This is a genomic window from uncultured Alistipes sp. (assembly GCF_910580175.1).
Lineage (GTDB): Bacteria > Bacteroidota > Bacteroidia > Bacteroidales > Rikenellaceae > Alistipes.
The window spans coordinates 57672-172161 of sequence record NZ_CAJTXD010000004.1; the positions used below are offsets into that span (position 1 = coordinate 57672).

Below are 114490 nucleotides of genomic sequence, written 5' to 3' on the forward strand. Positions count from 1 at the left end.
TAGCGCCTGTGCGCATGGCCCGGAGTCTGGAGAGGATGCCCCGGCGGTGTCCTCTTCGTCGTTGCAGGGCCGGAATACAGGGCGCAGGGCCGGAATACAGGGCGCAGGATGCGGAGTGCGGAAGGCTGGTTGCAGAGTGCTGGTTGCAGAGTGCCGGTTGCAGAGTGCCGGTTGCAGAGTGCTGGTTGCGGGTCGTGCAGCGGCAACTATAAGCGATATTCGGAGTTGGCGTTTCCCGACCAATGTTTTCCGGGTGATATTTTCCCACCGGCGTTTCCGGGACGGCGTTTCCCGGTGTTCCGTGCGGTTGGGCGCCGCATTTGGCGGATTCGATTTTTTTGTTGTATATTTGTTCTCTTACTTCCTTCAACTATGGAAAAGGAATATCGATTCAGTTACGAGCATTACGAGTCGCTCGAAGCGTTGCCGGAGGCCGACCGTCTGTTGGTGGAGGAGGCCCGGCGCGCCACGGCCAAGGCGCATGCTCCCTATTCGAAGTTTTGCGTGGGGGCTGCGGCCCGGCTGCGCAGCGGTCGCATCCTCTACGGCGGCAACATCGAAAGCGAGGTTTTCCCGGCCGGATTGTGCGCCGAGCGGTCGTTGCTTTTCTATGCGCAGGCCAACTATGCCGACGATCCGGTCGAGACGCTGGCCATCGCCTCGGAACCTTCCGAACGCGAGTGCTATCCCTGCGGTCAGTGCCGCCAGGTGCTGGTCGACGTGGAGCGTCGTCAGGGCAGCCCCATGCGGGTCATCATGAGCGGCAACGGCACAGCGACCGCGGTCGGATCGGCGGCCCTGTTGCTCCCCTTCACTTTCATTCTTTAGCTCCATGTTTTCGCCCGACGACATCCTCTTCGAAGACAACCATCTGTTGATCGTCAACAAGCATTGCGGCGATCTGGTGCAGCCCGATCCTTCGGGCGCAAGCGCTCTCGAAGATCAGATCAAGGCTTACATCAAGGCGCGCGACGCCAAACCCGGCGAGGTGTTCCTCGGCGTGGTGCACCGCATCGACCGTCCCGTGAGCGGGGCCGTGCTTTTCGCCAAGACGTCGAAAGCCCTCGTGCGGCTCAACGAAATGATCCGCCAGGGCAGCATCCGCAAGGTCTACTGGGCGCTTACCGAAAACCGGCCTGCGGAGGAGAGCGGCGAGCTGCGGCATTACATCCTCCGCGACGGACGCACCAATCGTTCGAAGGCTTTCGATGCGCCGCGTCCCGAGGCCAAGGAGGCTCGGTTGAAATACCGCATGGCCGGTGCCGGAACCCATTATACGCTCGTCGAGGTCGAGTTGTTGACGGGGCGCCACCACCAGATCCGCGCCCAGCTGTCGAAGATCGGGTGCCCGATCCGTGGCGACCTGAAGTACGGCGCCCGGCGCTCGTTGCCCGGAGGCGGCATCTCGCTCCACTCCCGGAGCGTAGCTTTCGAGCATCCTGTGCGCCGCGAACCCGTCGAGGTCACGGCTCCCGTTCCCGCGGGGGACAAGTTGTGGGCTTGTTTCGAAAACGTCCAGCCATGCGCCTGTTGATCCAACGGGTAAGGAGCGCCTCGGTCGACATCGACGGCAGGCGTTTCTCCGAAATCGGGGCCGGCTTGCTGGTTTTCGTCGGCGTGGGGACGGACGATACGCCCGAGGATGCCGAATACCTCGCCGGCAAGCTCGTGCGGCTGCGGATTTTCGACGACCAGGCCGGAGTGATGAACCTCGACGTGGCTCAGATCGGCGGCCAGGTGCTGGCCGTGAGCCAGTTCACGCTGCTGGCCTCCACGCGCAAGGGCAACCGTCCGTCGTATGTCAGGGCTGCGCCCGAAGCGATTTCGAAACCCTTGTACGAGTCGTTCGTGCGCCGGGTCGAAGAGTTGCTCGGGCGGAAGGTGCCGACCGGCCGTTTCGGCGCCGAGATGCAGGTGTCGCTGGTCAACGACGGCCCGGCGACCATCTGGATGGATTCGAAAAACAGAGAATAAGAAGATAGAGAACTAAATCGATTTCTATGAGGAGAATCTTTGTGTTTGCAATGTATTGTTTCGCCATGACGGTCATTGCTTGTTCCGACGAAGATCAGGTCGGCGGCGGCGACAGCCAGTGGTTCCGGCAGCCGGAGGTCACGGTCGACGGGACGAATGTCGATGTCCGGTGTCTGGCATTGGTGGGCGAAGGCGTGTTGTCGGCAGGCCGGAGCGGTTTCGTCTGCCTGCCTTCGGAGGGCGGTTCGGCTGTGGCGGTCACGGTAACCGATCCGGTGGTCGAGGGGACGATCCTGCGTTGCCGGATCACGGGCCTGACTCCTCGCACGCACTACATGATCTACGCTTACGTCGAGCTGAACGGCCAGCGGCTGATCGGTCAGCCGGCCGTTTTCGATACCGGCGAAGCCAGCGTGGAGCCGGACGATCCGGAGAATCCCGATAATCCGGAGAATCCCGATAAACCCGATCCGGACGATCCGACCCCCCCCCGGCCCGGAGCATATTCCGGTTGGCCCGAACTGCCTGTCAAGGCCTCCGGTGCCGATCTTTATTATGCGACCCACATCTGCCCCGCTTTTACGACCGCTTCGGGCGTGTTCGAGAATAACTTGCGCAGTTATACCGTATGTTACAGCAACGCCATGAAGTGCGCCATGTGGGTAGCTTATCCGATCCATGCAAGTTACAAGGGTTCCACCAAGCGTACCGACAAATGGGCGTTCGATCCCATCGTTCCCAAGTCGGTGCAGCCTTATCTGGTGTCGGGGTCTTACAAGCCCCGCGAACTCGATTATTCGCGCGGCCACATGCTCGCGTCGAACGACCGCACGGGCAGCGTCGGCATGAACGAACAGACGTTCTACGTTACCAACATGACGCCCCAGAAGCAGACCAACTTCAATTCAGGCATCTGGTCGACGCTCGAAGACCGCACTTGGAACAACGTGTGCGCCGATACGCTTTTCGTGGTAACGGGGGCTTATTTCGCCAATACCGACGTGACGTGTCTGGACAATGCCTCGCCGCAGAATACGGTTTATGTGCCGACGAATTTCTACAAGGTCATGATCCGTTCCAAAGCCGGCAATACGGGCAAGCCGCTCTACCAGCTCGATGCCGATGAGTTGCAGTGCGTGGGCTTCTGGCTCGAAAACCGGGCTTATTCCGGAACAACGCTGACGTCGGTCATGACTTCGGTCGCCGAGATCGAGACTACGACCGGCATGAAGTTCTTCGAGCATGTGCCGCAGGCTCCTAAAGCGGTTCTGGACAAGAGCGCTTGGAAGTTTTGACGCCATGACTTGCGGCTGCGGCGCGCCCCTTGTCGGCGGGCAGGCCGCCGCATGCCTGCATCGGCGCGGGCCAGGCGGAGGATCGGAAGCATGAGTTCGGACAGCATGTACGTTTGGGGCGATTCGCGGCGGTATAATTCTTATGCCGGATATTTTCGCCGGTTGTTCGGCGGGCGGGTGCAGAAGCTCTCGGTGGATGCCGGCTTCACATGTCCCAACCGCGACGGCACGATAGCCCAGGGAGGGTGTACGTTCTGCAACAACGGAGCGTTCACCCCCTCTTATTGTTGCCCTTCGAAGAGCGTCGGGCAGCAGATCGACGAGGGGATCGAGTTCCACCGGCGGCGTTACCGCGGCGCTTCGCGTTATCTGGTTTATTTCCAGTCGTTTTCCAATACCTATGCGCCGCTCGGCCGGTTGCAGACGCTCTACGGCGAAGCGTTGGCCCGCCCGGAGGTGGCCGGGATCGTCGTCGGCACGCGGCCCGACTGCGTCGATGAAGAGAAGCTGGATTATTTTGCCGAATTGGCACGCACGCATTATGTGGCCATCGAGTACGGCATCGAGTCGACCTGCGATGAGACCTTGCGCGCCGTGAACCGCGGCCACGACTTCGCCGCGGCCGAGCGGGCCGTGAGGATGACCGCCGCGCGGGGATTGCATGTCGGCGCCCATTTCATTCTGGGGCTTCCGGGCGAGAGCGACGAAATGCTGCTCGCACAGATTTCCCTCATCAATGCCCTGCCGCTGACGACGGTCAAGTTCCATCAGTTGCAGGTTTTCCGCGGTACGCCGATGGCGGCCGAGTACGACGCCGACCCCGGGCGGTTCCGTTTCTGGACGCCGGAGGCATATATCGACCTCTTTACGGAGATTCTGCGGCGCCTGCGTCCTTCGTTGGTCGTCGAGCGGTTCGCTTCCGAGGCGCCGCCGCGTTACCACTACGGCCCCAACTGGGGTCTGGTGCGCAACGAGCGGCTGTGGGCCATGCTCGAAGCAAGACTGGAGGAGCTGGATGCCTGGCAGGGCGAGCTTTATGATGCTTCGCCGTCGAAAGCGGAGTTCCGAACGGGCGGATGATCGGGCTGTGGCGGGAGCCGGAGAGCCGGGCGGCCGCAGTTTTTCGCGGGTTTCCAGGGGTTCCGGTTCATTATTCGTTTTCGAAGTGTCTCGGCAGGGTATATCTTGACGATTTTTTTTATACATTTGTCCTGACCATAATTCCTTGTGCCATGACCATTACCTTGTCGTTATCCCGCATCCTTGCCGTTGTCAAGGAATATTTTCTGATGAGTGTCGGCATGTTTCTCTATGCTTTCGGTTGGATCGGCTGCATCTTGCCCGCCGACGGCATGGGCGGCGGTGCGGCAGGTCTTTCGCTGGTGCTCTGCAAGGCTGTCAGCCAGTGTTTCGGTTGGGAGGTCAGCATCGGCGACATGGTGTTTTACATCAATGCCGTGTTGTTGTTGGTCGCTGGGTTCATCGTCGGCTGGAAGTTCGGCATCAAGACCGTCTTTTCGATCATCATGATCTCCGTGGCCATGAATTTCTGGGAGTGGTTGTTGCCCGCAGAAGGATTGTTCGTCGGCATGGAGAACATCCTGCTGGTCATTCTGGGCGGTATTTTGGCCGGCATCGGCGTGGCCGTCTGCTTCAAGCAGGGCGGTTCGACCGGCGGCGTGGACATCGTGGCGATGATCATCAACAAGTACCGTACGGTGCGCTACGGCAACATCGTCATGTGCTCCGACTTCATGATTATCGGTTCGTCGCTGCTCGTCGGTTCGACGCTCAATACCGTGGTCTATGGTTATATCCTCACGGCCGTGTTCGGTTATACGGTCGACATGATTATGTCGGGCAACCAGCAGTCCAACCAGGTGCTCATCATGAGCCACAAGTACGAGGAGATTACCAAGGCGATCCTGGAGGATGCGCATCGCGGCGTGACGCTGCTCGACGGCATGGGCGGTTATACGCACGAGCCGATGAAGGTCGTGGTCGTCGTGTGCCGCAAGCGCGAGACATCGAAGGTGCTCAAGGTCGTCAAGTCGGTCGATCCGGCCGCTTTCATGTCCATCGGCTCCGTGGCGGGCGTCTACGGCCAGGGTTTCCAGGCTCTGCCCAAGATGTAGATGGAGCGCTACGCCGACATCGTGCTGCCTTTGGCGCAGCCGGCCTATACCTTCGCTGTGCCGGAGGGGATGGCGTTGGCGGCGGGTTGCGCCGTTGCGGTGCAGTTCGGCCCGCGCAGGTTCTATGCGGGCATCGTGTGGCGCGTGCACGACCGGCGGCCCGACTTCAAGCGGATCAAGTCCGTGGAGCGGGTGCTCTACGACCGGCCCCTCCTCTCGGCCGGTCAGATCGCTTTGTGGGAGTGGATCGCTTCTTATTACATGTGTTCGCTCGGCGAGGTCATGCGTGCTGCGTTGCCCGCTTTGATGAAGCCTTCGGCCGACAGCGCCGAGTTGCTGGCCCAGGAGGAGTTTCGGCCCCGTACGGAGCGTTATGTGTCGCTGGCGCCGCAGTTGTACGACGAAAATCGTTTGCACGAGACGTTCGAGACCTTGGAGCGTCGGGCGCCCAAACAGTACGGGGCGCTGCTCGAAATCGCGTCGGCCGGTTCCGGCGGCGGACTTCCGCCCGGCGAGGTGCCGCGGCGGTTGTTGCAGGCCGATCTGACGGTGTTGCATGCGCTGGAGCGCAAAGGATACCTCCGCATCGTCGAGCACGAACGTACCGTCGAGCGGGCCGCTCCCGTTTTCCGGCTGCCCGAGTTGACCGGCCACCAGCAGGCGGCGTTCGATGAGTTGCGCCGGCAATTCGAGACCGGAACACGAACCGCCTTGTTGCATGGGGTCACTTCGTCGGGCAAGACCGAAATCTACATCCATCTTATAGCCGATGTGTTGGCGCAGGGCGGCGACGTGTTGTTGCTGGTGCCCGAAATCGCCCTTACGGCCCAGCTCGTCGAGCGCATGGAGCGCATCTTCGGCAGCCGGGTAACGGCCTACCATTCGCGCCTGACCGACCGGCAGCGGTCGGAAACCTACTTGCGGCTCAACGCTTCGCAGGGGGGCGAGTTCGTGGTGGGGGTGCGGTCGTCGATATTTCTGCCGCTCGGACGTCTTCGGTTGATTATCGTCGACGAGGAGCACGACGCCAGTTACAAGCAGGCCGAGCCGGCGCCGCGCTATAACGCCCGCGACTGCGCCGTGGTAATGGCCGGGCTGTTCGGCGGGCGGACGCTGCTGGGCAGCGCCACGCCTTCGCTCGAAACATGGCTCAACGCCGCTGGAGGCAAATATGGCCGTGCGTCGCTCACGGAGCGTTACGGCGAGGCCCGGATGCCCGAAATTCTGGTCTCCGATACGTTGCGGGCGGCCCGCCGCGGCGAGCGGCACGCCCACTTCAACAAATTGCTTCTGGATAAGATCGGCGAACGTCTCGATCGGGGCGAGCAGACGATGTTGTTCCAGAACCGGCGCGGTTTTTCGCCCTATGTCGAGTGCACGGAGTGCGGATGGACGGCCCGCTGTCCCGACTGCAACGTCACGCTGACCTACCACAAGGCCGGCGGGCGTCTGGTCTGCCACTATTGCGGCCATGCCGAGCCGGTGCCTGCGAAGTGTCCTTCGTGCAGGGTGACCGACGTCGTGCCGATGGGTTTCGGCACCGAGAAGATCGAGGAGGAGATCGTCCGTCTCTTTCCCGAGGCCCGCGTGGTGCGTCTCGATCGCGATACGGTAACTTCGCAGCGGGCGTTCAACGCCATAGTCGCCGGGTTCGCGCGCCACGAAGCCGATATTTTGGTCGGCACGCAGATGATAACCAAGGGGTTCGATTTCGAGGGCGTGTCGCTGGTCGGGATTCTCAATGCTGACAACCTGCTGAATAACCCCGACTTCCGGGCCGGCGAACGGGCTTTCCAGTTGATGATGCAGGTCGCCGGGCGCGCCGGGCGCCGGGCGCAGGGGGGCGAGGTGGTCATTCAGACCGCCGAGCCGGGACACCCCGTGATCCGGCAGGTGGCGGCGGGCGATTTCGAGGGCATGGCCCGGGCGCAGCTGGCCGACCGCGAAGCCTTCTTCTATCCGCCTTATGCCCGCCTTACGTCGCTGACGCTGCGCCATCGCGATCCGCAGTTGCTGCGGCGCGGTGCTGCGGAGCTGGCATCCCGGTTGCGCACCCGCTTCGGGCGGCGGTTGCTGGGGCCGACGCCTCCTCCCGTCGACCGCATCCGGGGCGAGTATCTCGTGGGGCTGCTGCTCAAGATTGAGAGCGGCGCCTCGTCGCTGCGGGCGCGCGGACTGTTGACCGAGGTGTTGCAGGCGTTCGCCCGGCATCCTGAGTTCCGAACCATAGTCGTGGTGCCCGATGTCGATCCTCAGTGAGTGGGCCGGCGATCTGGCGGCGCTCTTCTTTCCGCCGGTGTGCCCTGTGTGCGGCGGGCCGCTGGTCCGGGGCGAGCATGCCGTCTGCACGTTGTGCCGCGCGACCGCCCCGTTGACCGGATTCTGGGCCGAAGCCGACAATCCGGTGCTGCGCAAGTTCTGGGGTCGGGTGCCCGTGGTGCGCGCTTCGGGATTTCTGTTTTATGTGCATGGCAGCGGCTGGCGCCGGGCGATCCATGCTTTCAAGTATCGCGGTGCGTGGCGTCTGGCCCGTGCTTTGGGCGAGTGGTACGGCGCCTCCTTGTGCGGGAGCGGCCTCTATGGCGATGTCGACGTGGTGGTGCCCTTGCCGCTTCATCCGTTCAAGCGGATGTCGCGCGGCTACAACCAGGCGGAGTATATCGCCGAGGGGATCGCCGTGCAACTGGGTGTCGGGGTCGACCGGCGCAGTGTGCGCCGCAGCCGCAACACCGCCTCGCAGGCGCTCAAGCCTCGCCGCGAACGGGCGGACAACGTGGAAAACGCCTTTGCGGTGCGACACCCCGGGCGGTTGGCCGGCAAGCATGTGTTGCTGGTCGACGACGTGATGACCACGGGTTCCACCTTGATCGCCTGCATCGAAGCCGTGGTGCATGCCGTGCCCGATTGCCGGGTAAGCGTGGCGGCGCTCGCCGTATCGCGCCACGAATTGGGCGTGAAAGAGTGAAAAACACTTATTTTCCGGAGAAGACGCCGAAAAAGGGGGAAGCCGCGGATGCTTGCCCCCCCCCTGAACTTGTCTGTTTTTATCTTGCACTTATTCGTCCGCGAAATTCGCAGAGGCAGGTCTGTCCTCGTTCGTGGGTCATCCGCACGGAGCAGCGGTCGCTGCCGGTATATACCGTCACGAGCAGCTTGTACGTTGCTTTCGGGTTGGTTTCGTTGGCGATGCTCACGGTGAATTGCAGGTCGCCGTTCTTCCGGATTGCAGGAGCGCTTCGGTCGAGTACCTTATAGTCGTTTCTCAAATCGCCCAATTTGCGGAACGGCCGCTCGCGGAAGACCTCCGGCGACAACTGGAGCACGGCACCCGTTTGCGTGGTGCAGAAATAGCTGTCGTTCACGTCGAGGCTTTTGCCTTCGGGGCTGTGGATCTTGTCGATGTCGATGCGGTAATGCCCGGCTTCGACCGCATGCGTCAAGACCTCGGCGGCAGCCGTGTCGGATCGGGCTTGGACGTGCTGCTGTGCGGCGCATCCGACGGACAACAACATGGCGGAAACGAAAAGGCAGGATTTCATATAAAAAATCATAGGATTAATTTTAATATGTACAGAAAGCATCTCATTGACATTGCATTCGCAATAGTCGTCTTGGTTGTGGCAACTATGAAAAATAGACAATAAAGCAATTCTTTTTCATATCATCTATTCTTAAGTTTAGTTATTGCAATATAATGAAATAATTTATATGTAAAAATATTTTTTTACTTTTTTGGCAAGCAATATCTAAAACATGTTTTTTGTTTTTATCGACTACTTTTTTGATATGTCCGCCCGAATCGCTATTTTTGAACCCTTGAAAGCGTGGTTTTTCGACCAGCCGCAATGCGATGCCGGATCGGTTCGGATTTCGCCGGCACGAAAAGCCTCCATATGAACCCAACCCAATGGCTAAGGATTTCACCCCTTCGCGGCGCAATAGCGAAGCGTATGATGCGCTGACCGAGACGGTCGGCAGCGTGCCCCCGCAGGCGGTCGAGCTGGAGGAGGCGGTATTGGGCGCCCTGATGCTCGAAAAGGACAGCATCATCGCCGTGCAGGAGTTCGTCACTCCCGAGTCGTTCTATACCGAGGAGCACCGCTCGATCTACAAGGCGATCGAGGAGTTGTCGATGGAGCTGAAGCCCATCGACCTCTACACCGTGACCGAGCGGCTGAAGGTCAAGAAGGAGTTGAAGAAGGTCGGCGGCGCTTCCTATCTGGCGCAGCTGACCCAGAAGGTCGGTTCGGCGGCCAATGTCGAGTTCCACGCCAAGATCATCGCCCAGAAATACGTGCAGCGCGAGCTGATCCGGTCGGCCACCGAGATACAGAAGCGTTCCTACGACGAGTCGACCGACGTCACGGAGTTGATCGGTTTCGCCGAGGGCGAGATTTTCAAGGTCTCCGAGGGGCACGTCAAGCGTTCGGTGCAGTCGTCCAAGGACATCCTGGCCCGGGCGTTGATGCAGATCGAGGAGGCGTCCAAGAACACCAGCGCCTTCAACGGCGTGCCGTCGGGTTTCATGGCCATCGACCGCGTGACGTTGGGTTGGCAGTTGTCCGACCTGATTATCATCGCCGCCCGCCCGTCGATGGGTAAAACGGCGTTCGTCCTCTCGATGGCCCGCAACATGGCCGTCGATCACGAGGCCGGCGTGGCGTTCTTCTCGCTGGAAATGTCTTCCGTGCAGTTGATGATGCGTCTGATCATCGCCGAAACCGGTTTGAGCGGCAACGACGTGAAGTCGGGCCGCCTGACGCCCGAGCAGTGGCGCCACCTCGAATCGGCGACCAAACCGCTGGGTGCCGCGCCGCTCTTCATCGACGATACGCCGGCTCTTTCGGTCTTCGAGTTCCGCTCCAAGGCGCGGCGTCTGAAGATACACAACGACATCAAGATCATCATCATCGACTACCTCCAGCTCATGACCGGCAACCAGGATTCGAAAGGCAACCGCGAGCAGGAGGTGGCTTTCATTTCGCGTACGCTCAAGGCCATCGCCAAGGAGCTGAACGTGCCGATCATCGCGCTTTCGCAGTTGAGCCGCGCCACCGAAATGCGCGGCGGCTCGAAGCGCCCGCAGCTTTCCGATCTGCGCGAGTCGGGCGCCATCGAGCAGGACGCCGATATCGTGGCGTTCATCCACCGCCCCGAATACTACGGCATCAACCAGGACGAAAACGGCATGCCGACGGCCGGTCTGGCCGAGATCATCATAGCCAAGCACCGTAACGGCGCCGTGTGCGACGTCAACCTGCGCTTCCTCAAGGAGCAGGCCCGCTTCGCCGACATGGACGACACGTTGCTGCCGCCTTCGCAGGCGCTCGACAGCCAGCAGGCTTACGACGACTATGCCAGCGGATTGAACGGCAGCCTGGTGTCGGACGGCCTGGCCTCGGCTTCGGGCGGCGGAGAGTTCGACTTGACCCCGCCGTCGTTGAGCGACGAGGTGCCTTTTTAACCTTTATCCGCACTCCGTACGATGTTCGTAAAGACTTTCGCAGGTGCAGTCGTCGGGATCGACGCCGTGACGGTGACCGTCGAGGTCAACATCGCCGGCGGCGGATTGGGGTTGTATTTGGTCGGGTTGCCCGACAATGCCGTCAAGGAGAGCGAGCAGCGCATCCGCGCCGCGTTCGAGAACTCCGGCGAGCGGATGTCGGGCCGCAAGGTGGTCGTCAACCTGGCGCCGGCCGATCTGCGCAAGGAGGGTGCGGCGTTCGATCTGCCCATCGCCGTCGGGATTCTGGCTGCCATGGGGCGCGTCGACGCGGCTGCGGTGGCCGATACCTTGTTCGCCGGCGAATTGTCGCTCGACGGCACGGTCAAGTCCGTGCGGGGCGTTCTGCCGATGGCCGTGCAGGCTCGCCGCGACGGTGTGCGGCGGTTGGTCATTCCTGCGGCCAATGCCGCCGAGGCGGCTGTGGTCGGGGGTGTCGAGGTGGTCGGCGTGGCGAACTTGCGGGAAACGGTCGCATGGCTCAACGGGGAGACGGAACTTGCCCCGGCCGTGGCGGCGGAGTGCGAAGCGGCGGCATCCGTGTCGGGCCGCTACGATGAGGATTTCGCCGATGTCAAGGGTCAGACGCATGTCAAGCGTGCGTTGGAGATTGCGGCGGCCGGCGGACACAACGTGCTGATGATCGGATCGCCCGGTTCGGGCAAGACGATGCTGGCGCGGCGCATGCCGACGATTCTGCCGCCTCTGACGCCCGACGAGGCGTTGGAGACGACCAAGATCCATTCCGTGGCAGGGTTGTCGCGGATCGCGGGGTTGATGACCCGGCGGCCGTTCCGGGCGCCGCATCATACGATTTCGCAGGTGGCCCTCATCGGTGGCGGGCAGTCGCCCCATCCGGGCGAGGTGTCGTTGTCGCATAACGGCGTGTTGTTTCTCGACGAACTGCCCGAGTTCGGCCGCAGCGCTCTGGAGGTGTTGCGCCAGCCGCTCGAAGAGAAAAGCATTACCGTGGCGCGGGCGCGTTATCGGGTGCAGTATCCGGCCAACTTCACGTTGATCGCCGCCATGAACCCTTGCCCGTGCGGATACTACAACCATCCGACCAAGGAGTGTACGTGTTCGCCGGGGAGCGTGCACCGTTACATGGGGCGGATTTCGGGGCCTTTGATGGATCGCATCGACATGCACATCGAGGTGACGCCCGTGGCGCCGGCCGATCTGGCCGATGCGGCGCCGGGCGAGCCGAGCGCTGCGATCCGCCAACGGGTGTGCCGGGCGCGGGAGGTGCAGATGAAACGTTTTAGCAATTGTGCCGGAGTGCATACGAATGCGATGATGAATGCGGCGATGCTGCGTGAGCATTGCCGGCTCGATGCTGCTTCGGCAGCGTTGTTGGAGCAGGCCATGACCCGGCTGTCGCTCTCGGCGCGGGCTTACGACCGGATTCTGAAGGTGGCCCGTACGATCGCCGACCTGGCCGGGCGCGCACGGATCGAAGCGGCCGACGTGGCCGAGGCGATCAACTACCGATCGCTCGACAGAGAGAGTTGGGGACGATAGATGGAGAATCGGAAGATGAAGCAGAAACTATATAATATTTGGGTGCAGGTCGGCGGGATGGTGCGCGTGTGGGTGCGCGAGCGCTTGGCGCGGGTAAAACTTTTTCTCGACCTGGCGTTCGGCAAGAAGCCCAAGTTTTTGGGCGAACGGATCGAAATAGAAACCGATAATATAATATGAAGTAAATCATGAGTCAGCCGAAACATATCATTCTTTCGGGCGGCGGCACGGGCGGCCATATCTATCCCGCCGTGGCGGTCGCCGAGGCTTTGAAGCGCCGTTTGGGCGAGGCCGTGGAGTTGCTTTTCGTGGGTGCCGAGGGCAAGATGGAGATGGAGAAGGTGCCCGCGCTGGGCTACCGCATCGTCGGGCTGCCTATTGCGGGGTTGCAGCGGCGCCTGGAGTGGCGCAACCTGCTGGTGCCTTTCAAGGTGTGGCGAAGTCTCCGCAAGGCCCGCAGGACGATCCGCGACTTCGGCGCCGATGCGGTGGTGGGTTTCGGCGGGTATGCCAGCGCTCCGGTGCTGTGGGCCGCCCAGCGCATGGGCGTGCCGACGCTCATCCAGGAGCAGAATTCCTATGCCGGCGTGACCAACAAGATATTGGCCAAGGGCGCCCGGCGCATCTGTACGGCCTACGACGGGATGGAGCGTTTTTTCCCCGCCGGCAAGATCGTGTTGACCGGCAATCCCCTGCGCGGCCGTTTCTCCAAGCAGGGCGCCGACCGGGCCGAGGCGTTGCAGCACTATGGCCTGACGTCCGGCAAGCCGGTCGTGCTGGTGGTCGGCGGATCGCTCGGCACGCGGTCGCTCAACGAAATGATGAAAGCATGGATTCTGTCGCTCGGCAGTGCTGAAGTTCCGGTGCAAGTGATTTGGCAGACAGGTAAATATTACGAGCGCGAGATGCGCGACTTCCTTGCGGCCCACCCGACGCCGGGAATCTGGCAGGGGGCCTTCATCGAGCGGATGGACTTGGCCTATGCTGCGGCCGATCTGGTAATTTCGCGCAGCGGCGCCGGCACGGTGTCGGAGTTGTGCCTGGTGGCCAAACCGGTATTGTTCGTTCCCTCGCCCAACGTGGCGGAGGATCACCAGACCATGAATGCCCGGGCTTTGGAACAGCAGGGGGCCGCCGTGCTCGTGCCCGATGCCGTGTGCCGCACCGAGGCGATGCCGCGGGCGCTGGAGCTGCTCGCCGACAAGGAGGCGTTGCGGCGCATGAGCGAAAACCTCGAACGTTTGGCCAAGCCCCGTGCGGCGGAGGATATTGTGGATGAAATCATCGAATTGCTGAAGTGATGGAATTTTCGAAAGTCTATTTTCTGGGCATCGGCGGCATCGGCATGAGCGCTCTGGCCCGTTACTTCCTCCACGAGGGCAGGCAGGTGGCGGGCTACGACCGCACTCCCACCCGCCTGACGGCCGAACTCGAAGCCGAAGGCGCTGCGATCCATTATGACGACGACATCCGGGCCGTTCCGGCGCCGTTTCTCGATCCGCGCGATACGATCGTGGTCTATACCCCTGCTGTGCCGCAGGAGCACAGCGAGTTGCGTTATTTCCGCGAGCATGGCTTTACGATCGAGAAGCGTTCGCAGATGCTCGGCCATCTCTCGGAGGGCAAATATGTGATGGCCGTAGCCGGTACGCACGGCAAGACGACCACTTCGACCCTCGTGGCGTGGCTCAATCGGAGGTTGACCGGCGGCGGTTCGGCTTTCTTGGGCGGCCTGTCCAAGAACTTCGGCGGCAACCTGGTGCTGGGCGCGGGCGCCCGACTGGCGGTCGAGGCCGACGAGTTCGACCGTTCGTTCCTGCGGTTGTTTCCCGATGTGGCGGTGGTCACGTCGGCCGATGCCGATCATCTGGACATCTATGGCACGCACGAGGCCGTCAAGGCAGCTTTCTCGCAGTTCGTGGGGCAGATCAAGAAAGGCGGCGCGCTGGTCATCAAGCAGGGGGTCGACATCGCGATCGACAATCCGGGCATCCGCGTCTACCGTTATGCTTACGACACGCCGTGCGATTTTTATGCTCGCAACATCCGGTTGCTGGAGGGCGGATATTATCGCTACGATCTGGCGCTGCCCGACGGTGTGGTCGAGGGATGCACGCTGGGCATTCCCGGGTGGGTCAACATCGAGAATGCCGTGGCGGCCGTGGCGGCCGTGTGGTGTGCGGCGCAGGCTGAAGGGACGGCTCTCGACACCGGGAAGCTGCGCGAGGCGCTGGCCTCCTATTCGGGCGTCAAACGGCGCTTCGAATTCTATGTCAACACCCCCAGGCAGGTCTACATGGACGACTATGCCCACCACCCGCGCGAACTCTGCGCGACGCTCACGTCGGTGCGCAAGATGTTCCCCGGGCGGCGGATCACGGCGCTCTTCCAGCCCCATCTGTATACGCGTACGCGCGACTTCTACGAGGGTTTTGCCGAGGCGCTGTCCCATGCCGACGAAGCGGTGCTGCTGCCGATCTACCCGGCGCGCGAGGAGCCGATTCCGGGCATAACTTCGGAACTTATCGCCGAGCGGGTAACCGTGCCGTGCCGGATCGTCGACCGCGACAGACTGGCCGACGAAGTGGCGGCCATGGAGACCGACGTGGTGGTAAGCTTCGGTGCCGGCAACATCGACGCCTGCTGCGAAGCCCTCGCCGAGAAACTGAAACTCAAAAGCGGACGATGATCCGGCGAGTCGGACGTTGGGCCGCTCCGCGCCGGCATCGTTGCGATGAATGGTTGTAGTAAGTAGTTGATTTTGGACAGGTATTTTCGATATGCGTGGTTGGCGCTCTTGTGGGCGGCCGTGGGCGGGTACCTGCTTGCGGCAGGCATCGCCGTACGCCGTGCCCGGGCCGTGCGTACGGTGTCGCACGTGGCGATCGAGGTCGTCGACAGCACGTCGCGGGGACACTTGGTCTCGACGATGCGCGTGCGCGAATGGATCGTCCGCAGCCGGATTCCTACGATCGGCACGGCAGTTGATACGGTCGACCTGACAGGAATCGAGGCGTTGATCGCCTGCAACGGGTTCGTGGAGGATGTTGCCGCCTACGTTACCTATTCGGGCGAGTTGTGCGTCGAAATCAGCCAGCGCGAGCCGTTGTTGCGGCTGCTGACCGACGGGGTCAACAGTTACATTACGACTGAAGGGTATGTTTTCGTGGCGCCGCGGGCGTCGTCGTTGTACGTTCCGGTGGTCACGGGCAGTTACCGGCTGCCGATTCCTGCCGATTATGTGGGCGACATGCGTACGTATATCGACGGCAAGATCGAGGAGATACAGCATCGGATCGTCGAGTTGGAGCGCGAAAAATACCCGTTCTACAAGCGTGAGCGCGAGAACGACCGCCGCATTGCCGAGCTGGCCCGGCGGCGGGTGCGGCGCGGCTGGTTCGAGAGCGCCCGCCGGTTCGAGCAGCGGGTGGCCGAGTTGCGTCAGGAGAAGGCGCTGCTGCGGCGCAGCTACCGTTACGAAGCCCGCATGGTGCAGCAGGAGATCGACCGTTTGAGCGCCGAGCAGGAACGCGAGCGCGAACGGCAAAAAAAATTGGAGAAAAGCTACGAAGATTTGATGAAACTCCTTACCTTTGTAGAAATTGTCGAGAAAGACCCTTTCTGGAGGTCGGAGGTGGTGCAGATCGTAGCCCGTTCGACCCCCGGCGGCGTCTTGGAGATCGACCTTGTGCCGCGCAGCGGCCGCCATACGATCCGTTTCGGCCGTCTGGAGCAGCCGGAGCGCAAACTCGACAAGTTGATGCGTTTCTATCGGGGCGGACTCTCGCGTACCGGGTGGGACGAATACCGTACGATAGACATAAGATATAAGGATCAGGTGGTTTGCAGGAAATAAAAGATTCAGTCGTGGAAAGAAAAAATTATACCGTTGCCGTCGATTTGGGTTCGTCGTCCGTCGTGGTGGCCGTCGGCGAGAAGCCTGCGGAGGGGCGGATGAACGTGCTGGCGCTCGTTTCGAAACCCGTCGAGGGCGTCAATGCCGGGCGGATAGACAACATCGAGCTGGTCAGCCGGGCCATCCGCGAGGCCGTTTCGGAGGTCGAGGAGCGGCTGGGCATCCGCATCACGGAGGCCTACGCCGGCATCTCGGGCGATTTCGTGCGCTGCGCCCGCCATACCGACCACGTGTATGTCTACGATCCGCAGACGGGGGTCAACCAGAAGGATGTCGATGCGCTGTTCGACCGCATGCGCAACGTGCAGGCTCCCGACGACGAGACCATCATGGAGCGCATCCCGCAGAACTATATGGTCGACGACAGCCAGGAGGTCAAGAATCCCGTAGGGTCGTTCGGCAAGAAACTTTCTTCGACGTTCAATTTCATCCTTTGCCACAAAACCCCCATTCAGCGGCTTGATATGGCCTTGAAGAGGTTGAGTATCAAAATGTTGGGTGTCGTGTCCGATGCGTTGGCCACCCCCGAGGCCGTGTTGCTTCCCGAGGAGAAAGAGGAGGGTGTGGCCGTAGTCGACATCGGCGACGGCGTGACGGACGTCACGGTTTATTATCGCAACGTGGTGCGTTACACCGTCTCCATCCCCATGGGCGCTTCGGCCATCAACCGCGACATCCGCACCATGGGTGTGCCCGAGAAGCACGTCGAGAGTCTCAAGCGCAAGTACGGTTCGGCGGTGGCCGATCTGGCGCCCGAGGACAAGTTGATCCGTGTCAACGGTCGGACGACGCGCGAGGCCAAGGATATTCTGTTGCGCAACCTCGCTACGGTAATCGAAGCGCGTGCTACGGATATCGCCGAGTTCGTGCAGCAGGAGATCAGGGATTCGGGATATGCTTCGAAACTCGCTTACGGCATCGTGTTGACCGGCGGGTCGGCGCAGTTGAAAGATATCGACGAATTGTTCCGCCGCGTGACCGAGATGGACGTGCGCATCGCGTTGCCCGATGCTGCCATTGACGAGGCATCCCGGGAGCGGGTCGCCAGTCCGGCGTTCTCTACGGCCGTGGGTATTTTGCTCAAGGGTGCGCGGCAGGGCGCATGCGCAGTGGTCGAGCATGTCTCGACGCCGACGCCTGCTCCGGCTTCGGATTCCGCTGCTGCACCTTCCGCTTCCCAGCCGGCTGTGCAGAGTTCCGCTCCGGCTTCCATCCCGCCCCGACAGACTCCGGCAGAGCGTCCGACGACGCTCCCGCGTCAGTCTGCGGAGCAGCCGCGCGGGTTCGCTCCGTCGCCGGCGCAGCCGACACAGCCTGAAGCCCGTTCTGCGGTGCATTCCGGACCCGCACCCCAGCCTGCCGCCCAGCCTCTCGCCCGGCCGGCGGCTCGCCCCGCAGCGCGTCCTGCGGCTCAGCCTTTCCGGCAGACGCCGCCGCGTATGGCCCAGCAGCCGGTGCCTCCCGCACCTGCGGCCCGGCCGATGGTCGCGCCCGGATTGCCGCCCGAACCCGATCCGATGCCTTATATCGAGGCCGAACCGCTCGCGGCGCCCGATTTTTCTGACGATTTCGCACCTGCCGACCCGAAGCGCAAGCGCGACTGGGGGTCGATTTTCCAGAAGGCGTTCGACAAGGTAAACAAGAGTTTTACGGCTGCCGAAGACGAAGAAATATAGAATGGCGGGTGGCATGAATGAGCTGACCGCGAATTAATTTTCTTTTTACCTGCTTTTAACGACTTATGACAGACGAATTGATGTCGGAGATCAAAGCGCCCCGTGCAAATAACTCGATCATCACGGTAGTGGGGGTCGGCGGTGCCGGCGGCAATGCTGTGAACCACATGTGGAGCCTCGGCATCTGCGGTGTGTCGTTCATGGTTTGCAATACCGACCAGCAGGCGCTGGACAAAAGTCCCGTAGAGACCAAGATCCGGCTGGGCAGCGAGGGATTGGGCGCCGGCAACGACCCCGAGAACGGGCGCCGTGCCGCCGTGGAGACCTTGCCCGAAATCCGGCAGCACTTCGAAGCGGCGGGTACGCGCATGATCTTCATCACGGCAGGTATGGGCGGCGGCACCGGTACGGGCGCTTCGCCCGTGATCGCCAAGCTGGCCAAGGAGATGGGGCTGCTGACCGTGGCCATCGTCACTTCGCCGTTGGCCGTCGAGGGGAAGATCCGTTACGAGCAGGCGTTCCGCGGTATCGAGGAACTGCGGCAGAATGTCGATTCGCTGCTGATCATCAACAACGAAAACATCCTCGAAATCTACGGACGGCTCTCGCTCAAGCAGGCTTTCGGCAAGGCCGACGATATCCTGGCTTCGGCCGCCAAAGGCATCGCCGAAATCATTACCGTGGAGAGCGACTTGGTAAACGTCGACTTCGCCGATGTCTCGAAAGTCATGCGTTGCAGCGGCCGCGCCCACATGGCCGTGGCTACGGCCGAGGGCGACAGCAGGGCCGAGGCTGTGGCCGAGGCGTCGCTGCGGTCGCCGTTGCTGGATCACAACTTGATCTCGGGGGCCAAGAATATCTTGTTGAATATTTCTGTTGCCAATGCCGACGAACTGATGTACGAAGAGGTCGTGCGGATTCTGGAGTATATCCAGGCGCATGCCAGCGTGCAGGACGACGAGGGCGCCGTGCACAATGCCAACATCATCTGGGGTACGAGCGAAAAGCCCCAGTTGGGCAACGCCATCGAGTTGGTGGTGGTCGCCACGGGCTTCCAGAGCGAGGAGGTCAAGGAGGTGATGAAGCAGATCGCACCGGCCGTGATGCCGGCCAAGGAGGGCCAGACCGAATCGGTGCTGGAGCCGATCAAGCCGCTGGCGGCGAAGTCCGTGCCGCGGCCCGGCGAGCAGGTGGTGCTGGGCGCCAAGTCGACGCGCTACAACAACATCGACGCGCTGTTGTCCAAGCCGGCTTATCAGTCGCGCAATTCGAAGTTCATCGTCCAGATGTCGGGCGGCCGCAAGGAGGTGCTGCGCAACGATTCGGCCGCGACGCAGACCCCGGAGGAGAAGCCCGACGGCGGGTCGCTTTTCGATTAACCAACCGCACCCGAACTTGGAACACGCTCCCTGGATCATATTCAACGGGTTCTCGACCCATATCGTCATACGTTGCGTCGCAACGTTGCTTCTGTTGTGCGTTTCGGCGCTCGTGTCGGGTGCCGAGACTTCGTTTTTCTCGCTTTCGCACAACGACGTGCAGCGATTCAAGCAGCGGACGAGCGCTTCGGCCGCCGCTGTCTTGAAATTGTTGGGCGATGTTGATTTTTTGTTGGCCACGATTCTGGTCATCAATAATCTGGTCAACATCTGCATTACCATATTCATGGCCGGCATCGTCGATGCCCTTTTCACGTTCACGCACCTGGAGTTCCTTTTCAAGACGGTCGTTGTTACGTTCTTCCTGCTGCTCTTCGGCGAAGTGTTGCCTAAGGTGTTGGCGCAGACTACGCCGGTAAAGTTCGCCCAGTTCGTGGCTCAGCCGTTGGCGGTGCTGCGGTGGGTGTTCTATCCGCTTTCCTACATCCTGGTGCATACGAGCAGCCGCATCAGCGAGAAAGCCTCGCACAAGAGCGAAATTTCGCTCGACGATCTGGCCGATGCCGTCGACATGACCCATACGGGCAACCCGGAGGAGCATGTGATGTTGTCGGGGATCGTGAATTTCGTCAACACCGAGGTGCAGGAGATCATGAAGCCCCGCGTGGACATCACAGCCGTCGAGTTGACCGACGATTACGAGAAAGTCAAGCGGACGATCATCGCGTCGGGATTTTCGCGCATTCCGGTCTTCGAGGAGGATATCGACAACATCCGGGGTACGCTTTATGTCAAGGATTTGTTGCCCTACATCAACAACGGCAACGAGTTCGGATGGCAGCAGTTGATCCGCAAGCCCTATTTCGTGCCGGAGCATAAGAAGATCAATGACTTGTTGGGCGACTTCCAGTCGAACAAGGTGCACATGGCTATCGTGGTCGACGAATACGGTTCGACGTTGGGTCTGGTGTCGCTGGAGGACATCATCGAGGAGATCGTCGGCGAAATTTCCGACGAAAGCGACAACGACGAGAGTTTCTATACGCGTCTGGGGCCTAAAAGCTATCTTTTCGAGGGCAAGACCCATATCGGCGATTTCGAACGCATCCTGGCGCTCGACGAGGAGACTTTCTCCGACGTGCGGGGCGAGGCCGAGACCCTGGCCGGCCTGATGCTCGAACTCAAGCGCGATTTCCCGCGCAAGGGCGATGTCTTCACGTCGCACGACATCCGTTTCACGATCAAGGAAACGGATGCGCACCGGATCGATAAGATACGCGTAGACATAAAGTAACGAACGATTAAGCCTCGTCGTTCGGATTCAAGATTCCGGCTCTTACTGCGCATCAAAGTATATAAGTTGTGTTCCGCCTTATCGTTTCCCAGCCTCTTTCCGAGACCGAAATCGCGCTTCGGACTACGCCCGAGGAGCAGGCGCATGCCCGGACGTTCGGTTGTGTGCGCCGGCGTAGCGAATGGCTTTCGTGGCGGGCGATCGTGCGGCGCGAATTGTCCCGCGAATGGGTCTGCGACCCGGCCGGAATCCGGATCGGTTACGATGCGGCGGGTGCTCCGAGGGTCGAAATCCTGGAACTCCGAAAATCGGTTCCCGGATCGTCGGAGTCCGGAATTCCGGGTTCGGGAGAGCAGGAAGCCGGGATGGCGGTTTCCGGAATTTCGGGTTTCATAGGTTGTGCTGTGCATGTCGCTGTGTCGCATTGCGAGGGCAGTATCGCTGTGGCTTTTGCCGACACGCCTTGCGCCGTCGATGTCGAATCGGCAGCCCGCGATTTCGGGCGGGTCGTTTCCCGTTATATGACCGTTGAGGAGCAGACTTTGTCGGACGTGCCGTGGTGGCCCGCCGTCGTGTGGTGTGCCAAGGAGACTCTTTACAAGTTCGCCGGGCGCTGCGAGTTGGATCTATTGCGCGATTTGCGGATCGAGGAGGTCGATTTCCATACCGCTGCGCTCGTCGGTAGGATTTGCGGCGGCGAGGCGTTGCGGCTGCATTTTTTGCAGCTTGGAGGCCGTATCATCGTCTTTTTGTCTTGATTATGGAAATTGCGCCGCCCCGTTTGCCGGAAGATTCTGCATTTGTTGCCGATGTTGCGTTGCTTGTCGATGCCGAGGAGGTCGTCGATGCGGTGTTCCGCGGTGTTGCTTTGGCCGGACTGGTTCGCGAACACCTTTCCGTCGAGCGGTGCATCTTTTCCGGATGTCGTTTCTCGGGGGCCGTGTTGGCGCAGGCCCGGTTTTCCGATGTCTTGTTCCGCAACTGCGACTTCTCCAACGCCGATTTGCGCGGCAGTGCGTTCCAGCGCGTGCAGTTCGTCGATTGCAAGTTTACCGGCGCCGAATTCGCCGAGACGGTTTTCGGTTCGGCCGTCTTGGCGCGTTGTCGGGGCGAGTTCGTCGGGTTCGCCGCTGCGAGGTTCCGCCGGGTAAGGTGCGAGGAGTGTATCTTGCGCAGTGCCGTGTTGAGCGAGTGCCGTTTCGAGCAGACCGCATTTTCCGCTTGCGATCTCTCGACGGCCGAGTTCTTCGGCACCCGTTTGCAGGGGATCTCGCTGGCCGACTGCGACATCCGCGGCATCCGCCTGCGCGATTGTGCGTCGTTCGAACTTCGGGGCGCTCGGATTTCTCCGGCGCAGGCGCTCGATCTGGTCAAACTTCTCGGTGTGGAATTCGAGGACGTATGAAAAAGTTTTGATGAAACATGAAAACGCCGGAATCCGTTCGTGTGGATTCCGGCGTTTGTTCAAAGCGCGGTGTTCTCCGGGAACTCCTTTCGCTCACGGTTCTATTCGAACCCCAGTTTTCGGGCGATGTGTTCGGGCAGGGCTTTCTTGTTGAGCATGATCGAGGTCGTCTTGTAGGCTACGAACGGCTGCGAGAAATACCAGTAGCCTCCGTAGGGCGGACGTTCGCCCCACGAGTTGAGCACCTTGTAGAACGGATTCCCGGCCTGGTCGGTGGCTTTGCCCACGATGACCATGCCGTGGTCGTCGGTGGTCTCGTAGTTATCGAACGCCTCCTGACGCTTGGCCTGCGTCACGACCAGCTCCTTTACGGGTTTGTCGAACGAGTAGATTAGCGTCTCCTTCTCCTGCTGGGTAAGTTTGCCCCATTTCTCGGCTTCCGTGCCGCTCATGTTCTCGAGCGCGATTTCGGGAACGATGCCGATCGCCTTGGTGCGGCTGAAGCCCTTTTCGCTCACGTCGGTGCCCCACGAGAGTGCATACCCCTGGTCGAGCGCGTGGTCGACGGCCTCCATCATTTCGTCGAGCGGCAGGTTGTAGACCGTGCCCCACATCCAGTTGTCGGGCACTTCCATGATGAACTGCGTGTAGAACGGATGGTGGGTAAACGACGTGATGTCGATATAGTCGTTCATGTCGATGGGCAGCGATGCCGCGAACGAAGCGGGCGTGTATTCTTTGCCCTGGTAGACGAACGTCTCGGGCACGGGGCCGAAGTACTCGTCGAGCAGGGCGTTGAAAGCGCGTTTCCAGGCGGTCGAAAGGGGCATGTTCGACTTGTCGCCTGCGCGGATCACAGCGTCGAGATAGGCCTTGAGCGCGCCCGAGAGTTCATGGAAGTCGGGTTTCTCGGTGCCATAGTTCAGACCCGGGTAGGCTTCGAACGGCACGATGCCGTAGTTCTTTATCATCTCGATGACGTCATGCGAAGCACCGCCCTCGGCGAAGTTCAGATGGCCGTGCATGCGGACATACTTCATGGCTTTGTCCATGAACGTGTGGCGCACGATCCACATCTCCGACAGGTGCATCGCCTCGCCGCCGGCGCGCATGATCTCGCTTTCGAGGAACGAGCAGGTCGAGAAGCTCCAGCAGGTGCCGCTGCGGCTCTGATCCTTGACAGGGGTAACGGGCACCGACCGGCTGTCGGTAAAACGGTAGCCTTTCTCTTCGGCCGTTTTGGGCGTGCGGGCCGCAGCGCTGAAGAGCGCGCCGGCGAAGAGCAGGGAGAAAACGAGGTTTTTCATGGTATTCGGGATGTTTGGGTGTTGAAATTCTATTTTTTCGATCCGGCGACGATCTTCTGGCAGGCTTCCAGAGTCAGCGCGGCCGGGTCGGTGCCTTTGGGGATGCGGTAGTTCTTGCCCTTGTAGGCGATGTAGGCGCCGTAGCGGCCGTTCTTGACCACCATTTCGGGGTCGTCGGCGAAACTTTTCAGCGGCGTGTTGGCTGCCGCGGCGGCTTCCTTGTGGGCGCGAACGACCTCTACGGCACGGTCATAAGTGATCGTGTAGGGGTCGTCGCTCTTGGCCAGCGACGCGAACGACTTGCCGTAGCGTACATAGGGGCCGTATTTGCCGATGCCTACGGCCAACTCTTCGCCCTCCAGCTCGCCCAGCGTGCGGGGCAGCGCAAAGAGCGCCAGAGCCTCGTCGAGCGTGATCGATTCGATGAGCTGCCCTTTCTTGAGCGATGCGAAGCGGCTTTTTTCGCCCTCCGCGCCCTCGATCTCGACCATCGGGCCGTAGCGGCCGATGCGCGCTTTGACTACGTGTCCCGTTTTAGGGTCGTTGCCCAGGATGCGGGCCTGGCTTTTTTTGTCGTTTTGCTGCTCGATGGCCGTGTCGACCATGCGGTGGAACGGTTCGTAGAACTCGCCGATCATGCGGTCCCACGTGATGTCGCCCTCGGCGATGCGGTCGAACTCCTTTTCGACGTTGGCCGTGAAGTTGTAGTCGATGATGGGGCCGAACTGCGCTTCGAGGTAGTCGTTTACCAGCATGCCGATGTCGGTGGGCGCCAGGCGGTTCTTCTCCTTGCCGAAGTTTTCGATAAGGTTCTTGGCGGCGATCTTGCCGTTGGCGAGCGTCAGTTGCACGAAGCCGCGCTTCTGTCCTTCCTTGTTCTGCTTGACTACGTAGCCGCGGTTGATGATCGTCGAGATGGTCGGGGCATAGGTCGACGGGCGGCCGATGCCCAGTTCTTCGAGCCGCTTGACCAGCGACGCTTCGTTGTAGCGGGCCGGGGCCTGCGTGAAACGCTCTGTGGCCGTGATGGTGTCGGCCGTGAGGGCATCGCCCTGCGCCAGTTTGGGGAGCAGCCCTTCGCCGCTCTCCTGCGCCTGGTCGTCGTCCGTCGATTCGGAGTAGAGCCGCAGGAAGCCGTCGAAGCGCACCACCTCGCCCGAAGCGACGAACTGATGGGGCGAGCCGGCCATGTCGATGGCGATGGTCGTGCGATCCAGCTCGGCGCACACCATCTGCGAAGCGACCGTGCGCTTCCAGATCAATTCGTAGAGCCGCTTTTCGGCCGGCGTGCCCTCGATCTGCTGGCGGTCGATGTAGGAGGGGCGGATCGCTTCGTGGGCCTCTTGGGCGCCTTTGGTCTTGGTCTTGTAGTTGAACCAGCGGGAGTATTTCTCGCCGTAGAGACGGATGATCTCCTCCTTGCATTGGGTAAGCGCCTGCTGCGAAAGGTTTACCGAGTCGGTACGCATGTAGGTAATCAGACCCTGCTCGTAGAGGTGCTGTGCCACGGACATGGTCTGCGAAACGGACATGCCCAGTTTGCGGCTGGCTTCCTGCTGGAGCGTGGAGGTCGTGAACGGCGGTGCGGGGTAGCGCTGTGCGGGCTTCTCCTCGCATTTCGATACCGTGAATGCGGCGCCGATGCAGCTGCGGAGGAAACTTTCGGCCTCCTCGGCCGTTGCGAAACGGGTCGGAAGCTCTGCTTTGAAGAGCGTTTTTTCGGTGTCGGCCGTGGCGTAGAACTGGGCCACGACGCGGAAGTAGGGCGACGGCTTGAACGCGATGATTTCGCGCTCGCGCTCGACGAGCAGACGCACGGCGACCGACTGCACGCGCCCGGCCGAGAGCGACGGCCGCACCTTTTTCCACAGCACGGGCGACAGCTCGAAACCGACCAGCCGGTCGAGCACGCGGCGCGCCTGCTGGGCGTTGACCAGATCCATGTTCACGGTGCGGGGTTTTTCGATGGCGTCGAGGATCGCCCGCTTGGTAATTTCGTGGAAGACGATGCGCTTGGTGCGCTCGACGGGGAGGCCCAACACTTCGGTCAGGTGCCATGCGATGGCTTCTCCTTCGCGGTCTTCATCGGAGGCGAGCCAGACGGTCTTGGTCTTGGCCAGGCGGGTCAGCTCGTCGACCACTTTCTTCTTGTCGGCCGGCACTTCGTAGACGGGGGCGAATCCCTCTGCGATGCGGATGCCGAGGTCTTTTTTCGAGAGGTCGCGGATATGCCCGAAGCTCGACTTGACGATGAAATCCTTACCCAGGAACTTTTCGATGGTCTTCGCCTTGGCGGGCGACTCGACGATAACTAAATTCTCCTGCATTGCGTTGATGTATGGCTTTTTCAGAAATGCGAAAACCTAAGTGCTCGACTTAGGTTGCGCATTCGTTGATTGGTTGCGGGTTGTTATTTCTTGATTAAATTGTAGGTCAGTTCGAAACGGATCGGGGCGTTGTTTCCGGCAGGATCGTCCGGCAGCGTGGTCATGCCTTGCAAGACGGTGTAGGCCGGCGTGTAGTAGCTGTAAGCTTCGGGGGCGGCATAGATCGTACGGTTCCCGATCTTCGTCAGGTCGATCTCCCGTTCTTCGCTCCGTGCGGCGTCGCGTTCGGCTGCGTAGCTGTTCCAGAGGGTCTGGATGTAACCCGTGATGTCGAACGTGTAGCAGCCGCGGCTGCGGTTGATGTACCCGCCGTAGGCGAGCGACGTGTCGTAGTTCTTCTCGTAATAGTAGTTGTAGTCCGGGATCGCCGTAAGGGTCTTGTAGTTCGTATAGAGACCGATGCGTTCCGGTGCGGCGTCCATGTCGAAGATCAGCCTGCCGGGAGCCGCGGGATCGATCGCGTCCCACTCGTAATCGCTGTCGCCGAAGTAAACCAGCATGCGGGCCTGGCTGAACGCCAGGGTCGAGAACTCGTAGCCCTCCCTGTTGGCTTCTTCGATCTTGCTCTCCAGTTCGTTGAAGAACTCTTTCGTGAACGTGATCTCGGTTACCACGCCGCCCATGCCTTCGACGATCATCCGGCTGTCGGTCTTGCGGTTGTCGGGGGTGCCGGGAGCGGGTTCGCGAACCTGGGCCGGGTCGATCTTGCTGCCTTCGTAGTTGCGTTTGAAGACGTTGACCGAGACGTTGCCATGGGTGGACGACAACTCGGTGTCCTTGAAAATGTAGAGCAGCGACAGGGTGTCTTTTATCAGCGAAGGGTCTTCCTTGAGCCTGGTGCGGCCGTAGACCGCCAGGCCCGAGCCGCTGAGATCGAGGGCGTACATGCCGCCCTTGCTTTTGGCGGTCTGATCGGCCAGAGGACGGATATAAAGCCCCTTGAATTCGTCGACCCACTGCGCGAGACTGTCGAGGGTGGTATAGATCGAGTAGTCGTCCGCGTATTTGCCGCTCTGGAGCATCAGCCGGTCGATGAACTCGCGGCCGCCTTCGGCCAGATCAAGCGTCACGGACGTGGTGGCGGGGCCGGTCTTCTTGCCGTCGGGGAACTCGAACGTGAACAGCGGGGTTTTGCTTACATAAGGATCGGGATCGAAATCGAGGTAGAACGTGGAGTCCTCCCGTTCGGTCAGATAAGCGTTGTCGGTAATTTCATAAATGCCGTAGAGCTGCGGGGTAAGAGTGTCGCGGTCGTAGTCGGTAACCGTGAGCAGCAACTGCGCGGAGTCGAAGATCGGCCGCTCGCCGAATCGGTCGGCGTCGACTCCCACATAGTAGAGATATTGGGTCAGGAAGCCTGCCGAGCGCAGCCCCAGCGTGTCGTTCAGCTGCGAACCGATGTAGCCGTAGGAGATGTTCGACGTGCGGATCGAATCGCTCTGGAAGAGCCGGGTTTCGACGTATTTTTTCGGATTCGGCTCTTTTTTGAGCGGAAAGGTCGCATATCCGGCCCGCATCTGCTGGGTGTCGGGCACGAGGTTCGAACCCAGCGAATCGTCCACCGTGGTGCAGCCTGCCCACCCGGCCGCCCCCGCAAAAAGGGCCGCGGAGAGCATCGCACGACGGAAACTATTGAATTTCATCATAGAAGCGGTTGTAATTATCGAAAAAGTCCTCTGCCTCGGGCGCCTGGTATTCCAGCATCGGCTTGCCGCTTTGGCGGGCGATTTCGAGCACCCGCTCGTCGACGCCGGCGGATGCCGCGATCACGCCGTCGGCATACTTCATAACGAAACGGCAGAGGTTTTCGTATGACGGCGTGTCGAGAATCGACAGATTTTTGTCCTTGACCCCCTCGCCGGCGATCTTCGCACCGAAACCCTTGTTCAGCTCGCCGCCGAAGCCGTCGTCGTAGAGCGACACGACGACCTTCACGTTGCGGAAGATCGGATCGTCGGCGAAAACCTTCTTCAGGTATACGGGCACGACTCCCGTGAACCATCCGTGGCAATGGACGACGGAGGGTGCCCAGCACAGCTTCTTGACCGTTTCCAGCACGCCGCGGGCGAAGAAGATGGCCCGCTCGTCGTTGTCGGGGAACTCCAGCCCTGCGGCATCCTGCAACACGGCCTTGCGCGAGAAGTAGTCGTCGTTGTCGATGAAGTAGATCTGCACGCGGGCGGCAGGAATCGATGCCACCTTGATGATGAGCTGGTGGTCGTTGTCGTCGATGATGAGATTCATGCCCGAAAGGCGGATCACTTCGTGGAGCTGGTGGCGGCGCTCGTTGATGCACCCGTAGCGGGGCATGAACGTGCGGATTTCATTGCCGCGCTCCTGCATCGCCTGCACCAGCGAACGGCATAACACGGAAGCCTCCGTTTCGGGGAGGTAGGGCATTATTTGCTGACAGACGTACAGAATCTTGCTTGCCATGAATCGTAAGTTTTAAGGTCGGAAAACCGGCTCCTCGGGCCGCTCCCTTCGCGGTCGTCTCCTGGCGGGCCGCCCTGTGCGAGGGTCGCTCTTCTGCGAAACCGGGACACACCAACGCAAGATGGACTGCGAATATTGCAGGGCGCCGCTTGTATTTTGCAAAGATAGTGAAAAAATATTAAAGAATAAGCATCGCGTCGCCGTAAGTGCCGAAGCGGTATCCTTCTTCTTTAGCGATTTTGTAGGCCTTCATCACGTTTTCGTAGCCGCCGAACGCCGCCACCATCATCAGCTGCGTGGAGTAGGGCAGGTGGAAGTTCGAGACCATCGCATCGGCGACCGAGAAGTCGTAGGGTGCGAAGATGAACTTGTTCGTCCAGCCCTCCGAGGCCTTGATCATGCCGCCCGTCGAGACGGCGGTTTCGATCGTGCGCATGACGGTGGTGCCGATCGCCACGACCTTGCGTCCGTCGCGTTTGGCGGCGTTGACCGTCGCAGCGGTTTCTTCGGTCACGAAGAACTGCTCGGAGTCCATCTTGTGTTTCGAGAGGTCTTCGACATCTACCGTGCGGAAGTTGCCCAGCCCGACGTGCAGCGTGACGAACGCGCTGTCGATCCCCTTGATCTCCATGCGTTTGAGCAGGTGCTTCGAGAAGTGCATGCCGGCCGTAGGGGCCGCCACGGCGCCCTCCTTGGCGGCGAAGATCGTCTGGTAGCGTTCGGCGTCCTGGGGTTCGACCTTTTCGCGCACCCACTTGGGCAGCGGGGTTTCGCCCAGGGCGAAAAGCGCTTCCTTGAATTCCTCGTAGGAGCCGTCGAAAAGGAAGCGCAGCGTGCGGCCGCGCGAGGTGGTGTTGTCGATCACTTCGGCCACCAGCAGGTCGTCGTCGCCGAAATAGAGCTTGTTGCCTATGCGGATCTTGCGCGCCGGGTCGACCAGCACGTCCCACAGGCGGAGTTCGCGGTTCAACTCGCGCAGCAGGAAGATTTCGATCTCGGCGCCGGTCTTCTCCTTGTTGCCGTAGAGACGTGCAGGGAAAACCTTGGTGTCGTTGAACAGAAAGAGGTCTTTCTCGTCGAAGTATTCGATGATGTCCTTGAACTGGCGGTGTTCGACGGTGTCTTTGGCGCGGTCGATGACCATCAGGCGCGATTCGTCGCGGTTGTCGGCCGGATAGCGGGCCAGCATTTCGGGCGTGAAATCGTAGCCGTACTGCGATAGTTTCATAGCGGGGAAAGGTTTCTCAAAAAGGTTTCTCGGTGGAATCGTGTGTGACAATACTAATTGTATACGCAAAAAAATCTATTTTGTTTCGATCTCGTGCAGATTTTTTATCAGCTCCTCCAACTGCCATGCCTTTTCGGCTGTGAAGCCGCCGCTGCGCGTGCGGCGCAGCGAGGAGAGGTGGGCGCCGCTGTCGAGCACTTCGCCTATTTCGCCGGCCAGCGAACGGATGTAGGTGCCTTTGCTGCAACGCACTCGGATGCGTATGCGGGGCAGGGCATATTCTTGGAGTTCGATTTCGTAGATATGGATCGGAGCCTTGCGCAGCTCTACGGAGTCGGTCGTCCCGCCCGCCCGGGCCAGTTCGTAGGCCCGCATGCCGTCGATCTTCTTGGCTGAATAGAGCGGCGGCGCCTGGAGCCGCTCCCCCTCCAGGGAGCGGAGCGCTTCGACGACTTTCTCGCGGGTGATGTGTTCGGTCGGGTAGGTGCGGTCGATGGGGTGTTCCAGATCGAAACTGGGTGTCGTGGCGCCCAGCACGACGTCGGCTACATACTCCTTTTCTTCGGCTTGCAGCGCCTCGACCATCTTCGTGGCGCGGCCGATGCAGACCAGCAGCACGCCCGTGGCCAGGGGGTCGAGCGTCCCGGCATGCCCCACTTTGATGCGGGGATAGCCTATCTTGCGGAGCGCGAACTTGATCTTGCGCACCACGTCGGTCGACGTCCACTCCAGCGGCTTGTCGATTACGGCGATGTAGCCCTGCTCGAAATCGAGACCGCGCAGGTCGGTTGCTTCGGGCGTCATAGGGCGTAGCTGATAATGGATACGGCGCCCGCTGCCGCGCAATAGATCGCGAACCAGATCAGACGTCCCCGCTTGACGATTTCGAGCATGAAGCGGCAGGCGGCGCAGCCGGTAACGAACGCAGCGAGAAACCCTGCCAGCAGCGGCCCTGCGGCGATGCCCGACGTCAACTCTCCCGAACAGATTTCGAGGAACGTCTCGCCTAAAATGGGCGCCAGCACCATCAAGAACGAGAATTGCGCCACGGCGGCTTTTTCATTGCCCAGCAGCAGCCCCGTGGCGATGGTCGTGCCCGACCGCGAGAGGCCCGGCATGGCGGCGCAGGCCTGCGCTACGCCGATGATGAAGGCGTCGCGGTAGGAGATGATCTCTTTCTGCCGTGGTTTGGCGTAGTAGGCGAAAGCCAGGAGTGCGGCCGTGAGCAAGAGCATGGCTCCCACGACTGCCAGGATCCACGGTGCGTTGAGCAGCGCGTCGATGCGGTCTTTCAAGGCGAAGCCCACGATGCCGATCGGAATCATCGAGAGCGCCAGTTTCAGCACATAGGCCTGCTCGGCGTTGAAGCGGCGCGAGAACATCCCCCCGAGGAGCCGGCGCACCTCGGCGTGCAGAACCGCCAAGGTGCTCAACACCGTGGCGGCGTGCAGCGTCACGTCGAACGTCAGGTTTTCCTCGATCTGCACGCCCAGCAACTCCTTGGCGATCTGGAGGTGTCCGCTGCTCGAAACGGGCAGGAATTCGGTAATTCCCTGCACGATGCCCAATATAATGGCTTGAAGCGTATCCATCGGGTCACTCGTAGCGTTTCAGGATGGCATAGATTTCCAGCACGAAGCCGCCGACGGTCACGATCGGTGCCAGCGTGATGCGGCGCCACGAGAACATGGCGTAGTCGAACTCGTCGGGCGAATCGCTGCCGCCGCCGGTCATGAGGACGAATCCCAGCACGATGACGGCGAAACCGACGGCCAGCAGGATGTAGTTGCGGCGTGTGAGCGGCAGCCGGGGATTGTCGGGAGTGTTGTTCGGTCGTTTCATGTCAGTAAAGATAGATTTTGTTCGATTTCATGTTGACGAATTTGTTGAGGGCCGCCCAAGTGAAGAGTCCCGAGATGACCACGCCGCCGCCGATCATCGTGCCGAAGATCAGACCGCCCGTGCGGCTCGCCTCCGCCAGGGCCTGCAACTCGGGCACGGCTTCGTTCAGTCCGTAGGCGGCCAGCGCCAGCAGCAGCGAAGCCGCCGTGCCGGCCAAGATGCCCTGCGTGATGCTGCTGGCCAGGAACGGCCGCATGATGAACCACTTGGTGGCGCCGACCAGTTTCATGGTGTTGATCTGGTAGCGTTTCGAGAAGATCGCCAGCCGGAGGGTGTTGCTTACCAGGATCATCGAAACGAGGAGCAGCGCTCCGCCGAAGAGCAGCAGGATGAAGCGGATTTTTCCCACTGTGGCGTGGAGCCGCGCCGCCATGAGGGCCGGGTAGCTCACATGTTCGACGCCCGAAAGGTGGGAGATGCCCGTGATGAAGGCGTCGATCGCCTCCTTGTCGGACGAATGCGCCGTGAGGGTCAGTTCGTAGGAGTCCAGCAGCGGATTTTCGCCCAATACCTCGTCGAATTCGCTGCCGAACATCTTTCGGAACTCTGCATCTTCCAGTTTCTCTTCCTTGGGTACGTAGACGATCCCGCCCACCAGCTCTTGGTCGGCGACCCGTTCGGCGATCGCTTCGCGTTGCTTGTCGGTCAGCCCGTTTTTCAGTTCCACCGACACCTGGATGCTCGATTGCAGCGTGCGGGCCACCTCCATGGCCGCCAGCATCAGGTAGCCCACCGACCCCAGGAGAAAGAGCACCAGCGTGATGCTGACCGTGGATACGATGTAGGAGTTGCGGACTTTGCGTTTGAGTCGTTTGTCGTCCTTCATGTTCAATGCGTTATTCTGTGCGTTTGGTTTTTATTACCCACAAGATGAGCGCCGTCAGAGCCGCCGCCAGAATTGCCAGCGAGGCGGCCAGCGTCGCGCTTTCGACCGCCGTCCAGTGCGGGGCGCGGAAGCGCCATTCGACCGTGTGGCTGCCGGGCGGCAAGAGCATGGCGCGCAATACGTAGTCGGCCCGGAAATAAGGCGCCGGTTCGCCGTCGATGAAAGCGCTCCAGCCGTCGGCATAGTAGATTTCGGAGAATATGGCCACAGCTTCTTGCGGGGCGGAATATTCGTACTTCAGGTAGTTGGGGCGGTATTCCGTCAGCTCGATGCGGGCCGCCGGATCGGCTGGTGCTGCGGCAGGCAGAGGCGTGTCGGTCGCGACGACCGCCGTCGTGCGCAGGTCGAGGCTCCCCAGCGCGTCGATTTCGGCTTGGGCCGTCGGGGCGCAGACCACCGAGTCGACGAACCAGGCGGCGCCGAATGCCGTGTCGCGGAAGACGGCTTCGGGCTGTCCGTCGTTGCCCGGAACGATCGCATAGCGCGTGTTGAGCATGTCGAGCACCCCCTCGTCGAGCGACGAAAGATAGCGGTCGATCAAATCTTGGTAGCGGGCCAGCTTGGCGCCATGATAACCGCCGACCGACCGGTGGAAATAGGAGGTCGTGGCGTCGTTGAAGGGGCTGACCGTGAGGTTGATGACGCGGTATCCCGGTGTTGTGTCCGCCAGAATCGCCTGGTCGGCGGCCGTAGGAGCGATCTGCCGGCGGCGGGCCGGCACGAAGTCGTCGGACGAAAGGAAACGCAGGTCGACGGGCACCAGGTCGAGCAGCATGACGCCGGAAAGCAGGGCGACGAGCACGTATCGGTTGATCTTGCGCCGCACGAAAAGCAGCGTGCACCCTGCCGCAAGCAGAATCATCGCCAGCGACCGCCAGGCATCGGCCCGCATCATCGCTGCGCGTTCGGTTGCCATTGCGTCGGCCGTCCGTTCGCCCCACTCGACATCCATGCCGCGGTCGATGTAGGCTTGCAGACCGTTGGCCTCGAAGATGCGGTGGTACTGGTCGGTCATCATCGCCGCGCTCTGGTCGCGTCCGAAGTCGAACAGGGCGCCGCCCGTCGTGGCCAGCAGCAGGCAGAGACCGCCCGTGATGCCGGCCGCCCAACCTATGGCCCGCAGCCGCCGCCCGCGGGGAATCTCGTCGCGCCACAGCCGCATGAGCGCCAGCGCACCCAGCATCGGCACGGCCCATTGCACCACCACCAGTGTCATCGAGACCGTGCGGAACTTGTTGTATCCGGGCAGCCACCTGAAGGCCCATTCGGTCAATCCCATCAGGTTGCGGCCCCAGGCCAGCAGGATCATCAGCCCGCAGATGGCGGCGATCCACCATTTGTTGCGGCCGCGGGCCAGCGCCAGGCCCAGCGCGGCCAGGAAAAGGGCTGCGGCGCCCAGGTAGGTCGGGCCGCCCGTATAGGGTTGCGTGCCCCAGTAGGCCGGGAGTTGCTGGGCGGCTCCGCGCAGTCCCAGTTCGCCGGTCACGGAGGCCACTTCGCCGTTGCGCGAGAAGGTCGTGCCCGAATCGCGCCCCATGAAGTCGGGCACGAGCAGGTTCAGCGTCTCGGCGCGTCCGTAGCTCCAGGCCGTGGCGTAGTCCAGATCGAGTCCGCTCCGTTTTTCTGTCGTGTCTGCGGTCAGTTCCGAGCCGCCGCGGATGGTCTCTTTCGTGTGGCGGGCCGTATACCAGAGGGGGGCGAAGTTGGATGCTACGGCCAGTATGCCGGCGCCGAGGAGCGCGGCGGTGCGCAGGCCGAAGTCGCGCAGCCGTTTTTCGCGCAGGGCGACGATCGCGTCGTTGATCCACAGCGCCGCCATCGCCAGCAGGAAGTAGTAGGCGATCTGCGGGTGGTTGGCACCGATTTCGAGCGACGCGAACAAAGCTGTGAGCGCCGCACCGTAGAAGATGTTGCCGCGCAGGGTCATCCAGGTGCCTCCGAGCATCAGAGGTGCGTAGACCAGCGCCCACATCTTGGTCAGGTGCCCCGCGCCGATAATGAGCAGCAGGTAGGTCGAGAGTCCGTAGGCCAGGGCTGCGACGATGCCGACCCAGGGGTCGACGCCCGTCATCAGGAGCATGAGCCACATGGCCGTCATGGCGAAAAAGAGGAAGGCGGCCGGCGTGTCGAGTATCTTGGTAATCTGTCCCGCCGTGCGTTTGACCAGCTGGGCCGGGTAGGCCACATTGATCAGGTAGGCGGGCATCCCGCCGAACATGCCGCCCGTCCACTGGGGGTCTTCGCCGCGCTCCAGGCGCATTCGGGTAATGTCGTGGGCCATGCCTTCGTATTGCACCACATCGTGCTGGGGCAGCGCTTCGCCACGGAACTGAGGGGCGAAATAAGCGGCGCTTACCACAAAAAAGAGCGACAGCGCGGCCGCTGCCGGCAGCAGCAGCCGAACGAAACCTTTCGAAAGAATCATCTCCATTGTGCTTAACCGAGTGCCGGAGCTGCGGGGCCGCAGGTAAAACGGAGTCGTCCGATCCTGCCGGGGCGAAGCAGCTAAGGCGGAGCCAAAGGTACGAAAAAATAGTCACTTGGCACGTGGCAATCGTGAAATTTCATTATATTTGCAGTTGGTTAAAATGCAAACCGGGAACATTTTTCCGGCAAGGCGACGGGTCTTCGTTCCGCAGGGGTGCCGCAGGCGCGCCCGCAGGTTGCACGGCGGCGCCTTCCACAGCTATCGTCCGGGGCGTCCGGCAGCGGTTCGGGCCGTACGGATCGGGCTGAAAAGCTGCTCTTTACTTCGTTTTTATGATTACACTCGATACCATCCGCAAACCCGTGGCCGCCGATCTGGAGGCTTTCGACGAATTCGTCGACCGGCAGTTTACTGCCGAAGGGGAATTGTTGTCCGGGATGTTGCGCTATGCGCTGTCTTCGCGCGGCAAGGGCGTGCGTCCGTTGCTGGTCATGCTCTCGGCTGCGATGAATGCGCCGTCCAGAGGGGCGACGACCGGCCGCCGGGCCTGCCTGGCCGCCATGCTGGTTGAAATGATCCACATCGCCTCGTTGATCCACGACGATGTGATCGACGAGTCGGATACGCGCCGCGGCCGGCCGTCGGTCAATGCCCGCTGGCAGTCGCACAAGGCGGTCATCTTGGGCGACTACATCCTGGCGCGCAACATGAACATCGGCCTGCGGAGCGGGCAGTTCGACCTGGTCACGCATGTCTGCGGTTCGATGGCGGCGTTGTGCGAGGGCGAGGTGCTGCAAAGCGACTGCGCCGAGCGGCACGCCATGACGCGCCGCACCTATCTGGACATCATCTTCAAGAAGACGGCCAGTCTGATCGGCGTGAGCGCGTCGGCCGGAGCGATGGCCGCGGGCGCCCCCAATGAAAAGGTGGCGCTCATGCAGCGTTTCGGCGAAGCACTGGGCATGGCGTTCCAGATGCAGGACGACATCCTCGACTACAAACCCTCCGCCCGAACGGGCAAACCGGTCTACAACGATCTGCGCGAGGGGAAGATCACGCTGCCGCTGCTCTGCGTGATGGAGCGGATGGACGAGTCGCGCCAGGCCGAGGTGGCCGGCCGGCTGAAGCGCTGCCGCGAGGATGCCTCGTCGCTCGAATATTTGCAGCGTATCGTCGAGAATGAGGATGGTATCTCGCTGGCTACGAGCGTCATGCGCAGTTACCTTTCGCAGGCCATCGAATTGCTTACCGGCTTCGAACCTTCGGAGTATCGTTCGGCGTTGATCGATCTTTGCGCCTATGTGGGCGAGCGGGATCAATAATTGTAAGTTGCGGAAACATTCTTTATCTGAAAATAGCATGAAGCAGAAAAACAGTTATAAGCTGCCTGTCGCCATCATGTTCGCGCTTTTCTTCATGATCGCGTTCGTGACGGGTTTGCCTTCGCCCATGGGCGTCATTGTGGCCAAGCAGTTCGGCGCATCGGCTTTCGAGTCGCAGCTGGGCTTTTTCGCCAACTTCATCGCCTATGCTTTCATGGGCATTCCGGCCGGGTTGATGCTCCGCCGCATCGGTTACAAGAAAACCGCTATGGCGGCCGTGACGGTGGGGTTTGTCGGTGTCGGCGTGCAGTATCTTTCGGGGGCCGTCGGCAGCTTCGCCGTCTATCTGACGGGTGCTTTCATCTGCGGATTCTCGGTCTGCATGCTCAATACGGTGGTCAACCCCATGCTCAATACGTTGGGCGGAGGAGGAGACAAGGGCAATCAGCTGCTTCAGTTCGGCGGCGCCTGCAATTCGATCGGGGCGACGATCGTGCCGTTTCTGGTCGGTTATCTGATGGGCGCCGAGGCCGGGCGCACGATCGAGAAGGCCAATCCGGCGTTGTTCATCGCCATGGCGATCTTCGCGGTGGCATTCGTCGTGCTGGCCGCCTCCAAGATTCCCGAGCCGCACATGGAGCAAGGCGCCGACAAAGCACCGACGTCCGACCGCTACGGCCCGATGTCGTTCCGCCATTTCGTGCTCGGCACGGTGGCGATCTTCATCTATGTGGGTATCGAAATCGGCCTGCCCTCGACGGCCAACCTCTACATGACCCAGGAGTTGGGCATCGACGCGGCCGTGGCCGGATCGATCGTGGGGCTTTATTGGTTGCTGATGCTGGTCGGACGCCTTGTCGGCGGGTCGGTCGGCGCCAGGGTGTCGAGCCGGACGATGATGATTGCCGTTTCGACGGTCGGACTGGCGATGGTCGCTGCGGCGATCTTGCTGCCCGCGTCGTCGGGCGTGGCGCTGCCGGCTTCGCTGGGCGGCGTGAGCGTGCCGGCGAGCGTGGTGCTGATCGTGCTTTGCGGTCTCTGCACCTCGGTCATGTGGGGCGGCATCTTCAACCTGGCGGTCGAGGGACTGGGCAAGTATACGGCTGCTGCGTCGGGCATTTTCATGGTCATGGTCTGCGGCGGAGGCATCATTCCGACGTTCCAGGGCTGGGTGGCCGACCGTATCGGCTACATGGCTTCGTATTGGGTAATGTTCGCTTGTTTCGCCTACCTGCTCTACTATGCGGTAATCGGCTGCCGCAACGTGAACAAGGATATACCGGTTGGTAAATAGTTTGCGACTCCGGCAAGCATGTTGCCGGCAAACGTGTGTGCGCCCTCTTCCCTGCCGACAAAAAAAAGGATGTCTTTCGAAGACATCCTTTTTCTTTTCGACCTTGCGCGGATTATTTCTCCGTGCGGGTCACGCGCTTCTCCTTGATGCGGGCTTTCTTGCCGGTCAGATCGCGCAGGTAGTAGATGCGGGCACGGCGAACCACACCGATCTTGTTGACCTCGATCTTCTCGATGTGCGGCGAGTAGAGTGGGAAGATACGTTCTACGCCCACGCCGTTCGAAATCTTGCGGATCGTGAACATCTTGGTCTTGCCCTGACCCTTGATCTGGATCACTACGCCGCGGAAGCTCTGGAGACGCTCCTTGCTGCCCTCGACGATCTTGTAGGTCACGGTAATCGTGTCGCCGGCCTTGAACGACGGTACGTCGGCGTCCGTCTTGGGCCACATCTGCTCGTTTACGAGCTTGATGATTGCATCCTTGTTCATTGTTGCAACGAATTAGAGTGTTTCGCATTCGACATTCCCGCTGCGCCGGACTACCATGCCGCTGCCTTGAGCCGCAATCCCGCGGCCTGCGGCCGCCTGCGCCGTAGCGCCCAATGAAAGAGGTCGATATACGTTCCCGTAAGGGAGGGCAAAGATAGAAAGTTTTTTCGTTTTGCGCAAGAGCCGAATATTTTTTCCTATATTTGGCTGCGCCCAAGATACTTCGTCTCGGCATAATCAAGCTAACGCTTGCTTCTGCTCTCGACTTTTCGTATATTTAACTTCGTTTTAAATACTCCCGCTCGGCAAAATGCAAGTAAACTTGCTTTTGCGCTCGCTTATTCGTATATTTGTATTCCGGAAACCCGCAGTCGGGGAGACGATCGCGGGGCGCACCGAACCGCTGCCGTTGCGAGGCTGCAAACGTGCTTCGAGAAGTTGCGGACAGGAGAAATCGATGTTGTTATGGAGAATCAACGATTGATATTCGTTACCAACGACGACGGCTACGCGTCGAAAGGGCTGGCGGCGGCCGTCGAGGTGGCGCGCGCTTTCGGCCGGGTGGTGGTCGTGGCGCCCGAGACCGCACAGAGCGGCATGAGCCAGGCCATTACCATGTACAATCCGCTTTACCTGCGCTGCGTGAGTCAGGAGCCGGGTGTCGAGGTCTATGCCTTTTCCGGCACGCCGGTCGACTGCGTGAAGATGGCTTTCGACTATCTGTTGCGCGAGCAGCGGGTCGATCTGGTCATTTCGGGCATCAACCACGGTTCGAATTCTGCTGTCAACGTGCTTTATTCCGGAACGATGGGCGCCGCCATCGAGGGGAGTTTCTACGGGTGTCCGGCCGTCGGCCTTTCGCTCGACGACCATGCGCCCGATGCCGATTTCGAAGCCGCCGTCCGCTTCGGCAGGCAGATCGTCGGGCAGGTGCTCGACGGGCAGGTCGAGCTGCCTCTGTGTCTGAATGTCAACGTGCCTGCCGGGCGGCCCGAGGAGCTGCACGGCATCAAGCTCTGCCGGCAGAACCGCGGTTTCTGGCGCGAGGAGTTCTACCGGCATGAAGACCCGCGGGGCCGCGAGTATTTCTGGCTTACCGGCGAGTTCGTCAACTCCGAGCCTTCCGCCGAGGATACCGACGAGTGGGCGCTCGCCCACGGATGGGTGTCGGTGGTGCCCGTGCAGGTCGACATGACCGACTACGGGCAGTTGAAGAAGCTGGAGTCCTTTTTCCGTCGTTGAGCTAAAAACGTATCGTTTAAAATCATCGGTCTATGTTGATTAAAATCCTGCTTGTCATATCCATCGCCGTGCAGACTTTGGCCACGGTCTATGCCCTGCGGCTGGTGCGCACGACCAAATACAATTCGGTGTGGATTCTTTTCATCGTGGGGTTCTCGCTGCTCTCGGTCGAGCGGCTGGTGCAGTTGCTGATCGCCTGCGGTGCCGAGGTCATTCCCCGTTGGTGGTTCGCCTACCTGGGGATCGTGGTCTCGGTGTGCCTTTCGATCGGCGTGATGTATGCCCATAAGCTCTTCAAGTACATCGCCCGGCTCAACCGCCAGCGGCAGCTGCTCAACAAACGGATTCTCACAGCTGTGCTCCGCACCGAGGAGAAGGCGCGGTCGCGTTTTTCCAAGGAGCTGCACGACGGACTGGGGCCGTTGCTTTCTTCGGCCAAGATGTCGCTTTCGGCTCTCGCGCGCGAGGAGCGCACGCCCGAGCAGCAGGAGATCATCGACAACACGACCTACGTCATCGACGAGGCGATCCGCTCCCTGCGCGAAATTTCGAACAACCTTTCGCCCCACGTGCTCAACGACTTCGGTCTGGCACGGGGCGTGCAGCACTTCATCGATCGCAGTGCCGCGATGCACAACGTGAAGATCCGTTTCACGACCAATCTGCGGGGCGAGCGCTTCGAGACCGACATCGAAGTGATCCTCTACCGCGTGATCTGCGAGTTGATCAACAATTCGCTCAAGCATGCCGCCTGCACGACGGTAAATCTTTCGCTCTCGCAGAACGGCCCGGCGCTCGTGCTGGACTATTCCGACAACGGCCGCGGCTTCAACCCCCAGGCCATGATGGATTGCGGCATGGGCCTTTCGAACATCGCTTCGCGCATCAATTCGCTGGGCGGATCGTTCGACATCGTTTCTTCCAAGGGAGCCGGCATGCGGGCCTCGATCCGTGTGAATACCGTGCAGGAGCCGGCGCCGCGCGTTCGTCGTAACCGTCGCAGAGGATGAAAGCCCGCAACATAGTGCTGGTCGACGACCATTCGTTGTTCCGCAACGGACTTCGCGGACTGCTCGAACACAGCGGCGGTTGCCGGGTCGTGGGCGAGGCCGGCAGCGGCGAGGAGTTCCTGGCCCTGCTGCCGCAGCTGGATGCCGACGTGGTGTTCATGGATTTCTCGATGCCGGGACTCGACGGAGCGCAGACTACCGAGCGGGCGTTGTCCGTGCGGCCCGACCTGCGGATCATTACCTTGTCGATGTTCGGCGAGGAGAGCTATTATTCGCGCATGGTCGAAGCCGGTGCCCGGGGATTCTTGTTGAAAGATTCCGCCATCGGCGATGTGCTCGAAGCCATCGATGCCGTGATGGCGGGCGGGAGCTATTTCAGCCCGCAGCTGCTCGCGTCGCTTACCGACCGGATGCGGACGCGCGAGGATGCCTCCGACGAGCAGCTGTCGTCGCGCGAGCGCGAGATTCTGGTGCTCGTGTGCCGGGGACTCTCCAACCAGGAGATTGCCGATGAACTTTTCATCTCCAAGCGCACGGTCGACAAACACCGGGCCAACATCCTCGAAAAAACCGGTTGCAAGAACACCGCGTCGCTGGTGGTTTTCGCCATCCGCAATGGCATAGTGGAAGTGTGAAAGGAGTCGGCCGCGCGGGAACAAGCGCGATTTTCGTTGGGACTTTGTAAACCCTATTTTTCGTTGTCCGGTAAATACTGCGAGAGGGAAAAACATCGTGTTTTTCCCTCTCGTAGTATGCAGGCGGATTCGCTTTTTACTTGATTCGCTCGTAGTATTCGCGCGTGCGGGTGTCGACGCGGATCTTGTCGCCCGTGTTGATGAACAGAGGCACGCGAACCGTGGCTCCGGTGTTGACCGTGGCGGGTTTGAGCGAGTTGGTCGAGGCCGTGTCGCCCTTGATGCCCGGTTCGGTGTAGGTTACCTCCATGTCCACGATCGGAGGAAGTTCGGCCGAGAGGACGGTCTCCTTTTCGGTGTGGAACATCACTTCGACGATCTGGCCGTCGGCCATCAGGTCGTAGTTGTTGATCAGGCTCTTGTCGATGTTGATCTCCTCGAAAGTCTCGGTGTGCATGAAGTGGGCGCCCAGGTCGTCTTCGTACGTGAACTGGTAGGGTCGGCGCTCCACGCGCACCTGCTCGATCTTCTGGCTCACGGACGAGAACGTGTTCTCCAGAACGCGGCCGTTCTCCAGATTTTTGAGCTTCGAGCGTACGAATGCGGGGCCTTTGCCCGGCTTGCAGTGCTGGAAATCGACTACAAGGAACGTCTTGCCGTCCATTTCGATGCACATGCCGATCTTGATGTCGGCGGCAGTGATTGTCATAAGAATATCGTTTTGAAATTTTTAGCTGCTGACAAAAATAGGAAAAAATCCGCAAAGCTGCAAAAAACCAGATGAGCACTATGCCGATCTGCTATTTTGCGGTGGCGGTTACCCTATTATTTTGGCTGCAAAGATACGAAAGGAGATTCTTCGGGTGTCGATTTTTCGGGGCCGAATTGGGGAGGGGATTTTCGGATGCGATTCTTTGGGTGCGCCGAATGCTATCACTCTCTTTTTCGGGATTCAGATTTCGATTCCCTTGCATTTCCAGCCTGCCTGGCGAATCTTCTCCAGCGTTCGCGGCAGGGCGTAGCGCATGTTGCGGAAGGCCTTTTCGCTGTCGTGGAACACCACGATCGCCCCGGGCGCCAGGTGTTTGGTAACGTTCTTCAGACAGGCGCGGGGCGAGAGACTGCGGTTGTAGTCGCGCGAAATGATGTCCCACATTACCAGTTTGTAGCGCTGGCCCAGAAACCGGGCTTGCGCAGGCGTGATCCGGGCGTAGGGTGGGCGGAACAGATCGCTGCGGATCAGGTCGTTGGCGAAGTCCACGTCTTCGGTGTACCGTTCCAGACTCATGCCCCAGCCTTTTTGGTGGGAGTAGGTGTGGTTGCCTACCTTGTGTCCGGCGTCGAGGATGCGTTGGAACAGATCGGGGTACATCTCGACATTTTTGCCCAGAACGAAGAACGTCGCTTTGGCATCGTACTTGTCGAGTGTGGCCAGTATCCATTCCGTGATGCCCGGCGTGGGGCCGTCGTCGAAGGTCAGGAAAACGCTTTCAGGGTCGTCGATTTCCCAGATCAGATCCGGCAGCAGGCGCCGGATTATTTTCAGAGGTTTCAACCGCATAGCTGTTGCAAAAGTAGTGAAAATCTGCGCCGAAACGAAAAAAAAGAGTATCTTTGTAGATGGAGCGCATTTCGGCGCTCCGGAGCCGTTTCCCCGTTTTCGGCAGTCGGTTTTACTATATAACGTTTTTTACGATGAAAATATTCCGGTTTCTCTGTTTCGCGGCGCTGGTTGCCGTCATGGCAACGGGGTGCGACGCTTTCCAGAAGTCGACCCGTTCGCGGCTCAAGACGGCGCAGGGCGCCCCCTACGAGCTGCTTGTCGTGTGCGGGCAGCGCGAGTGGACGGGCGAGGTGGGCGATACGCTGCGGGCCGTGTTGACGGCGCCGATCGCCTATCTCAACCAGACCGAACCCTTGTTCGATGTGTTGCGCGTGCGTGCGCAGGATTTTACCGGCATGCTGGCCGATCATCGCAACATCTTGAAGGTCGTCGAAGACCCCGCGCTGACCGAAGCGTCGGTGGGCGTGCAATATGATCTGACGGCCGCTCCGCAGATCGTGCTGACGCTCCAGGGGCCGGACGACCGTGCCGTCGTGGAGTATGTCTCGAAGCATCGCGCCGAGTTGGTGCAGGTGTTGGAGGCCGCCGAGCGCAGGCGGGCCGTCGATTTTGCGGCTTCGTTCGGCGCTCCCCAGGTCGAAAAGGCCGTCCGGCAGACGTTCGGGGTCGACATGGCCGTGCCGCGGGGATATATCCTCGCCGCCGGGCAGGACGATTTCATCTGGGCGCGTTACGAATATCCCACCGCCAGCCAGGGTTTCTTCGTCTATTCCTATCCTTACGACGGCCCCGCGTCGCTCTCGGCCGAGGCGCTGCTCCAGGCCCGCAATCGCTTCGCGGCCCGGATTCCTGGCCCCTCCGACGGGTCGTATATGACCACTTCGATGGTCTTTCCGCCCGATTTCCGCATGTTCCGGCTCGAAGGGCGGCTGTGGTGCGAATTGCGCGGGTTCTGGGATGTCGAGGGCGACTTCATGGGCGGTCCGTTCGTGAGCTATACGACCGTCGACACCGCCACCGGCCGCGTGTTCACGCTCGACTGCTATGTCTATTCGCCCAAATTGCACAAGCGCAATTTCCTGCGCGGCGTCGAACATTTGCTCTACGGCGTGAAGTTTCCGGCGCAGGACGGCCGATAGCGCGCAGGAAGAGGCCGGTCTCCTTGCCGCCGTCGATGCGGGGCGTCCGCCGATCCGTGCCGACGACCGTCAGGCGGAAAAGCTAACCCATTGATTCCTATGCAGCAGATTCTGACCACGATATTTCTGGTCGTCTACACGGTGACGATCCTCGGCGTCGTTCTGGTCATCATTACCGATAACCGGAATCCGCTCAAGACGCTGCCGTGGATTCTCGTCTTGATACTGGCGCCCGGTGCCGGGCTGTTCTTCTACTTCTTTTTCGGGCAGAACCTTTCCAAACAGCGGATCATTTCGCGCCGCACGCGCAAGCGGATTACCATGCAGCTCGAAGAAGTCGACACGGCCGGGGGCCCGGCCGTTCCGCAGCACCATCTGCCGCTTTCGCGTCTGTTGCGCCAGACGGCCCATGCCGTGCCGCTCTACGGCAGCCGCATCACGCCCTATGTCGAGGGCGGGGCCAAGATGGATGCTTTGTTAGAGGCTGTCGGGTCTGCCAGCCACCACATCCATGTCCAATATTACATCTTCTGCGACGACGACACCGGGCGGCGGTTGCGCGATGCGCTCGTGGCCAAGGCCCGCGAGGGGGTCGAGGTGCGGGTGTTGTACGACGACGTGGGGTGCATGCGGGTAAAGAAAGCGTTTTTCGAGAGCATGCGCGCCGCCGGCATCGAGGTCTGCGCTTTTCTGCACGTCAAGTTCCCGCTTCTGACCAGCAAGGTCAATTATCGCAACCACCGCAAGATCGCGGTGGTCGACGGTTTGGTGGGATTCATCGGTGGCATGAACGTCGCCGACCGTTATGTTCGCGGCACGGCGCAGGGCGTGTGGCGCGATACCCATTTCCGGGTCGAGGGGTGCGGCGTGGCCGGTTTGCAGGCTTCATTTTTGAGCGACTGGTCGGCTACGACGCGGCAGAATGTTTCCGGCCCGGCCTACTATCCTGCTGCGGGACGTTTTACCGACAACATCATGCAGGTGGTCGCCAGCGGCCCCTTCGGCAAGTGGCGCACGCTCTTGCAGGCCGACAGCTTCGCCGTGTCGCGCGCTGCGCGCCGCATCTGGATCGAGACGCCCTACTGCCTCCCCTCCGATGCGCTGAACATGGCGTTGCAGGAGGCGGCCTTGGCCGGTGTCGACGTGCGGCTGATGCTGCCCGGACACTCCGATTCGCGTGTGGTCGATCTGGCGGGCCGTTCCTATTTGGACGATCTGATGAAAGCCGGCGTCAAGATCGCATTCTATACGCCGGGGTTCCTCCACTCCAAGTTGTTGATCGTCGACGACGATCTTGCGGTCATCGGCTCCGCCAACATGGATTTCCGGAGTTTCGAGCACAACTTCGAGGTCAGCGCCTTCGTCTACGACCGCGATTTCAATGCCCGGATGGCGGCCGTTTATGAGGACGATCTGCGGCAGTGCCGCATGCTTTCGCCCGGCGAGTGGTTCAACCGTCCGCGCACGCAGCGCTGGGCCGAATCGTTCATGCGGGTATTTTCGCCGTTGCTGTGACGAAGCACCCGACGGACGATCGTTGTTTTGTCCGCTGTCCGGTGTTGTTAAAACGCTTGTTAAAACGTTTTAATTGACTCTGTACGCTCGTTGTACGCCCTTGATCCGCAGAATCGAGTGGATCAGCGTGTCGACGACTCCCGTACCCGGGACTTCCACCGCCACCGTGCCGGCCACGCAGCCGCCCGAGGCGGTCTCGAAGTTCATCGAGCGGATGTTCAGCTTCAGGTCGCGGCTGATGGTCTCCGTGATGCGGTTGGCCATGCCCGTGAGGTCGGCCGCCACGATGCGGATCGTCACGCGGAACGCGCCGTCGGCCGCGCTGCGCCAGCGCGCCTCGATCACACGGTAGGGGTAGTTCTCGCGCATGCGCTTGGCATTGGGGCAGTCGGCGCGGTGGATGGTAACTCCCGCGTTGATGGTCACGAAACCGAATACCTCGTCGCCTTTGATCGGGTTGCAGCAGCGGGCCAGCTTGTACTGGATTTTCGAGATGTCGTCGTCGATGACCAGGGCGTCCTGCGAAGCGGGAGTTTCGCGCGGAGCGTAGGCTTTCTGCCGTTCGGCTTCGGCCGCCGCAGCGCGGCGTTCCTCCTCGGCCTGGCCCGAAAGATGGCGCGCCAGAATCTCCTTGATCGATCCGAAGTCGACTTTTTGCGTGGCGATAAGGGCATAGACCTCGGTGCCGAGCCGGAGTTTGAAGTATTTGCCCAGGTAGGCCACCGCCTCGTCGATGCTGAGGCCCAATTTCCAGTTCTTGAGCTTGCGCTCCAGCTCCTCGCGCCCCATGCGGGTATGCTTGGCCTGCTCTTCACGCAGGAACGATTTGATCTTGTTGCGCGCCTTGGAAGTAACCACCACCGAGAGCCAGTCGGCCTTGGGTGTCTGGTTTTTCTGGGTCTGGATCTCCACGATGTCGCCGTTGTGCAGCACGTCGCGGATCGATGCCGCACGGTTGTTGACCTTGCCGCTCACGCAGGTCGCTCCCAGCGAGGTGTGGATGTCGAAAGCGAAGTCGAGCAGCGTAGCTCCCTCGGGCAGCTTGCGCAGGTCGCCGTTGGGCGTGAAGACGAAAATTTCGCCCGACGCGGGCTTGGCGTCGAAGCGCTTGGCCAGCGAATGGGGCGTGTCCTCCATCAACTCGCGCAGGCGGCTGAGCCACATTTCGCTGGTCTGCGCCCCCTGGTTCACGCCCTTGTAGCGCCAGTGGGCCGCAATGCCGCGTTCGGCCACGGCGTCCATGCGCTCGGTGCGTATCTGCACCTCGACCCAGCGGCCCTCGGCCGAGACGGTGGTGTGGAGCGATTCGTAGCCGTTGGACTTGGGAATCGAAATCCAGTCGCGCATGCGCTTGGGGTTGGGCGTGTAGAAGTCCGTTACCACCGAATAGGCCGTCCAGCATTGCTGCTTCTCCTCTTCGCGCGGGCAGTCGATGATGATGCGCAGGGCGAAGATGTCGTAGACGCCCTCGAAGGGCACGTGCTGCTTGTGCATCTTCGTCCAGATCGAAAAAATCGACTTGGTGCGGCTCTTGATGTGGTAGCGGATGCCCAGCTTTTTCAGCCGCTCCTCGACCGGTACGAGAAAACGCGCGATGAAAGCGCGGCGCTCGTCGGCGCTCTCTTCGAGCTTCTGCACGATGTGCTCGTAGTCTTTGGGTTCGAGGTATTTGAGCGCGATGTCTTCCAGCTCGCTTTTGATGCCGTAGAGACCCAGTTTGTGGGCGATCTGGGCGTAGAGGTTGAGCGATTCCCAACTCTTTTTGCGCCATTTCTCGCGCGGGAAGATGTCGAGCGAGCGCATCACTTCCAGCCGGTCGGCCAGCTTGATGAGGATCACGCGCGGGTCTTCGGAGTAGCTGACGATCAGGTCGCGGAAATTGTCGGCCTGCTCCTTGGAAGTCTTGAGTTTCAGAGCCGAGATGTTGGCCAGCCCTACCGTGATGCCTGCGACTTCTTCGCCGAAGCGGGTGCGGATTCCGTCGGTCAGCGCCAGAAATTCTTCGCCGGGCAGCTGCTTGTGGGCCAGGCGCACCACGTCGTGGAGAATCGAGGCGATGGCCGAATTGCGGCCCAGCCCGATTTCGGAGATGACGATCGCCGCCACTGCCACGGCATGATCCAGCATCGGCGTGCCGTCGTAGCGGAGCTGATCCGCCAGATGCTTGTCGGCCCACTCCAAGGCTTCGTCGACCAGCTGTGCGGTATGATCCGGAAACGAGGCGCGCACCAGCGTCCGGAATTTTTCGTAGCGTGAAAAGTCCATTTTACCTAACCTTTTAACCTTGTGCCGTTTCTGCGGAAACGGCTATTTGCAAAGATAGTAATAAGTTGAGTGCAATGCCAAATTTATTTGAGCATTGCCGAAACGAAGTATCTTCGGTGCAACCAAAGATACGAATAAGCCGAATACAAAACCAAAAGCTGTTGAGACGGAGTATCTTCAACGTAGCCAATGTACAAAAAAATCCCTACATTTGATGCGTTCAATTCCGTCCCCTTATGCAGGCAAAAACGAAACCGGTCTATGTGCCGACCGTAGGCGAGGAGATCGCCAATTCGATCACTCATGGCGTGATGTCGCTGGCGACGCTCCTGGCATTGCCTTTCTCGGCCGTGTGGGCCTATGCGCATGCCGGCGGCAGCGTGGCTGCGGCGGTTTCGGTCAGCGTCTTCGTGGTGTCGATCTTTCTGATGTTCCTCGCTTCGACGCTCTACCACTCGATGAACCCGCAGTCGCGCCACAAGGAGGTGTTCCACATCCTCGACCATATTTTCATCTATGTCGCTATCGCCGGAAGCTATACGCCGGTGGCCGTGTCGGTAATCGGCGGGTGGCAGGGATTGACGATTACCTTGCTGCAATGGGCTATGGTGGTGTTCGGGGTCTTCTACAAGTCGTTGTCGCGCAAGTCGATCCCTGCTGTCAGTCTGACGATCTATCTGGTCATGGGGTGGACGATCGTTTTCTTCTTGCCGCTCTTCGTCCGCCAGGCCTCGGTGCCGTTGTTGGCGCTGATCGCCGCAGGCGGGGTGTTCTACACCGTCGGGGCCTGGTTCTACGCCCGCAAGGGATTCCGCTACCACCACATGGTGTGGCATCTGCTCATCAACCTGGCGGTCGTCTGCCATTTTATCGGCATCGTTTTCTACCTTTATTGATCTTTTTGCCGATCCGTGGCGGCGGGTTCATAGGCCGGAATTCGACGTTTGTATACCACGTAGATGTGGTCTTCAGGCAGAGCGTAGCGCTTGCGGTCGGCTTCGTCGAACGCGGCGGCATAGTCGATGTCGGCCGCCTCGAATCCCGCTTCGCGCAGCCGGTCGGCGTAGTCGGCGCCGTAGATGCGCCGGTGGTCGTATTGTCCGAAGATGCGGGTGCGTTGCTCGGGATCGGCGATGGTGTCGTCTTCGAACGTGCGTTCGCGGTTCGGGTCGACGGGCGAAAGCACGATGCCCCAGCCTCCGGGCCGCAGGATGCGGTGCAGTTCGCGCAGCGCCAGCCGGTCGTCGGCCACGTGTTCGAGCAGGTGGTTGCAGATCACGGCATCGACCGACGCATCGGGCAGCGGGATGCGCTGCACGTCGAAATGCAGGTCGGCCAGCGGGCTTTCCAGGTCGGCCGTGACATAGCGCTCGGGGCAGGTCGTGAAGTGAGGCTTCAGATGACGCATGATGCACGCTTCGGGTGCTATGTGGAGCGTCTGGGGATGGGTGTGCAGCAAGTCGGTTTCGCGCGTGAGGTAGAGCCACAACAGCCGGTGGCGTTCGAGCGATAGGCAGTTGGGGCATAGTGCGTTGGGACGCGAATGCACGTAGCCGTAGGGCAGCAGCTTGCGGTAGTGCCTGCCGCAAACCGGGCATTCCACGCGATGTCCTTTGTAAAACAGGCCGGCCAGCGGCACGGCCCAGCCGGCCATGCGTTGCAGCACGGGCCGGGGGATGCGGTTGAGCGCCCAGCGGATCAGAGAAGCCATATTCAACATTTCGGTCGGAGTTCAAGACGGCGGGATGAGCCGTCGGGGTGTCTCTATTCCAGGATTTTGTTCACTTCTTCTTCGGCTTTCAGCAGCCGCGCCTTGCAGGCGGCGATCAGCGCCGTTGCGCGGGCGACTTCCCGGGCCAGGTCGTCGATGGCGATCTCTTCGCGCTGGATGCGTCCCAGAATCTCCTCGACCTGGGTCATCGCTTCTTCGTAGGTCGGTTCTTTTTTTGCCATAGGGTCGTGTGGTTTATCGTTGCGTTGAGGCTGCCGTCGGCGAGACGGATTTCCACTTCGTCGCCGGCTTGGATCTGTGCGGCCGAGGTCAGCGCGCGGCCGCCGCTGCGCAGCAGGGCGAAGCCCAGCTGGAGCAGCCGTTCGGGGCTGTGCGCCGCGATGATTTCGGCCGCGTTGTCGAGGCGCAGGCCTTGGTGGGCCAGCAATTCGCGGGCCACGTCTGCCGGGCGGCCGCTCTGTTGGGCCAGCCGCATCTTTTCGCGCGCGAAACGCTCGCCAGTCAGGTGCCGCAGGTCGCCCCGTCGTTTTTCGAGTTCCAGCGCGGCGGCATGGGTGCGGCTGCGGGTGGTCTCCGCCAGCCGCAGAGCCGCCGTGTCGAGGGCGGTGCAGAGCTGCCCCGATCGTTCTACGAGCCATCCGGCCACGGCGGTGGGGGTCTTCAGGGCCGCGAATGCCACCATGTCGGCGATGCTCGTGTCCTTGTCGTGGCCGATGCCGGTCAGCACGGGGAGCGGGAACTGCGCCACGTGGGCGCAGAGTCGGTAGGCGTTGAAGCAGTTCAGGTCGCTGGCCGAGCCGCCGCCGCGGATGAGCGCCACAGCATCGAATTCCTCTTGCTGCCCGACGATGCGGCCGAGTGCGTCGATGATCGAATTTTCGGCTTCGGCACCTTGCACGAATGCGTCGAAAAGCGTGATCCGGAAGCGGTAGGGGGATTGCTCCAGCTCCTTGCAGAAGTCGCGGAAGCCTGCGGCCTGGGCGCTCGACACCACGGCTATGCGCTGCATGGCGGCCGGTGCGCATATTTCGCGGTTCATCTCCCAGACCCCCTCCTGCTGCAATTGCTGGATGGTCTGCTGCCGCTGCCGCGCCATGTCGCCCAGCGTGTAGGCCGGGTCGATGTCGGTAATCTGGAGCGAGAAGCCGTAGATTTCATGATAGGTAACCAGCGCCTTGGCCAGGATATGCAGCCCTGCGGTCAGCCGCTCGCCCGTGCCGGTCGCGAAAGCCGCTGCGATGCGCGGGTAGTTGCTGCTCCAGATCATGGCGCGCGCCTGGGCCGTCGGCACGCCGTTCGCTCCGCCTTTTTCGACCAGCTCCAAGTAGCAGTGGCCCGAGTAGTTGACTTTGATTTCGGCGATTTCGGCACTGACCCACACCGGCAGTTCGAACTGCTCGTCGAGCGTCCGTTTGACGGCGCGTTGCAGTTCGCGCAGGGTAATATGCCGGGGTTCGGCCATGCTTTAGCCCAGAAGTATGCCGATGGTAAGCAACAGACCGAACAACTGCATGTTGCGGGCCGTTTCGCCTAAACAAACATTCAGTTCGTCCCCGTGGTCGATGCGGATCATCTTGCGCCACGTCCGAAAGAACGGTATGCCGTAGAGCAGCGGCAGGAATGCGGCCCAAGGTCGTCCGTCGAGACCGAGCGAAAGCGTGAGCGCCAGAGCGGCGATGCCGAGCGCCAGGTAGCCCCAGCGGCCGGCCTGCTCGCCCAGGATGACGACGATCGTGCGCTTGCCGCATCGGGCATCTTCGTTACGGTCGCGGAAATTATTGATCCACAGCATGGTATCGATGACCAGTCCGCATGCCAGCGCCGCGGCTGTGATCTGCGGTGTCCAGCATCCGGTCTGAATCCAGTAGGTAAAGCAGGCGGGAATCACGCCGAAGAAAGTAACGACGGCCACGTCGCCCAGTCCATGGTAGGCCAGGGGCCAGGGGCCGGCCGTGTAGAGGTAGGCGAAGAGTATGCAGGCCAGCCCTACGAAGATGAGTTCCCAGCCGCCGAAAAAGAGCAGCCCGCAGCCGACGGTTCCGGCGGCGATCGTGAATCCGGCGATGCCGGCTTTCATGGCCGGCAGCGTGATGTAGCCCTTGGCGAATGCGCGGTCGGGGCCGAGGCGGTCGGGCTGGTCAGCGCCCCGCTGGAAATCCCATAGGTCGTTGACCAGATTGGCTGTGCATTGGGTCAGTACGGCGAAAAGCAAGCACAATGCTGTGATCGTGAGGCTGAATTGTCCGTCGCTCCAAGCCATGGCCGAGCCGACGGCCACGGGAATGACCGCCGCTCCGAGGCTGTAAGGGCGCACGGCGAGTATCCAGGCGGCTAAAGAATTGGTCTTCATTGAGTTATTTTTTTGCGGTTTTTATGCTGCGGTTTTTCGCGATGGCCCCGCGTTGTTCATCGTATTCGGATGTAAGGTTCGCCCGGCATGCGTTTGCCTTCGGGAAGCTGGATGCTCACGACGCCTTCGCTTTCGACGGGCCGGCCGTTCTTGAGTGCCGGACGCCACTGCGGTGCTTCGGCCATGGCTTTCAGCACACGCCGTTTCAGCCGGCTGTCGGTCGCGTCGAGCACCTGGGTAACGACGGTCGCGCCCTCGGCGGTGACCTTGTAGCGTACGGCCACCCGGGCGGCCGGTTCGTCGCTGTCCCACCGCACCTGGCGGGCGATGTAGCGCCCGAAAGGAAGCGAGTCGGGGAAAACGGCCGGCGAGTCGTATTTCAAGGTAATGACGACCACGCCGTTGGATGCCTTGTCGCCGTAGCGGGCTATGGTCTCCTCGTCGGCGGGCAGGCAGTCGATGTGTTCGATATCATCGGTGTCGATCGAGCCGGCCTCTTCGGCGGGGCATACCTTGCCGTTGACGATGTAAAGCGGCGGACGTTGCTGCGCGGCGAGCGGCATCCCCATGCAGAGAAGCGCCGCCAGGAGAAAAAGATTACGGATCATGGCAGACTTTTTTGCCGAACGCTTCGGGTGCCTGAAAAATTGCCTTTAGAGTTCGCTTTCCTTGAGCCGCTCGGCGTTCTCGGCCACGATCAGATGGTCGATGCAGTCCTGGATGTCGCCGTCCATGAAAGCTGCCAGGTTGTAGATCGTGTAGTTGATGCGGTGGTCGGTAATGCGCCCCTGCGGGTAGTTGTAGGTGCGGATCTTGGCCGAGCGGTCGCCCGTCGAGACCATCGTCTTGCGCTTGGAGGCGATTTCGTCCAGATACTTGGAATATTCCAGGTTGAAGACGCGCGTGCGCAACTCCTCGAACGCCTTGTCGAAGTTCTTGAGCTGCGATTTCTGGTCCTGGCACTGCACGACGATGCCTGTGGGGATGTGGGTCAGGCGGATGGCCGAATAGGTCGTGTTGACCGACTGGCCGCCCGGCCCCGAGGCGCAGAAGATGTCCTTGCGGATGTCGTTCATCGAGATTTCGATGTCGAATTCTTCGGCTTCGGGAAGCACGGCTACCGAGGCTGCCGAGGTGTGGACGCGTCCCTGGGTCTCGGTCTGCGGCACGCGCTGCACGCGGTGGACGCCCGACTCGTACTTGAGCGTTCCGTAGACGTTCTGTCCCGAGACTTTCATCACCACTTCCTTGTAGCCGCCGGCAGCGCCTTCCGAGAAGGAGGTGAGTTCGTAGCGCCACCCTTTCGACTCGACATACTTGGTGTACATGCGCAGCAGGTCGCCTGCGAAGATGGCCGCCTCGTCGCCGCCCGTGCCGCCGCGGATCTCGACGATGGCGTTCTTCGAGTCCTGCGGATCCTTGGGGATGAGCAGCAGCTTGATTTCCTCCTCCATGCGGTCGATGGCCGGTTCGAGTTCGGCGATCTCCTCGCGGGCCATTTCGCGCATCTCCTCGTCCTTGTCGTTGAGCAGCACGTCTTTGGCTTCGGAGAGGTTGGCGATGGCCGTGCGGAAGCGCTCCGACGTTTCGATGATCGGTTCGAGTTCCTTATACTCCTTGTTGAGCTGCACGAACTGCTTCACGTCGGCGATCACTTCGGGGTCGGTAAGTTTCTGCCCGATCTCCTCGTATTTGAGTTTCAGCCCGTCGAGACGGGTCAGGATGGAAAGGTCTGCCATAAAAGTGTCTTTGCTTAAGACGCAAAGATACGAATAAGCGAGCGCAAAAGCAAGTTTACTTGCATTTTGCCGAGCGGGAGCGTCTTGGGCGCAGCCAAAGTCGAAAAGCCGGGAGTAAAAGAGGGGGCGGTTTTGCCCGAATATCGTATCTTGGACGCGGTCGAATGATAATCGGGAATCCTGATTCCCGGCAGGTTTTTCCGTATAAATTGTTATCTTCGCATCATGATTCGTTTGTCGCTCGTCATCCCTACGCACAACCGGGCTGCTTCGTTGTTGGAGCTGCTCGAATCGGTGGTGCGGCAGACGGCCGATCCGGCAGCGTGGGAATGCGTGGTGGTCGACAACGCCTCGACCGACGATACGTCCGTACGCTTCGCCGCTTTCGCCGCCTCCCACCCGGATTTCAACTTGCGGATGGTCTACGAACCCGAACCCGGGGTTTCGCACGCCCGCAACCGGGGTTTTCAGGAGGCGCGGGCCGCGAGGGTGGCGGCGGTCGACGACGACGAGCGCATCAACGAGGGTTTCGTCGCTGCCTATCTGGATTTCTTCGCTGCGCATCCCGATGCTGTGGTGGCCGGGGGGCGTATCGTGGCGGAATATACGACTGCACGGCCGCGCTGGATGTCGAAATATACCGAGATGCCCGTGGCCAATCCGATGGATTTCGGCCCGGAGGTGCGTCCGTTTCCGCGCGGGCGGGTGCCGGGCGGCGGCAACATGGCGTTCCGGCGCGACGCGGCGCTGCGTTACGGCGGGTTCGACGTGTCGTTGGGGCGTGTGGGCCGCGAGTTGATCGGCGGCGAGGAGAACGATCTGTTCGAGCGGATGCTGCGGGGCGGCGAGACGATCTGGTATGTACCCGGCGCTGTGATATGGCATATCATCCCGCCCGAAAAACTGACCGAGTCTTATTTTCGGCGCTTGTGTTGCAACGTCGGCCGGAGCCAGCGGCTGCGGGCTGCGATCCATCGCCGCCGGTGCAAAGCGCGGATACTCGAAATCATGAAATGGGGCGCTACGCTGCTGCTGTGTTGCACGATGCGGCCTTCTCAGGCCCGCTGGCTGTTAAAAATGCGGTGGCATATCTCCCGGGGGCTGTTTTTCGAATAAAACAGGAGGGAGCGCCTTCTCGGACACTCCCTCCCGCTTCTTCTTCGCCGCCTGCTCAAAACAGGTACTTTTCGGTCTTTACCTTGTTGACCAGACGGTAAATGTCTTTCCAGGCATCTTCGCCGAACGTGGTGCCCACGACTTCGATCACTTTGCCGGCCGTGATGGCACCGATCGTGCCGCACTGGCGCAGCGACAGCCCGTCGCACAATCCCGAAAGGAACCCCGCGGCATAGAAATCGCCCGCACCGGTGGTGTCGACGCGTTTGGCTGCCGCCATGATGCCTACGTGCACTACTTCGTCGCCCTGCTTGATCAGGGCGCCTCGCGTGCCGATCTTCACTACGGCCAGCTCGCACATGCCCGAAATCATCTGAAGCGCATTGAGCGGCTCGGCCTCGCAGGTAAACGCTTTGGCTTCGTCCTCGTTGGCGAAAACGATGTCTACGAAACTGCTTACCAGGTCGCGCAGGAACACCAGATTCTCGGCCACGATGTTGAAGCTCGCCAGGTCGATCGCTACTTTCAGTCCGCAGGCCTTGGCCGTCTCGGCCGCCTTGCGGATCAGGGCGTGATCCTGAACCAGGTAGCCTTCGACGTAAAGGCAGTCGTAGCCCTCGAAGATGGCGGGGGCGATCTCTTCGGCGCTCAATTCGAGCGCCGCACCCAAGTGGGTAACCATCGTTCGTTCGCCGTCCGGCGAGATGAGCGACACGCATTTGCCCGAACGCTCCTTGCCGCGGAAGACCACCGGCGCGACCTTGAGGTTTTCGAGCGCCTGGACGAAGAAGTCGCCCGTGGTGTCCTGTCCCACCTTGCCGATGAAGCCCACTTTGCAGCCCAGCTGCGCCATGGCGCGGATGGTATTGCCGGCCGAGCCGCCCAGCGAGAGCGAGTAGGGAAGTCCGGCCACCGACTTGGAGATGTCGGTTTGCAGGCGGGTGTCCACCAGGTTCATCGAGCCTTTGGGCAGGTCGAAGCGCTCCAGCACGGAGTCGGTTTTCAGGTTGACCAGCATGTCGGTCAGCGCGTTGCCGATGCCAATAACGCGGTTTATCGTCAGCATGAGTTCGGGTTTAGGGTCGCAGGATTATATCGAAAGGATTTTTACCAGATCGAGGTTTTGACGGTCGATGCCTTTGTTGTGTTTTACGGCCTTGGAGAAGGGCACGTAGACGATCTTGCCGTTCTCGGTGCCGATCATCACGTTGCGCTGTCCCTCCATGATCGCTTCGATGGCTGCTTCGCCCATGCGCGAGGCCAGGATGCGGTCGAAAGCCGTGGGCGAGCCGCCGCGCTGGATGTGGCCCAGGATCGTGACGCGCGCGTCGTATTGCGGGAATTCTTTCTTGACGCGTTCGGCCAAAGCTGTGGCGCCGCCCGTCAGGGGATTCTCGGCTACGATGACGATCGCCGAATTCTTGCTCTTGCGGAAGCCGTGGTTGATGAGTTCGGCCAGCTGGTCGACTTCGGTCTCCATCTCGGGGATGATCGCTGCTTCGGAACCGGTAGCCAGAGCGCTGTTGAGCGCCAGGTAGCCGGCCGTGTGGCCCATGACCTCCACGAAAAAGAGGCGTTCGTGGCTCGACGCCGTGTCGCGCAGCTTGTCGACGGCCTCCATGATGGTGTTCAGTGCCGTGTCGTAGCCGATCGTCGAGTCGGTGCCGCCCAGGTCGTTGTCGATGGTGCCCGGAAGTCCCACGATCGGTACGTTGTACTCCTGCGCGAAGATGCCGGCGCCCGTGAGCGAACCGTCGCCGCCGATGACCACCAAGGCGTCGATGCCGGCGGCCACCATGTTGTCGTAGGCTTGCTTGCGTCCTTCGGGCGTGGCGAACTCCTTGCATCGGGCGGTTTTCAGAATCGTGCCGCCCAGCTGGATGATGTTGCTGACGCTCTGCGATTTGAAGTCGACGATCTCATTGAACACCAGGCCTTTGTAGCCGCGCATGACTCCTTTCACGGCAAAGCCGTTGTAGATCGCGCTGCGGGTTACCGCACGGATTGCCGCATTCATGCCGGGGGCGTCGCCTCCCGACGTGAGAATGCCGATACATTTGATACTTGCCATAGTTTACCGTTAACTAACAAAACCGGTCAAAGTTAATAATTATTTCAAATTTCTCAAAAAATGCCGGGCGGAGTCGCAACCCTGCCCGGCATTGTCGTTCCGTCGTTTCGACGCTTCTTATTCAGTGGTGCCGTCCGCAGCGTTGTCCCTTGTCCGGGATGCCGGTTTGCGCGCCGTTTTGTTCGTTTTTCTGTCTGCCGGTTCGTCGGTCTGCACGGTGGCAGCGATGCGCTTGCCGTCGGAAGTGATGTCCAGGCGGGATTTTTCCTTGTCGACCACGATGTCCAGTCCTTTCGAGGGGACGGTTATATGGACGGACTTCAAGTCGTTTTCGACGATTTGTTCATCTTCGAATTCGTTGAGCATCCGTTCCAGGGTCGTCGTGTCGCCGTCGATGACCACTTTGCTTTGGAGCATGCGCCCCATCGTCTTGTATTTGTGGCTTATTCCTGTGCTTACGTTTTCGCGCACGGCCAGGCACGAGAGTGCGACGATGTTCGTCAGCCACAGCAGGAAGAAGATCAGCACCGTCTTGCCGCCCGGCTTGCGCGAGGCGATCAGACACATCATGACGTAGATCAGCAGGATGACCGGAATGAGCAGGGCGAAGATGCCGAGAATCGGCAGCCACAGCGACATGTCGTGCAGGAACGCCGGCGAGAGCGGCAGATCGTGGCCGCCCACCAGCAGGGCGAACAGCCCGATGATCAGGGCGCAGGCCAGCATGATGAATCCGAAGACCAGCAGCCCGGCGAAAATCTTGCAGAGCATCAGCACGATCTTGCCCATGACCGAAACCGCTTCGGCGATTACCGGTTTGGCATGTCCGTCGGGGTCGTAGGCTCCTGCGGCGGCCGTCGTGCGGCGGATGGTCTGTTCGGTAATCTTTTCGCCGTTCATCTCCAGTTTCTGACGGGCGGTGCGGGCCGCCGGCACAGCGAACCACATGATCAGGTAGCAGATGATGAAGATGCCGAACAGATTGGCCATCATCGGCCCTGTCCAGCGCAGCAGCGGCACCCACTGGAAGCAGGTAAGCAGCAGCGGCAGGAAGAGCGCCAGCCGCACCCACACGGGGTCGATGTCGAAGTATTTGCCGATGCCCGAGCAGACGCCGCCCAACTTGGCGTTGTCGCTGTCGCGGTAGAGGCGGCGGGGGATGCGCGGCCCGCCGCGGCGGGCGTCGTCCAGATCGGCGTCGGAGATGTCCGCGGCCGAACCCATCTGGCGGATGATGTTCTGCACCAGGGGCAGCTCGACCACGTGGGTGTTGTCCTGCGCCGAGAGGATCAGTTCGGCGATGCGCGCCTCGATGTCGGCCACGATCTCTTCGCCGTCGGCCGAATTCTCATAGCTTTTCTTCAGGCTCTCGATGTAGGCGGCGAGCGCTTCGTAGGCGTCGGTGTCCAGTGTAAAGGCCACGCCCGAGAGACTGCATTTTTTTACCTCTTTCATGATATCTTGCGATCTGGGTTATTCGGCGTGCACGCTGCCGCCGCTCGATTTGCTGATGCGGGTTTCGCATCGGCCCGAATAGCGGATGAGCGAACCGCTCGAAGCCTTGGCCTGGAGACGTTCCGTACAGCGGATGCGGGCCGAGGAGCCGCTCGACGTCTCGATATCGTAGTGCTGCACGGCGAAGTTCTTGGCCGTTAATTTCGAGGCCGAGCTGAGGTCGGCTTCGCACTCCTGCGCCGTGCCTTCGATTTCGATCTTCGAGGCGCTCGACGCGGCGATGTCGCACTTCGCAGCGTTGACCGTGGCTTCGATTTGCGAGGCGCTCGATGTCTCGATGTCGCAGTCGGTGGCCTTTACCGTGGCTTCGATCATTGCAGCGCTCGATGCGTCGATCTTGCACTCCGTAGCTTCGACGGCTGCGACGATGCGGGCGGCGCTCGATGCCGAGAGCTTCGTTTTCGCGGCGGTCAGCGGCTGCTTGCAGCGAATCTGCGCCGCGCTGTTCGCCACCAGGCTGCGGAGTCCGTCGGGATGGGGTGCCGTGACGGAGACATGACAGTCGCGCAAATCCTTGACCGACCGGTCGATGCCGACTTTGAGCTTGCCTTCCTCGACGGTCACGATGACCTTGTCGATCAGGTTGTCGTCGGCGTCGATGCGTGCGGTGCGGCTTTCCGTGCCGGTCACGATGACTTCTACGCTGCGCGAGGCTTCGATGGCCTGGAATGCCGGCACCTCCTGCATGCGGGTAACGATTCGGCCGCTGCCTTTCACGCGCTGGGCAAAGAAACGTTCGTCGGCGAACACTTTTTTTGCCGTCAGTCCCAGCAGACAGCCGATGATGGCGGCCAGGAATCCCAGGCCGGCGATGAGCAGAAAGAGTTTTTTCATAATCGTGGAGTGTTGGTTCGGGTTCATATTTCGGTTTTGCCGTGGCGGATGGTGCGGATCTGTCCGACCAGCTCGTCCCAGGCCTGATCGAGGGCCGTCAAATACTCGCGGCCTTTCTCCGTGAGGGTGTAGTATTTGCGCGGCGGGCCTTGCGGCGACTCTTCCCAGCGGTAGGTCAGCAGCCCGGCGTTCTTCTGGCGCGTGAGGATCGGGTAGAGCGTACCCTCGACCACGATCATCTCGGTTTGCTTCAGCTCGGCGATGATCTTCGGGGCGTAGGAATCCCCGCGCGAGAGAATGGCCAGGATGCAGTACTCCAGGATGCCCTTGCGCATCTGCGCCTTTACGTTGTCTTCAGCCATAGCGGTCAAGCGTTAAGTTGTTTGGGGGCCTTGGGCACGAGGATCCAGAGGATGATGTAGACCCAGAGCGAAAGCCCGCCGAAGAGGATCAATATCAGGGTGGCGATGCGCAGCAGCGCCGTATCCAGGCCGAAGAATTCAGCCAGACCGCCGCAGACGCCGGCTATGATGCCGTTGCGCGTGCGGTAGAGTTTTCGTTTGTCGGTTGCCATGTCGTTATGGTTTTTTGTCGGTTGTCGTGAATTTCGGTGCGGGGGCCTCGGGAATGATGATCCATAGGATGATGTAGACCCAGAGCGAAAGCCCGCCGAAGAGAATCAGCAGCAGCGTGACGATCCGAACGAGCGTGGGATCGGTGCCGAAGAACTCGGCCAGACCGCCGCAGATGCCCGCTATCGAACGGTCGCGGCGCGACCGGCGCAGCATCGGGCGCGGAGTTGCGGCGGGTGCGTGCTGCTCGCCGAAGTCGGAGGGCTGTCCCATGCGCTCGATGGCCGCGCGCACCATGTCGGCCGTCACGACCTGCATGGGCGATGCGATGCGCTCGTGGAAAATTTCGGCGAAACGCCGTTCGATGTCGTCCATGGTCTCCTGTACGTTGGCTGAAAGCCGGCTGCGTACGTCGTCCAGATACTCTTTCAACAGTCGGTAGGCGTCCAGGTCGACGGTAAACGCTACCGAGCCGATATTGGCGTTGATCGTTTCTTTCATGATCCGGCTGGTTTGCTATTTTTCTGCTGCAAATATAATGCAAGTTTTGGTATTATGCAATACAAAGTACTAATTTTTTCAAAAATTTGATGTTTCGTCCGATTTCCATTATCTTTGTTTCCGGCCGGGGAGTGCTTGCTGCGCTTCCCGGTGCGGAGCGGCGGCCGGGTACGGACGCAGAACCGTCGGGAAAGAGAGGGAGGATATTCTCCCCTGCTTTTCGTGGCATGACGAACGAATACCTCTAAGATATACATACAGATAAAAGACAGTTCCCATTCGACCCGGAGTGGCGGCAAGCTACGGCTTCCGCCAGTGTGGTGTGTAGATTCAGCAATCCGCTGACGGCGTAAGACGCAATCCGCATGCGTATGCGATTTCCGCAACGAGCGATTTTGCGGTGCCGTCAGTTGTCCATCCCAGTTTGCGGCGGTGTTGCTCCGAAGGACTCCTCCGCCGCATCCATTCCAGCGATTGCTTTTCACGGTTGCCACGGGCTACCGCAGCAACGCGACGGGAGCCTTGGAGAACGTCGGCACGAACGGCTATGCTTGGTCGTCGTCGTCCTACGCAGCGGGCAATGTCAACGCAGGCATGTTGAACTTCAATTCAGGCAACGTGAACCCGTTGAACAACGGGAACCGCGCTATCGCGCGTGCCGTGCGCTGCGTCCAGCATCTGCATGGGGCTGTTTTTTATCTTCTTGCTTTCGGGCTGCGGGGCCGCAACCGGATGCTTCGGCCCGGCGGGCCGAGGGTCGGACAATTTGTTCCGGCGGGCGGATATGGAATTGCTGCCTCCTCGGCGAACGAACCGCACGGGAGAGACAGCGACCGGCAGCTGATTATAAGCAAGGTTCTGTCTCTATTATTCGTGCGGGCATGCAGCCCTTTCCTGTGGTCATGGCGCCGCTTTCACAACAAAACCTGCAATCGGAAAAGATTGCAGGTTTTGTTGTGAAAGCGAGACCTCCCGAAACACCGATGAACGTATGCTCTCTCGGTGTCCGGAGCGGGGCTTTCCATGAAAGACTTCCGGGCGGGCGGCAACAGCCGCATCGGTGGAACCCTCTTTTTTAGTCCTCGAACTTCGCCGAGAGGAATTCGCGGTTCAGTCGGGCGATGTGGGCGATCGAAATCGACTTCGGGCACTCGGCCTGGCAGGCGCCGGTGTTGGTGCAGTTGCCGAAGCCCAGTTCGTCCATCTTCGCCACCATGGCCTTGGCGCGGCGGGCACCCTCTACGCGGCCTTGCGGGAGCTTGGCCAGCGACGAGACGCGGGCCGCCACGAAGAGCATAGCCGAGCCGTTCTTGCACGTCGCCGCGCAGGCGCCGCAGCCGATGCAGGCCGCCGCATCCATCGACTCGTCGGCATCGGCCTTCGGAATCGGCATGGCATTGGCGTCGGGCACCGAGTTGGTGCGCACCGAGATGAAGCCGCCGGCCTGGAGAATCTGATCGTAGGCCGAACGATTGACCACCAAGTCCTTGATGACGGGGAACGCTGCCGAGCGCCACGGCTCGATGGTAATCGTCGCGCCGTCCTTGAACTTGCGCATGTAGATCTGGCAGGTCGTCGCACCCTGGCTCGGGCCGTGGGCCTCGCCGTCGATGTGCAGCGAGCACATGCCGCAGATGCCTTCGCGGCAGTCGTGGTCGAATGCCACGGGTTCCTTGCCTTCGTGGATGAGGTTGTTGTTCAGGATGTCGAGCATCTCCAGGAACGAGGTGTCGGCCGAGATGTTGTCGACCTTGTAGTATTCGAACGCTCCTTTCGACTTGGCGTCCTTCTGACGCCATATCTTCAAAGTGAAATTCATAATCTCAAATTGTTATTTCTCGTCCCGCTGTCGCAGACCCGAGTTGTCGGGGCCGGCGGTGCGGTTTCGATTCATGTTGTACGTCAGTCGGTTTTAGTCTTTGTAGTTGCGCTGGGCCGGGTGTACGAACTCGAAGTTGAGCGGTTCTTTGGTCAGCTCCGGCGCCTCGTCCATGCCTTTGTATTCCCATACGGCGGCGTAGACGAAGTTTTCATCGTCGCGCTTGGCCTCGCCCTCCTCGGTCTGGTGCTCCGAGCGGAAGTGGCCGCCGCACGACTCCTCGCGGTTCAGTGCATCGCGGGCCATCAGCTCGCCCAGTTCCAGGAAGTCGGCCAGACGCAGCGCCTTTTCCAATTCGACGTTGAATTCGTTTTCCGAGCCTACGAGTTTCACATCCTGCCAGAACTCCTTGCGCAGGGCCTGAATCTCGGCGATGGCCTTTTCGAGCGACTCCTTGGTGCGGGCCATGCCGACGTTCTCCCACATGATGTGGCCCAGCTTCTTGTGGATGTCGTCCACCGACTGCTTGCCCTTGATCGAGAAGAGCTTGGCGATCTTCTCCTTCACGTCCTTTTCAGCTTGGTCGAAAGCCGGCGTGTCGGTCTTTACCTTCGGAGCTTGGATCTTGTGCGAGAGGTAGTCGCCGATGGTGTAGGGCAGCACGAAGTAGCCGTCGGCAAGACCCTGCATCAGGGCCGAAGCGCCCAGACGGTTGGCTCCGTGGTCCGAGAAGTTGGCTTCGCCGATGGCGTAGAGGCCCGGGATGGTGGTCATGAGGTTGTAGTCGACCCAGATGCCGCCCATCGTATAGTGCACGGCGGGGAAGATCTGCATCGGCTCCTCGTAGGGGCTGACGTCGGTGATCTCTTCGTACATGTCGAAGAGGTTGCCGTAGCGCTGCTTGATGATCTCCTTGCCCAGCCGTTCGATCGCGGTCTTGAAGTCGAGGAAGACGGCCAGGCCGGTCTCGTTCACGCCGAAGCCTGCGTCGCAGCGCTCCTTGGCGGCACGCGACGCCACGTCGCGCGGCACGAGGTTGCCGAACGCCGGGTAGCGGCGCTCCAGGTAGTAGTCGCGGTCTTCTTCGGCGATGTCCGAAGGTTTCTTGGCGCCCGAGCGGATGGCCTTGACGTCTTCGATCTTCTTCGGCACCCAGATGCGGCCGTCGTTGCGCAGCGACTCCGACATGAGGGTCAGTTTCGACTGCTGGTCGCCATGCACGGGGATGCAGGTGGGGTGGATCTGCGTGAAGCAGGGGTTGGCGAAGCCGGCGCCCTTGCGGTAGCACTGGAATGCGGCCGAGCCGTTCGACGCCATGGCGTTGGTCGAGAGGAAGAAGACGTTGCCGTAGCCGCCCGTGGCGATCACGACGGCGTGGGCTCCGTGGCGTTCGATTTCGCCCGTTACCAGGTTGCGGGCGATGATGCCCTTGGCTTCGCCGTCTTCGATGACGATGTCGAGCATCTCATGACGCGGGTAGCTCTTGACCGAACCTGCGGCGATCTCCTTGTTCAGCGCGGCGTAGGCGCCCAGCAGGAGCTGCTGGCCCGTCTGGCCGCGGGCGTAGAACGTACGCGACACCTGTGCGCCGCCGAACGAGCGGTTGGCCAGCAGGCCGCCGTATTCGCGGGCGAAGGGTACGCCCTGGGCCACGCACTGGTCGATGATGAGGTTCGACACCTCGGCCAGACGGTAGACGTTGGCTTCGCGGGCACGGTAGTCGCCGCCCTTGATCGTGTCGTAGAAGAGGCGGTATACCGAGTCGTTGTCGTTCTGGTAGTTCTTCGCAGCGTTGATACCGCCCTGCGCCGCGATCGAGTGGGCGCGGCGGGGCGAATCCTGGATGCAGAAGATTTTGACGTTGTAGCCCAGTTCGCCGAGCGACGCGGCTGCGGAGGCGCCGCCCAGGCCCGTTCCGACGATGATGACGTCGAGTTTGCGTTTGTTGGCCGGGCTTACGACCTTGATCGCCGCCTTGTGGTTGCTCCACTTCTGTGCGAGTTCGCCGGCGGGAATTTTAGCATCTAATTTGAGAGCCATATATTCGTATTGTTATATTGTTCTTGAAAACGGGTCGGAGGGTTAGCAGATGCCTGCGCAGCAGGGGCACAGACTCTTGGCGAAGTAGATCACGACCACGGCGGCGAAGCCTGCGAAGATGATCGTAGCCACGATGTTGGCCAGGCACTTCAGGCGCGGATACCACGTGTCGTTGGCCCAGCCCACGGTCTGGAACATCGACCACACGCCGTGCGTGAGGTGGAACCAGAGTGCTGCGAACCACAGCAGGTAGAGTGCCACGTAGTACCACTGCGAGAAGGTGTAGGCGATGAGCGCTGCGCCGTCGGTGGGGGCGTAGCCCAGCGCGTTGACGTGGCTGCCCGTAAGTTCGACGAGCTGCATCTTCGCCCAGAAGTTGAAGAGGTGCAGCGCCAGGCCGCCCAGTACGATGAAGCCCAGCACGAGCATGTTCTTCGAGGCCCACGACACGCCGTGCTCCTTGACGGTCACTTCGTAGCGCTGCGAGCCGCGAGCACGGTAGTTGTTGAGCGTCAGCACGACCGCATAGGCGAAGTGCAGTACCACCAGTGCGGCCAAACCTGCCGTGCCGACCAGTGCATACCAGTTGGCGCCCAGGAATCCGCAGATTGCGTTGTAGGCTTCGGGCGAGAAGAGCACGGTAATGTTCATGGCCATGTGGAAGAGGATGAAGAGCACCAGGGCGCAGCCCGAAACGCTCATTACCAACTTCTTGCCCAGCGAAGAATTGCAGAGAAAGCAGTTCATAACGATAATTTTGTTATATTTGTTAATATTTGATGTGTTCCGTCTGCAAAGATAGCCATTGTTTGCGGAATAACAATAGAAGCAGCGGGGAAATTGAACCGAAAACGAGGGTTTTATGACAAAGAAAGAATGGCGTGCGATGATGAAACGGCGTAACCTCGCATTGGCGGGCGACGTGCGTCGCCGGATGTCGGAGCAGCTGATCGGGCGCATCGGGGAGTTGCCGGAGTTCGCCGCGGCACGATGCGTGGGGCTGTTCTGTGCATTGCCCGACGAGCCGGACATGACGGCGGCCCTGGCAGCCTGGAGCTGCGGGAAACGCGTCGTCGTGCCGCGGGTCGAGGGCGAAACGATGCAGTTCTACGACTACGATCGCGCGACGATGGTCTGCGGGGCGTTCGGCATCGCCGAGCCGGGGGCCGGTGCGCGGGTGTGCCGGCCGGAGGAGATCGAGCTGGTCGTGGTGCCGGGCGTGGCGTTCGATCGCTGCGGTGCGCGCCTGGGGCGCGGAAAAGGGTTTTATGACCGCTATCTGTCGCAGTCCGGGGTGCGGGCCGTGAAGATCGGGGCGTGCTATGCCCACCAACTGGTCGAAGCGCTGCCGGTCGAGCCGCACGACGTGAGGATGGATCGGGTGGTGTGTGTCGGAGAGTGACGCCGCAGGCCGGGACGGAGACTTTTTTGTTTTGTTTCGGCACGATGCGTGCAAGAATCGGCAAACCGAAAATCAAAAGAGAGGAGAGAAGCAGAATATGGAGAAAAGAAAAGTCGCTTTGGTACTGGGTGGCGGCGGCGCGCGGGGCGTAGCCCACATCGGAGCCATCGAAGCGCTGGAGGAGGCCGGATTCGAGATCACGGCCGTAGCCGGCACCTCGATGGGTGCGCTGGTGGGCGGCATGTACGCCGCGGGCCACCTGGATTTGTTCAAGGAGTGGATGTGCGAACTGGATCGCTATAAAGTGCTCAGCCTGGTCGACTTTACCTTCAGCGCCGAGGGGCTGGTCAAGGGCAACCGCGTGATCCAGGCGCTCAAGCAGCTGGTGCCCGATGTGCGGATCGAGGAGTTGCCTATTCCGTTCGCGGCTGTGGCGGCCGATCTGATGACGGGCCGCGAAGTGGTTTTCGACCGCGGGGGACTCTACGATGCCATTCGCGCGTCGATATCCATTCCGTCGGTTTTCCAGCCCATGCGCATGGGCGACATGGTGCTGATCGACGGCGGAACGGTCAATCCGCTGCCCCTCAACCGGGTGCGGCGCCGGTCGGGCGAACTGCTGGTGGCCGTGGACGTGAGTGCGTCGTTTTCGGCCCAGGAGCGCAGCTCGGTAAATTATTATAAGTTGATTACCTCGTCGTCGGAGATCATGCAGCAGCGGATCGCCCAGTTGATGTGCCGGCTCTACAAACCCGACGTGCTGATCGAGATACCGGCCGACAGTTTCGGGCTTTTCGAGTTTTACCGTGCCACGGAGATCGCCGAGGCCGGGCGCCGGACGATGGAGGCCTCCTTGCAGCGAAGCCTGGCGCTGGCCGAAATATAGGATGACGCCTGTCTGAAAAAAAGACCGTAGCGTATATTTGCGCTACGGTCTTTTGTAAAAATTGCGGCGGCCCTTGAAGAATTCAAAAATTTAGTGACGCAACTTCACACAGATTTCCGGGCCGCCGCAATATGTATTCGGATCGTGACCGTCGAATGACGGTTCGTTTTATTTTCAGTGCAACAAAGGTAAACAAAGATTCTGAAATTACAATACCTCTGCCCGATTCTGGTATGGGTACGCCTGAAATAGCTAAATCCCGGGTCTTTTACCGGGTTTGCAGTCGCTTTTTCCCTTATTGGGGCGAACTTTATCCGATATGGATATGAAAAATTCCCGGATCGACGCATCGGCCGATCCGGGAATCGTGTGGTTTTCCCCACGCTATTTGCGGTCGGAAGCGCGGACGTATTCAGCCACGCGGTGGCTGCGCCGGCCCAGGGGAATACCCAGTCCGAATGTTACATTCATGGACTTTTGTTTGACCGGTATGAACTGCGGCGTGAAGCGCGTCGCCACCAGATCGGTGCCGACGAAGAAGTTGATCCAGCCCGGGCAGAGGTTCAGGGCCAGCCCGAAAGCGCCCATACCGCTGCCTGCCGTATAGCTGCCCGAGAGCGTGAATCAGCGGATCGGCGAGAAGTTGATCGAGCCGGTAACGCTGTGCAGGGTCTTGAATTCGCGGAAGCGGGCCTGGTACAACAGACCGAAGCCTACGCGATGATCCCACATGAAGTATCCGAGACCTGCGTTGACCGATGCCTGGAGCGCGCGGACACTCCCTTTCGCTTCGATGGGCCGGAACTGCTTGAGGTCGTCCAGCGAGAAGTCGGGCGTGGAGGAGGTTTCGCCGTTCTCGATCATGATGCCCGTATATTCGATGCTCGTCTCGGCGCGTCCGGCGACGGTGCTGGTCTTGCTCCAGTTGATGAATCCCAGGTCGGTCACGGCCAGCGAGGCCTGGAGTCCGGGCAGGATTTCGTAGGTGGCGCCCAGGTCGACGGCGAATCCGTAGCCGGCGGGTTTGATTTTGTTGATTTCGATGTCGTCCGATTCGAAGTAGGGTTGTCCGTAGTCGTCGTACCGGTAGTTCACTTCGGCGCCCGGGATGTTGGCTTCGATGCTTCCTTGCGCCTCCACGGCCCAGCGGTTGTCGTGCAGCGTGATGTCCATACGGTCGAAGTTGACCTTCGCGCGGGCCAGTCCGACGATGAACTTGGCCTTGGCGCCTACATAGAGTTTGTCGCCCAGCAGCGGGAGCGAATAGCTGACCCCGGCGTCGGCATACATCTCGGCCTCCAGTCCCAGGTTGCGGATCGAGCCTTCGTCGCCGCGTTTGATGAATTCGAAGAGCGCGCCCGGAACGTTGAACTCCGCGTTGGTGCGCAGGTTGAGGTCGAACGACCAAAAATTTTTGTGGTTTTTCGTGAACTTGCCGAAGCCGATGAGGCTCATGCGCACTTCGGTGCCCAGCAGGTTGTCGGTTTTCAGACCGGCGAGCGCTTCGTCGGCGGAAACCGAGGGGTCGAGCAGCGTTACCAGGCGCCCGTCGCGCGGATAGAGCAGTTTGCTCAACGGCAGGTTGTTGGTTATGCCTGCTTGGATGCTGCCGACGAACGGGATGTTGACGTAGCCGCGCAGCGGCGCGAAAGCCGGGTTGAACTGGGTGCGGAACGTGCTTCCTTCCATGAAGTAAGCCGTGGGGTTTTGTGCCGCGGCGCCTGCCGCCCAAAGCAGCATCGCCAGAAAAAGAGGGATTCTTTTCATTTTCGATGGAGAGTGTCGGGGGTCAGATGTCAAGATTCAACGAGCCGGTTTTTACCAGGTTCAGCCGGATGGAGATGGGATTCGGGTCGAGCTTGCGGCCGGGATGGTATCGTTGCAGTTCGACGGGCACGACGATCTTCACGTTCGAGGCTTCCGTCAGCGCGCGCAGGTCTTCGGCATAGATGCGGGTCGAGGGGATTTCGGTCGTCGCGTCGACTTCGACCGTGAAGGGGGAGAGTACGAGTCCCGTAGGGGTAAACACGGGCGAAAGCCGCATGCTCAACGGCAGCGTGCTCTCTACCCTGCCCTCGATCGAAAGCGTGTTCACGGGGTCGGCCGTACCCTGCGGGTCGAGGTTCTTGGTCAGCATGTCGAGCACTTCGCCTAAGTCGAGCGAGCCGAGTTCGTACGAAAGGTCAGAGACGTTCAGCAGTTGCAGGTATTTGCGGGCCGATGCCTCGGTCTGCTGCCGCAGTGCGGCGTTGGTGGCGAACAACTTGACGAAAGCCTCCTTGAAACGGGTCTTGTCGACCGATGCTTCGCTCAGTCCCAGCAGGGCGAGGAAATCCTTTTTGTAGCTTCGCCATGCCAGGTCGGCCACCTTGTTGAGCCGCTCGTCGCTGCGGCCCATTTCTTCGATCAGGGTGCCGGTCAGCTCGCCGAGGTAGGCGTCGTCGACATAGAGCCGGGCGAAATCGACGTATTTTGCGCCGCCGGGCAGTTGCGAGGGCAGCCAGATGTCGGCCTCGTCGAGCATTTCTTGCAGCGATCCTTCGCTGTCGTGGATGTCGTCCAGAGCCACCGTCACGGTTACCAACGGCACCGTGAAGCGGGATGTTGCGCTGCCGACCGCGATGCCGTCGGTATCGATATCGGTCAGATCGTAGTCCTTGTCGATGCACGAGGCGGACAGCACGCCAAAAAGACACAAAAACAATAATTTTTTCATGGGTTCCGGCTTGAAAAGATAGGGTATTCGTTTGCAAAGATATTACATTCGGACATATAATCAAAAAGAAGCGCTTCGCGAACCGCTGGGAGCGGCAGTCGCGTGTCCTGTGCGGCGGTTTGTCGGATTTTTGCTAAATTTGCCCCCGTATGGCCGAAGCCGGAAAAACCGATCCGAAGAGTCAGGCGGCGCTGCTGCCGCTCTCGCCGGGCGTCTACCAGTTCGTGGATCGCTCAGGGACGATCATCTATGTGGGCAAGGCCAAGAGCCTGCGCAAGCGGGTATCTTCCTATTTTGTGCAGAGCAAGGAGCACAGCGCCAAGGTGCGGGTAATGGTCAGACAGATCGTCGAAATCCGCCACATCGTGGTCGATAGCGAGGCCGACGCCCTGCTGCTCGAAAACTCGCTCATCAAGAGCCTCCAGCCGCGCTACAACATCCTGCTCAAGGATGACAAGACCTATCCGTGGATCGTCGTGCGGCGCGAACGCTTTCCGCGCGTGCAGTCGACGCGGCAGCTCGTGCGCGACGGCTCGCAGTATTTCGGCCCTTACGGTTCGATGGGGATGCAGCATAGCGTGCTGGAGTTCATCCGCGAGGTGGTGCCGCTGCGCACGTGCAAACTCAACTTGGCGCCCGAGCAGATCGCGCGGGGCAGATATGCGGTCTGCCTGCAATATCATCTGGGCAACTGCAAAGGCCCCTGCGTGGGGCGGCAGTCGGAGGAGGAGTATGCCCGGGCGGTCGACCTGGTGGTCTCGATCCTCAAGGGCGATCTGCGGCCCGTGCGCCGCTATCTGGAGGAGGAGATGGCCCGTGCGGCCGGCGAGTTGAGGTTCGAGCAGGCGCAGCGCTACAAACAACGTCTCGACGCTCTGGATCATTATGCCGGCAAGTCGGTAATCGTGAGTTCGCGCATCGTCGACGCCGATGTCTTTTCGCTCCTGCCCGACGACGAGGTGGCCTACTGCAACTTCGTGCGCATCCGCCACGGCTCGATCGTGGGCGTCTCGACCGTGCGCCTTTCGACGGGCGTCGGAGCCGACGAACGCGACATGCTGACGCTGGCCATCCAACACATGGTCGAAAAGATGGCCGACGGCTTGCTGGCCCGCGAGGTCATCGTGCCGTTCCTGCCTTCGACGACGCTGCTTTTCGATGGCGTGACGTTCACGGTGCCCAAGCGGGGCGAGAAACTCGACCTGCTGGAGTTTTCGCAGAAGAGCGCCCGCATTTACCGGGCCGAGCAGCTCAAGAATCTGGAAATCCGCAATCCCGAGCGGCATGCCGACCGGCTGATGGATGCTATGCAGAAAGAGCTGCACCTCGATCGTCAGCCGCGCCATATCGAGTGTTTCGACAATTCCAACTTGCAGGGCAGCCATCCGGTGGCGTCGTGCGTGGTTTTCCGCGACGGCAAGCCCTCGCGCAAGGAATACCGCCATTTCAACATCAAGACCGTCGAGGGGCCGGACGACTACGCATCGATGCGCGAGGTCGTCTATCGGCGTTACAGCCGGCTGGTGGCCGAGGGGGCCGAACTGCCCGATCTGATTATCGCCGACGGCGGCAAGGGGCAGATGGGCGTGATCCGCGAGGTGCTGGAGTATCTTCAGCTGGACATTCCGGTCGCCGGACTGGCCAAGGACGACCGCCATCGCACAGCCGAACTGTTCTGCGGCGATCCGCCCCTGCTGGTCGGCTTGCGTCCCACCTCGCCGGTGTTCCATTTGCTGACCCACATCCAAGAAGAGGTGCATCGTTTTGCGATCTCGTTCCATCGCCAGAAGCGCAGCAAAGCGTTTATTCACAGCGAACTGGAGCAGATACCCGGCGTGGGGGAGAAGACGATCCGCGAGCTGTTGCAGCACTTCCGTACGGTGGCGAAGGTCAAAACCGCCAACTTCGAGGAGCTGGCGGCGCTGGTGGGCGAAGCCAAGGCCCGCAAAATCCGCGATTTCTTTCATCCTCAAGTGTGAGAGAGGACGGGCGTTGTTCGTCGGGTGTTCGAGGTTGTCCGAGCGTGCTCTCCATACCTTTTGGTCTCGTGCAAAGTTATCCGTCAGCATCGTTTCCTGGCGTTCAAGGAGCCTTTTAGATCGGTTGCTTTCGGAGGCCGCAGCCGTTTTGACGTTGCGGATGCTTCGGATCCAGGTTGCGGAGCCAGACTTCGGATTCAGGCTTCCGTTCCAAGTTCCGGCTCCAGGCTGCGGATACAAGTTCCGGTTTCGTCCGGCGGTTCGTCCGGAGCCGTGCTTTTCGGCCGGCCGGGTATTTTGCGGGGACTTTCGCGCTGCCGGTCGTAATTTTTCGTTCCTTTGTTTTGTCTTTCCGATTTTATTCGTATCTTTGCAGTCCCGATTCTCGTTGGAGACACGGTTTGCCCGGATGGCGGAATCGGTAGACGCGTTGGTCTCAAACACCAATGACAGCAATGTCGTGCCGGTTCGACCCCGGCTCCGGGTACGAAAGCAAGCGCTCCGCTGAATTTCAGCGGAGTGCTTGCGCTTTCTATACTAAAGGGTTCACTATTCTATCATATTTTGAAAAATCGAAGTGTTGTATCCGATAAATATTCTGCTTGCACTATCAGAGTCCTTGCTGATTCCGATCTTCTCCAAAAACATTTCTTTTATCTTCTCTTCTTCTCGTAATTTATATCGTTCTTCAAGCGGCAGGTGGGTTTTCCCGTCCCAGTAGAACAGAATTGCATAACATCCCGAACGTTTTATTCGATCCCCTATCGAAGTCCACCAATATTGGTCGGTGTCGCCGATAGACATGCCGAAGATGCAAATGAGGGCTGCTTCTTTTATCGTTGCGAGACATATGTCATCCGTCGCGTATCCTAATTTTTTGTTGAAGACGGGTTTGACCAATTCGGATGCGATCGTATCGTTGTTTTGGAAAGCGGTGTTTGCGATTTGGGATTTGTCGTTTACTCCGAATAGCATGGTGCCGTCGAGTGTCCCGTGGATATGTTGGGGTGCTGCTATGGTAATGATACTCCGACCTCGATGCAACGATGAATGCCGGGCGCTGGCTGCGAAGATGTCGATTGTTTGTGTGTAGTTGAAGTTGATGATACGTATATCTATTGTTTCGATGGAAAACAAATGTTGGATTCTTCTTTTTTCTCGTATGAAAGAATCCGGGGCTGTTAATGAATTTATAAAAGCAGGAATGTTTATTGAAAGAGCGGAAAACTTTTCGGTTTCGGCCTTCAAGTATTTTTGCATTTCTTGAAGAATATCGTCGTAGAGCAAATCGAATTCTTCCGGATCAGCGATTTTTTTTGTGTAGATTCCGAATGCTTTTTCGAAATCGGACCAGTTTTCCAGATCTTCTTTTATTGCTTGTTTTAGTTTTTTTATACATGGTTCTATGTGGAAAGATCGTGTGTAATATTTGTGGAAATCGGTGTAGCTGGTTTTCAGCCCGAGCGAAATGTCGAACCCGTTTCCCATTAAAAAAACGATGCGCATGGGTCTGTTTTGATTATTAGTCGGATGGTGCTTTTTTATTCGTGTATTGCAAAATTAGTAATTTATCTAAAAATTGGGCGTAGTGTATATTTGAATTGTCATAATTATTTGGGGAATTTGGTCGAAAAGCTAAATTTTATTGGTTGAAATAGTTTGGGTTTTGAAGATTTTTTTCTGCTTGCAGGGCGGTTCGAGGCGATGCGGCATGGTCTGCGATTTTTTAGTGGGCTAATTTTTCAATTTTTCACGGCGAATTTTATAACTTTGCGCCACAAGAGGAAAAAATCGTAAATTTCAGGATACTATGGGAAGAGCTTTCGAGTATCGCAAGGCGCGGAAAATGAAGCGTTGGGGCCACATGGCCCGCACGTTTACCAAGTTGGGCAAGGAGATCGAAATCGCCGTCAAGGCCGGCGGCCCCGATCCCTCGGGCAATACGCGTCTGCGCATTCTGATGCAGAACGCCAAGGCCGAGAACATGCCTAAGGAGAACGTCGAGCGTGCCATCAAGCGTGCCACCGAGAAGGATGCGGCCGACTACAAGGAGGTCGTATACGAAGGTTACGGCCCCCACGGCATCGCGTTTCTTGTGGAGACGGCCACCGACAACACCAACCGCACGGTGGCTAACGTACGCATGCACTTCAACAAGTGCGGCGGTACGCTGGGCAACAGCGGTTCGGTGGGATTCATGTTCGACCACAAGTGCATCTTCAAGTTCCATGCTCCCGCCGGCACCGACGCCGAGGAACTGGAGTTGGAGATGATCGACCTGGGAGTCGACGAGTTCTATCCCGAGGAGGACGGCATCACGGTCTATGCGCCTTATGAGTCGTTCGGTTCGATCCAGAAGTGGTTGGATGACAAGGGATTCGAGATCGTGTCCGGCGAATCGGCCTACCTGCCCACCGACACCAAGGAGTTGGATGCAGAGGGCCGCGAGTCGGTCGAGAAGCTGGTGGAGCGTCTGGAGGAGGACGACGACGTGACCAACGTCTACCACAACATGAAAGAGGTCGAGGAAGAATAGTTTCCCGATCGCTCTGTTTCGAAAAGGAACGGGCTTTCTTGAAAAAACCGCCCCTGCTGCAACATTTGCAGCAGGGGCGGTTTTCATGTGGTTTCATGCAGGCAGGGGGCGGGTTGGGGGCCGAGTTTCATGTTTCATGCAGGCAGAGGGGGCGAGTAAGCGGAGCGGGATTTTGTGCGAGATAGCGGGTTGCGCAGGAGGGCAGGCCATGCGTTTCGTCGGGCCGGCTTTTTTTGCGGTGCTTATTCGAACCGTACGAATTGTTGGCTTGCGGTCAGGCAGAGCGGGCAATAGGGTTCGCAGTAGACCGAAGTGAAGATGTTGCCGCATTGCGGGCAGACCAGATATTGCCATTCGGTGTCGGACGATTGCGGCGCGCGGCAGAGGTGCATCAGCGTGGCTTGGCGCATGTCGACCGACGAGGCCCAGATCAGCAGGCGCGCGGCGTAGCGGTTGTCGCAGGCCAGGGCGCGGTTGATCTCGCCGCATTTGCATTCCTGCATCGTGCGGAGTTCATAGGCTATGCTGCGTTCCAGGTTGCCGTCGGTCGTGCCGCGGAAAACCAGCACTTTTTCCGGCGGGAGATAGCTCCCGCCCAGCCGCAAGATGGCGTTCATGCCGTTTTGTTCTTGGAGCCGGGCCGAGAGAGCCAGAGCGCGGAACAGCCGGGCGGCATGGGCCCGGTGTTCCTTGTCGGCGATGCTGGCGAAGTGGTCGTATTGCATCGACTTCACATGCTTGCGGCGGCAGCAGGCGTCCAGATCGGCGATCGTCGTGCGCCAGGGCGTCTCGTTCCGGACTTGGTGCGTATGCGTGGCAGCATAGTAGATCCAGGTCAGCACGACCGCCGAGACGACGAAAAGCAGCAGAATGAACAACGGACGAAGTTTCATGACATGATAACAATATGACGGGGAAAACTCCGAACTGCATTTTTTATGCCAGCCGGAAACACCCTGCTTTCCCTTTTGGGCAGTGAGGACATTGGGGCGGGGTATTATGATTTTCGAATTTCGACCGATTCGATATAAAAAAGACGAACCTCCATCGTGGGAGGTTCGTCCGAATATTGAGCCGCAGTATTTTACAGCCGTGCTTTGATCGCTTTCGAGTCTTCTTCGTAGCCCGGTTTGTCCAGCAATGCGAACATGTTTTTCTTGTAGGCTTCCACGCCCGGCTGGTTGAACGGATTCACGCCTAACAGGTAGCCGCTGATGCCGCACGCTTTTTCGAAGAAGTAGAGCAGTCCGCCCACCGCATGGGCGTCGATGCGCGGAATTTCGAGACGGATGTTCGGCACGCCGCCGTCCACGTGAGCCAGCTGCACGCCCAGTTCGGCCATGCGGTTCACTTCCGAGATGCGTTTGCCCGCCAGGAAGTTCAGCCCGTCGAGGTTCTCCCGGTCGGCCTCGATCTTCACTTCGTTCGCCGGTGCGGCCACCGAGATGATCGTCTCGAAAAGCGTGCGTTCGCCCTCCTGGATGTATTGGCCCATCGAGTGCAGGTCGGCCGTGAGGGTCACGCTCGCCGGGAAGATGCCCTTGCCCTGCTTGCCTTCGCTCTCGCCGTAGAGCTGCTTCCACCATTCGTTGACATATTGCAGCTGCGGTTCGTAGGAACCCAGGATTTCGATCTTCTTGCCGGCTTGGTAGAGCAGGTTGCGCGTCGCCGCATAGATCGCCGAGGGATTCTCGTCGAACGGGATTTTTTCGTCGGTGGCCCGTTCCATCTCCTGCGCACCGCGCACCAGTGCCCGAATATCTACGCCTGCTGCAGCCAGAGGGAGCAGACCTACGGGCGTCAGCACCGAGAAGCGTCCGCCCACGTCGTCGGGAATGACGAACGTCGGGTAACCTTCGTCGGTAGCCAGCGTCTTCAGCGCGCCGCGCGCCTTGTCGGTTACCGCCACGATACGCTGGGCTGCCTCGGCCTTGCCGTAGCGTTTCTCGATTTCGGCTTTCAGCAGCCGGAACGCGATGGCCGGTTCGGTCGTCGTGCCCGATTTCGAGATCACGATGGCCGCGATCGAGTGTTCTTTCGACGCTTCTATCAAGGCATGGATGTAGTCTTCCGAGATGTTTTGCCCTGCAAATACCACCGTGGGGTTCTTCTGCTCCTTGTGCAGCAGTTTGAAGGGGTCGCTCATCGCTTCCAGAACAGCCTTGGCGCCCAGGTAGGAGCCGCCGATGCCGATGCAGACGATCAGGTCGGCCTTCGCACGCAGGCCGGCCGCCGTTTTTTCGATGGCTGCGATGTCGGCGTCCGTTATCGACGAGGGGAGGTGCACCCAGCCCAGGAAATCGTTGCCTGCGCCCTTGCCCGAGTGGAGCAGGGCGTTGGCTGCCTGTGCCTGGGCTTTCATGCCGGCCGGAATCTCGAGGCCCGTCTTGCGAATGTCTACTTTCAGTGTTTCCATAGGTTTTATGGTTTTTAGATCAATTTCGAGGTCAGTTCCCGCATGCAGCGGCGTGCCGAAGCACCTTCGTAGAGCACCTTGTAAACCATTTCGGCGATCGGCATGTCGACCCGGTGGCGGGTGTTGATGTGGCGGATGCAGTCGGCCGCGAAGTAGCCTTCGGCGACCATCGTCATTTCGTTCAGCGCGCTGCGCACCGTGCATCCGTGACCGATCAGCAGGCCCAGACGGCGGTTGCGGCTGTAAGTCGAATAGCAGGTTACCAACAGGTCGCCCGTGTAGGCCGAAACCAGCGTCTCGCGCGCCGCAGGGTAGCTTTCGTCCAGGAAGCGTTTCATCTCGCCGGCTCCGTTGGCGATCAGCACCGCCAGGAAATTGTCTCCGTAGCCCAGCCCTACGGCGATGCCGACGGCCAGGGCGTAGATGTTCTTGAGGATCGAAGCATATTCGATGCCGTAGAGGTCGGTCGAGTAGCTCAGTTTGATATAGGGCGCGGCGAACTTCTGGCCGATGGCGCGGGCGTTTTCCAGGTCGGTGCAGGCCATCGTCAGATAGGTAAGCTTGCCGCGCGACACCTCCTCGGCGTGCGAGGGGCCTGTGAAGATGCCCAGCTGCTTGTAGGAGAGTCCGTAGCGGTCGTGCAGATACTCCACCACCGTCTTGTAGTCGCCCGGAACGATGCCCTTGATGGCCGACACCACGAACTTGCCGTCGAGCGGTTCGGTAAGCGGTTCGAGGAAGTTTTTCAGGTAGGCCGACGGCACGGCCAGGATCAGGATGTCGGCTTCGCGCACCACTTCGTCGAGGTCGTCCGATACGGCGATGCGCTCCATGTCGAACTCCGCGTCGCTCAGGTAGCGCGGGTTGCGGCCCTCGGTGCGCAGGCTCTCCAGCACTTCGGGGTTGCGCACGTACCAGCCTACGCGCGTCTGGTTGGCGGCCAGCAGGCCTACGATGGCCGTCGCCCAGCTTCCGTAGCCGATCACGGCGCATCGGGCGTCCTTTCCGATTTTGTATTCCATGCAGAAACAGGTTTTGCGTTACAAAAGTAAGTAAAAAAATCTTAAAAAATAGAAAAAGATTTGCGTCTTTTTGTTACCTTTGTCCGGATAGATTCGTTTTTGCGTCCGGGCCGTGCTTGCAGCAAGACGGCCGGATGACGAAAATGTTGATCGCCAGAATTTTGTAAAAACAATACGGGAAGCCGACAATGGGAATATTTTCACTCACACAGGAATTGGCCATCGACTTGGGTACGGCCAACACGTTGATCATCTATAACGGCAAGGTCGTCGTCGACGAGCCGTCGATCGTGGCGCTCGACGTGCACACGGGCAAATTGGTGGCCATCGGCCGCCAGGCTCGCAACATGCACGAGAAGACCAATCCCAACATCAAGACGATCCGTCCGCTCAAAGACGGCGTGATCGCCGACTTCAATGCCACGGAGTTGATGCTCAGGGGCATGATCAAGAAAGTCAAGACTTCGGGCAGCGTCTTCGCGCCGTCGCTGCGCATGGTGATCTGCATTCCGTCGGGGTCGACCAACGTCGAGATCCGCGCCGTGCGCGACTCGGCCGAGCATGCCGGCGGCCGCGAGGTCTACATGATCTACGAGCCGATGGCCGCGGCGCTGGGTGCCGGACTGGACGTCGAGGCGCCCGAGGGCAACATGGTCATCGACATCGGCGGCGGTACGTCGGAGATCGCCTGCATCTCGTTGGGCGGCATCGTTTGTTCGGAGTCGGTCAATGTCGCCGGCGACGTCTTCACGACCGACATCCAGAGCTACGTGCGTCAGCAGCATAACATCCGCATCGGCGAGCGTACGGCCGAGGCGATCAAGTGTTCCATCGGCGCCGCCGTGACGGAGTTGGACGACGAGCCGGAGGATTTCGTCGTAACCGGCCCCAACATGCTTACCGCGCTGCCGCAAACCGTGTCGCTCTCTTACAGCGAGATCGCCTATGCCTTGGAGAAGTCGCTCACGAAGATCGACGCGGCTTTGATGAAAGTGCTCGAATCGATGCCTCCCGAGTTGTATGCCGATATTGTCAAGAACGGCATCTACCTGGCCGGCGGCGGCGCCCTGATCAAAGGCCTCGACAAGCGCCTGACCGAGAAGACCGGCATCCCGTTCCACATCGCTGAAGACCCTTTGCGGGCCATCGCGCGCGGAACCGGCATCGCGCTGAAGAACATCAATCGGTTCTCGTTCTTGATGAAGTAGGAGAAGCACTCGGATGGCGGGACTGCTTCGCGGCTTCGGAGCCGCATTTCCCGATCCGCTCTCCGGCAGGGATTTCGGGCGTCGTCCCGAACGAAAAATACGTTTTAATTTGATTGCGGGCAACAGGCCCGCAATCTTGAATTAGAAGCAACGCTTTGCATAAGCTCGTCGAATTCATACGCAGCATCTACGTTCTGGTGTTGTTCGTCGCTTTGGAGGTGTTGGCCATCGGTTATTACGCCCGATCGTCCTACTACACCGAGGCCCGTTTGCTGGCGCATTCCAACCGGATGCTGGGTGCTCTGCGCGGCCTTTCGGCCGACGTGCGCCGCTACTTCCGGCTGGAGGGGGAGAACCGCGTGCTGCTCGAACGCGTCGCGCAGCTCGAAGAGCGGCTGGCCCAGTACGAGGAGGCCGATGCGATTTCGCGTTTGCAGCGTTATGTAGCGGACTTGGGCGATTCGAAATACCGGGTAATGACCGCTTCGGTGGTTTCCAATTCGATCAACCGGGCGCAGAACTTCATTACCGTCAATCGCGGCCGCAACGACGGCGTGATTCCCGATATGGCCGTGCTGACGCCCGACGGCGCCGTGGTGGGTTACGTCGTCGATTGTACGGAGCGTTATGCCGTGGCGATGCCCGTGTTGAATACGTCGTTCCGTGCCAGCGGCAAGTTGGCCGGAGCCGATTATTGCGGGTCGATTCTCTGGGACGGGGGCGATCCCCATGCGGCGATCTTCGCCGAGTTGTCCAAGTATGCCGAGCCTATGGTGGGGCAGGAGGTGCTGACTACCGGGTTCTCGCATTTCTTTCCTGAGGACGTGTTGATCGGATGGGTCGAGAGCGCCACCATGAACGAGACCCGCACGGCCTATACCGTTCGTGTGCGGCTGGCGGCCGATTTCGCCCGGCTGACCGACGTCATCCTGGTGGAGAACCGCGACTTCAACCAGTTGCAGGAGCTGGAACATGGCGAGGGTGTCGAACAATATTTGCAGAAAAAACAATAGATGTATCGGTTTTTCACATATTTCTTGCTTTTTCTGTTCACGGTGTTGTTTCAGGTGTTCCTGTTCGACAACTTGTCCGTGAGCGTTTATCTCAATCCGCTCGTTTACGTGGCTTTCATCGTCCTGCTGCCTCTGGAGACGCCGCCCGTGCTTCTGCTCGGCGCCGGGCTGGCCTTGGGCGCCGCGATGGACTTCACGATGGGCGCGGCCGGCATCAACACCATCGCTACGCTGCTCATCGCTTTTGCCCGCCCGGCCATCCTGACCGTGCTCTACCGCCGGGAGGATTTGCGCGAGGGCGGCGTGCCCTCTCCCGAGCGGCTCGGACATCGGGTATTCCTCGATTACGTCATCGTGCTGGTCGTCCTGCACCATATCGTCTTCTTCTCGCTGGAGGCGCTCTCGTGGAGCCATGTGCTCCGCACGGTGGTGCGGATCATCGCCAGCAGCGCCGTGTCGGTCGCCGGCGTCTGGTTGGCCGCACGAATCTTCACGGCTAAAGTCATCGCCCGGTTATGAGCGGTTCCTATGCCGGATACATCCGCATGCGCGTGTTGCAGGGTGTGGTAATCGTTGTTTTCCTCATCTTGGCCGGCCGCGTGGCCTGGTTGCAGCTTTTCGATGCCCGTTACGAGGAGATGGCCAAGGCCAACGTGCTGCGCCATGTCGTGCAGTATCCGCCGCGGGGCGAGGTGCTCGATCGCAACGGCGGCTACCTGGTGCAGAGCCGCGAATGTTACGACTTGATGGTCATATACAGCGAGATCGGCAAGCGCGGTTTCGACACGGCGCGCATGTGCGAAGTGCTGGGATTGTCGCGCAAGCGTCTGGAGCGGGAGCTGGCCAACGCCCGCATGCGTCCCCGGGCGCCGCGCGTGGTGGCCAATTACATTTCCAAGGAGGATAAGCTCCGTTTCGACGAGTGCAATTTCCGGGGATTCTATACCGTCTACCGCACCGTGCGGCGTTATCCCAACCATGTGGGCGGCAACCTGCTGGGTTTCGTGAGCGAGGTCACGCCCAATTATCTGAAGCATCATCCCGATTATCAGGTGGGCGATTACGTCGGCTTGAGCGGTGTCGAGTCGGCCTACGAGTCGGTGCTCAAGGGCCGTAAGGGCGTGATGATCCAGGAGGTCGATACGCACGGTGCCATCAAGGGTTCCTACATGGACGGTTACTACGATTCGCTGCCCGAGCCGGGTCATTATCTGGTCAGTACGATCGACGCCCGCTTGCAGTTGTTGGGAGAGGAGTTGATGGACGGCAAGGTCGGCGCTGCCGTGGCGATCGAGCCGTCGACGGGCGAGATTCTGATGATGGTTTCGTCACCCACCTACGACCCCGACGAGTTGGTGGGGCGCGAGCGAGGCAACAATTACATGAAGATGTTGCGCAATAAGCGCGGCCCGCTTTTCAACCGCGCTGTGAAGGCCAAGTATCCTCCGGGTTCGACGTTCAAGCTGGTGCAGGGGTTGATCGGGTTGCAGGAGGGCGTGCTGCGCCCTTCCGACCTGCATAGTTGTTATATGGGTTACCAGGCCGGACGCCTTAAGATGGCCTGCCATGCCCATGCGTCGCCCATCGACCTGCGTTTCGCAGTCGCCACGTCGTGCAACGCTTATTTTTGTTATGTCTTCCGCGATATTCTCGACAATCCCAAGTACGGCGGTGTCCGGGAGGGCTTCAGCACTTGGAAGGAGTATGTCGAGAGCTTCGGTTTCGGCCGCAAGCTCGGTTCCGACTTCCTCGACGAGGGCAGCGGTTATATTCCCGATGCCGATTATTACGAGCGCCGGTATCGCGGCACCTGGAATTCGCTTACGGTGCTTTCGCTTTCGATCGGCCAGGGCGAGTTGGGTTGTACGCCCTTGCAGTTGGCCAACTTGGCCGCCATCGTCGCCAACCGCGGTTACTACTACATTCCCCATATCGTCAAGCGGGTCGAGGGGCGCGATTCGTTGGACGCCCGTTTCTACGAGCGCCATTATACGATGGTCGAGCCGAAGCATTTCGAGCCGATCGTCGAGGGCATGTGGCGGGGCGTGCATGTCGACGGCACGTCGACCTCCGCTTATCTTGAAGGTCTGGATGTCTGCGGCAAGACGGGTACGGCCCAGAACCCTCACGGCAAAGACCACTCCACGTTCCTTTCGTTCGCCCCCAAGGACAATCCCCGCATCGCCATTTCGGTCTATGTCGAGAACGGCGGTTTCGGCGCTTCGGCCGCGCTGCCCATCGCCAGTTTGTTGGAGGAGTTCTATCTGACCGACACCATCCGGCGCCCCGAGTTGCTGGATTATGTCAAAAACATGGAAATCCATTATCCTTTCTATGACCGCTAACCGCAATACCGGACTCTCCGAGCGGGTCGATCTGTGGACGATTCTCCTTTACGTGTTGATCGTTCTGGCCGGCGCCCTCTCCATTACCGCGGCTTCCTACAAGGAGAACACGGTAAACGTCTTCGCTTTTTCGCATTTCTACATGAAGCAGCTCATGTGGATCGGTATCGCTTGGGTCGCGGCGCTGGTCGTGTTGTTGTTGGACAAGCGGGTCTACCACATGTTGGCTTATCCTGCTTACGCCGCCGGTCTGTGCATGCTCCTTGCCGCCCTGGCGTTCGGCAAGGAGGTCAACGGCGCCAAGGCTTGGTTCGAGTTCGGGTCGTTCCGCCTGCAACCCGCCGAGTTCGTGAAGATCGCCACCGCCCTGGCGCTGGCCCGCGTGATGAGCACCTATACCTTTTCGATCAATCGTCCGCGCGATCTGTTCAGGGTGGGCATGGTCATCTGCGCGCCGTTGATGATCATCATCTTGCAGAACGATACCGGTTCGGGCATCGTGTTGTGTTCGTTTCTCTTCGTGCTCTATCGCGAAGGGTTGAACAAGTGGTTGTGCATCCCCGTCGTGCTGGTGGCCACCTTGTTCATCGCTTCGTTCATGCTTTCGCCCATGTTGCTGCTCGTGTTGATGATTCTGCTCTGCACTTGTGCCGAGGCTATGATGAACGGAGCCTGGCGTTCGCGCATCGTCTACCTGGCCGCCTTGGCCTTGGCTACGGTGTTGCTGTGCATCTCGATGCACTTCATCGCACCGGGCGCGATGACGCCCTATGCGGCTTTGCTTACCGTCACGCTCTTGTCGCTGGTCGGGGTCGTCGCCTATGCTTGCCGGGCCAACTTGCGCAACATCTTCATTCCTGTGGGGTTGTTCGTCGGCACTTTGCTTTTCCTCTCCACGACCGATTATATCTTCGAGTCGGTGCTCCGGCCCCACCAGCGCGATCGCATCCTCAGTTTCCTGGGCATCATCAGCGACCCGCGCGGCATCGACTACAACGTCAACCAGTCCAAGATCGCCATCGGTTCGGGCGGTTTGTTGGGCAAGGGGTTCTTGCAGGGTACGCAGATCAAGTACGGGTTCGTGCCCGAGCGGCATACCGACTTCATCTTCTGCACCATCGGCGAGGACTGGGGTTTCGTGGGGGCCATGACCGTGCTGTTGTTGCTGTGTCTGTTGATTCTCCGCCTGATGCGCATGGGCGAGTTGCAGCAGGAGCCTTTCGGGCGGATCTATTGTTATTGCGTGGCATCCATTCTGCTGTTCCACGTCTTGGTCAACGTCGGCATGACCATCGGGTTGATGCCCGTCATGGGCATTCCGTTGCCTTATATCAGTTACGGCGGTTCGTCGTTGATCGCTTTTACCATCATGTTGTTCATCGCCGTGCGGCTCGATGCTTCGATGCGGCGCTTCTCGTTGAAAAATTATTGATTTTTTGATTTTCTTGTTCTTATGATCCGTTTCGATCCCGCCGGTCTGACTTCCGAGGAGGCCGTTCGGAGCCGGCGGCTCCATGGCCGCAATGTGGTCACGCCCGTCCGCGAGGAGTCGCCTTGGAAGTTGTTGGCCGACAAGTTCCGCGATCCCATCATCCGTGTGTTGTTGGCCGCTGCTGTGCTGTCGCTCGTCATCGGGTGCGTGCACCGCGACTTTACCGAGGCCGTCGGCATCGTTTCGGCTATTTTGTTGGCCACCTGCGTCGGCTTCGTCTTCGAGTGGGATGCGCAGCGCCGGTTCCGCCGCTTGAACCGGGTCAACGACGACATTCCCGTCAAGGTCATGCGCGAGGGCGCCATGCGGACGATCCCGCGGTGCGAGGTCGTCGTCGGCGACCTGGTCGTCATCGAGAGCGGCGAGACCGTGCCTGCCGACGGGGAGCTGGTCGAGGCCGTGTCGTTGAAGATCGACGAGTCGACCCTCACGGGCGAGCCGGAGGTCGACAAGACCGTCGACCCCGCCCACTTCGATGCCGAGGCTACCTATCCCTCCAACCTCGTGTTGCGCGGCACCTCCGTCGCCGACGGATACGGGCGCCTGATCGTCACGGCGGTCGGCGACGGTTCCGAAGCGGGGCGCGTCACCGAGCAGGCCACGGTCATGTGCGAGGAGCCGACGCCCCTGAACCGGCAGTTGACGCGTCTTTCGCGGTTGATCGGGCGCGCGGGCATCGCGCTGGCCGCGGCGATTTTCTGCATCATGTTGGGCAAAGCCTTGTTTTTCAGCGATCTGTTGCAGCAGGATTGGCTCGACGTCGCGCAGCATCTCTTGCAGCTCTTCATGGTCTCGGTAGCCATCATCGTCATGGCCGTGCCCGAGGGACTGCCGATGAGCATCACACTGTCGCTGGCTATGTCGATGCGCCGGATGTTGAAAACCAACAACCTGGTGCGCAAGATGCACGCCTGCGAGACCATGGGGGCCGTGACGGTGATCTGCACCGACAAGACCGGCACCCTGACGCAGAACCGCATGCAGGTGCAGGAGCTGGTGCGTTACGATGCCTTGCCCGATTGCGATTTCGCCGAGGTCGTAGCGGCTAATTCCACAGCGTTTCTCGATGTCGAGGGACGCATCCTCGGCAATCCCACCGAGGGGGCGTTGCTCGCGTGGCTGCGCGAACGGGGGTTCTGTTACGAGGATTTGCGGGCCGGCGCCGCGATCGTCGACCGGCTGACCTTCTCGACCGAGCGCAAATATATGGCTACGATCATCCGCAGCGGGGTTTCGGGGCGGCGGATCGTCTGCGTCAAGGGTGCGCCCGAGATCGTGCGGGCGATGTGCGTCGCCGACGGCAAGGATGCGCTCATAGCCGAGCAGTTGTCCGGATTTCAGAACCGGGCCATGCGTACCTTGGGCGTCGCATGGGCCGAGACCGATGCCGCAGGGTGTGCGGAGGCTGTGGCCCGGGGCGGGTTGAGTTTTTCGGGCGTCGCCGCTATCGCCGACCCCGTGCGGGACGACGTTCCGGCCGCCGTGCAGCGGTGTATCGACGCCGGGATCGCTGTGAAGATCGTCACGGGCGACACGCCGGCTACGGCGTGCGAAATCGCCCGCCGGATCGGCCTGTGGAACGATGCCGAGGATGGAGAGGCCCACCGCATGACCGGTGCAGAGTTCGCTGCGGCTTCCGACGAGGAGCTGCTCGGACGCGTTCGGTCGCTCAAGGTGCTTTCGCGGGCGCGGCCTTTGGATAAGCAGCGTTTGGTGCGTTTGCTGCAACAATGCGGCGAGGTGGTGGCCGTCACGGGCGACGGCACCAATGACGCCCCGGCGCTCAACTTCGCCAATGTGGGCCTTTCGATGGGGTCGGGCACCTCCGTGGCTAAGGATGCGTCGGACATCACGTTGTTGGACGATTCGTTTTCTTCCATAGCCACGGCAGTGATGTGGGGCCGTTCGCTCTACCGCAACATCCAGCGGTTCGTGCTGTTCCAGCTGACGATCAACTTCGCGGCGATCGTCATCTGCTTCGCCGGGGCGGTTTTCGGCACCGAAATGCCCCTCACGGTGGTGCAGATTCTGTGGGTCAACATCATCATGGACACCTTTGCGGCTATGGCTATGGCATCGCTGCCGCCCAGCGCCGAAGTGATGGACGACAAACCCCGGCCTCGCGACGAGTTCATCATCACGCCGGCCATGGCCCGCACGATCCTTGTTTGCGGCGGCATTATGGTGGGGGTGTTGTTGGGCATGCTGGCTTCCTGGCATGTCGGAACGGCGGCGCCCGATGTGCGGCAGCTTACGGTTTTCTTCTCGGTCTTCGTCTTCATGCAGTTCTGGAACATGTTCAACGCCAAGGGTTTCGAAACCCGCCGTTCGGTATTCGCCTCGATAAGGGGATGCCGCGAATTCTTCTTGATCCTGCTGGCCATCGGAGCCGGGCAGTTCGCGATCGTCGAATTGGGCGGCGAGGTGTTCCGCACCGTGCCCCTCTCGTGGCAGGAGTGGCTCGTCATCTTCGGCGCCACGTCGCTGCTCGCCTGGGGCGGGGAGATCGTGAGGGCGGTAAAAAGAAAATGGAAACGCGAAATTTGAAATATCGAAGCCGCCGCCGACAATGCCGGCCTCTTATATAATATGAAAAGGTGGGAAGTCGAGACTTCCCACCTTCTTCTTTGTGCGGCGCGATGATTACAGGATGCCCTGCTCGACCATCGACTTGGCCACCTTCATGAAGCCGGCGATGTTGGCGCCCTTCATGTAGTTGATGTAGCCATCCTTCTCGGTGCCGTACTCCAGGCAGGCGCCGTGGATCGACGACATGATCTGGTGCAGCTTGGCGTCGACCTCCTCGGCCGTCCAGTTGAGTTTTTGCGAGTTCTGCGTCATTTCGAGTCCCGACGTAGCCACGCCGCCCGCATTCACGGCCTTGCCCGGGCCGTAGGGAATCTTCGCAGCGATGAACGCGTCGATCGCCTCGGGGCGGCAGCCCATGTTCGAAACCTCGGCCACGATCTTCACGCCGTTGGCCAGCAGTTGCTTGGCATCTTCGCCGTCCAGTTCGTTCTGCGTAGCGCACGGCATGGCGATGTCGACCTTGACCTCCCACGGCTTGCGGCCTGCAACGAACTTCGAACCCGGGAACTTGTCGGCATAAGGAGCCACCACGTCGTTGTTCGAGGCGCGCAGTTCGAGCATGTAGGCGATCTTCCCGGCATCGAGACCGGCAGGATCGTAGATGTAGCCGTCGGGGCCGGAGATGGTCACTACTTTGGCGCCCAGCTCCGTGGCTTTCGTCGCGGCGCCCCAGGCCACGTTGCCGAAGCCCGAGATGGCGATCGTCTGGCCCTTGATCTCCATGCCGGCCTTTTCGAGCATCTGGCGCAGGAAGTAGACGGCGCCGAAGCCCGTGGCCTCGGGACGGATGAGCGAACCGCCGTAGGTCATGCCCTTGCCCGTCAGTACGCCTGTGTTTTCGCGCGCCAGCTTGCGGTACATCCCGTAGAGGTAGCCGATTTCGCGGCCGCCCACGCCGATGTCGCCGGCCGGTACGTCGGTCTCGGGGCCGATGTGGCGCCACAACTCGGTCATGAAGGCCTGGCAGAAGCGCATCACTTCACGATCCGACTTGCCCTTGGGGTTGAAGTCCGAACCGCCCTTCGCGCCGCCCATCGGCAGCGTCGTCAGCGCGTTCTTGAAGATCTGCTCGAAGCCCAGGAATTTCAGGATCGAGGGGTTTACCGAGGGATGGAAACGCAGACCGCCCTTGTAGGGGCCGATGGCGTTGTTGAACTGGAAGCGGTAGCCGGTATTGACCTGCACGTCGCCCTTGTCGTCGACCCATACCACCTTGAACGTGAAGCTGCGGTCGGGTTCCACGATCCGCTCCGCAATGCGGTTGGCTTCGAATTCGGGGTGCTGGTTGTAGGTCTCCTCGACGGTCATCAATACTTCGCGCACGGCCTGCAAATATTCGCTTTCGCCGGGGTGCTTCCGTTCGAGTTCGGTCATCAGATTGTTGACATTCATAGGACTGTTGTGTTTTAAGGTTTGTGTTTATTACAAATGTAGCTATTTTATCGATAGATTGTAATTCTTTTTGCGAAATTTTCTACGAATCGGTTTCTTCCTCCATGTTTTCGCAGACGATTCCTTTGTCCGCCCGCCCGTCGATGCAGACCCACAGCGGCTGCGGGAAGCGCACGCAGCGCAGATAGGGGCCGTCGTAGACGGCTTCGCAGGCGTCCAGCCTGTCTTGGCGGAAGATGCCGTCGCCGCGGAACGGGTTGATGGTCAGGTAACCGACGCCCAAGGAGGTGACGTTTTGGAAAAAATGGGTGCCTTGCGAGGGTTCGACGTCGAATTGTTCGATGCCGCATTCGACGATCGCCTTCGCTTCGGAGATGTGCGTCCACTTCACGGGGATGCCCAGATAGGGATCCGACGATCCCCACCGGCCCGGCCCCACCAGGATGTAGGGGCGTTGTTCTTCGCGCAGGCGGGCGTTCAGAGCCAGCAGTTCGTCGGCGATGCGTTCGGTCGAGAGCGAGTTGAACGCTTCGGTCTTCACATACACGATGTCGGCGATGTCGGCCATGCGTCCTATGCCCAGGGCGCTTTCGCCGTAGATCAGCGCCCGGGAGGTGTCGATCCGGTTCCAGTCGATCGAGCGGTTGGCCTGGTTGTCGATGATGGGGCGGATTTGCAACAGGTTGAAGATTTTCTCGCGGCCGGACGGAACGTCCATGTTCACGGCGAATTCCACCTCCACGGGGCAGCGCATCTCCTCGGCGCCCAGCGCCAGGATGTCGGAGACGATTTCCGCCAGCGGGAAGGTGTTGTATTTCAGTATATTGTTGAATGTGATGATTTTGCGGCCCCGGTCGAACGGGCTGTCGGAGATGCGTTCGTTCTCCCTGTCCCACACCGAGGTCACATGGCGGACGTTGCGGCATTCGCCCAGTTGCGGGAGCGTGAGCCGCCGCAGGTTCACGCCGTCGTCGATCGAGGTGCGGAATTCTTCGGGCCGCAGGCTCAGCGCCAGGATTTCGCTTTGCGTGTCGCGCAGCGCCAGTTCAGGCGTCGAGGTTTGCAGCACCTTGTGCGGATGGCGGGGCGAGAAGCGCAGCGTGCGGCCGCCGTCGACCACCAGTTTGCCCAGTCCCATCGCCACGTTGCAGATGCCGTCTTCCGCTTTCTCGTCGCCGATGGGGTAGCAGTTGATCGAGCGGGCCACGCCCGAGAAAGTCGGGAAGAACAGCCCGTTTTCTTCGGTGCCGCACACCTCCTGGATGATGACGGCCATCTTCTCCTCCGAAATCAGGTTCTGCGACGTCTGGATGTAGGCACGCGACGCCGCGAAGTAGACCGAGGCGTAGACGCTCTTCACGGCGCGCAGCACCAGCCGCAGCATCTGGTCTTCGTTGGCGGCGTAGGGGATCATGTAGGTCGAATAGATGCCCGCGAAAGGTTGGTAATGCGAGTCTTCGAGCTTCGACGACGAGCGTACGGCCAGCGGCGACCGTACCGTGCGGATGTAGGCCTTGAGTTCCTCCTGCAACCGGGCCGGCACGGTCGAGGTAACGAATTCGGAGAGGATCTCCTCGTCGGTAAATTCTTGCGAGACGATGTATTGCAGGCCGTTGAGGGCCATGAATTCGTCGAAGTAATCGGTTGCGATGACCACCGAACGCGGAATCATGATCCGTACCCCTTCGTGTTTGTCGTACTGGCGGTGCTTGATGAGCATCGAGTTCATGAAAGCCAGACCGCGCGCCTTGCCGCCCAGCGAACCTTCGCCGATGCGGGCGAAAGCCACCGCGTCGGAGTAGGTTTCGGGGTCGAAGCGCGCCACCACGCCCTGCCCCAGCAGCGTGCGGTAGTCGCGGATCAGACCGACCAGCGCGCGCCGGTGTTCGTCGACCGAGGCGAAGTGGCTCTTGTTGTGGCGGCGGATCGAGGCTGCGAGCGGAAAGAGTCCCCGCGAATAGAGCCATTTCGACAGGTGGTTCTGCGAGGTGTGGTATTCGAACGCGTCGTCGGGCACCGTGGCGATCATCTGTTGCATCTGCGCCAGGTCTTTGGCCCGGCCGATCACCGTGCCCGTCGCAGGATCGCGGAAGATGAAGTCGCCGAACGCGAATTCGGCAGATATGTAGTTCTGCAACTCCGAGAGCAGCGTTTTGGAGTTCTTGGCGATGAATCCGGCGCCCAGTTCGCGGGCCTGCTCGGCCAGTTCGACCTGCGACGATTGCAGCAGCACGGGCATCAGCGGATTGTCGCGGCGGATGCGGCGGCAGAGTTCCAGCCCGGCGTCGGGCCGCTCCAGGGCCGGCGGATCGTCGGGGCGCATGACGAACCCCACGTCCGAAATCACGCCCAGCAGGTTGTTCTTGTAGCGGTCGTAGAGTTCGGTCGCCTCGTCGTAGTTGGTCGCCAGCAGCACCTTGGGGCGTGCCCGCTTGCGCAGGATCTGTTGTTGTTCGTTGAGCGCATCCTTCAGAAATTCTGTGTTCTGCATCAGCAGCAGCCGGTACAGTTCGGGCAGGTAGGTGGAGTAGAAGCGGATCGAGTCTTCGACCAGCAGGATGGCCTGCACGCCCCCTTGCAGGATGTCTTCCTCGGCGTTCATCTTGTCCTCGACCAGCTTGATGATGGCGATGATCAGGTCGTTGTTGCCGTGCCAGCAGAAGATGTAGTCCAGGCCCGAGCGGTCTTGTTCCTCGATGCGGCGGTAGATGTCTTTCGAAAAGGAGGTCAGCAACGCTACCGGAATTTGCGGATGGCGCTCCTTGACGATCTTGGCGAACGTGAAGACGTCGACTTCGCCCACGTTGTACATCGTCAGGATGAAGTCGAACGTGTCGTCCTCGGCCAGCAGCTCCAGCGCTTCGGCCGTCGAACTCACGCGTGTGAACGACGGCGGGTTGGAGAGATTCAGGTCGAGGTACTCTTGGTTGATCTGCGATTCGATGTGTCCGTCCTCTTCCAGGATGTAGCCGTCGTAGCTGCAACATACCAGCAAGATTTTGTGCATCCGGTACTTCATGAAGCGGTGCGGCGTCCGGGTTCCGTCGGGCAGGTATTCTTCGAGTCGTTTTTCCATAGAGCGTCTTCGGATCATTTTTTTCGGGGCGGGTTCCGGCTTTCGGTGCGGCCGCGGCAAAGTTGCGTTCGATTCCCTAACAAATATAGAAAAAAATGGTTATCTTTGGTGCGGTTCCTTATAAATATCCTACGATGAAGTCGCAAAAATATCTTTTGCAGGAGGTCGCCGCGCCGCAGACGGAGCGCGAATGGCTCGATTTTCCGAAAAAACTCTACAAGGGCAACCCCAACTGGGTCTGCCCCCTCGACGACGACGTGCGCGAGGTCTTCGATCCTGCGCGCAACGAACTTTTCGCCGGCGGCGAAGCTGTCCGCTGGGTGGCTCGCGATGCTTCGGGCGAGGTCGTGGGGCGCATCGCCGCGTTCTACAACCGCGAGAAGGCCGCATTGGAGGAGCAGCCCACGGGCGGCTGCGGATTCTTCGAGGCGGTCGACTGCCAGGAGGTGGCCGACATGTTGTTCGACGCGGCCCGCATGTGGCTCGCCAGCCGCGGCATGGAGGCGATGGACGGCCCGATCAACTTCGGGCAGCGGCGCGACTGGTGGGGGCTGCTGGTCGAGGGCTACGAGTTCCAGCCGCTCTACAAGAACCCCTACAACGCTCCTTATTATAAGGAGTTGTTCGAGAACTACGGTTTCAAGAACTATTTCAATCAGCACAGCTTCATCTGGCGCAAGGATGCTTCGGAGGCCAACAAGCAGATTTTCGCCCGCGCCGAGCATCTCTATGCGACGCCCGGTTACCGCGTCGAGAATATCGACATGCACAACCTGGAGGAGGCCGCCGAGAGCTTCCGCGTGGTCTACAACAGGGCTTGGGCGCTCTTCTCGGGCGTCAAGCCCATGACGCAGAGCGAGGCGCTGGCTATGATGCGCGCCATCAAGCCTGTTATCGATCCCGACATCGTGTTCTTCGCCTACTACAACGAGGAGCCGATCGGCTTTTTCGTCACGGTGCCCGACCTCAACCGCCTGATCGGCAAGTTCCGCGGCAAGTTCGGGTTGTGGCAGAAGCTGCGGCTGATGTGGGACTTGAAAGTCCGCAAGTCGTGCGACCGCATCTTCGGCATCATCTTCGGCATCGCGCCCGAGTTCCACGGCAAGGGGGTGGAGTCGGCGATCATGGTCGAATATTGGAAATATATGGAGCGCAAGGACATCCCCTACAAGACTCTGGAGCTGGCTTGGATCGGCGACTTCAATCCTGTGATGAACCGCATGATCGAGACCTACGTCTGCGCTTCGCGCCATAAGATACACACTACCTACCGTTATCTTTTCGACCGCGAAAAGGAATTCCACCGTTGTCCGCGTCTGGGCATGAAGAAACGCCAAGAATAGTCTCGAACCGGCTACCATAAAACTTCATTTTCTATGAAAACCACTGCTTTTACCAAGTATCACATCGCCGCAGGGGCCAAGATGGCCGAGTTCGCGGGGTACAACATGCCCATCGAGTTTTCGGGCATCAACGACGAACACATGACCGTGCGCCAGGGTGCCGGGGTCTTCGACGTCAGCCACATGGGCGAAATCTGGGTCAAGGGGCCTAAGGCGCTCGCCCTTTTGCAGCGCATTACCTCCAACGACGTGTCGAAGCTCTACGACGGCAAGGTGCAATATTCCTGCATGCCCAACGGACGAGGCGGCATCGTCGACGACATTCTGGTCTATCGCGTCGACGCCGAGACCTATCTGCTGGTGGTCAATGCCGCCAATGTCGAAAAGGACTGGCAGCACATCTGCGCCGAGGGGGCCCAGATGGGTATGCAGGCCGGCCACGGCAAGGAACTTTACAACGCCTCGGACGAAATCTGCCAGCTGGCCGTCCAGGGGCCGCTGGCGATGAAGATCGTGCAGAAGATGTGCGACGAACCGGTGGAGGAGATGGAATACTACACGTTCCGCAAGATGCGGGTCGCCGGGTGCGACGCGATCCTTTCGATCACGGGCTACACCGGGTCGGGCGGCTGCGAAATCTATGTGGCCAACGAGGACGGCGACAAACTGTGGGCTGCGCTCTGGAAGGCCGGTGCCGAATACGGGCTGAAAAACATCGGTCTCGGTGCGCGCGACACCCTGCGTCTGGAAAAGGGCTTCTGTCTCTATGGCAACGACATCGACGACACGACCTCGCCCATCGAGGCCGGCCTGGGCTGGATTACCAAGTTCGCCGAGGGCAAGGAGTTCATCGACCGCCCGCTGATGGAGAAGCAGAAAGCCGATGGCGTGACGCGCAAGCTGGTCGGCTTCAAGATGATCGATCGCGGCATACCGCGCCACGGTTATACGCTGGCGGCTCCGGACGGCGCGCCGATCGGCCACGTGACGTCGGGCACCATGTCGCCGTGTCTGAAGATCGGTTTCGGCTTGGGCTATGTCGCAGCGGAGTTCGCCAAGCCTGGGACGGAGATTGCTGTTATCGTTCGCGAAAAACCGTTGAAAGCCGAGGTAGTAAAGATACCGTTCGTTTAGCGAGGGTTTCCGACCATTCGTTCGCGTCCTGCCGGTCTTGCCCGGCGGGACGTTTTTGTTGGGCAGGGGCTGCAGATCATAGGGCCGTCGGCTCCCGGAGAGTCGAATATTTGCCCGCTCTTGGGGAATCAAGGTGTCGGCGAATTCCGGACATCAAGTTCTTGCTCGCCCTCGAAGATCGACTCCCTTTCCGCTTGCGGCGAATCGAGTTCCTGCCGACAGGAAAGAGCGTGGCTGTGCCGCTCGAAACGGTCGGATCGATTTGTGGGGGCATAATCATCGACGGTCGGGTGGATTTTTCGGCATAATAATCGCGGTAGGGCTGACATATGATTGTTCAGCTATGAAAACGCATTATCTTGGTTTGGAGTTGTCGTCGCCCGTTGTCGTCGCCAGCTCGCCTTATACCGCTACCCGGGAAAATATCGAAAAGTGCGCGGCACAGGGTGCCGGCGCCGTGGTGTTGAAGTCCATTTTCGAGGAGCAGGTGCTGCATCGCGCCGCGGCGTTCGACTATCGGCCGCAGGGGATGGGCGATTCGGGCGAGTACCTCGAACGCTACCTCGGCGACGCTTACAAACTCGATTTCTTGCAGTTGATCGGCGATGCGCGCAAGACCGGACTGCCCGTCATCGCCAGTGTCAATTGCGTGTCGGCCGGCAACGGGTGGGTCGACTATGCTGCGGCGATGGCCGATGCCGGGGCGGCGGCTTTGGAGTTGAACATCTTTTTCCAGCCGACCGATCCGTGTCGTTCGGCCCGGGAGATCGAATGCGATTACGCGGCCGTCGTGCAGCGGGTGGTCGAGGCGGTCGGGATTCCGGTTTCGGTCAAGTTGCCCATGCGGCTGACCAACGTCCTGGCCGTGGCCGATGCGTTGCGCCGGTGCGGTGCCCGGGGCGTCGTGCTGTTCAACCGGTTTTTCGAACCCGACATCGACATCGAGCGCATGGAGTTCGTCGCCGGCGATCCGTTCAGCCGGCCGTCGGAGCTGCGCAACGTGTTGCGTAGTGCGGCACTTTGTAATGCCGCCTTGCCCGAGTTGGATTTGTCCGTTTCGACAGGCGTGCACGACGGTGCGGCCGCCGTCAAGGCTTTGTTATGCGGTGCCCGGGCGGTGCAGGTGTGTTCGGCGATTCATATAAACGGCTATGGCGCGATTGCGGAGATCGGTCGTTTCGTCGACGAGTGGGCCGAGCGACACGGGTTCGCGTCGCTCGACGATTTCCGAGGAACGATGAACTACGGCAACCCTGGCAATGCGCTTTTCCAGCGGGTGCAGTATATGAAATATTTCCCGCTCAAGGATAAATAAAACGTTATTAAGATTAATTAAAACGTTTTAATGTCCGGTTTCCTGCGTGTAGATTTCATCGAAGCGGCGGCGGAGCGTTTCGCGGTCGCGGATCACGGCGCGTAGTTCTTCGAGACGCCGGGCGTTGTCCGAGAAAGGAATCCAGAGCCGCAAGTAGCCTCCGTCGGCATATTTCCGTTCCAGATGCTCGCAGCAGCGGGCGTATTGCCCCTCGCGGTCGAGGGCCGGGTTGTGTGCGAGTCCGTATTGGATCGTGCGCCGCAGCACCGTGTCGACGTCGATGCAGCGATCGGCTTCGGCGACGATGCGCCCGTAGATCGTGCAGGGTGCGTGGTCGGACGAGGCGCGGTGGTCTTCGACGGCGTCGCGCATGATGGCGATCTGTTCGTCGGAGAACCATTTGCGCAACACGGGGTCGGCCGCGAGGATTTCGCCCGAGCGGATGTGGTGCCGCTCGCGGCCGTCGGCCAGTCCGGTGTCGTGGTAGGCGGCGATGGTGCAGACCATATCGGGGTCGATGTCGTAGTGGGCCGCCAGGGACTGGCTGCGGGCGATGACCGTGCGGGCATGGTCTCCCCGGTGCGCGGCGTCGAACGCCTCGTAGCGGGGCAGGATGTCGGTTTCGATGTAATTTTGCAGTTCAGGATTCATGGGATGAAAACAAGGAAAAACGAACGGGATTCGCGGCGACACCGTTGTGCCCGCTTGTCGGGAGGGGCGTTCTTCGGCCGGGAAACGACAAGTCCGCTTATTTAAGCGGACTTGTCGATCAATGGCGTCGGACGGGCGAACCGGCATGTATGATATGCCCACGCAACCCTACGCGTCGTTTGCTCTGTGCGATCGTTCGCCGGGGCGCCGGCCTATTTGGCATACGATACGGCCCGGGTCTCGCGGATCACGGTAATCTTTACTTGGCCCGGATAGGTCATTTCGTCCTGAATCTTCTTGGCAATATCGTGCGAGAGACTCTCCGACTCCTGATCGGTCAGCTTGTCGGCGCCGACGATCACGCGCAACTCGCGGCCCGCCTGGATGGCGTAGGTCTTTACCACGCCGGGATACGACAGCGCGATGTCCTCCATCTCTTTCAGTCGCTTGATGTAGCTCTCGACCACTTCGCGGCGTGCGCCGGGGCGCGCTCCCGATATGGCGTCGCACACCTGGATGATCGGCGCGATGAGCGACGACATCTCCACCTCGTCGTGGTGGGCGCCGATGGCATTGCATACCTCGGGCTTCTCCTTGTACTTGTCGGCCAGCTTCATGCCGATGATGGCGTGCGGCAGCTCGGGTTCGTCGTCGGGCACCTTGCCGATGTCGTGGAGCAGACCGGCGCGGCGGGCGATCTTGGGGTTCAGCCCCAGCTCGGCGGCCATGATGCCGGCCAGGTTGGCCGTTTCGCGGGCGTGTTGCAGGAGGTTCTGGCCGTAGGACGAGCGGTATTTCATCTTGCCGATCATGCGGATCAGCTCGGGATGCAGGCCGTGGATGCCCAGGTCGATGGTCGTGCGCTTGCCCACCTCGACGATCTCCTCCTCGATCTGTTTGCGGACTTTGGCCACGACCTCCTCGATGCGGGCGGGGTGGATGCGGCCGTCGGTAACCAGCTGGTGCAGCGACAGACGCGCGATTTCGCGGCGCACGGGGTCGAAGCCGCTCAAGATGATCGCCTCGGGCGTGTCGTCGACGATGATCTCGATGCCCGTGGCGGCCTCCAGAGCGCGGATGTTGCGGCCCTCGCGGCCGATGATGCGGCCCTTGACCTCGTCGCTCTCGATGTTGAAGACCGTCACGGCGTTTTCGATGGCCGTCTCGGTGGCGACGCGCTGGATCGAAGCCACGATGATGCGCTTGGCCTCTTTCGAAGCGGTCATCTTGGCCTCCTCGATGGTCTCGTTGATGTAGGCGGCCGCTTCGGTCTTGGCCTCGGCTTTCATGTTGTCGATGAGGATGTTCTTGGCGTCTTCGGTGCTCATGCCCGAGATCTGCTCCAGGCGGACGTTCTGTTCTCGCTTCATCTGGTCGATCTCCTCCTTCTTGTGCTCCAGGATTTGCAGCTGGTTCTGCATCTGCTCCTTGAGACGGTCGTTCTCGCGGATTCTGTTGTCCAGATCGCGCTGCTGGTTCTGGAGGTTCTGTTCGATCTGCCGGGCGCGCTGTTCGCTCTGGGCGATCTTCTGGTTGCGTTCGTTGACTTGGCGGTCATGCTCGCTCTTGAGCTGCATGAACTTCTCCTTTGCCTGGAGAATCTTCTCCTTCTTGAGCATTTCGCCTTCGGCCTCGGCCTCTTTGAGAGCCGTTTCGCGCCGTTTGCGGATCGACGTGCGGACGACCAGGTTGGTCACCGCGGCGTAGATTCCGACGGCGGCTACGGCGGAGATGCAGGCTGCCAGAATGATGGTATTCATTGGTCTTTACGTGTTTTTTGTGTTAGGGTTTCTGTTATGATATTGTGTCCACTTTTGTCATAAAAAAACCGCATAGTTTCCTTTAGTTTGTTTGACGAATCTGCAAGATAAGTCATGTGTGGAGGCTCCGGCCATCGCAACCTTCCAACGGCACGCCGCAGCGTGCACCCCTTGCGGGGTCAAGGCCTGGTTTTGAAGCGCCCCGAGTTGCTCCAATGTAAGAAGTGTTCAGTTTCGCAAAACTCCAAGGAACCTATGCGGGTAGATTCTTCGTATGTAAAAGAACGTCCGGAGGAACGTTACCCCTCCAAAGTGTTGAGGTAGGCGTCGAGTTCTTCGTCGAGCCGCTCCAGCCGCCCCAGGTCGTCGTCGTCCGGCTCGCGGCTCAGCCGCGCGGCCACGTTGGCGATGGCGAACTTGAGCGCCGTCATCGAGAGATAGTCCTGCTCGCCCCAGTTGCGGATGTTCTGCTGTTTGATCAATGCCAGAAAACCGTTTACCTCGCGTTCGGCCAGACGGTAGACCTCTTCCTTTTCGCTCTCGATGGAGAACGGGTAGCTTCTGCCTGCTATTTTCAGCGTTATCGCCTGCTTGGCCATGTTCGTTCCGTCTCTCGTTTTTTAGCCGTTTTAGGGCTGGGCGTCAATGTATTTTCTCAATCTTCTTCAACTTCGGGCGCCGGTTCCTGCGGCTGTGCGGCCCTCTCCTGCGTTTCTTGTCCCGAACGTTCGAGCAAGGCCAGACACTTGTCCACCTCCCGCATAAGTTGGTTGACGCGTGCCCTCGCTTTGTCCCGGTTGCTGCTTCCGCCCGCCAGCCCCTCGGTCAGCTGCATGCGCGCCACCTCGGCATCGAGTTCGCGGATGCGTCTTTCGAGCGTTCGGTTTTCGTCGCGCAGCGCGTCGCGCTGGGCCGTCAGTTCCGCGCAAAGTCCCTTGAGACGGCGGTGCTCCTCGATGAGCCGCCGGGTCCGGGTCTCGATATTTTCGATCACGCTTTTGTCGGTCATGACTGGCGTCCGGATTGCGTTTCCCTCTCAAAGGTACGAAAAAGAACGGGAATACGCAAATTTTATTTTGCGACGACCTCGCCGTAGAGGTCGTAGTCGGCCGCCGAGGTCATGCGCACCGGGTAGAAACGGCCGCGTTGCAGCCGTCGTCCGGCAGCCGGAATCAACACTTCCTGATCGACTTCGGGCGAGTCGTATTGGGTGCGCCCCACGTAGAAGTCGCCCTGCCGCGAATCGATGATCGTCCGTTCGGTGCGTCCCACGCGGCGGCGGTTGTTCTCCAGCGCGATTTCGCGTTGCAGGGCCATGATCCGCTCGACCCGTTGCTGCTTGACCGCTTCGGGGATGTCGTCGCGCAGCCGGAGTGCCGAATGGGTGCCCTCCTCCTCGGAGTAGGCGAAAACCCCGAGCCGCTCGAAGCGCACTGCGCGGACGAACTCCTCCAGTTCGGCGAAGTCGGCGTCGCTTTCGCCCGGATAACCGACCAGCAGGGTCGTGCGCAGCGCCAGGTCGGGGATCGCGTGCCGCAACTTGTCGATCAGCTCCATCGCCTCGGCCTTGGTGTGGCGGCGCAGCATGGCCGACAACTGATTGTCGGCGATATGTTGGAACGGGATGTCGAGGTATTTGCAGATTTTGGGTTCCGAGGCCATCGTTTCGATCACCTCGTCGGGGAAGCCGGCCGGGTAGGCATAGTGGAGACGCAGCCACTCGATGCCGTCGATGCGGCAGAGCCGGCGCAGCAGCTCGGCCAGCATACGTTTGCCGTAGAGGTCGATGCCGTAGTAGGTGGTGTCCTGGGCGATGACGAGCAGCTCGCGGACGCCCTGGGCGGCCAACTTGCGGGCCTCCTCTTCGAGCACCTCCATGGGGACGGAGACGTGCGGCCCGCGGATGAGCGGAATGGCGCAGTAGCCGCATTTCCAGTTGCAGCCCTCCGAAATCTTGAGGCAGGCGTAGTGGCGCGGCGTTGTGAGGTGCCGTTCGGTGGCCAGCGCCGCGTCGTCGGCAGCGCCCAAGGCGCGAACGATGCCCTCCCAGGTGCGGGCGCCGAAGTAGTCGTCGACCTCGGGGATTTCGGCCCGCAGCTCGTCGGCATAGCGCTCGGAGAGACAGCCGATGACGAAGAGCCGCTCGATGCGCCCCGCCTTTTTTGCTTCGGCGGCCCGGAGAATCATATCGATCGACTCCTGCTTGGCATCGCCGATGAATCCGCAGGTGTTGACGACCACGGTTTTGGCGTCGGTGCGGTCGCTGTCGAACATGACCTCGTAGCCGGCGGCCGCCAGCCGGGCCATGAGGTGCTCGCTGTCGACCGTATTCTTGGAACACCCGAGAGTGATGACGTTGATCTTCTTCATGCTGCGGGTCAGTTTTCCTCCTTGCCGAACAAAGCGTCGACGAATGCTCGGCGGTCGAACATCTTCAACTGGTCGATGCCCTCGCCGATGCCGATGTAGCGCACCGGCACGCGGAAGCGGTCGCTGATGCCGATTACCACGCCGCCTTTGGCCGTGCCGTCGAGCTTGGTAATAGCCAGCGAGGTAACTTGCGTGGCCTGAGTGAACTGCTTGGCCTGTTCGAAAGCGTTCTGCCCGGTCGAGCCGTCGAGCACGAGCATGACCTCATGCGGTGCGCCGGGGATCACTTTGGCCATGACGTTTCGGATTTTGGTCAGCTCGTTCATCAGCCCTACCTTGTTGTGCAGGCGTCCGGCCGTGTCGATGAGCACTACGTCGGCGCCGTTGGCTTTGGCCGAAGTGAGCGTGTCGAAAGCCACCGAGGCGGGGTCGGAACCCATCTCCTGGCGGATCATCGTGGCGCCGGCGCGGTCGGCCCACACCTTGAGCTGGTCGATGGCGGCGGCGCGGAACGTGTCGGCGGCGCCGATCCAGACCTTGCGCCCAGTCTTGGCAAGCTGGGCGGCGAGTTTGCCGATGGTGGTGGTCTTGCCGGCCCCGTTGACTCCTACGACCATCACTACATAGGGTTCGCCGGGCCGGGTGTCGAGACCGAAGTGCTCGGCCGAGCCGTGCGCCTCCTCCAGCAGGGCGGCGATCTCCTGGCGCAGGATGGTTTGCAACTCGGAGGCGTTCATGTATTTGTCGCGGGCGGCGCGCTCCTCGATGCGGCGAATGATCTTGACGGTGGTCTCCACGCCGACGTCGGAGGTAATGAGCACCTCTTCCAACTCGTCGAGCAGATCGGCGTCGACGGTCGAGCGGCCGGCCACGGCGCGCGTCAGTTTCGAAAAAAGTCCTGCTTTGGTCTTCTCCAGACCGGCGCTGAGTTCCTTCTGCTCGTGTTGTGCGACCTCGGGTTGTGCGGGAGCCGGAGTGTCGGATTTCTTTTTGAAAATATCGAAAAAAGCCATAATCTTTTGAAATAGTCCCCTGGGGGTATCTGTTTTGCAAAGATAGAAAGATAATAAGAAAGTCTGAAAAAAAACGTTATCTTTGTAAAATATGCTCCGGCGGCGCACGATGACTTCATGTGCTATCGCCGGCCCGATCATTCGTAATATTATGATGAAGAAAAGAGTATTTTTGGTGTTGGCCTGCGTGTGCGGAACCGCTTCCGTATTGGCGCAGGATTTGATTGTCAAGCGCGATTCGTCGCGCATCGAAGCCCGGGTAACGGAGGTCTCGCCCTCGGAGGTGCGCTACAAACGCTTCTCCAACCCCGACGGGCCTACCTATGTACTGCCCACGGCCGACATTCATGCGATCCGCTATGCTAACGGCGAGGAGGAAGTTTACGAACTGCCGGCACCGAAATCTATGTCATCCGCACCAGGCACGGAGCCGGGTTCGACTTCGGGTTCGACGGCATCCCCGGCGCCGCGACAGTATGAAGTGGGCGACTACTACGAGCGCGGCGATGTGCGGGGCGTGGTGTTCCAGGTCGAGGAGGACGGATGGCACGGAACGATAATCTCGCTCGACGAAATCATGCTTCCGTGGTGCGTTTTCCGCAAGGCGGATGCTTTTGCGACGGGGGCCGACGACCTGAAAGACGGCATGGCGAATATGGAGACTTTGGAACGCTACATTGCTGCGCATGGACTGTCGTGGGCCGACTTCCCGGCTTTCGAATGGTGCCGCGGGCTGGGCGAAGGGTGGTATCTGCCTTCGATCGACGAAATGTTGGTCGCCGGACATTGCTACAACGGCGGTTCGCGCACGCGCTATGACCGCAAGGCTCGCAACCGGTTCAACGACACGCTGCGGGAGCACGGCGGCAAGCGGATGGATCGCATGGTCTACTATTTTACCTCGACCGAGCAGGATGCCGACCATGCCTACACGACCCATATGGATCTGGAGCCGCCCTATTCGCAGCCGATTCCGAAGCACAACCGGTTTCTGGTGCGGGCCGTACACCGATTCTGAAACGGGGACGATGGGAAGGCAAGGGGCTGCGAGGCTGCTGTTTCCATCGCTGTCCGGAATATAAATACAAAGGGCATCCCGCGGGATGCCCTTTGTATTTAAGAGTCCGGCTCTTAAAATACTATTTCTTCTCGTCAGCGAAGAATTCCTTTACCTGGTCGTTGGGGATGATGCCTTCCTTGAACATATAGGCGCCGGTCTTCTCCGATTTGACCATCTTGATGCACTTGGTAAAGTTCTTACCCGTGCCGGTTTTCAGTGTTGCGACTACTTTCTTTGCCATGGTGTGCTAAAACTATTTGATTTCACGGTGAACAGTGACGCGCTTGAGGAACGGGTTGTACTTGCGGCGCTCCAGACGGTCGGGGGTGTTCTTCTTGTTCTTGGTGGTAATGTAGCGGGACATGCCTGCCACACCGCTTTCTTTCTGCTCGGTGCATTCGAGGATGACTTGCACGCGATTGCCTTTCTTAGCCATTGTGACGATTGATTTTTAGTAAACGGTTTTGGGGGCTGCGGCTTCGCGGAGAGCTACCTCCAAGCCTTTCTTGTTGATGGTTTTCATGCCGGCGGCCGTCACCTTGAGCGTGATCCAGCGACCCTCCTGCTCCGACCAGAAGCGCTTGGTTTTCAGATTGGGACTGAATTTGCGCTTGGTCTTGTGGTGCGAGTGGGAGACGTTGTTGCCCACGATCGCCACCTTGCCTGTGATTTCGCAAACTTTCATTGGTTGTTTGATTTTTTGGTTAAAATCCGCATAAAACGGGATGCAAATATACGCTATTTTTTGAGAAATAGCAAAGGATCGACGAAAAACCATCTTTCGCGGTGTTGTCTGCCGGCTTCGGATGAGGGGCCGAACCGGGTGGAGCGCCAGAGTGGACTATTAGGGTAAGTCGCGGGGCGTTGTTGGGGTGCGGGAGCTGACGCCGGGCTGCGGGGGTAAGGGGGCCGAAACCGGGTTGCTGGATTGTTGGGCGTTGCGTTATTCTGCGGTCAGCTGTTCGCGCAGCAGGGCGATGGCATACGACGACGCCCGGTCGATGATCTGACCGCGGTCGGTGCCGCACTGTTTCCGCACGGCGACCGTGCCGCGGGGCGTGGCCACGGCGATCCAGACCGTGCCCACGGGTTTTGCATCCGAACCTCCCGTCGGCCCGGCGATGCCGGTCGTCGCTACGGCGAAGTCCGCTCCGGCAATGCGGCGCGCTCCCTCGGCCATCTGGCGGGCGACCTGCTCGCTGACGGCTCCGTGGCGTTCGAGAACTGCGGGGTCGACGCCCAGGACGTCGATTTTGGCTTCGTTGCTGTAACTTACCACGCCGCACAGAAAATAGGCCGAGGCGCCGGGCATGGCCGTGAAGCGTGCCGCGATGGTGCCGCCCGTGCAGCTCTCGGCCGTGGCGAGGGTCTGGCGCCGCTCGGTCAGGCGGTTGTGGATCAGCTCTTGGACGGTGGCTGTTTCGAATCCGACGACGTGTTCGGGGATCAGCGTGCGGAGCGTCGCGAACTGCTGTTCGATCTCCTGCGAGACGCGCTCGCCCTCGACTTCGTAGGCCGAGAGGCGGAGCCGCACGGAACCGGGATCGGGCAGGTAGGCCAGCTTCAGATAGGGCGGCAGGGCGTTCTCCCAGGCTTCGATGCGCTCGGCGAGCATCGATTCGGCGAGTCCTGACGTGATGAGCGTGCGGTGGACGATGCTTTTGAGCGCAAAACGGGCCTTGAGGCGCGGCATCACTTCGTCTTGCATGAGGTGCTCCATTTCGAACGGCACGCCGGGCAGCGACACCACGATGCGTCCCTGGCGCTCGAACCACATGCCGGGTGCCGTGCCGTGGGCGTTGAAAAGCACGGTGCAGCACTCCGGCACGAGGGCCTGCGAGCGATTCAGCTCGTTGAATGCAATGCCGCGTTGGGCGAGCATCCGTTCGACATGGGCGGCGACGGTCGGGTAGTCGACCAGGCGGCTGCCGAAGGTCTCGGCGAGCGTCTTCTTGGTAATGTCGTCCTTGGTGGGGCCTAATCCTCCCGTGATGATAACGACCTGCGAGGCGGCGAGCGCCCGGTCGAGCGTGTCGACGATCTGTGTGCGGTCGTCGCCGATCGAGGCTTTTTCGTGCACGACGATGCCTGCGGCGTTGAGATGCCGGGCGATGGAGACCGAGTTGGTGTCGACGATCTGGCCGATGAGGATTTCGTCGCCGATCGTGATGATGGTGGCTTTCATGCGAAGCGGATTAGAGGTCGGAGTGCTCGGGCTGCCGGGCTTCTGCGGGGGCTTGCGAGGCGGGGAGCTGGGATTCGTCGGCAGGGGCGGTTTGGGCCGTACCCGTTTCGGCGGCTTGCGCCGCTTCGGCATCGGCGATCAAGGCCCGGCAGATGTTGCCGGCCAGGTCGGGGCCTTCGTAGATGAATCCTGTATAGAGTTGTACCAGGTCGGCGCCGGCCGCGAGCATGGCGCGCACGTCGTCGGCGTTCATCAGGCCGCCCACGCCGATGATGGGATAGGTGCCGCCCGAGCGCGAGTGGATGCGGCGGACGATCTCGATGGCCCGGCGGGTCAGCGGCTCGCCGCTGAGGTTGCCCATGCCGATTTTGGCTACGGCCGCGGCATCGGTGTGCAGCTGGTCGCGGCTGCGGGTGCCGGTCACGGCCACGATGCCGTCGAGCGGCGTTTCGATGAGGATGTCGGTTACCGTGTCGATCGTCGCATCGTCCATGTCGGGCGAGATCTTCAGCATGATGGGCCGGTAGTGGTTCTGCCCGCGGCGGAAGTCGAAAAGCGGGTCGAGAATCTGCAAGACCTGCCCGCGGATGTCCTGGTCGGCTTCGTTGCAGATGTTGCCGCAGCCGATGTTCACGGTAAAGTAGTCGGCATACTGGTAGAGGTTGCGGAAGAGCTTCAGGTAGTCTTCGGTGGCGTTTTCGGGCGGAGTGGAGGTGTTGCGGCCGATGTTGCAGCCTACGATCACGCCCGGGTGGGGGCGGCGCAGGTGGCGGATGGCCGTTTGCAGGCCGCGGTTGGCCAGGCCCGTGCGGTGGATGATCGCCCGGTCTTTGGGCAGCCGGAAGACGCGGGGCCGCGGATTTCCCGGCTGGGGCCGCGGCGTGAGGGTGCCGATCTCGACGAATCCGAAGCCCAGGGCCGTCCATTCGCGGAGCGCCTCGCCGCAGCGGTCGAAGCCGGCGGCCAGACCCACCGGGTTGTTGAAGCGCAGGCCGAAGACTTCGCGTTCGAGCGACGGATGTTTCACGGCGTAGCATTTGCCCAGCAGCCACCGGCCTCCCGGGAGCAGGCCGATGAAACGCAGCAGCCACATCACCATGCGGTGCGCCCGCTCGATGGTGAGCGCGAACAGAATAGGTCTGATGATTCGACGATACATAGCTTGGTTTGACGATCGACGGGCGCAAAAGTACGAAAAAACTATTTAAAAGTATTCGCGCCGATAGGCATATTCATCGCGCATGCGTTCGAAATCCTCCGGACGGGCTTTCAGTGCGCGGTTCTGGGCTTCGATATCGAAAGCCCGGCCGATGGAGGTGCAAAGTTCCGGCCACGTTATCGGGCGCGGGGCCGGCGGAGCCGCTTGGGGCGGGTACCAGCCGGCGAGGGGAAGCTCCAGCATGCGGGCTGCGGCCGCGACGGCCATGGCTGTGGCTGTGGCCTTGCCCTGCTCGGAGTAGCCGGCGATATGAGGTGTGGCCAGCGTCGCATGGGCCAGCAGCGCCGGGTCGATCTGCGGCTCGTGCTCCCACACGTCGAGCGCGCAGGTCACACCGCTCGCCAAGAGAGCCTGTCCGTCGATCACTTCGCCGCGGGACGAATTGATGACTGCGGCACCGGGTTTCATACTGCGGAAAAGCGCTGCGTCGGCCATGCGACGCGTCGTGGCATCGAGCGGCACATGGAACGTCAGCAGGTCGGCTTCGCGGGCGACCGCCGGCAGCGGCAGGAAGCCGCAGTGTTCGCGCGTCTCGCGCGGAGGGTCGCAGCAGACGACGCGGAAGCCCCACAGCTCGGCATATTGCTTGACGAGCGAGCCGACATGTCCTACTCCGACGATGCCCAGCGTCTTTTCGTCGGGCCGCCAGCCGTCGCGGCGGGCGAGGCAGGCCAACACGGCGGCTACCCATTGCAGTACGCCCCGGGCATTGCAGCCGGCGGCCGTCTCGACCCGGATGCCGTGCGCCGCGCACCAAGCCGTGTCGATGTGGTCGAACCCGATGGTCGCCGTGGCTACCAGACGCACGCGCGAGCCGGCCAGCAGCCTGGCGTCGCAGCGGGTGCGGGTGCGGACGATGAGCGTGTCGGCCTCGCGCACGTCGTCGGGCGCGATGCGCGAACCGGGGATGCGGCGCACATCGGCCCACGGTTCGAGAACGCCCTCCAGAAAGGGGATGGCGCTGTCGACGACGATCGTGGGACGGGCAGGTATCGGAGGTGCGATATTTTTCATGGTCGTGCAGATGCGAAGATCGGGTTCGTCTTTCCCGGGGCGGAGGTTTTGCGGCAAGGGCGCCGGCGCACATCGGCGCGCACGGTCGGATGCTTTCCGGGCGATGTTTCTCCGCGCAAAGATAGAAAAAAACAAAAAATGTGTATCTTTGTTGTCCCTATTACTTTGTTCCTATGGCAGATTCGCATGCTTTCGATCCCGACGGCGTCGGCGTGGACACCGGAACCTATTTCGGGCTTCCTTTCGAGCCGGAGGAGGCCGCCCTGGTGCTGATTTCGGCCCCGTGGGACGTGACGGTTTCCTATGGCGCGGGCACGGCCTACGGCCCCGATGCGGTCATCGAGGCGTCGACGCAACTGGATTTCTACGATCCGCTTTCGCCCGATGCCTGGCGGCGGGGAATCGCGACGGCCGATGTCGATTATTCGTTGCAGGAGGAGTCGCAGCGGCTGCGCAGCGATGCCGTGAAGGTAATCGACCACCTCGAACGGGGCGGTTCGGCCGACGACGACAGCGTGGCCCGGAAGATCCGCCGGGTAAACGAAGGATGCGCCGCCATGAACGCCAACATCGAAGCGCAGGCCCGCCACTGGCTGGCCCAGGGCAAGATCGTGGGGCTGGTGGGCGGTGACCATTCGACCTCCTACGGACTGATCCGCGCGTTAGGCGAACGTCATGAGCGTTTCGGAATTCTGCATATCGATGCCCATTGCGACTTGCGCGAAGCCTACGAGGGGTTCGAGTTCTCGCATGCCTCGATCATGTTCAATGTGCTGCGCGACGTGCCGCAGGCGGCGAAGATCGCCCAGGTGGCCGTGCGCGACTTCAGCCAGGGGGAACTCCGCACGGCGCTGGCGTCGGGGCGGGTGGAGCTGTTCGACGACCTGTCGCTCGCTGCGGCGGAGTTCCGGGGCGAGACGTGGGATGCGCAGTGCCGCCGCATTGTCGAGAGCCTGCCGCAGGAGATCTATGTGAGCTTCGACATCGACGGACTCTCCGTCGAGCATTGCCCCCGCACCGGCACACCGGTGCCGGGAGGCCTGAGCTTCAACAAGGCGATGTGGCTGGTCGACACGGCGGTGCGTTCGGGCCGCCGGATCATCGGGTTCGATGTGGTGGAGACCGTGGCTGCCCGCGAGGAGCGGATCGACGCCATCACGGGTGCCCGCGTGCTGTGGAAACTTTGCGGCATGGCCCTGAAATCGAAAGAAAAAAAGTAGAAGTATTAAAATTATAATCGTATGCGTCTGTTTTCAATGTATCGTTGGGTGCGCGGCAGCCACAAGCTCTCGCTGCGCAGCCGCGGTTTTATGGAAGCTCCCTGGGCGGGCGGCGTCGTGCTGCTCGCCTGTGTGGTAATCGCCATGCTGTTGGCCAATCTTCCGATGACCAAGGAGTATTATCACAACTTTCTGGAGACCGATCTTTCGCTGGTCGTGCACTCGCCCAATGGGTTGATCGACTGGGCGTTCCCGCAGGGAATGACCGTCGAGAAGTTCATCAACGACTGCCTGATGGTAATCTTCTTCTTTACCGTCGGGTTGGAGATCAAGCGCGAAGTGGTCAACGGGCAGCTTTCATCGATGCGCAAGGCGATCTTGCCGGTGGTGGCCGCGGCAGGCGGCATGTTGTGCCCGGCCTTGATCTTTGCCATTTTCAATCACGGTACCTTCGCGGCCAACGGATGGGGCATCCCTACGGCGACCGACATCGCTTTCGCTGTGGGCATCCTCTCGATGCTGGGCGACCGGGTGCCTGTGTCGCTCAAGATTTTCCTCACGGCCCTGGCCATTGCCGACGACCTGGGCGCCATTCTGGTCATCGCCTTCTTCTATGGCGGCGAATTGCAGCTGGGACTCTTGTTGATCGCTTTGTTGGTCATGGCGGGCGTTTATGTCATCTATCGGTTGGGCGAGAAGCGCATGATCTTCTACATGCTGCCGGCTGTCGTCGTGTGGGGCCTTTTCTATTATTCGGGCGTGCATGCGACCCTTTCGGGTGTGGCTATGGCGCTGCTCATACCCATGGAACCGCGTTACAGCAAGGAGTATTTCATTCATAAGATGCGTTGGCTGAAAGATCATCTGCTGGCGGTCGAAGCGTCGGACGAGGAGTTTCCCAACGAGGAACACCGCTTCTATCTGCGCCAGATGACCCGTCTGGGCGCCCGCTCGGCAGGCATGAGCTATCGGCTGGAACATGCTCTGGCTCCCTATGTTACATTCTTGATCATGCCGATTTTCGCGCTGGCCAACGCCGGGGTGGAGATCACGTCGCTCGAATACATCAACATCTTCCATTTCTCGCCCGAGATCGGCTCGGTGGGCATGGGTGTCTTCTTCGGACTTCTGGTGGGCAAACCCCTGGGCATCTTCGCCGCCAGCTGGTTGGCCGTCAAGAGCAAGATGGCTGTCATGCCCGAGGGGGCATCGTGGCGCATGCTGCTGGCCGTGGCCTGCCTGGGCGGTATCGGGTTCACGATGTCGCTGTTCGTCGATTCGCTGGCCTACACCGATCCCGGACTGATCGACCGCGGCAAGATCGCCATTCTGATGGGTTCGACGGCCGCCGCCGTCATGGGCAGTGTGCTGATCGTGTTGTTCTCGAAAAAACAGCCGCAGGAATGAGACGGTCGATAGCTCTGCTGGTCTGCCTCGGGCTGCTGACCGCCGCATGCTCGCGGCAGTCGGGCAGCGGCGTGAAATTGAAAGCCGACACCGATTCGGTGGCTTATGTGATCGGCATGAACATCGGCATGAACTTGCTGCGGATGGATTCGACGATCAATGCGGCGGCCGTTTGCGAGGGAATTCGCGATGCGATGAACGGCGCGCCGAAGTTGTCGTTGGCCGAAGCCGAGACTTTCTATCTGCGCTACATGAACTACGCCTTGCCGGAGAAAGCCCGGGCCTATGAGGAACGGTTTTTGTCCGACATCGCCAAATCCAACCGTGCATACGCCCGTACGGCGTCGGGCGTTACCTACACCGTGGGCGAGGTGGGCGACCAGGGACGGGTGCCTGCGGCCGACCGCGACACGGTGGCGATCCGCTACGTCATCCGCACGGCCGACGGCAAGGAACTCTATTCGTCCTACGAGCGGGGCGATACGCTGCGCTGTGCGTTGGGCGACTTGCGCAGGGGCGTGCGCGAGAGTCTGAAACTTGTCGGCAAGGGCGGGCGGATCGAAGCCTGGCTTCCGGCAGCGACGGCCTACGGAGCCGAGGGCGACGCCGAATTGGGCGTGGCTCCCAACGCCACGCTCTTTTATGGAATCGAACTGCTCGACGTTGAGAAGTATTCCGTCCGCTCGCAGCGCAGCAATCTGCGCTGATCGGCCGGAGTGTGCGGATTTTGCGGGCCGGGTCATACGTTTTTTCGGTTTCTGTGCCGCAAGTTCGTGCCGGGCTTTTTTATTTCGGGTTTATTTTATACCTTTGCTCCGATTTACGATTCGTATCTAAACTACAATAAAACAATGAAAAAGATTCTTTTCGCCGCGGCGCTCGCTGCGGCTGCGACGATGACCGCCTGCTGTTGCGGCGGCGGCAAAAACCAGGTTCGCATGGGCAGCCTTTCCGATTTCGACACGCTGTCGTATGCGTTGGGCGCCAACATCGCTTATGGGGTCGTTTACCAGATGAGCGACATGCCGTTCGACTACAAGGCCATCGAAAAAAGCATGACGGAAGCCGCCATGGGCAAGGCTTCGGTTTCGCATGAGGCGGCGATCGAAACGCTGCGCGACTACTTCATGACCAAGCGTCCCGAGCGCATGCAGACCATCGCCAAGAAACGCGCCGAGGCCGACAGCATTCGCCTGGCATCGGGCGACACCACCAAGGTGGAGTATCCTGCGGCCGATCCCGAGATGTTCGAATCGGAGGAGGAGCGCGCCGCCGTGTCGTCGGCATTCGGTACGGACATCGGATTCAACATCATGGAGAGCGGTATGCCCATTCAGATGGTTTGGATCGGCGAGGCGATGCAGAACGTCATCGACAAGAACCCCAAGATGACCGAAGACGAGGTAAACCAGTATTTGCAGTATTATTTCATGGTAAAGCAGCCGGCCGAGAACGCCGAGGCTTCGGCTGCATGGCTGGAGAAGGTTGCTAAGAAATCGGGTGTGAAGAAGACCGAATCGGGTCTCCTGTACAAAGTCAAGAAGACCGGCGACAAGAACTTGCACCCGTCCGATCCCCGCGATGTGGTGCGTGTGCACTATACGGGCCGTACGCGCAACGGCAAGGTATTCGACACGTCGATTTTCAAGAACCGCACCAAGCAACAACAGGAGATGCTCAAGCAGCAGCGTCCCGACGACTACGACAAGGACGAACCGGTGGAATTCCCGCTCAATCGTGTGATCAAGGGCTGGACCGAAGGCTTGCAACTGGTCGGCAAGGGCGGCAAGATCACGCTCTGGATTCCGGCCGACCTGGCCTACGGCTCGCGCGGAGCCGGTCGCGACATCGGCCCCAACGAAGCGCTGGAGTTCGAAGTCGAGTTGATCGATGTGATCCCTTACAAGAAACCGGAACCTGAAACGCCGGCAGAAACGGAGAAACAACCGGCAGAATAAGGCTTGGAAAACGATGAAACGAAAGGCCGCCCTTGCGAAAGGGCGGCCTTTCGTTTTTTCTCGGTCGGGATGGAGGCGGGACGGTCATGATGCCGGAATGGTGAGAAAAATGTTGGATGTCGGAGATACTGCCGAACGTTGTGACCGATGCCGGATAATAGAATGTCGGACTTCGCGACCGATACCGAAATGATGGATGTCGGATGTTTCGGACGCCTGCTGGGAGTTTCCGGTTTTGTTTTCGGTCGTTTTTCTCCGGGGGCTGTCCGCAGGGCCGCGGGGTATATGTAAAAACCCTTCGGACTTAAGTCCGAAGGGTTTGTCATGCGATAGACGATCCGTTCAGAACGGCAGGTCGTCGACCTCGGCCGCAGGCGTCGAAGCATAGGAGGGTTCTTCGACCAAAGGCGGCATGTCGGGCATCGGAGCCGCGGGGGCCTCGGCCTGCTTGGGCTGGAGCCTCCAGGCACGGATGTCGGTGTACCAGCGGCCGTTGTATTCACGCGACTCGACGTTGACCGAAACGCTGTAACTGCTTCCTTCGCGCAGTTTGGCCACGTCGTCGGGCCGGTTGAAGAACGTCACGCAGATCTTGCGCGAGAACGTCGAGCCGTCGTTGTAGTCGAACACGACATCCTGGCGCTGCCAGTCGCCGCGTGCCGAAGTGCCTTTGGTCACGGGCATTATTTTGTAGACTGTTCCTTCGAATTCCATGATTTATCGGAAATTGGTTTTATGATGCAAAGGTAGCAAAATTTCAGCACAAATGATTTTTCGAAGTGAAAAAATACGGCTTTGCGGAGGGCGGTTCAAAAACATCGTCCGGATCGCTTCAGCGAATCCGGACGATGCCCCGAAAGTGGTGTGAGTTGCGTCTTCATCCCAGTTCCGAACATCCAGCGTATTGTTCGGATGGTGCAAAGATACGAAAATTCCCCCCCCCGCAAATTTTAGACCAAACGATTTATGAAAACAACTTTATGTGTTATAAAAATAACAAATGCGGATGTTTTAGTGCCATGAACAGGTGGGGTGGATTTCGAAACCAAGTATTCTGATGCGATCGGTTGGGAGATGGGCGCAGGACGCTTCCCGGATATTCCGGCATTCAGGGGCGTTCGCCGTTGGCCCGGAGCCGGGGAAAGAGTTTGCGGAAATAGGTCAGGCTGGCGCCGATGTTGTTGCCCGCGATGACCAGCGTGACGGCCACGATGATCATCGCCATGCCGCAGGCGATGCGCATGCTGAGGTTTTCGCCGAATACCGCCACGCCGAAGCAAACGGCCGTGACGGGTTCCAAGGCTCCGAGGATCGCCGTGGGTGTGGAACCGATGTACTGGATGGCGGCCGTCGTGCAGAGGAACGAAATGGCGGTCGGGAAGAGGGCGAGCGCCGCCAGGTTGCCCCACAGATACCATTGCGCCGGGAGGATGAGCGAGTGTCCGAAGTCGACGCGGAACAAAAAAAGCACCAGCCCGGCGAGCAGGACGTAGAAAGTCACGGTAAGCGTGGGAATCTCTTTGAGCCGGGTTTGTTTCACGGCGACGATGTAGACCGCATAGGAGAGCGCCGAAGCGAAGACCAGCAGGGTGCCCTTGAGGCTGAGCGTCGAACCGTCGCCGGCCTTATAGAGCAGTGCTATACCGCCTACGGCTAACAGAATGCACAGCGCGGTAAGAGGCGATAGTTTTTCTTTGAAGCCGACGGCCATGATCAAGGCTACCAGCACGGGATAGATGAACAGCAGCGTGGACGCGATGCCTGCGTCCATATAGGTGTAGCTCAAAAAGAGGGTAAGCGACGAAACGGCGACCAGCAGACCCATGACCGTGAGGAGCGGAAGTGCCTGGAGCTGGACTCCGAAGCTGCGGCCGCGGACCTTGAGCATGCAGCCCAGGACGGGCAGAGCGAAAAGGTAGCGGAACAGCAGCACCGAATCGGGGTTCATGCCGGCTTCGTAGAGCGGCAGGGCGAAAAGCGGATTGGTGCCGTAGGTGGCTGCGGCAATGGCTCCTATGATGTAACCTTTGGCTTGGGTATTCATGGTGGCTGGGATTTGCGGCGGGTGCTCCGGCGCGGTATAGGCGGTCGGGAGCAGGGGGCCGGTGCAAAGATACGTATTTTATTGATGGAATGTACCGATGCGGCATGCTTGGATCGAAGGGGCGTGCTGCGGTAGCGGGTCGCAGCCGAGTGAATGGGTGTTTTAGGTCGTTCGGTTGAAAATTGTGCTAAATAACTTTAGATTTCGGTAAAATACAAAAATCCGATTTTTCAAGCTGTAAGCGAAAAAATAGGGTGTGTTTTCGTGAAATGGGGTAAGAAAATAGCCGGAATGTGAAAAAATACCCCTTGTTTTCCGGAAAACGCATGAAAAAATAAGCGATTTCTTGAAAAATAGCTTTTTTGGAAAACCAACGACAACGGAAAATAATTACATTTGCAGTCGGAAGAAACCGGGTGGAAAAACGACCGGATCGCACCGATGGCAATCTGCTGCAACCTGTGGAGCCGTCGACCGATCGGGGTCGGTGCATGACGAATATTATTAACCCTTAAATTCATAGTATGTCGCTACTCAGATTCAAGATGGTCGATGCGGCCATCAACCACACGGCGGTGGAAGTGAAGGCGCCCGAAGGACGTCCGTCGGACTATTTCGGTGCCCGGGTTTTCGGACGCGACGCGATGCGCAAGTATCTGGACAAACGCACGTTCGAAGCGCTGGTCAACACCATGGAGAACGGCACGCCGCTGCCGCGCGAAATCGCCGACAGCGTGGCGGCCGGCATGCGGCAATGGGCCTTGGAGCATGGCGCCGACCATTATACCCACTGGTTCCAGCCTCTGACGGGCGGCACGGCCGAGAAACACGACGCCTTTGCCGAGCCGGACGGCTGCGGGGGCGTGCTGGAGGAGTTCTCGGGCAAGATGCTGGTGCAGCAGGAACCCGATGCGTCGTCGTTTCCCAACGGCGGTATCCGCAACACGTTCGAGGCGCGTGGTTATTCGGCCTGGGATCCGGCCTCGCCGGCGTTCATCGTAGATACGACGCTCTGCATTCCGACGGTGTTCATCGCCTATACGGGCGAGGCACTGGACTACAAGGCGCCCTTGCTGCGGTCGCTGACGGCCGTGGACAAGGCGGCGACGGAGGTGTGCCGCTATTTTGACAAAAACGTGCAGAAAGTCTATTCGTATCTGGGCTGGGAGCAGGAATATTTCTTGGTCGACGAAAGTCTGTGGGCCGTGCGTCCCGACCTGATGCTGACGGGCCGCACGCTCATGGGCCACGAGTCGGCGAAGAACCAGCAGCTCGAAGACCACTATTTCGGGGCGATTCCCACCCGTGTGATCGCCTTCATGAAAGAGCTGGAGTACGAATGCCTGCTGCTGGGCATTCCGGTCAAGACGCGCCACAATGAGGTGGCGCCCAACCAGTTCGAACTGGCACCGGTTTACGAGGAAGCCAACTTGGCCAACGACCACAACCAGCTGCTGATGACCATCATGGACAAGATCGCGCGGCGCCATCAATTCCGGGTGTTGCTGCACGAAAAACCTTTCAAGGGGATCAACGGCTCAGGCAAACACAACAACTGGTCGCTGGGCACGGACACAGGAGTGAACCTGCTGGGGCCGGGCAAAACGGCGTCGGAGAACTTGCAGTTCATCACGTTCCTGGTAAATGTCATTTCGGCCGTGTACAAGCACAACGGGCTGCTCAAGGCTTCGATCATGAGTGCGACGAACGCCCATCGTCTGGGGGCCAACGAAGCGCCGCCGGCGATTATCTCGACGTTCCTGGGGTCGCAGGTGTCGGCCGTGCTGGACAAGCTGGCCGCCTCGAAAAGCGATGACGCGATCCGCTTCGATGCGAAGAATGTCTTCAAGATGAGCGGCATATCGCACATCCCGACACTGCTGCTGGACAACACCGACCGCAACCGCACCTCGCCGTTCGCCTTTACCGGCAACCGCTTCGAATTCCGCGCTGTGGGGTCGTCGGACAACTGTGCCGAGGCAATGATTACGCTCAACACGGCGATGGCCGATGAACTGACGCACTTCAAGCAAGCGGTCGATGCGAAGATCGAGGCGGGCATGAAGAAGGAGAAGGCGATCTACGAAGTGCTCAAGAAGATGATCAAAGAGTGCAAGGCGATCCGCTTCGACGGCAACGGCTACTCGGACGAGTGGAAGCAGGAAGCGGAGAAGCGCGGCCTGGACTGCGAGACGTCGACGCCGCTGATGTTCGACCGCTATCTGGACAAGGAATCGCTGCGGATGTTCGCCGACATGGGCGTCTACACGCATGTGGAACTGGAAGCGCGCACGGAAGTGAAGTGGGAGACCTACACGAAGAAGATACAGATCGAAGGCCGCGTGCTGGGCGACCTGGCGATGAATCATATTGTGCCGATCGCCTCGAAATACGAAGCGCTGCTGTTGGACAAGGTATACAAACTATTGCAGATACCGGAACTGAGTTCGGCGGCAGATGTGGCCCTGATCAAGAAAATCCAGGATCACACGACGGCGATCCAGAAACTGACGGACGAGATGGTGGAGGCGCGCAAGAAAGCGAACCGCATTGAAGACCAGCGCGAAAAGGCGATCGCCTACCATGACACGGTGGCGGTGTTCTTCGATGAAATCCGCCATCATATCGACAAACTGGAAGAAATCGTCGACGACCAGATTTGGCCGCTGCCGAAGTACCGCGAACTGCTGTTCATCCGATAGTCGGGAGAACGGAGCGGAGTGCCCGGTTCGGTACGCGAGGCTTCATGGCGGTGCCGCCGGATGAAGAAAATCCCTGCAACACATATAAGTTGCAGGGATTTTTTGATTGCCTGGCTTTCGGCTATTCTTCGGTCAGACCGGTAATTTCGTCGGGGATGCCGGCGCAACGAACGTAGATCGAAACGTCTTCGGGGTCGTCCTGGGCGATCCACACCATACGCTCGGCCGTGAGGTCGCGGATGATGTAACGATGCGCCCAATCGCCCGTACCGTGGTCGTACATGCCCCGGATGATGGTGCCGAGTTCTGCGTCCTCGACGAGAGCGTAACGTCCGGTCAGTTTCCGAGTCTGGAAACTATCGAGGTTCTGGTATATCTCGAAAAGGTTATCCTTGCGGATCAGATTGAGGTAGACATAACTATTTTCAGCCAGCGGTTCGCCGGAGAACTCGGCCAACTGCCAAGTGCCGGCGATGTTGTTGGAATTGACCGGCAGGAATGCGGTGCCTTCGGTTTTGTCGTCGTCGCAGGCCGCGGCGAACGCGAGGAACAACGAGAGGACAGCGAACTTCAAGAGATTTTTCAT

At 60.2% G+C, this 114490-nt stretch carries 104 protein-coding genes and 1 tRNA gene (1 of these 105 running past the window's edge); 50 read left to right on the forward strand and 55 right to left on the reverse strand.

All coding sequences use genetic code 11. The annotated features are described in order from the left end of the window. The 9 genes from QZ298_RS06130 to QZ298_RS06170 all read left to right on the forward strand — a co-directional run. Window positions 1–3, forward strand: the 3' end of a protein-coding gene (locus QZ298_RS06130) for an SIMPL domain-containing protein (protein ID WP_296006762.1). Its footprint begins 693 nt before the window's first position; 3 of the gene's 696 nt are visible here — the last part of the coding sequence; its start codon lies beyond the left edge, outside the window; it ends in the stop codon at window positions 1–3. Between the two features lie 369 nt (window positions 4–372). Then, window positions 373–828, forward strand: a complete 456-nt coding sequence (locus QZ298_RS06135; RefSeq protein ID WP_296006765.1) for a cytidine deaminase — start codon at window positions 373–375, stop codon at window positions 826–828. Window positions 829–832: 4 nt separating this feature from the next. Continuing rightward, window positions 833–1534 (forward strand): RluA family pseudouridine synthase, encoded by a 702-nt coding sequence (locus QZ298_RS06140; RefSeq protein WP_296006768.1) that lies wholly within the window; start codon window positions 833–835, stop codon window positions 1532–1534. Next, window positions 1522–1974, forward strand: coding sequence for a D-aminoacyl-tRNA deacylase (gene dtd, locus QZ298_RS06145; protein ID WP_296006771.1), 453 nt, complete (start codon window positions 1522–1524; stop codon window positions 1972–1974). Before QZ298_RS06140 ends, dtd begins: the two co-directional genes overlap by 13 nt. A gap of 26 nt (window positions 1975–2000) precedes the next feature. After that, window positions 2001–3269, forward strand: coding sequence for a DNA/RNA non-specific endonuclease (locus tag QZ298_RS06150; protein ID WP_296006774.1), 1269 nt, complete (start codon window positions 2001–2003; stop codon window positions 3267–3269). 105 nt (window positions 3270–3374) lie between these two features. Beyond that, complete coding sequence (locus tag QZ298_RS06155; RefSeq protein WP_296007124.1) at window positions 3375–4349, forward strand: TIGR01212 family radical SAM protein; 975 nt, start codon at window positions 3375–3377, stop codon at window positions 4347–4349. 152 nt (window positions 4350–4501) lie between these two features. Further along, window positions 4502–5404, forward strand: coding sequence for a YitT family protein (locus tag QZ298_RS06160; RefSeq protein ID WP_296006777.1), 903 nt, complete (start codon window positions 4502–4504; stop codon window positions 5402–5404). After that, the gene (gene priA, locus QZ298_RS06165) at window positions 5405–7663 is read left to right on the forward strand and encodes a primosomal protein N' (protein ID WP_296006780.1); all 2259 of its coding nucleotides are present in this window, start codon (window positions 5405–5407) and stop codon (window positions 7661–7663) included. After that, window positions 7647–8369: a ComF family protein gene (locus tag QZ298_RS06170; RefSeq protein WP_296006783.1), complete on the forward strand. Its 723-nt coding sequence runs from the start codon at window positions 7647–7649 to the stop codon at window positions 8367–8369. Before priA ends, QZ298_RS06170 begins: the two co-directional genes overlap by 17 nt. A gap of 79 nt (window positions 8370–8448) precedes the next feature. On the opposite strand, the gene QZ298_RS06175 is transcribed toward QZ298_RS06170, so the two are convergent. Further along, window positions 8449–8955 carry a hypothetical protein gene (locus tag QZ298_RS06175; protein WP_296006786.1) on the reverse strand — a complete coding sequence of 169 codons (507 nt, stop codon included), beginning with the start codon at window positions 8953–8955 and terminating at the stop codon, window positions 8449–8451. Between the two features lie 356 nt (window positions 8956–9311). Here QZ298_RS06175 and dnaB point away from each other — a divergent pair, with 356 nt between their 5' ends. The 11 genes from dnaB (at window position 9312) to QZ298_RS06230 (ending at window position 22098) form a co-directional block, all read left to right on the forward strand. Then, a complete protein-coding gene (gene dnaB, locus QZ298_RS06180; protein ID WP_296006788.1) occupies window positions 9312–10868 on the forward strand; it encodes a replicative DNA helicase in 1557 nt (518 codons plus the stop codon). A 21-nt stretch (window positions 10869–10889) separates the two neighbouring features. Then, the gene (locus tag QZ298_RS06185; protein ID WP_296006791.1) at window positions 10890–12428 is read left to right on the forward strand and encodes a YifB family Mg chelatase-like AAA ATPase; all 1539 of its coding nucleotides are present in this window, start codon (window positions 10890–10892) and stop codon (window positions 12426–12428) included. Window positions 12429–12443: 15 nt separating this feature from the next. Beyond that, the gene (locus tag QZ298_RS06190) at window positions 12444–12608 is read left to right on the forward strand and encodes a hypothetical protein (protein WP_296006793.1); all 165 of its coding nucleotides are present in this window, start codon (window positions 12444–12446) and stop codon (window positions 12606–12608) included. A gap of 8 nt (window positions 12609–12616) precedes the next feature. After that, window positions 12617–13729, forward strand: a complete 1113-nt coding sequence (gene murG, locus QZ298_RS06195; RefSeq protein ID WP_296006796.1) for an undecaprenyldiphospho-muramoylpentapeptide beta-N-acetylglucosaminyltransferase — start codon at window positions 12617–12619, stop codon at window positions 13727–13729. Next, on the forward strand, window positions 13729–15117 hold the full coding sequence (gene murC / locus QZ298_RS06200; protein ID WP_296006799.1) for a UDP-N-acetylmuramate--L-alanine ligase: 1389 nt from the start codon (window positions 13729–13731) through the stop codon (window positions 15115–15117). The genes murG and murC overlap by 1 nt, the downstream gene beginning before the upstream one ends. Before the next feature lie 72 nt (window positions 15118–15189). Next, window positions 15190–16284, forward strand: coding sequence for a hypothetical protein (locus QZ298_RS06205; RefSeq protein WP_296006803.1), 1095 nt, complete (start codon window positions 15190–15192; stop codon window positions 16282–16284). Window positions 16285–16295: 11 nt separating this feature from the next. Further along, entirely contained in the window at window positions 16296–18020 is a 1725-nt protein-coding gene (gene ftsA / locus QZ298_RS06210) for a cell division protein FtsA (RefSeq protein ID WP_296006806.1), read from the forward strand. A 65-nt stretch (window positions 18021–18085) separates the two neighbouring features. Continuing rightward, on the forward strand, window positions 18086–19399 hold the full coding sequence (gene ftsZ / locus QZ298_RS06215) for a cell division protein FtsZ (protein WP_296006808.1): 1314 nt from the start codon (window positions 18086–18088) through the stop codon (window positions 19397–19399). Between the two features lie 16 nt (window positions 19400–19415). Further along, complete coding sequence (gldE, locus tag QZ298_RS06220; protein WP_296006811.1) at window positions 19416–20693, forward strand: gliding motility-associated protein GldE; 1278 nt, start codon at window positions 19416–19418, stop codon at window positions 20691–20693. Between the two features lie 68 nt (window positions 20694–20761). After that, the gene (locus QZ298_RS06225) at window positions 20762–21451 is read left to right on the forward strand and encodes a 4'-phosphopantetheinyl transferase superfamily protein (protein ID WP_296006815.1); all 690 of its coding nucleotides are present in this window, start codon (window positions 20762–20764) and stop codon (window positions 21449–21451) included. Window positions 21452–21474: 23 nt separating this feature from the next. Next, window positions 21475–22098: a pentapeptide repeat-containing protein gene (locus QZ298_RS06230; RefSeq protein ID WP_296006818.1), complete on the forward strand. Its 624-nt coding sequence runs from the start codon at window positions 21475–21477 to the stop codon at window positions 22096–22098. Between the two features lie 101 nt (window positions 22099–22199). Here QZ298_RS06230 and QZ298_RS06235 read toward each other — a convergent pair whose 3' ends face one another. The 10 genes from QZ298_RS06235 to QZ298_RS06280 form a co-directional block, all read right to left on the reverse strand. Next, window positions 22200–23405, reverse strand: coding sequence for a C1 family peptidase (locus tag QZ298_RS06235; protein ID WP_296006820.1), 1206 nt, complete (start codon window positions 23403–23405; stop codon window positions 22200–22202). A 29-nt stretch (window positions 23406–23434) separates the two neighbouring features. After that, window positions 23435–25732: a type I DNA topoisomerase gene (topA, locus tag QZ298_RS06240; RefSeq protein ID WP_296006823.1), complete on the reverse strand. Its 2298-nt coding sequence runs from the start codon at window positions 25730–25732 to the stop codon at window positions 23435–23437. An 83-nt stretch (window positions 25733–25815) separates the two neighbouring features. Further along, on the reverse strand, window positions 25816–27438 hold the full coding sequence (locus tag QZ298_RS06245) for a DUF4270 family protein (RefSeq protein WP_296006826.1): 1623 nt from the start codon (window positions 27436–27438) through the stop codon (window positions 25816–25818). Next, entirely contained in the window at window positions 27422–28228 is an 807-nt protein-coding gene (locus tag QZ298_RS06250; protein WP_296006829.1) for a glycogen/starch synthase, read from the reverse strand. The genes QZ298_RS06245 and QZ298_RS06250 overlap by 17 nt, the downstream gene beginning before the upstream one ends. Window positions 28229–28406: 178 nt before the next feature. Further along, the gene (gene queA, locus QZ298_RS06255) at window positions 28407–29456 is read right to left on the reverse strand and encodes a tRNA preQ1(34) S-adenosylmethionine ribosyltransferase-isomerase QueA (protein WP_296006832.1); all 1050 of its coding nucleotides are present in this window, start codon (window positions 29454–29456) and stop codon (window positions 28407–28409) included. Between the two features lie 75 nt (window positions 29457–29531). Next, on the reverse strand, window positions 29532–30260 hold the full coding sequence (truB, locus tag QZ298_RS06260) for a tRNA pseudouridine(55) synthase TruB (protein WP_296006835.1): 729 nt from the start codon (window positions 30258–30260) through the stop codon (window positions 29532–29534). After that, on the reverse strand, window positions 30257–31048 hold the full coding sequence (locus QZ298_RS06265; RefSeq protein ID WP_296006839.1) for an undecaprenyl-diphosphate phosphatase: 792 nt from the start codon (window positions 31046–31048) through the stop codon (window positions 30257–30259). The genes truB and QZ298_RS06265 overlap by 4 nt, the downstream gene beginning before the upstream one ends. Window positions 31049–31052: 4 nt before the next feature. Next, window positions 31053–31298, reverse strand: coding sequence for a DUF3098 domain-containing protein (locus QZ298_RS06270; protein ID WP_296006841.1), 246 nt, complete (start codon window positions 31296–31298; stop codon window positions 31053–31055). A 1-nt stretch (window position 31299) separates the two neighbouring features. Then, the gene (locus QZ298_RS06275; protein ID WP_296006844.1) at window positions 31300–32184 is read right to left on the reverse strand and encodes a permease-like cell division protein FtsX; all 885 of its coding nucleotides are present in this window, start codon (window positions 32182–32184) and stop codon (window positions 31300–31302) included. A gap of 10 nt (window positions 32185–32194) precedes the next feature. After that, window positions 32195–34669: a hypothetical protein gene (locus tag QZ298_RS06280; RefSeq protein WP_296006847.1), complete on the reverse strand. Its 2475-nt coding sequence runs from the start codon at window positions 34667–34669 to the stop codon at window positions 32195–32197. Window positions 34670–35004: 335 nt separating this feature from the next. Between QZ298_RS06280 and QZ298_RS06285 the strand changes: the two genes are divergently transcribed. Both QZ298_RS06285 and QZ298_RS06290 read left to right on the forward strand, forming a co-directional pair. Next, a complete protein-coding gene (locus tag QZ298_RS06285) occupies window positions 35005–35994 on the forward strand; it encodes a polyprenyl synthetase family protein (protein ID WP_296006850.1) in 990 nt (329 codons plus the stop codon). 37 nt (window positions 35995–36031) lie between these two features. Beyond that, window positions 36032–37288 (forward strand): MFS transporter, encoded by a 1257-nt coding sequence (locus QZ298_RS06290; RefSeq protein WP_296006853.1) that lies wholly within the window; start codon window positions 36032–36034, stop codon window positions 37286–37288. A 112-nt stretch (window positions 37289–37400) separates the two neighbouring features. On the opposite strand, the gene rplS is transcribed toward QZ298_RS06290, so the two are convergent. After that, window positions 37401–37778 (reverse strand): 50S ribosomal protein L19, encoded by a 378-nt coding sequence (gene rplS / locus QZ298_RS06295; RefSeq protein WP_296006855.1) that lies wholly within the window; start codon window positions 37776–37778, stop codon window positions 37401–37403. Window positions 37779–38243: 465 nt separating this feature from the next. Here rplS and surE point away from each other — a divergent pair, with 465 nt between their 5' ends. Genes surE through QZ298_RS06310 form a run of 3 tightly spaced genes read left to right on the forward strand, consistent with a single transcriptional unit; the run spans window position 38244 to window position 40665 of the window. Next, complete coding sequence (gene surE / locus QZ298_RS06300) at window positions 38244–39020, forward strand: 5'/3'-nucleotidase SurE (RefSeq protein WP_296006858.1); 777 nt, start codon at window positions 38244–38246, stop codon at window positions 39018–39020. Between the two features lie 32 nt (window positions 39021–39052). Continuing rightward, a complete protein-coding gene (locus QZ298_RS06305) occupies window positions 39053–40030 on the forward strand; it encodes a histidine kinase (protein WP_296006861.1) in 978 nt (325 codons plus the stop codon). Next, entirely contained in the window at window positions 40027–40665 is a 639-nt protein-coding gene (locus QZ298_RS06310) for a response regulator transcription factor (RefSeq protein WP_296006864.1), read from the forward strand. The genes QZ298_RS06305 and QZ298_RS06310 overlap by 4 nt, the downstream gene beginning before the upstream one ends. Window positions 40666–40801: 136 nt before the next feature. Here the strand turns inward: QZ298_RS06310 and efp are convergent, their stop codons facing one another. Both efp and QZ298_RS06320 read right to left on the reverse strand, forming a co-directional pair. Continuing rightward, entirely contained in the window at window positions 40802–41374 is a 573-nt protein-coding gene (efp, locus tag QZ298_RS06315) for an elongation factor P (RefSeq protein WP_296006867.1), read from the reverse strand. Window positions 41375–41617: 243 nt separating this feature from the next. After that, window positions 41618–42226, reverse strand: coding sequence for a polysaccharide deacetylase family protein (locus QZ298_RS06320; protein ID WP_296006871.1), 609 nt, complete (start codon window positions 42224–42226; stop codon window positions 41618–41620). A 134-nt stretch (window positions 42227–42360) separates the two neighbouring features. Between QZ298_RS06320 and QZ298_RS06325 the strand changes: the two genes are divergently transcribed. Continuing rightward, window positions 42361–43368: a DUF4837 family protein gene (locus QZ298_RS06325; RefSeq protein ID WP_296006874.1), complete on the forward strand. Its 1008-nt coding sequence runs from the start codon at window positions 42361–42363 to the stop codon at window positions 43366–43368. 99 nt (window positions 43369–43467) lie between these two features. Beyond that, the gene (cls, locus tag QZ298_RS06330; protein ID WP_296006877.1) at window positions 43468–44883 is read left to right on the forward strand and encodes a cardiolipin synthase; all 1416 of its coding nucleotides are present in this window, start codon (window positions 43468–43470) and stop codon (window positions 44881–44883) included. Window positions 44884–44952: 69 nt separating this feature from the next. Here the strand turns inward: cls and QZ298_RS06335 are convergent, their stop codons facing one another. Next, a complete protein-coding gene (locus QZ298_RS06335; protein WP_296006879.1) occupies window positions 44953–47148 on the reverse strand; it encodes a RelA/SpoT family protein in 2196 nt (731 codons plus the stop codon). Between the two features lie 236 nt (window positions 47149–47384). Here QZ298_RS06335 and QZ298_RS06340 point away from each other — a divergent pair, with 236 nt between their 5' ends. Then, window positions 47385–48044, forward strand: a complete 660-nt coding sequence (locus QZ298_RS06340; protein WP_296006882.1) for a hemolysin III family protein — start codon at window positions 47385–47387, stop codon at window positions 48042–48044. On the opposite strand, the gene QZ298_RS06345 is transcribed toward QZ298_RS06340, so the two are convergent. From QZ298_RS06345 to prfA, 6 genes are read right to left on the reverse strand one after another with little or no spacing between them, the layout of a single operon-like run. After that, complete coding sequence (locus QZ298_RS06345) at window positions 48038–48859, reverse strand: class I SAM-dependent methyltransferase (protein WP_296006884.1); 822 nt, start codon at window positions 48857–48859, stop codon at window positions 48038–48040. The two genes, QZ298_RS06340 and QZ298_RS06345, sit on opposite strands and share 7 nt — an antisense overlap. Window positions 48860–48912: 53 nt before the next feature. After that, on the reverse strand, window positions 48913–49101 hold the full coding sequence (gene xseB, locus QZ298_RS06350; RefSeq protein WP_296006887.1) for an exodeoxyribonuclease VII small subunit: 189 nt from the start codon (window positions 49099–49101) through the stop codon (window positions 48913–48915). Beyond that, window positions 49065–50342 (reverse strand): exodeoxyribonuclease VII large subunit, encoded by a 1278-nt coding sequence (gene xseA, locus QZ298_RS06355; protein WP_296006890.1) that lies wholly within the window; start codon window positions 50340–50342, stop codon window positions 49065–49067. Before xseA ends, xseB begins: the two co-directional genes overlap by 37 nt. 3 nt (window positions 50343–50345) lie before the next feature. After that, a complete protein-coding gene (gene menA, locus QZ298_RS06360; protein ID WP_296006893.1) occupies window positions 50346–51230 on the reverse strand; it encodes a 1,4-dihydroxy-2-naphthoate octaprenyltransferase in 885 nt (294 codons plus the stop codon). Window positions 51231–51286: 56 nt separating this feature from the next. Then, a complete protein-coding gene (locus QZ298_RS06365) occupies window positions 51287–51838 on the reverse strand; it encodes a TonB-dependent receptor (RefSeq protein ID WP_296006895.1) in 552 nt (183 codons plus the stop codon). 45 nt (window positions 51839–51883) lie between these two features. Further along, window positions 51884–52969 (reverse strand): peptide chain release factor 1, encoded by a 1086-nt coding sequence (gene prfA, locus QZ298_RS06370; protein ID WP_296006896.1) that lies wholly within the window; start codon window positions 52967–52969, stop codon window positions 51884–51886. A 225-nt stretch (window positions 52970–53194) separates the two neighbouring features. On the opposite strand from prfA, the gene QZ298_RS06375 reads away from it, so the two are divergent. Next, window positions 53195–54085 carry a glycosyltransferase gene (locus QZ298_RS06375; protein WP_296006900.1) on the forward strand — a complete coding sequence of 297 codons (891 nt, stop codon included), beginning with the start codon at window positions 53195–53197 and terminating at the stop codon, window positions 54083–54085. A 55-nt stretch (window positions 54086–54140) separates the two neighbouring features. Here QZ298_RS06375 and QZ298_RS06380 read toward each other — a convergent pair whose 3' ends face one another. From QZ298_RS06380 to QZ298_RS06410, 7 genes are all read right to left on the reverse strand, one after another. Beyond that, window positions 54141–55142, reverse strand: a complete 1002-nt coding sequence (locus QZ298_RS06380) for an adenosine kinase (protein ID WP_296007127.1) — start codon at window positions 55140–55142, stop codon at window positions 54141–54143. 33 nt (window positions 55143–55175) lie between these two features. Further along, window positions 55176–56156, reverse strand: coding sequence for a 6-phosphofructokinase (gene pfkA / locus QZ298_RS06385; protein ID WP_296006903.1), 981 nt, complete (start codon window positions 56154–56156; stop codon window positions 55176–55178). Window positions 56157–56273: 117 nt separating this feature from the next. After that, complete coding sequence (locus QZ298_RS06390) at window positions 56274–57611, reverse strand: PspC domain-containing protein (RefSeq protein WP_296006907.1); 1338 nt, start codon at window positions 57609–57611, stop codon at window positions 56274–56276. Between the two features lie 18 nt (window positions 57612–57629). Continuing rightward, entirely contained in the window at window positions 57630–58505 is an 876-nt protein-coding gene (locus QZ298_RS06395; protein ID WP_296006910.1) for a head GIN domain-containing protein, read from the reverse strand. 23 nt (window positions 58506–58528) lie between these two features. Next, window positions 58529–58867, reverse strand: a complete 339-nt coding sequence (locus tag QZ298_RS06400) for a PadR family transcriptional regulator (RefSeq protein WP_296006912.1) — start codon at window positions 58865–58867, stop codon at window positions 58529–58531. A 5-nt stretch (window positions 58868–58872) separates the two neighbouring features. After that, window positions 58873–59079: a PspC domain-containing protein gene (locus QZ298_RS06405; RefSeq protein WP_296006913.1), complete on the reverse strand. Its 207-nt coding sequence runs from the start codon at window positions 59077–59079 to the stop codon at window positions 58873–58875. A gap of 4 nt (window positions 59080–59083) precedes the next feature. Then, window positions 59084–59578, reverse strand: a complete 495-nt coding sequence (locus QZ298_RS06410) for a PspC domain-containing protein (protein ID WP_296006916.1) — start codon at window positions 59576–59578, stop codon at window positions 59084–59086. A gap of 474 nt (window positions 59579–60052) precedes the next feature. Here QZ298_RS06410 and QZ298_RS06415 point away from each other — a divergent pair, with 474 nt between their 5' ends. Continuing rightward, window positions 60053–60538, forward strand: a complete 486-nt coding sequence (locus QZ298_RS06415) for a hypothetical protein (RefSeq protein WP_296006921.1) — start codon at window positions 60053–60055, stop codon at window positions 60536–60538. A gap of 115 nt (window positions 60539–60653) precedes the next feature. Here QZ298_RS06415 and QZ298_RS06420 read toward each other — a convergent pair whose 3' ends face one another. The 3 genes from QZ298_RS06420 to QZ298_RS06430 form a co-directional block, all read right to left on the reverse strand. Next, on the reverse strand, window positions 60654–61397 hold the full coding sequence (locus tag QZ298_RS06420) for a succinate dehydrogenase/fumarate reductase iron-sulfur subunit (protein WP_296006924.1): 744 nt from the start codon (window positions 61395–61397) through the stop codon (window positions 60654–60656). Window positions 61398–61490: 93 nt separating this feature from the next. After that, on the reverse strand, window positions 61491–63437 hold the full coding sequence (locus QZ298_RS06425) for a fumarate reductase/succinate dehydrogenase flavoprotein subunit (RefSeq protein WP_296006927.1): 1947 nt from the start codon (window positions 63435–63437) through the stop codon (window positions 61491–61493). Between the two features lie 42 nt (window positions 63438–63479). Then, a complete protein-coding gene (locus QZ298_RS06430) occupies window positions 63480–64184 on the reverse strand; it encodes a succinate dehydrogenase/fumarate reductase cytochrome b subunit (RefSeq protein WP_296006929.1) in 705 nt (234 codons plus the stop codon). 115 nt (window positions 64185–64299) lie between these two features. On the opposite strand from QZ298_RS06430, the gene QZ298_RS06435 reads away from it, so the two are divergent. Both QZ298_RS06435 and QZ298_RS06440 read left to right on the forward strand, forming a co-directional pair. Continuing rightward, a complete protein-coding gene (locus tag QZ298_RS06435; RefSeq protein WP_296006931.1) occupies window positions 64300–64839 on the forward strand; it encodes a 5-formyltetrahydrofolate cyclo-ligase in 540 nt (179 codons plus the stop codon). 97 nt (window positions 64840–64936) lie between these two features. Continuing rightward, window positions 64937–65725 (forward strand): patatin-like phospholipase family protein, encoded by a 789-nt coding sequence (locus QZ298_RS06440; protein ID WP_296006932.1) that lies wholly within the window; start codon window positions 64937–64939, stop codon window positions 65723–65725. Between the two features lie 384 nt (window positions 65726–66109). Here QZ298_RS06440 and QZ298_RS06445 read toward each other — a convergent pair whose 3' ends face one another. Genes QZ298_RS06445 through QZ298_RS06455 form a run of 3 tightly spaced genes read right to left on the reverse strand, consistent with a single transcriptional unit; the run spans window position 66110 to window position 68441 of the window. After that, a complete protein-coding gene (locus QZ298_RS06445; RefSeq protein ID WP_296006936.1) occupies window positions 66110–66313 on the reverse strand; it encodes a hypothetical protein in 204 nt (67 codons plus the stop codon). Window positions 66314–66349: 36 nt separating this feature from the next. Further along, window positions 66350–67492, reverse strand: a complete 1143-nt coding sequence (locus QZ298_RS06450; protein WP_296006940.1) for a DUF5723 family protein — start codon at window positions 67490–67492, stop codon at window positions 66350–66352. A 22-nt stretch (window positions 67493–67514) separates the two neighbouring features. Beyond that, window positions 67515–68441: a hypothetical protein gene (locus tag QZ298_RS06455; protein ID WP_296006943.1), complete on the reverse strand. Its 927-nt coding sequence runs from the start codon at window positions 68439–68441 to the stop codon at window positions 67515–67517. A gap of 149 nt (window positions 68442–68590) precedes the next feature. Between QZ298_RS06455 and uvrC the strand changes: the two genes are divergently transcribed. Then, window positions 68591–70420 (forward strand): excinuclease ABC subunit UvrC, encoded by a 1830-nt coding sequence (uvrC, locus tag QZ298_RS06460; RefSeq protein WP_296006946.1) that lies wholly within the window; start codon window positions 68591–68593, stop codon window positions 70418–70420. Window positions 70421–70823: 403 nt separating this feature from the next. Beyond that, a tRNA-Leu gene (locus QZ298_RS06465) sits at window positions 70824–70907 on the forward strand. A gap of 62 nt (window positions 70908–70969) precedes the next feature. Here the strand turns inward: QZ298_RS06465 and QZ298_RS06470 are convergent. Then, entirely contained in the window at window positions 70970–71926 is a 957-nt protein-coding gene (locus QZ298_RS06470) for an AbiH family protein (protein WP_296006950.1), read from the reverse strand. Window positions 71927–72230: 304 nt separating this feature from the next. Between QZ298_RS06470 and QZ298_RS06475 the strand changes: the two genes are divergently transcribed. Next, window positions 72231–72956 carry a YebC/PmpR family DNA-binding transcriptional regulator gene (locus QZ298_RS06475; protein ID WP_296006952.1) on the forward strand — a complete coding sequence of 242 codons (726 nt, stop codon included), beginning with the start codon at window positions 72231–72233 and terminating at the stop codon, window positions 72954–72956. Between the two features lie 242 nt (window positions 72957–73198). Here the strand turns inward: QZ298_RS06475 and QZ298_RS06480 are convergent, their stop codons facing one another. The 3 genes from QZ298_RS06480 to QZ298_RS06490 form a co-directional block, all read right to left on the reverse strand. Then, the gene (locus tag QZ298_RS06480; RefSeq protein ID WP_296006957.1) at window positions 73199–73849 is read right to left on the reverse strand and encodes a rubrerythrin family protein; all 651 of its coding nucleotides are present in this window, start codon (window positions 73847–73849) and stop codon (window positions 73199–73201) included. Between the two features lie 191 nt (window positions 73850–74040). Further along, window positions 74041–75372 carry a glucose-6-phosphate isomerase gene (locus QZ298_RS06485; protein WP_296006959.1) on the reverse strand — a complete coding sequence of 444 codons (1332 nt, stop codon included), beginning with the start codon at window positions 75370–75372 and terminating at the stop codon, window positions 74041–74043. Between the two features lie 14 nt (window positions 75373–75386). After that, window positions 75387–76394, reverse strand: a complete 1008-nt coding sequence (locus QZ298_RS06490; RefSeq protein ID WP_296006963.1) for an NAD(P)H-dependent glycerol-3-phosphate dehydrogenase — start codon at window positions 76392–76394, stop codon at window positions 75387–75389. A 188-nt stretch (window positions 76395–76582) separates the two neighbouring features. Between QZ298_RS06490 and QZ298_RS06495 the strand changes: the two genes are divergently transcribed. From QZ298_RS06495 to QZ298_RS06520, 6 genes are all read left to right on the forward strand, one after another. Further along, window positions 76583–77602, forward strand: coding sequence for a rod shape-determining protein (locus QZ298_RS06495; protein WP_296006966.1), 1020 nt, complete (start codon window positions 76583–76585; stop codon window positions 77600–77602). A 155-nt stretch (window positions 77603–77757) separates the two neighbouring features. Next, window positions 77758–78615 carry a rod shape-determining protein MreC gene (mreC, locus tag QZ298_RS06500; RefSeq protein WP_296006969.1) on the forward strand — a complete coding sequence of 286 codons (858 nt, stop codon included), beginning with the start codon at window positions 77758–77760 and terminating at the stop codon, window positions 78613–78615. Further along, window positions 78616–79134 carry a rod shape-determining protein MreD gene (locus QZ298_RS06505; protein ID WP_296006973.1) on the forward strand — a complete coding sequence of 173 codons (519 nt, stop codon included), beginning with the start codon at window positions 78616–78618 and terminating at the stop codon, window positions 79132–79134. Next, window positions 79131–80960, forward strand: a complete 1830-nt coding sequence (locus QZ298_RS06510; RefSeq protein WP_296006976.1) for a penicillin-binding protein 2 — start codon at window positions 79131–79133, stop codon at window positions 80958–80960. Before QZ298_RS06505 ends, QZ298_RS06510 begins: the two co-directional genes overlap by 4 nt. After that, window positions 80950–82392: a rod shape-determining protein RodA gene (gene rodA, locus QZ298_RS06515; RefSeq protein WP_296006978.1), complete on the forward strand. Its 1443-nt coding sequence runs from the start codon at window positions 80950–80952 to the stop codon at window positions 82390–82392. The genes QZ298_RS06510 and rodA overlap by 11 nt, the downstream gene beginning before the upstream one ends. Before the next feature lie 21 nt (window positions 82393–82413). Continuing rightward, on the forward strand, window positions 82414–84999 hold the full coding sequence (locus QZ298_RS06520; protein WP_296006982.1) for a calcium-translocating P-type ATPase, PMCA-type: 2586 nt from the start codon (window positions 82414–82416) through the stop codon (window positions 84997–84999). A 96-nt stretch (window positions 85000–85095) separates the two neighbouring features. On the opposite strand, the gene gdhA is transcribed toward QZ298_RS06520, so the two are convergent. Then, a complete protein-coding gene (gene gdhA, locus QZ298_RS06525; protein WP_296006985.1) occupies window positions 85096–86433 on the reverse strand; it encodes an NADP-specific glutamate dehydrogenase in 1338 nt (445 codons plus the stop codon). 82 nt (window positions 86434–86515) lie between these two features. Continuing rightward, the gene (locus tag QZ298_RS06530; protein ID WP_296006988.1) at window positions 86516–89509 is read right to left on the reverse strand and encodes a PEP/pyruvate-binding domain-containing protein; all 2994 of its coding nucleotides are present in this window, start codon (window positions 89507–89509) and stop codon (window positions 86516–86518) included. Between the two features lie 134 nt (window positions 89510–89643). Between QZ298_RS06530 and QZ298_RS06535 the strand changes: the two genes are divergently transcribed. From QZ298_RS06535 to QZ298_RS06545, 3 genes are all read left to right on the forward strand, one after another. Beyond that, window positions 89644–90852 (forward strand): hypothetical protein, encoded by a 1209-nt coding sequence (locus tag QZ298_RS06535; protein ID WP_296006991.1) that lies wholly within the window; start codon window positions 89644–89646, stop codon window positions 90850–90852. 33 nt (window positions 90853–90885) lie between these two features. Next, entirely contained in the window at window positions 90886–91986 is a 1101-nt protein-coding gene (gcvT, locus tag QZ298_RS06540) for a glycine cleavage system aminomethyltransferase GcvT (RefSeq protein WP_296006994.1), read from the forward strand. A gap of 343 nt (window positions 91987–92329) precedes the next feature. Further along, the gene (locus QZ298_RS06545) at window positions 92330–93301 is read left to right on the forward strand and encodes a dihydroorotate dehydrogenase-like protein (RefSeq protein WP_296006996.1); all 972 of its coding nucleotides are present in this window, start codon (window positions 92330–92332) and stop codon (window positions 93299–93301) included. A 27-nt stretch (window positions 93302–93328) separates the two neighbouring features. Here the strand turns inward: QZ298_RS06545 and QZ298_RS06550 are convergent, their stop codons facing one another. The 6 genes from QZ298_RS06550 to ftsY all read right to left on the reverse strand — a co-directional run bounded on the left by QZ298_RS06550 (window position 93329) and on the right by ftsY (window position 99095). Beyond that, the gene (locus QZ298_RS06550; RefSeq protein WP_296006999.1) at window positions 93329–93952 is read right to left on the reverse strand and encodes an HD domain-containing protein; all 624 of its coding nucleotides are present in this window, start codon (window positions 93950–93952) and stop codon (window positions 93329–93331) included. Between the two features lie 212 nt (window positions 93953–94164). Then, the gene (gene rny, locus QZ298_RS06555) at window positions 94165–95712 is read right to left on the reverse strand and encodes a ribonuclease Y (RefSeq protein WP_296007002.1); all 1548 of its coding nucleotides are present in this window, start codon (window positions 95710–95712) and stop codon (window positions 94165–94167) included. Window positions 95713–96011: 299 nt separating this feature from the next. Beyond that, a complete protein-coding gene (locus QZ298_RS06560) occupies window positions 96012–96311 on the reverse strand; it encodes a cell division protein ZapA (RefSeq protein WP_296007005.1) in 300 nt (99 codons plus the stop codon). Between the two features lie 56 nt (window positions 96312–96367). Beyond that, a complete protein-coding gene (locus QZ298_RS06565; protein ID WP_296007008.1) occupies window positions 96368–96721 on the reverse strand; it encodes a hypothetical protein in 354 nt (117 codons plus the stop codon). A 62-nt stretch (window positions 96722–96783) separates the two neighbouring features. Further along, entirely contained in the window at window positions 96784–98082 is a 1299-nt protein-coding gene (gene rimO / locus QZ298_RS06570) for a 30S ribosomal protein S12 methylthiotransferase RimO (protein ID WP_296007012.1), read from the reverse strand. A gap of 8 nt (window positions 98083–98090) precedes the next feature. Continuing rightward, window positions 98091–99095 carry a signal recognition particle-docking protein FtsY gene (gene ftsY / locus QZ298_RS06575; protein ID WP_296007014.1) on the reverse strand — a complete coding sequence of 335 codons (1005 nt, stop codon included), beginning with the start codon at window positions 99093–99095 and terminating at the stop codon, window positions 98091–98093. A gap of 151 nt (window positions 99096–99246) precedes the next feature. Here ftsY and QZ298_RS06580 point away from each other — a divergent pair, with 151 nt between their 5' ends. Then, window positions 99247–100113 (forward strand): hypothetical protein, encoded by an 867-nt coding sequence (locus tag QZ298_RS06580; RefSeq protein ID WP_296007017.1) that lies wholly within the window; start codon window positions 99247–99249, stop codon window positions 100111–100113. A 121-nt stretch (window positions 100114–100234) separates the two neighbouring features. On the opposite strand, the gene QZ298_RS06585 is transcribed toward QZ298_RS06580, so the two are convergent. From QZ298_RS06585 to QZ298_RS06610, 6 genes are all read right to left on the reverse strand, one after another. After that, window positions 100235–100396, reverse strand: a complete 162-nt coding sequence (locus tag QZ298_RS06585) for a DUF4295 domain-containing protein (RefSeq protein WP_296007020.1) — start codon at window positions 100394–100396, stop codon at window positions 100235–100237. A gap of 12 nt (window positions 100397–100408) precedes the next feature. Then, window positions 100409–100591, reverse strand: a complete 183-nt coding sequence (gene rpmG / locus QZ298_RS06590) for a 50S ribosomal protein L33 (RefSeq protein ID WP_091536047.1) — start codon at window positions 100589–100591, stop codon at window positions 100409–100411. A gap of 15 nt (window positions 100592–100606) precedes the next feature. After that, window positions 100607–100840, reverse strand: a complete 234-nt coding sequence (gene rpmB, locus QZ298_RS06595) for a 50S ribosomal protein L28 (protein ID WP_296007024.1) — start codon at window positions 100838–100840, stop codon at window positions 100607–100609. 258 nt (window positions 100841–101098) lie between these two features. Next, window positions 101099–102340 (reverse strand): competence/damage-inducible protein A, encoded by a 1242-nt coding sequence (locus QZ298_RS06600; RefSeq protein ID WP_296007029.1) that lies wholly within the window; start codon window positions 102338–102340, stop codon window positions 101099–101101. A 10-nt stretch (window positions 102341–102350) separates the two neighbouring features. Continuing rightward, a complete protein-coding gene (locus tag QZ298_RS06605; RefSeq protein WP_296007031.1) occupies window positions 102351–103499 on the reverse strand; it encodes a quinone-dependent dihydroorotate dehydrogenase in 1149 nt (382 codons plus the stop codon). Between the two features lie 45 nt (window positions 103500–103544). Beyond that, window positions 103545–104573 (reverse strand): 4-phosphoerythronate dehydrogenase, encoded by a 1029-nt coding sequence (locus QZ298_RS06610; protein WP_296007035.1) that lies wholly within the window; start codon window positions 104571–104573, stop codon window positions 103545–103547. Window positions 104574–104746: 173 nt separating this feature from the next. On the opposite strand from QZ298_RS06610, the gene QZ298_RS06615 reads away from it, so the two are divergent. The 4 genes from QZ298_RS06615 to QZ298_RS06630 all read left to right on the forward strand — a co-directional run bounded on the left by QZ298_RS06615 (window position 104747) and on the right by QZ298_RS06630 (window position 109158). Next, window positions 104747–105793 carry an agmatinase family protein gene (locus QZ298_RS06615; protein ID WP_296007038.1) on the forward strand — a complete coding sequence of 349 codons (1047 nt, stop codon included), beginning with the start codon at window positions 104747–104749 and terminating at the stop codon, window positions 105791–105793. A gap of 21 nt (window positions 105794–105814) precedes the next feature. Next, window positions 105815–107200 (forward strand): Na+/H+ antiporter NhaA, encoded by a 1386-nt coding sequence (nhaA, locus tag QZ298_RS06620; protein WP_296007040.1) that lies wholly within the window; start codon window positions 105815–105817, stop codon window positions 107198–107200. After that, window positions 107197–107907 (forward strand): FKBP-type peptidyl-prolyl cis-trans isomerase, encoded by a 711-nt coding sequence (locus tag QZ298_RS06625; protein WP_296007043.1) that lies wholly within the window; start codon window positions 107197–107199, stop codon window positions 107905–107907. Before nhaA ends, QZ298_RS06625 begins: the two co-directional genes overlap by 4 nt. 144 nt (window positions 107908–108051) lie before the next feature. Further along, window positions 108052–109158: an FKBP-type peptidyl-prolyl cis-trans isomerase gene (locus QZ298_RS06630; RefSeq protein WP_296007045.1), complete on the forward strand. Its 1107-nt coding sequence runs from the start codon at window positions 108052–108054 to the stop codon at window positions 109156–109158. 342 nt (window positions 109159–109500) lie between these two features. Here the strand turns inward: QZ298_RS06630 and QZ298_RS06635 are convergent, their stop codons facing one another. Further along, window positions 109501–109872, reverse strand: coding sequence for a DUF3127 domain-containing protein (locus QZ298_RS06635; protein ID WP_296007048.1), 372 nt, complete (start codon window positions 109870–109872; stop codon window positions 109501–109503). Between the two features lie 394 nt (window positions 109873–110266). Then, entirely contained in the window at window positions 110267–111202 is a 936-nt protein-coding gene (locus tag QZ298_RS06640) for a DMT family transporter (RefSeq protein WP_296007050.1), read from the reverse strand. Window positions 111203–111726: 524 nt separating this feature from the next. On the opposite strand from QZ298_RS06640, the gene QZ298_RS06645 reads away from it, so the two are divergent. Beyond that, window positions 111727–113904: a glutamine synthetase III gene (locus QZ298_RS06645; RefSeq protein ID WP_296007053.1), complete on the forward strand. Its 2178-nt coding sequence runs from the start codon at window positions 111727–111729 to the stop codon at window positions 113902–113904. A gap of 121 nt (window positions 113905–114025) precedes the next feature. Here QZ298_RS06645 and QZ298_RS06650 read toward each other — a convergent pair whose 3' ends face one another. Next, window positions 114026–114490, reverse strand: a complete 465-nt coding sequence (locus QZ298_RS06650; protein ID WP_296007055.1) for a lipocalin family protein — start codon at window positions 114488–114490, stop codon at window positions 114026–114028.

Coding starts and splice junctions, on each gene's coding strand:
- efp (WP_296006867.1), bottom strand. CDS start 41,374: ATGACAATCACTGCCGCCGACATCAAGATCGGCATGTGCATCGAAATG.
- QZ298_RS06520 (WP_296006982.1), top strand. CDS start 82,414: ATGATCCGTTTCGATCCCGCCGGTCTGACTTCCGAGGAGGCCGTTCGG.
- QZ298_RS06235 (WP_296006820.1), bottom strand. CDS start 23,405: ATGAAAAACCTCGTTTTCTCCCTGCTCTTCGCCGGCGCGCTCTTCAGC.
- QZ298_RS06530 (WP_296006988.1), bottom strand. CDS start 89,509: ATGGAAAAACGACTCGAAGAATACCTGCCCGACGGAACCCGGACGCCG.
- QZ298_RS06490 (WP_296006963.1), bottom strand. CDS start 76,394: ATGGAATACAAAATCGGAAAGGACGCCCGATGCGCCGTGATCGGCTAC.
- QZ298_RS06175 (WP_296006786.1), bottom strand. CDS start 8,955: ATGATTTTTTATATGAAATCCTGCCTTTTCGTTTCCGCCATGTTGTTG.
- QZ298_RS06445 (WP_296006936.1), bottom strand. CDS start 66,313: ATGGGCGCTTTCGGGCTGGCCCTGAACCTCTGCCCGGGCTGGATCAAC.
- topA (WP_296006823.1), bottom strand. CDS start 25,732: ATGCAGGAGAATTTAGTTATCGTCGAGTCGCCCGCCAAGGCGAAGACC.
- QZ298_RS06365 (WP_296006895.1), bottom strand. CDS start 51,838: ATGATCCGTAATCTTTTTCTCCTGGCGGCGCTTCTCTGCATGGGGATG.
- QZ298_RS06170 (WP_296006783.1), top strand. CDS start 7,647: ATGTCGATCCTCAGTGAGTGGGCCGGCGATCTGGCGGCGCTCTTCTTT.
- QZ298_RS06610 (WP_296007035.1), bottom strand. CDS start 104,573: ATGAAAAATATCGCACCTCCGATACCTGCCCGTCCCACGATCGTCGTC.
- xseA (WP_296006890.1), bottom strand. CDS start 50,342: ATGGCCGAACCCCGGCATATTACCCTGCGCGAACTGCAACGCGCCGTC.
- QZ298_RS06185 (WP_296006791.1), top strand. CDS start 10,890: ATGTTCGTAAAGACTTTCGCAGGTGCAGTCGTCGGGATCGACGCCGTG.
- QZ298_RS06565 (WP_296007008.1), bottom strand. CDS start 96,721: ATGACCGACAAAAGCGTGATCGAAAATATCGAGACCCGGACCCGGCGG.
- QZ298_RS06410 (WP_296006916.1), bottom strand. CDS start 59,578: ATGAAAGAAACGATCAACGCCAATATCGGCTCGGTAGCGTTTACCGTC.
- rodA (WP_296006978.1), top strand. CDS start 80,950: ATGACCGCTAACCGCAATACCGGACTCTCCGAGCGGGTCGATCTGTGG.
- QZ298_RS06645 (WP_296007053.1), top strand. CDS start 111,727: ATGTCGCTACTCAGATTCAAGATGGTCGATGCGGCCATCAACCACACG.
- QZ298_RS06480 (WP_296006957.1), bottom strand. CDS start 73,849: ATGAAACTTCGTCCGTTGTTCATTCTGCTGCTTTTCGTCGTCTCGGCG.
- QZ298_RS06155 (WP_296007124.1), top strand. CDS start 3,375: ATGTACGTTTGGGGCGATTCGCGGCGGTATAATTCTTATGCCGGATAT.
- QZ298_RS06150 (WP_296006774.1), top strand. CDS start 2,001: ATGAGGAGAATCTTTGTGTTTGCAATGTATTGTTTCGCCATGACGGTC.
- uvrC (WP_296006946.1), top strand. CDS start 68,591: ATGGCCGAAGCCGGAAAAACCGATCCGAAGAGTCAGGCGGCGCTGCTG.
- QZ298_RS06245 (WP_296006826.1), bottom strand. CDS start 27,438: ATGATGAAATTCAATAGTTTCCGTCGTGCGATGCTCTCCGCGGCCCTT.
- rpmG (WP_091536047.1), bottom strand. CDS start 100,591: ATGGCTAAGAAAGGCAATCGCGTGCAAGTCATCCTCGAATGCACCGAG.
- QZ298_RS06470 (WP_296006950.1), bottom strand. CDS start 71,926: ATGCGCATCGTTTTTTTAATGGGAAACGGGTTCGACATTTCGCTCGGG.
- ftsZ (WP_296006808.1), top strand. CDS start 18,086: ATGACAGACGAATTGATGTCGGAGATCAAAGCGCCCCGTGCAAATAAC.
- QZ298_RS06340 (WP_296006882.1), top strand. CDS start 47,385: ATGCAGGCAAAAACGAAACCGGTCTATGTGCCGACCGTAGGCGAGGAG.
- QZ298_RS06505 (WP_296006973.1), top strand. CDS start 78,616: ATGTATCGGTTTTTCACATATTTCTTGCTTTTTCTGTTCACGGTGTTG.
- QZ298_RS06580 (WP_296007017.1), top strand. CDS start 99,247: ATGATGAAGAAAAGAGTATTTTTGGTGTTGGCCTGCGTGTGCGGAACC.
- QZ298_RS06420 (WP_296006924.1), bottom strand. CDS start 61,397: ATGAATTTCACTTTGAAGATATGGCGTCAGAAGGACGCCAAGTCGAAA.
- queA (WP_296006832.1), bottom strand. CDS start 29,456: ATGAAACTATCGCAGTACGGCTACGATTTCACGCCCGAAATGCTGGCC.
- QZ298_RS06285 (WP_296006850.1), top strand. CDS start 35,005: ATGATTACACTCGATACCATCCGCAAACCCGTGGCCGCCGATCTGGAG.
- pfkA (WP_296006903.1), bottom strand. CDS start 56,156: ATGGCAAGTATCAAATGTATCGGCATTCTCACGTCGGGAGGCGACGCC.
- QZ298_RS06560 (WP_296007005.1), bottom strand. CDS start 96,311: ATGGCCAAGCAGGCGATAACGCTGAAAATAGCAGGCAGAAGCTACCCG.
- QZ298_RS06440 (WP_296006932.1), top strand. CDS start 64,937: ATGGAGAAAAGAAAAGTCGCTTTGGTACTGGGTGGCGGCGGCGCGCGG.
- QZ298_RS06140 (WP_296006768.1), top strand. CDS start 833: ATGTTTTCGCCCGACGACATCCTCTTCGAAGACAACCATCTGTTGATC.
- priA (WP_296006780.1), top strand. CDS start 5,405: ATGGAGCGCTACGCCGACATCGTGCTGCCTTTGGCGCAGCCGGCCTAT.
- QZ298_RS06375 (WP_296006900.1), top strand. CDS start 53,195: ATGATTCGTTTGTCGCTCGTCATCCCTACGCACAACCGGGCTGCTTCG.
- QZ298_RS06640 (WP_296007050.1), bottom strand. CDS start 111,202: ATGAATACCCAAGCCAAAGGTTACATCATAGGAGCCATTGCCGCAGCC.
- murC (WP_296006799.1), top strand. CDS start 13,729: ATGGAATTTTCGAAAGTCTATTTTCTGGGCATCGGCGGCATCGGCATG.
- murG (WP_296006796.1), top strand. CDS start 12,617: ATGAGTCAGCCGAAACATATCATTCTTTCGGGCGGCGGCACGGGCGGC.
- QZ298_RS06270 (WP_296006841.1), bottom strand. CDS start 31,298: ATGAAACGACCGAACAACACTCCCGACAATCCCCGGCTGCCGCTCACA.
- QZ298_RS06585 (WP_296007020.1), bottom strand. CDS start 100,396: ATGGCAAAGAAAGTAGTCGCAACACTGAAAACCGGCACGGGTAAGAAC.
- prfA (WP_296006896.1), bottom strand. CDS start 52,969: ATGGCAGACCTTTCCATCCTGACCCGTCTCGACGGGCTGAAACTCAAA.
- QZ298_RS06405 (WP_296006913.1), bottom strand. CDS start 59,079: ATGGCAACCGACAAACGAAAACTCTACCGCACGCGCAACGGCATCATA.
- gcvT (WP_296006994.1), top strand. CDS start 90,886: ATGAAAACCACTGCTTTTACCAAGTATCACATCGCCGCAGGGGCCAAG.
- QZ298_RS06345 (WP_296006884.1), bottom strand. CDS start 48,859: ATGGCTTCTCTGATCCGCTGGGCGCTCAACCGCATCCCCCGGCCCGTG.
- QZ298_RS06275 (WP_296006844.1), bottom strand. CDS start 32,184: ATGAAGGACGACAAACGACTCAAACGCAAAGTCCGCAACTCCTACATC.
- QZ298_RS06265 (WP_296006839.1), bottom strand. CDS start 31,048: ATGGATACGCTTCAAGCCATTATATTGGGCATCGTGCAGGGAATTACC.
- QZ298_RS06615 (WP_296007038.1), top strand. CDS start 104,747: ATGGCAGATTCGCATGCTTTCGATCCCGACGGCGTCGGCGTGGACACC.
- rpmB (WP_296007024.1), bottom strand. CDS start 100,840: ATGAAAGTTTGCGAAATCACAGGCAAGGTGGCGATCGTGGGCAACAAC.
- QZ298_RS06550 (WP_296006999.1), bottom strand. CDS start 93,952: ATGAATCCTGAACTGCAAAATTACATCGAAACCGACATCCTGCCCCGC.
- QZ298_RS06650 (WP_296007055.1), bottom strand. CDS start 114,490: ATGAAAAATCTCTTGAAGTTCGCTGTCCTCTCGTTGTTCCTCGCGTTC.
- QZ298_RS06435 (WP_296006931.1), top strand. CDS start 64,300: ATGACAAAGAAAGAATGGCGTGCGATGATGAAACGGCGTAACCTCGCA.
- QZ298_RS06625 (WP_296007043.1), top strand. CDS start 107,197: ATGAGACGGTCGATAGCTCTGCTGGTCTGCCTCGGGCTGCTGACCGCC.
- QZ298_RS06455 (WP_296006943.1), bottom strand. CDS start 68,441: ATGAAAAAATTATTGTTTTTGTGTCTTTTTGGCGTGCTGTCCGCCTCG.
- QZ298_RS06545 (WP_296006996.1), top strand. CDS start 92,330: ATGAAAACGCATTATCTTGGTTTGGAGTTGTCGTCGCCCGTTGTCGTC.
- QZ298_RS06325 (WP_296006874.1), top strand. CDS start 42,361: ATGAAAATATTCCGGTTTCTCTGTTTCGCGGCGCTGGTTGCCGTCATG.
- rimO (WP_296007012.1), bottom strand. CDS start 98,082: ATGAAGAAGATCAACGTCATCACTCTCGGGTGTTCCAAGAATACGGTC.
- QZ298_RS06430 (WP_296006929.1), bottom strand. CDS start 64,184: ATGAACTGCTTTCTCTGCAATTCTTCGCTGGGCAAGAAGTTGGTAATG.
- ftsY (WP_296007014.1), bottom strand. CDS start 99,095: ATGGCTTTTTTCGATATTTTCAAAAAGAAATCCGACACTCCGGCTCCC.
- QZ298_RS06495 (WP_296006966.1), top strand. CDS start 76,583: ATGGGAATATTTTCACTCACACAGGAATTGGCCATCGACTTGGGTACG.
- QZ298_RS06395 (WP_296006910.1), bottom strand. CDS start 58,505: ATGAAAAAACTCTTTCTGCTCATCGCCGGCCTGGGATTCCTGGCCGCC.
- menA (WP_296006893.1), bottom strand. CDS start 51,230: ATGAAGACCAATTCTTTAGCCGCCTGGATACTCGCCGTGCGCCCTTAC.
- QZ298_RS06320 (WP_296006871.1), bottom strand. CDS start 42,226: ATGCGGTTGAAACCTCTGAAAATAATCCGGCGCCTGCTGCCGGATCTG.
- dtd (WP_296006771.1), top strand. CDS start 1,522: ATGCGCCTGTTGATCCAACGGGTAAGGAGCGCCTCGGTCGACATCGAC.
- QZ298_RS06605 (WP_296007031.1), bottom strand. CDS start 103,499: ATGTATCGTCGAATCATCAGACCTATTCTGTTCGCGCTCACCATCGAG.
- dnaB (WP_296006788.1), top strand. CDS start 9,312: ATGGCTAAGGATTTCACCCCTTCGCGGCGCAATAGCGAAGCGTATGAT.
- QZ298_RS06390 (WP_296006907.1), bottom strand. CDS start 57,611: ATGAAAGAGGTAAAAAAATGCAGTCTCTCGGGCGTGGCCTTTACACTG.
- QZ298_RS06250 (WP_296006829.1), bottom strand. CDS start 28,228: ATGGCAAGCAAGATTCTGTACGTCTGTCAGCAAATAATGCCCTACCTC.
- cls (WP_296006877.1), top strand. CDS start 43,468: ATGCAGCAGATTCTGACCACGATATTTCTGGTCGTCTACACGGTGACG.
- QZ298_RS06190 (WP_296006793.1), top strand. CDS start 12,444: ATGAAGCAGAAACTATATAATATTTGGGTGCAGGTCGGCGGGATGGTG.
- QZ298_RS06600 (WP_296007029.1), bottom strand. CDS start 102,340: ATGAAAGCCACCATCATCACGATCGGCGACGAAATCCTCATCGGCCAG.
- gdhA (WP_296006985.1), bottom strand. CDS start 86,433: ATGAATGTCAACAATCTGATGACCGAACTCGAACGGAAGCACCCCGGC.
- QZ298_RS06290 (WP_296006853.1), top strand. CDS start 36,032: ATGAAGCAGAAAAACAGTTATAAGCTGCCTGTCGCCATCATGTTCGCG.
- QZ298_RS06135 (WP_296006765.1), top strand. CDS start 373: ATGGAAAAGGAATATCGATTCAGTTACGAGCATTACGAGTCGCTCGAA.
- QZ298_RS06450 (WP_296006940.1), bottom strand. CDS start 67,492: ATGAAAAGAATCCCTCTTTTTCTGGCGATGCTGCTTTGGGCGGCAGGC.
- QZ298_RS06400 (WP_296006912.1), bottom strand. CDS start 58,867: ATGGCTGAAGACAACGTAAAGGCGCAGATGCGCAAGGGCATCCTGGAG.
- truB (WP_296006835.1), bottom strand. CDS start 30,260: ATGACGCCCGAAGCAACCGACCTGCGCGGTCTCGATTTCGAGCAGGGC.
- QZ298_RS06510 (WP_296006976.1), top strand. CDS start 79,131: ATGAGCGGTTCCTATGCCGGATACATCCGCATGCGCGTGTTGCAGGGT.
- QZ298_RS06535 (WP_296006991.1), top strand. CDS start 89,644: ATGAAGTCGCAAAAATATCTTTTGCAGGAGGTCGCCGCGCCGCAGACG.
- QZ298_RS06160 (WP_296006777.1), top strand. CDS start 4,502: ATGACCATTACCTTGTCGTTATCCCGCATCCTTGCCGTTGTCAAGGAA.
- xseB (WP_296006887.1), bottom strand. CDS start 49,101: ATGGCAAAAAAAGAACCGACCTACGAAGAAGCGATGACCCAGGTCGAG.
- QZ298_RS06475 (WP_296006952.1), top strand. CDS start 72,231: ATGGGAAGAGCTTTCGAGTATCGCAAGGCGCGGAAAATGAAGCGTTGG.
- rplS (WP_296006855.1), bottom strand. CDS start 37,778: ATGAACAAGGATGCAATCATCAAGCTCGTAAACGAGCAGATGTGGCCC.
- QZ298_RS06630 (WP_296007045.1), top strand. CDS start 108,052: ATGAAAAAGATTCTTTTCGCCGCGGCGCTCGCTGCGGCTGCGACGATG.
- QZ298_RS06635 (WP_296007048.1), bottom strand. CDS start 109,872: ATGGAATTCGAAGGAACAGTCTACAAAATAATGCCCGTGACCAAAGGC.
- QZ298_RS06335 (WP_296006879.1), bottom strand. CDS start 47,148: ATGGACTTTTCACGCTACGAAAAATTCCGGACGCTGGTGCGCGCCTCG.
- nhaA (WP_296007040.1), top strand. CDS start 105,815: ATGCGTCTGTTTTCAATGTATCGTTGGGTGCGCGGCAGCCACAAGCTC.
- QZ298_RS06310 (WP_296006864.1), top strand. CDS start 40,027: ATGAAAGCCCGCAACATAGTGCTGGTCGACGACCATTCGTTGTTCCGC.
- QZ298_RS06425 (WP_296006927.1), bottom strand. CDS start 63,437: ATGGCTCTCAAATTAGATGCTAAAATTCCCGCCGGCGAACTCGCACAG.
- rny (WP_296007002.1), bottom strand. CDS start 95,712: ATGAATACCATCATTCTGGCAGCCTGCATCTCCGCCGTAGCCGCCGTC.
- QZ298_RS06485 (WP_296006959.1), bottom strand. CDS start 75,372: ATGGAAACACTGAAAGTAGACATTCGCAAGACGGGCCTCGAGATTCCG.
- QZ298_RS06280 (WP_296006847.1), bottom strand. CDS start 34,669: ATGATTCTTTCGAAAGGTTTCGTTCGGCTGCTGCTGCCGGCAGCGGCC.
- QZ298_RS06305 (WP_296006861.1), top strand. CDS start 39,053: ATGTTGATTAAAATCCTGCTTGTCATATCCATCGCCGTGCAGACTTTG.
- surE (WP_296006858.1), top strand. CDS start 38,244: ATGGAGAATCAACGATTGATATTCGTTACCAACGACGACGGCTACGCG.